The sequence below is a fragment of the Paractinoplanes rishiriensis genome, assembly GCF_016862375.1.
Lineage (GTDB): Bacteria > Actinomycetota > Actinomycetes > Mycobacteriales > Micromonosporaceae > Actinoplanes > Actinoplanes rishiriensis.
In genome coordinates, this window is the sequence record NZ_BOMV01000076.1 from 1 (window position 1) to 115,343 (window position 115,343).

Below are 115,343 nucleotides of genomic sequence, written 5' to 3' on the forward strand. Positions count from 1 at the left end.
GCCCCCCGGCCCCGCCGCCGCGTCGCCGCCCGGCCCCGCCGCCGCGTCGCCGCCCGGCCCCGCCGCCGCGACGCCGCCCGGCCCCGCCGCTGCGACGCCGCCCGGCCCCGCCGCCGCGTCGCCCCCCGGCCCCGCCGGGGCGCCGGGCGCCATTCCGCCGGGCCCCACCGATGACCCCTCCCCAAGCGGCGGCCATTCCTCGCCTGGCGCACTCTCTCGCCGGGACCAAACCGAAATATCGGATTTGTCCGGGCTAAGCGAACTCGGCTCTTTCGCGCCTGGGGAACCTCTTCCTCGCGAACAAACCGAAATATCGGATTTGTCCGGAGCGGGTGAGCGGCGGCTGGGTTCCGCGTCGTCGCGCTCGGCCCGGCCGGTGGGCGGGTCGCTGGGCGGGCCGGTGGGCGGGCTGGGGCAAGGCCCGCTGCTTCGTCCGGCCGGGCTGCTTCCGATCGATCCCACGCGGCGCTCCGCGCCTGGAGTGCCTCCCGCGGGCCGTGATCTCGGAGCCGACGCTGCCGGAAACACCGATGTCGCGGCCGGCGCTGGTGGGGACGCGGAGCGGGCGCTGCGGGCTGTCGAGGACCGTTACGCGGAGGAAGGGATCGGGCGGCCGAGCCGCAACCGGTTCGGTGGGCTCGGGGTCGGGCGTCGGCCGGCGGTCGCGCGTCCACACGTACCGGAAATGGGTGTTGATCCCGGTCTTGACGACGGTGAGCCGGTGCCCGGGCGGCCTCGGTGGGCGTCGGGAGCGACCGGCGAAAGTGGGGCGCGGGCGCCGATGCATGTGTCGCCGCCGATGGTTGCGGCGCCGGGGCGGGCCAGGGCGGCGGGGGACGGGATGGACCCGGCCGATGACGCGCTGTTGCGGGAGACGCAGCGGCTGCTCAGCACGAGCCTGACGTTCGCCGGTGGGCCCGCCGAGGTGGCCGAGCGGTTCCGCGATGCGCTGGTGCAGGCGCAACCGGGGCTGGTGCGCAAGCTTCCGGGGGACGCCGGCAATCAGATCTTCCTGCTGGCGCGGGCGCTCACCTGGCTCGTGCACCACCTGGACCAGCCGCCGCTCGTGGTCAGCGGGTGCGGGCGGCTCGGGTCGGCGCTCGCGGCGTGCGGGGTCGCGCCCGGTGAGCTGCACATGGTGGGCGCGGCGCTGGCCGAGTCGATGCGGGCCGGCATGCCGGCGGGGGCCTGGCGGCAGGACTTCGACGTGGCGTGGCGGTCCACCTGGCAGCACGCGTACGAGTGGATCCAGCACGGCGAGGCGGCCGCCGCCCAGCACATCTGGACCGCCACCGTGGCGACGCACGAGTTGCGGCGGCCCGATCTGGCGGTGGTGCGGCTGCGGCCGACGCTGCCGATGCCGTTCCGGCCGGGGCAGTTCGCGCGGATCGAGGTTCCGGAGCTGCCGGGGATCTGGCGGCCGTACTCGCTGGCCGGTGCGCCGCGCCGCGACGACCTGCTGGAACTGCATGTGCGGGCCAAGACCCGGAACGGCGTCAGCGGCACCCTGGTCTACCGCACCGCGGTCGGCGACGTGGTGCGGCTGGCCCCGGCCGAGGGCGACATGGCCCTGCCGCAACGGCCGGACCGGAACCTGCTGATGATCGCCGGCGACACCGGGGTGGCGCCGCTGAAGGCACTGCTCACGGAACTGGCGGACACGGGTGACCCGCGGGCTGCCGTGCTGTTCTGGGGAGTCCGGAATCTCGCCGAGCTCTACGACATCGAGGATATTTCGGAGATCGCCCGTACGGCGAAACGCGCCACCGTCGTGCCGGTGATCGCGGAGGGCGACCCCGGACCGTATGCCTCGGGCGTGGTGACCGACGCCGTCGCGGCGTACGGCGAATGGTCGAACCACGAGGTCTACCTGGCCGGCCCGCCGCTGATGCTGGAGGCCACCAGCGCGGCCCTCTACCAGCTCGGCGTCGCCCCCGACCACATCCACCACGACGTGCCGGAGTGAGTCACGCCCGCGCGTAGGTGAGCAGCAGCGACCCGGTCGACGTCCGTTCGCAGTCGACCAGGCCGAGCAAGCGCTCCCGATCAGGTGGATCTCGCCGGTCAGCGCCGGGATCGCGTCGGCGGTCAGCACCCGGCCTCTAGGTTGAATTTAGCCGAACGCCTTCACCGCGGCGGCCAACTCGTCGCGAGCGCCGGGCACGTCGATACCGAGGCCGTCGAGGACGGCGAGCGCTACGCAGAGTGCTGGGCCGTCCGTGCGCACAAGGTCACTGGGGAACAGCGGTTCGTCACTGCAGAAGACCTGGCCGTCCTCGATGCGGAAGCGCGAATCGTCGGCGGCGGCCGGGATAGGCGGGAAGCCGTTCAGGTCGGTGAGGCCGCGGATCGCGTCCCGCAGGGCCAGGTCGGTGCCGTCCACCACGATCATCTCGCAGCCGCGGCGCAGCAGGTCGAGCACCGCGGGCTCGGGTTCGCCGGCGGTCACCACGGTCACGTGCGGCGGCCGGGTCTCGGCGGTGCATTCGGCGGCCGGCAGTTCGATCACGTACTCGTCGGCCGGGGAGAGCGCGAGCGCCGGTTCACCAGAGGCGACCACACGATCAAAAGCTTTGAGGAGGTACGCCGTCAGCCCGGTCGCCAGTGCTCGGCTCGCGCCGCCGGTCACCGCTACGGTTCGCGCTGCGTTATCGGCGAGCCAAAGGGTGCTACCGGTGGTGACGGCGACGCCCCGCGCACGGAGATCGGCCAGCCACTCGTGGTCGCCCGGCACGTCCGGCGTACGGATCACCACCTCGGCGGTGACCAGCGCGGAGTGGGCGTGGTCGCCGCCGGCCAGCGGGGCCGGTTCGTCATCCCACGGGACCGCTAGGAAGCCGGCCGTGTGATCGACCGCGATGAGGCGCGTGGGCTCGTACGTTTTGACGGCCCGGACCGCGGCCCGGGCGTGTGGCCCGGTGCCCCAGACCGCCACCGACCGGCCGTTCAGGTCTGCCAGGCGCACGTCGAACCCTCCTCGTCGAGTCGAACTAGTATTGCCGGTCGGCGGATTTGCCCGTTGGCGGGTTTGCCGGCGACCAGACAGGAGTTTCCCGGGTGCGGTTCGACGTCATGCGTTTCCCCTCGTACGCCTTCGACCCGGAGACCGGCGTCGCGACGTTCGACTACCTGCTCGACGGCCCGGAACCGGTCAGCTTCACCGAGACGATCACGTTCCCGGTGCCCACGGGCGGGCAGGTGCCGGCGACGTTCTACCGGGTTCTCGACCTGCTGCATGTGGTGGCCGGGGTGAGCTACTACAAGGCTGGCGCGCCGCCGCGGGTGGTCGCTCCCACGGCCGTACCGCGGGCCGCTGCCGATCTGTTCACCGCCGTCTACACCAAGGGCCTGGCCGAATTCGCCTACCGCAATCAACTCCCGTACGTGCTCGATGTGGTTGTCGAGACCCCCGGGGTGGCCGATCTCGCCGAGCCGGTCGACAACGCGCAGGCGCGGCCGCTCTCCCCGGTCGGCGGCGGGAAGGACTCGATCGTCACCCTGGAGATCCTGCGCGCGGCCGGCCTTGAGCCCGTGCCGTTTTCGGTCAACCCGAACCCGCTGCTCACGTCGGTCCTGACCGCCACCGGGCTGCCCGCCCTGACCGCCGGCCGCAAGCTCGACCCGCGCCTGTTCGAACTCAACAAGGCCGGGGCGCTGAACGGCCACATCCCGGTCACCGCGATCAACTCGCTGATCGCGATCGCCACCGCGGCCTGGCACGGGCTCGGCCCCGTGGTGATGTCCAACGAGCGCTCGGCGTCCGACCCCAACCTGATCTGGAACGGTCACGAGGTCAACCACCAGTGGTCGAAGGGCGTCGATGCCGAGGGCCTGCTCCGCGCCGCGGTCAGCGCACACGCGGGCCTGACCGAGCCGTACTTCTCGCTGCTGCGCTCCCTGTCCGAACTCCACATCGCGCAGTTGTTCGCCCGCCACACCCGGTATGACGACTACGTGACCAGCTGCAACAAAGCCTTCAAACTTCATGACCGTACGGCGCGCTGGTGCGGTGACTGTCCGAAGTGCCGCTTCGTCTTCCTGGCGATGGCCCCCGCGATGGAACGCGACCGCCTGACCCGGATCTTCGGCCACGACCTGTTCGCGGACGAGGCCCAGGTGCCCGGTTTCCTGGAGTTGCTGGGGATCGACGCGCACAAGCCGTTCGAGTGCGTGGGTGAGGTGGAGGAGTCGCTGGTCGCGCTGTCGATGCTGGACGACGACGCGCCGGTGCTGGTCGCGCTGCGGGCCGCGGTCCCCACCCAGGCGTGGGCGGCTGCCTCCCGCGAGGCGGTGCTCACCCCCGGCGGCCCCACCCATGTGCCGCCCGGCTACGCCAAGATTCTCGACGCGGCCCTGACGTGATCCACGTAGGAAACGCCGACGTCGACGCCCCGAAGGAGCGGGGCTGGCTGCTGGGCTACTTCCTACCCACCGAAGATCCCCGGCACAGCCCCGACGTCGAGATCAAATGGGGCCGCCACCCGGCCGGCGACCGCCGAGCCCGCTGGGTACACGGCGAACACCGAACCGCTTTGCTGATCCTCATCAGCGGCAACTTCCACATGGAATTCCCCGAACGCACGGTAGTTTTGGCCACCCCCGGCGACTACGTCCTGTGGGGAGCGGGCGACGACCATTCGTGGTTCGCCGAAGAGGAGTCGTTGGTCATGACAGTGCGGTGGCCCAGCGTCCCAGGATTCGCCGTCCCGCTGGAGCCGTAGCCGGGCCGCGCGGGATCCAGGGCGGTCGCGGCCCCAGGACTGCGGTCCAGCCTGCTCTACCCGGGGAAAGTTCCTGTGCGCCCCGAACGCGAACTCTTCAACCTCGCGATCTGCGCGGCGATCGCCGGGGCGGTCATGCTCGCATGCTTTCGTTTCTCGGCCCAGCCCCGCAGAAACGAACAACGGCGGTGGCCGAGGTGCTCGTCGATCACTTGACCTCCCTCGAACGTAGCCCTAGTCGGCATCCAGGCGCTCAAGGCCGCCGCTCAAGGCCGCCGCTCAAGGCCGCCGCTCAAGGCCGCCGCTCAAGGCCGCCGGCTGAATGCCGCCAGCTCATTGCCGCCCGCTCAACGCCGCCCGCTCAACGCCGCCCGCTCAACGCGACCCGCCGATGGCATGGGGTCGCGGGGGCGGGTGGTGGGTGCGGGAAGGGCGGGGTGGGTGATGGGGCAGGGGCCGGGGGTCGGTGAGCGGCGTGAGGCCGACGGTGCCGGCCGCTGGGGTGGGTTCGGTCTTGAACTGGTGGGGGACGGCTGTGCCCGTACCTTATGGGGTTTTTGGGGTGGGTCTTTTGGAGGAAGGGTGACTCGGTCGAAAGGTGGATGACGAAGCGGTCTAAAAGGGGCATCGGCGGGTGGAGTTGTCGTAAAGAACATTTACGGATTGATGGGGGTTGAGGGGGCGGGAGCGGATTGGGGCAGGTCAGGTAACGGTTTGAAAACTTCACCCGCGGGCTTGACATGAAGGGGTCCTTAGTAAGAACTTTTACCGCGACAGTAAACACTCCTTCCTGAAAGGGTGGCCCATGAGCGAGCCAGAGATGGACGGCGCGGCGCCGACCGCGGTCGTCGAATCCCTGGTCTCGGATCGGGGGGCGCCGGAGGACGGGGTGCTGGTGCGGGTTCGGTCGCTGTCGCCGGAGTTCACGGGGGCTCTGCGGCGGGTGGCTGAGCAGGTCCTCACCGATCCGGCGGCGGCGTCGCGGGCCACCATCGTCGAGCTCGCCGAGCGCAGCGGCACGTCGCCGGCAACCGTCACCCGGTTCTGCCGCGCGCTCGGCTTCGAGGGGTACGCGGACCTGCGGATCGGCATCGCGGCCGAGACGGGGCGGGCGCGCAGTGCCGGGTGGACCGTGGACATCGGACGGGAGATCCAGCCGGGGGATCCGCTGGAGCGGGTGCTCGGGCAGATCATGGCGGCCGACACCCGGGCCATGCACGACACCGCCGCCCTGCTCGACCTCGTCGAGGTGGAGCGGGCCGCGGTGGCGCTCGCGGGCGCGCCGCGGGTCAACATCTTCGGGGCCAGCGGCAGCGCGCTGGTCGGCGAGGAGATGCAGTTCAGCCTGCACCGCATCGGTGTGCCGGTGTGGGCCTGGACCGACGTGCACAACGGCCTGGCCAGCGCTGCGCTGTCCCGGCCCGGCGACGTGGCGCTCGGCATCTCGCACTCCGGCGAGACCGGCGAGACCATCGAGCTGCTGGCGGAGGCCAGCAGCCGGGGTGCCACCACGATCGCGCTCACCAGCTTCCCGCGCTCCCCGCTGGCCGAGCTCTCCGACATCGTCCTGCTCACCGCCACCCAGGCGACGACCTTCCGGCCGGATGCGCTCAGCGCCCGGCATCCGCAACTGGTCGTCCTCGATCTGCTGTACGTCGCGGTTGCGCAGCGGACTCATGAACGTTCGCACGCGGCGTTTCAGCGAACCGCCCAGGCGGTTCACGGTCACAAATCCCTCAAAGATGCGAAACGAAACATAACTCCCCAGGAGGAAGCGTGAAGCGCAAGATCGCGGTTGCCGCGGCGCTCGCCGCGACATTGCTCGGTTCCGCCGCGTGCGGGTCCAACGACGACGACACCCCCACCACCTCCGCCTCCGGTCCGGTCGACGGCAAGGGCAAGACCCTCAAGGTCTGGCTGATGGTCGACGCGCAGTCCGCCTGGAAGGGTGTCGTGGACGACGCCACCAAGCGGTTCACCGACGCGACCGGCGCGCAGGTCAACGTCGAGTACCAGCAGTGGGCCAACCACCTGACCAAGCTGGACGCGACACTGGCCGGCTCGGACGTGCCCGACGTGGTCGAGCTCGGCAACACCGAGTTCCCGAAGTACGTGTTCAGCGGAGCGTTCGCCGCGATCAACCCGGCCGACTACGAGAACTCGGGCAGCTGGCTGGCCGGTCTCAAGGGCGCCTGCGACTTCGAGGGGCAGACCTACTGCGTGCCCTACTACGCCGGGGCCCGGGTGCTGATCTACCGCAAGGATCTGTTCGACAAGGCCGGCATCACCGAGGCGCCGAAGACGTACGCCGACTTCGCCGCGGCCGCCGACAAGCTGCAGACCACCCAGAAGGACGCCAAGTTCGGCGCCGTCTACATGCCGGGCCAGTACTGGTATGCGGCGATGTCCTGGGTGAAGGCCTCCGGTGGCGACATCGCCAAGCAGGAGGGCGACAAGTGGGTCGGCCAGCTCTCGCAGCCGGCCTCGGTCGAGGGCCTGCAGAAGTGGGTCGACCTGGTCAAGAAGTACTCGAAGGCCGACCCCACCAAGAACGAGAACGAGCAGGCCGGCATCTTCGCCCAGGGCCAGGCCGGCATGTTCTACGGCAACGCCTGGGAGCAGGGCGCGGCCGAGCAGGTCAAGAAGGACCCGAACGACCCGAACTCGGCGATGGTCGACACCAAGGTCAAGGGCAAGCTGGCCGCCGCGCCGATGCCGGAGATCCCGTCGTTCCTCGGTGGCTCGAACCTCGGCGTGACCGAGAAGAGCCAGAACAAGGAACTGGCCGCGCAGTGGATCAAGCACTTCACCGACAGCACCTCGATGGCCGGTCTGGTGAAGGCGAACGCGCTGCCGAACTCGACCGCGCTGCTGGACAAGGCGGCCACCGACAACCCGACCATCGCGCCGGCCGCGCTGGCCGCCAAGAGCAGCTGGTTCACGCCGAACGCGGAGAAGTGGGCGGACGTCGAGAAGGGCAACGTCCTGCAGACGATGCTCACCGACATCCTGACCGGCAAGAAGTCGGTGGCCGACGGCGCCAAGTGGGCCGACGACCAGATCAACACCACCCTCAACGAGAGCTGATCCCCGGTGTGCTGCCCGTCCGGTGACGGGCGGGCAGCACCGCCTTCCCCGAGAGGCCTCCCTGATGTCCGTCGTTGAGACGCCGCGTCACGCCCGCGGAAAAGCTTGGCCCAAGGGTGCTACTCCCTGGCTGCTCGCGCTCCCGACTCTCCTGCTGTTGGCCGGCCTGCTGGGCTATCCCCTGGTCAACATGGTCCTGCTGTCGTTCCAGAACATGCGGCTGCGCGAGCTGCTCAGTGGCCGTACGCCCCCGTGGGTGGGCGTCGACAACTACACCCGCATCCTCTCCGACGGCGCCTTCTGGACCGTGGTCTGGCACACCGCCGCGTTCACCGTGGTGGCCGTGACCGTCTCGGTGCTGGCCGGGCTCGGCATCGCGCTGCTGATGCGCCGGGTCAACCGCAGTGTGCGGATGATGATGGTGGTCGCCATGATGTTCGTCTGGGCGCTGCCGCAACTGGTCGCCGCGCAGATCTTCCGGTGGATCACCGACTCCGACTTCGGCGTCCTGAACTACGTGATCGACCTGCTGCCCGGCGTCGACTACCACAACCACAGCTGGTTCGTGAGCCCCGCGCAGGGCTGGCTGCTGATCACCTCGCTGGTGGTCTGGGCCGGCATCCCGTTCCTGGCGATCACCCTGAACGCCGGCCTCACCCAGGTGCCCAAGGAACTGATCGAGGCGGCCACGGTGGACGGCGCCGGCGCCTGGCAGACGCTGCGCAGCATCATCCTGCCGATCCTCAAGCCGCTGATCATCATCGTGACCACGCTGTCGGTGATCTGGGACTTCGGGCTGTTCACCCAGAACTGGGTGCTGCGCGACGGGCACCCCGAGCCGGCCTTCCAGACCCTGGCGTCCTACTCGTACACGCAGGCCTTCGGGCAGTCCCGGTACAGCCTCGGCGCGGCCATCGCGGTGATCACCGTGATCCTGATGCTCGGCGTCATGGCGTTCTACATCCGGCAGATGTTCAAGATCGGAGAGGTGGACTGATGGTCGCCACCACCACCAGCGCGCCGGCCACAAGCGCATCAGTTAGTCGCCAGCGCCGCAAGGCCAAGGCGGACGAGGGCGTGATCACGGTCGGCCGCAGCCGGGCCGGCACGATCGCCGCCAACCTCGGCGGCATCCTGTTCTCCCTGGTGATGCTGTTCCCGGTGTACTGGGTGCTGAACACCGCGTTCAAGCCGGCCGACGAGGTGCTGGCGCTGACACCGACGTTCTGGCCGCACGAGCCGACGTTCGCCAACTTCGTGTCGGCGGTCAAGGCGCCGCTGTTCCTGCGCAACATGCTGAACGGCCTGATCGTCACGCTGATGGCGGTGGCCGGGGCGCTGGTGGTCGGTTTCCTGGCGGCGCTCGCGATCGCGCGGTTCAAGTTCTACGGCCGCCGGGCGATCATCCTGGTCGTGCTCGGCGTGCAGCTGGTGCCGTTCCTGTCGTTGCTCATTCCGCTGTTTTTGATGCTGCAGAAGGCATCCTTGACCAACAGTCTGATAGGTGTGAGTATCACCTACTTGGTCCTGATCTTGCCCTATACCGTGTGGACACTGCGTGGCTTCATCTCCGGCATCCCGCGCGAACTCGACGAGGCGGCCCTCATCGACGGTTGCACCCGTGCCCAGGTGTTCTGGCGCATCATCCTGCCGCTCACCGGTCCCGGCCTCGTGGCCACCAGCGTGTACGGGTTTATTCAGGCATGGAATGAATTCCTCATCATCAACACGCTCAACAGCCCGGAAAAGCAGAACCTGATGGCGTGGCTGCTGCAGAACCAGACAACCCGCGGTACCGCATGGGGGCCCCTCATGGCCGGTGCGATCATCACCTCGATCCCGGTGGTGATCTTCTTCCTGATCATTCAGCGCAACATCGCCACCGGCCTGACGGCTGGTGCGGTCAAAGGGTAAGTACTGAGGAGTTGCTGTGACGGAGAAGTCTGAACTAAGCCGCCGTTCGTTGCTGCGGCGCGCGGCCGCCGTGGGATTCATGGCGACGCCAGCCGTGGGCATGCTGAGTGCCTGCGTCGGGGGTGGCTCCGAGGAGCCGCAGACCCAGGCCTCCGGGGAGAAGTCGGCGGAGAACCCGCTGGGCATCGACCCCAAGGCCGGCGTCGAGATCGTCATCTTCAACGGCGGCCTGGGCACGGCGTACGCGACCGACATCGACACCCCGCTGTTCAACAAGAAGTGGCCGGATGCCAAGGTCACCTACTCGGCCACCGAGCAGATCTCCACGGTCGTCCAGCCCCGGATGAACGCCGGCACCCCGCCCGACATGATCAACAACTCGGGCTCGAATCTGATGGACTTCGGCGCCATCGTGAAGGCCCAGCAGGCCGCCGACCTGAGTGACCTGTTCGCGGCTCCGTCGCTGGACATCGCCGGCAAGACCGTCGCGGAGACGCTGGTGCCGGGCGCGGTCGAGCAGGGCACGTACGACGGCAAGCCGTTCGCGGTGAACTACTCGTTCACGGTTTTCGGGCTCTGGTTCAACAAGAAGCTCTTCGAGAAGAACAGCTGGGCCATCCCGGCCACCTGGGCCGAGTTCACCGCGCTTCTCGACAAGATCGAGGCGGCCGGCATCACACCGTTCGGCTACGCCGGCGCGAACGCGTCGTACTACATGGTCCGTGCCCTGCTCACCAGCGCCGGCAAGCTCGGCACCGAGCAGGTCCTCAAGGACATCGACAACCTCAAGCCGGGCGCCTGGCAGAACGACGCGATCAAGCAGGCCGCGCAGGCCTGGGGCGAGGTGGGCAAGAAGTACCTCAACCCCACCTTCCTCGGCCTCCGGCACACCGAGGTTCAGCTCCAGCAGAACCAGGACAAGCTCGCGATCTACCCGTGCGGCTCCTGGCTCGAGAACGAGCAGGCCAAGGACACCCCGCCGACGTTCGAGTACGCGGTGGCGGCGTACCCGAGCCTGACCGCGGCCGACAAGCTCCCGGCCACCGCGATCAACGCGGCGGCCGGCGAGATCTACTTCGCGGCGGCCAAGGGCAAGAACCCGCAGGGCGGCAAGGAGTACCTGCGGACCATGCTCTCCAAGGAGGCGGCGCTGGGCTTCACCAAGCTCACCAAGTCGCTTACCGTGGTTGCGGGTGCCGCCGACGGCCAGACCATCTCGCCCGGCCTGACCAGCGCGAACGACATGCTCGGCAAGGCCGGCAAGGACGTGTTCATGGGCTACCTGTTCGACACCTGGTACAAGAAGCTGGACGACGAGTCGCGCGGCGCCGTCAACGACCTGATGTTCAAGGGCGGCGACGCGCAGAAGTTCTGCGACCGGATGGAGGCGGCGTCCCAGGCGGTGGCCAAGGACTCCTCGATCACCAAGTTCACCCGCAGCTGAGTTTCACGGCTTTCCACGGCAGGAGCGTCATGCGGCACGGCAAGTATCCCTTCATCATCGGTTTTCTTGTCGTGCCGGTGGCGCTCTACGCCGTCTTCGTGGTGGCGGCCTACGTTCAGACCTTCCAGCTCGCGATGACCAACTGGTCCGGGTTCGGGCCGATCACCTACAACGGGTTCGAGAACTTCCGCAAGCTCTGGGACGACGAGCTGTTCTGGAAGTCGCTGCGGCACAACGGCTATCTGCTGCTCCTGCTGCCGCTGATCACGATCGCGATCGCGCTGATCTTCGCGTTCCTGCTGAACGTCGGCGGGGGGTACAAGGGCGGCGCGACCCGGGGCGTCTGGGGTTCCCGGATCTACCGGGTGATCTTCTTCTTCCCGCAGTTGCTCGCTCTCGCCATCGTCGCGGTGATCTTCGGCCGGGTGTTCGGCCCGGACAAGAGCGGCATGATCAACGGCCTGTTCCCGGAGTCGTGGCAGCCCTGGCTGTTCCTGGCCGACGAGCGCTGGGCGATGACCTGCATCCTCGTGGTGCTGATCTGGCAGGCGATCGGCTTCTATGTGGTGCTGTTCTCGGCCGGCATGGGTTCGATACCGCAGGAGATCTACGAGGCGGCGGCGCTCGACGGCGCCTCCCGGATCACCCTGTTCTTCCGGATCACGGTGCCGCTGCTGTGGAGCACGATCCAGGTCGCCTGGGTCTACCTCGGCATCGCGGCGTTCGACGCGTTCGCCCTCGTCAACATCATGACCGTGGACCGGGGTGGTCCGAACGGGGCCACCTCCGTGCTCAGCCTCATGATCTATCGCAACGCGTTCGAGTTCTCGCAGGCCGGTTACGCGTCCGCGATCGGCGTGGTGCTGTTCTTCCTGACCCTGTTCTTCGCGTATGTGACCCTGCGGTTCACCCGGCGCGAGTCCGTCGAAGTCTGAGGCGTGGCGATGTCCAATCTGACCACCAGCCGTGAAGCACCGGCCGGCGCGACCCCGGCGGGCCGTAAACCGGACACCAAACGGGAGATCAACGCGTTCAGCGGCATGGCGCACATCGCGCTGTTCGCGTGGGCGGTCATCACGGCCGGGCCGCTGATCTGGGTGCTGCTCGCCTCGTTCAAGAGCAACACCGAGATCTTCCTGGGCAAGCCGTTCGCGCTGCCCGAGACCTTCGCGCTCGACACGTACTTCTCGGCGTGGACCGAGGCGCACATCGGCCGGTACTTCCTGAACAGCGTGATCGTGGTGCTGATCAGCACGGCCGGGACGATGCTGTTCGGTTCGATGGCCGCGTACGTGCTGGCCCGGTACTCGTTCCCGGGCAACCGGGTCATCTACTACCTGTTCGTGTCCGGCCTGGCGTTTCCCACGTTCATGGCGCTCGCACCGCTGTTCTACATCCTCAAGAACATGGGACTGCTCGGCACGTACACCGGCCTGGTTTTGGTCTATATCGCCTATTCGCTTCCGTTTACCATCTTTTTCCTGGCGGCTTTCTTCAAATCATTGCCGTACGAGATCGAGGAAGCGGCCACGGTCGACGGGGCCTCGCACACCCGTAAGTTCTTCCAGATCATGTTGCCGATGGCGCGCTCCGGCCTGGTCAGCATCACGATCTTCAACATCGTCGGCCAGTGGAACCAGTACCTGCTGCCCGTGGTGATCATGACAGGCCCGGGTTCCGAGTCGAAATACCTGCTCACCCAGGGCATCGCCAACATCAGCGTCTCGGCCGGATACCAGAGCGAGTGGTCGACGCTGTTCGCCGCGCTCACCCTTTCGATCCTCCCCATGATCATCGTGTACGCCATTTTCCAGCGCCAGATCCAAGCCGGACTCACGGCAGGTGCGGTCAAGTAGCGTTCGGTTTAACATTGACGCTCATCGCTCTTATGGGGGTTGGCGCGCATGTTGAACGCCGCACTGCTGGCCGTGGGTCTGCTACTCGGGCCGGTTCCCGCTCCGGCTCCTGTGGACAATCCGTACAAAGGTGCCGTGGCCTATGTGAATCCGGAGTGGAGCGCCCGGGCGGCGGCCGAACCGGGCGGTGACCGGGTGTCCGGGCAGGCGACCGCGGTGTGGCTGGAAAATATCGCCAGCATCGAGGGCCTCAACGGGGCGATGGGGCTGCGGGCGCACCTCGACGCGGCGCTCGCCCAGCGGGCCGGGCTGGTGCAGTTCGTGCTCAACAACCTGCCCGGGCGTGACTGCGAGCAACTCGTGCCGGAGGCCGAACTGGGGCCGGCCGAGCTGGCCCGCTACCGTGCCGAATACGTCGACCCGATCGCGGCGATCCTGGCCGACCCGAAATATGCGGGCCTGCGCATCGTGACGATGCTCGAGGTGAAGGCGCTGCCGAACCTGCTCGTGAACACCACCCCGCAGCCGACGGCGACGTTCGGCTGCGACGTCGTGCGGGCCAACGGCAGCTACGTGCTGGGCATCCGTTACCTGCTGTCGAAGCTGGGCCCGATCCCGAACGTCTACACCTACCTGGACGTCGCCAGCCACGCCTGGTCCGGGCGCGACGACACGATGAACCCGCTGGTGCAGTTGGTTTCCGGGCTGGACGTGGACGGTTTCGTGACAAATGTCGGCAACTACTCGCCGCTCCGCGAGCCGTTCCTGACCGCCGAGGCGCGCGACAGCCGATGGGGCGAGGGCAATCCGTACCAGGCGGAACTGCCGTTCGCGCAGGCGTTGCGTACCCGGCTGATCGAGGCCGGTTTCTCCCCGCGGATCGGCATGCTGATCGACACGTCCCGCAACGGCTGGGGCGGCCCGAACCGCCCGGCCGCGCCGAGCGCCGCCCCCGACCTGAACACGCGCGTCGACGAGTCCCGGGTGGACCGCCGCGCGCACAAGAACAACTGGTGCAACCAGGCGGGGGCCGGCCTGGGCGAGAGGCCGAGGGCTAATCCGGCCAGAGGCATTGACGCGTACGTGTGGGCACGGCCGCCCGGCCTCTCCGACGCCAACGGAACCCCGTCCCCGATCCGCGGCTTCAACCGAATGTGCGACCCGACCTACGGCGGCGGCACGGCAAACGGCTTCAACCCGACGGGAGCGCTTCCGGGCAGCCCGGACCGCGGGGAGTGGTTCTCGGCCCACTTCCAGCAGTTGCTGGCCAATGCCTATCCGCCGCTGACCTGACGCCTGTCCGCCGCCTGTTGGCCACCGGCCTGTTGGCCGCCTGTTCGCCGCCGGTTCGCCGCCGGTTCGCCGCCGGCCTGTTCGCCGCCGCCCGTTCGCCAGCCCGTCCGCCGCCTGTTCGCCGCCGTCTGTTGATCGCGGCCGCGGTCGCCGTCTGGTTGTCAGAAGCCGGCGTTTACTCCGGTCGGCTTGCAGGCGGCGGTGATCGCCGTGCCGGTCTTTTCGAACTCCTTCTCGTTCGCCGACGGGTCCTTGGCCGCGAGGGACTTGGCGGCCTCCTCGCTGAACGCCGTCAGCGCGGCACCCACCTCGCTGTCACCCGCCGACGCGGCCAGCGGGACAAGCTTCTCGTGCAGCCCCGAAATGATCTTCTTCATGGCCTCCGGCGACTCGAAGTCCTCACCGGCCTGAACCGCCTTGACCAGCTCCGCCTTCATCTCCTCGCCGGCCTTCTTGACCGATTCGCAGATCTTCTTGTCATCGGCGCCGGCGGCCGCGGGTGCGGCTTCCGAGGTGGGCGTGGCGGCCGGTGCGGAGGCAGCGGTGGTGGCGGTTGCGGTGGGCGCGCCGGCTTCGTCCGCGCCGCCGCACGCGGTGAGAGTCAGCACGGAAGCGCAGATGAGCAGGGCAGAAGCACTACGGATTCGAGTCACGGGCGGGCACGCTAGCCGATCCTCACCTCCTTGATCAACTCGAAACCTACGGGGTCGAAGCGCGGCCGCCCGGGCCGTACACTGCCTGCCCTGTGAGAATCGGAAAGATCGTCGCTGGAGTCCTGACCTCGACAGTTGCCCTCGCCCTGACGGCCTGCGGCGGCAGCGGTGCGGCGACCGCCCCGCCGGCACCGGCCCCGGGCGGGCCGCGCGTGGGTGCGGCCGGCAGCGGCTGCGAGCTGCCGGTCACGTTCACGCTCGAGGAGTCGTACCAACCCAAGACGGTCTCGATCGCGCCCGACGACCCGCTGGCCGAACTGGCCAAGAAGGGCCCGGTCACGATGGTCTGCGAGATCGACGCCAAGCCCGCGGGCAACATCGGCTTCCTGCGGGTGTACGCCGGCGACAAAGCCGAGCTGCGGACCAGCCTCGAAGCGTTCATCGGCAAGGGTGCCCTCGAACCGGCCTTCACCGACCTGCGGATCGGCGACCGCGCCGCGGTGGAGGTCGTGTACCAGCAGAAGAGCCCGCTGGACGACGGCGAGGTGGACAAGGAGCGGGCGTTCGTGGTCGAGACCGCGCAGGGGATCGTGGTGGTCGCGCTCGACAGCTTCGACAGCGACGAGCACGAGAGCATCCTGCCCGCGTACGAACTGGCGAAGAGCACCCTGGCGTAATTCGGTCGCGGGTGGCGCTGCGCCCCCCTACCGTGTCACCACCCATCGCACCTTGGGAGGCAACCATGCGCACCAACGACCTTTCCTTTTGAGCCGACTAGCAAGCGCCGCCGGGGGTTCCCTCTAGCGAAACCCAGGTCAAGCGCGGCGACCGCGTCGTCGGAACGGACACCGAACTCATCGAGAAGCTCGGCGGCAAAGACCCGTGCCCGTGCGGGTCGGGGCGCCGGTTTCCGCCGGTGCTGCCGCGCGAGTGGCCGGTTCGACGACAGCAACGGCCATTACTACGTACGTGACTGACATCGCACGCCGCGCGGGTGCGGGCCATCCGCGCGGCGCCGGTGCCTATTCGCTGGACTTGGCCCACAGGTTGATGCCCGACTCGGTGGCGTACTTGTCGATCTCGGCCAGTTCTTCCGCCGTGAACGCCGTGGTGGACAACGCCGCCACGTTGCCCTCCAGCTGGGCTACGCTGCTAGCTCCCAGTACCAGGGACGTCATCCGCGGGTCACGCAGCGCCCAGGCGATAGCCATCTGCGCCAGCGACTGCCCGCGGCGCTCCGCGATCCCGTTCAGCGCACGGATCTTGTCGAGGTTTTCCTCGGACAGCCAGTCCTCCGACATCGAATTGCGCAGGTGATCCGGCACGCCGTTCAGGTATTTGCCGGTCAGCATGCCCTGCGCCAGCGGCGAGAAGGCGATGCAGCCGGCACCTACCTCCTCGAGCGTGTCAAGCAGCCCGTCCTCGATCCAGCGGTTCAGCATCGAGTACGACGGCTGATGGATCAGCAGCGGCGTGCCCAGGTCTTTCAGGATCGCGGCCGCCTCGGCCGTCCGCTCGGGTGAATAGGACGAAATGCCAACATAAAGAGCCTTTCCAGCCCGTACGGCCGAGTCCAGCGCGCCCATCGTCTCCTCGAGCGGCGTGTCCGGGTCGGTCCGATGCGAGTAGAAGATGTCGACGTAGTCCTGGCCCAGCCGGCGCAGCGACTGATCCAGCGACGCGGTCAGGTACTTCCGGGAACCCCCATTGCCGTATGGACCGGGCCACATGTCGTACCCGGCCTTAGTGGAGATGACCAGTTCGTCGCGGTGCGCCCGGAAGTCGGTCGCCAGCACCCGGCCGAAGTTCTCCTCGGCAGACCCGTACGGCGGCCCGTAGTTGTTGGCCAGGTCGAAGTGCGTGATGCCCAGGTCGAAGGCGCGACGCAGAATGTCCCGCTGCGTCTCCAGCGGACGGTCACCGCCGAAGTTGTGCCACAGACCGAGCGAGATGGCGGGCAGATGAAGTCCGCTGCGCCCGGTGCGGCGGTATTCCATGGTGTCGTAACGGTTGTCGGCAAACATGTGATCGTCCTCGGATTGCGCCGGCGCGGTCTGGCCAACAGGGTGGGCAACAGGGTCAGGGCAACAGGGCCAGGTCGTCGGCGGTGAGCTGGAGTGAGTCGGCCTGAGCCGAGTCGCGGATGGTCTCGGGACGGCTGGCGCCGGGGATCGGGATCACCACCGGCGACTTGGCCAGGTGCCAGGCCAGGCAGACGCGCTGCGGGCTGACCCCGTACCGTTCCGCGACCGTGCCGAACGCGCCGGACAGTTCGCCCGCACGCGCGATGCCGCCCAGCGGCGACCAGGGCAGGAAGGCGATGCCCAGTTCGTCGCACAGTTCGAGTTCGGGAGCCGAGGAGAGGAACGCGGGCGAGAACTGGTTCTGCACCGAGACCAGGCGGCCGCCGAGGATTTCCTGCGCCTGGCGGATCTGGCTCGGGTCGGCGTTGGAGATGCCGGCCATCCGGATCTTCCCGGCGTCGAGCAGGTCGCGGATCGCGCCCACGCTGTCGGCGTACGGGACATGGGGGTCGGGCCGGTGGAACTGGTAGAGCCCGATGGCGTCGACGCCGAGCCGCTTGAGCGACGCCTCGCAGGCCTCGCGGAGGTGGGCCGGCGAGCCGTTCTTGGTCCAGCTGCCGTCGCCGGGCCGCAGGTGGCCGCCCTTCGTGGCGACCAGCACGCCGGAGGTGTCCCCGCCGTAGGAGGCGAGCGCCTTGGCGATCAGCGACTCGTTGTGGCCGACCTCGTCGGCGTGAAGGTGGTACGCGTCGGCCGTGTCGATCAGGGTGATACCGGCGTCGAGGGCAGCGTGGATCGTGCGGATCGACCGCTCCTCGTCCGGCCGGCCCTCGATCGACATCGGCATGCCGCCGAGACCGATAGCGCTGACCTGGACCTCGCCGATGCGACGGCTCTGCATGGAAAGAAACCTCCAGAAAAAGTGGGTACGTCTCCAACCCTCGTACCCCAACGGTCAGGAGTCCAACAGAAGAAAGCGCTCGGATTCAGCACGTAGACTGCTCAATCGTGGAGCTGCGACACCTGGAGTACTTCGTGGCGGTCGCCGAGGAACGCCATTTCACCAGGGCCGCGGAGCGGATGCGGGTGGCCCAGTCGGGGCTCTCGGCGTCGATCCGCGCGCTCGAGAAGGACCTGAACGCGGAACTGTTCGTCCGCAATACCCGCCGGGTCGAGCTGACGGACGCCGGCCGGGCCCTGCTGTCCGAGGCACACCGCACGCTGGCCAGCGCGGCGGCGGCCCGGGACGCGGTGGCCGCGGTGCGTGGTCTGTTGCGCGGCACCCTAGCCGTGGGCTGCGAGCAGTGCCTCGGAGTGATCGATCTGCCACCCATGCTGGCGTCCTTCCGTCGAGCTCATCCCGGTGTCGAGATCCGTTTGCGGTACGCCGGTTCCGGTCACGTGGCCGAGCAGATTCGCCTGGGCCGGCTGAACGTCGGATTCGTGGCACTGCCGGGCCCAGCCCCGGAGGGCGTACGGCTGTTGCCGCTGGCCGCCGAGGAGATGACCCTGCTCACCCACCCCGGCCATCGCCTGGCCGAGTATTCGTCCGTCGACCTGGGCCGACCTCGCTGAAGAGGACTTCGTCGACTTCAGCGCCGACTGGGGTGCTCGCCGGGTCAACGACCTGGCGTTCGGTCGTGCCGCCCTGGAACGCCGCATGTCCGTCGAGGTCAACGACGTACACACGCTCCTTGATTTTGTGCATCAGGGACTCGGGGTGGCGCTCGTGCCGGCACCGGTGACCCGCAAACCGCAGGCGAAGGGTCTTGCCGCGATCGCCCTGCGCCCCGGCGGTGGCGGCCAGTCTTGGCAGGTGTCGGTGGCGTTGCCCACAGCGGCGCCGCCCGGTCCGGCGACCGAGGCGCTGCTGCGGATGCTGCCGGGCAAGATGGCGGTATGAGTGACTCACTGACCGTCGCAGTACTCGGGACCGGGATCATGGGCGCCGCCATGGCCCGCAACCTGGCCAAGGCCGGCCACCATGTTCGCGCCTGGAACCGCAGCCGCCCGAAGGCCGAACCGCTGGCCGCCGACGGCATCACCGTGGCTGACTCCCCCGCCGACGCGGTGCGCGACGCCGACGCCGTGCTGACCATGCTGTACGACGGCGCAACCGTGCTCTCGGTGATGGCCGAGGCCGCCCCCGGCCTGCGGCGTGACCAGCTTTGGGTGCAGTCGACGACGGTGGGCCTGGACGACTTCCCGGCGCTGGCGTCGCAGGCCGCCGAGCAGGGCCTGGTGTGGTTCGACGCGCCCGTGTCCGGGACCAGGCAGCCCGCCGAGGCCGGCCAGTTGGTCGTGCTGGCCGCGGGCCCGTCGGCCGGCCGGGAAGCCGTCGCGCCGGTCTTCGAGGCCGTGGGCGCCCGGACGGTCTGGACCGGAACCGACCCCGCCGCCGCGTCGGCGACCCGCCTCAAGCTGGTGCTGAACAGCTGGGTGCTGGCCGCCACCCACGGCGTGGCCGAGGCGTTGGCGCTGGCCAATGGCCTGGGGGTGGCGCCGGACGACTTCCTGGGACTGATCGCGGGCGGACCGTTGGACATGGGTTACCTCCAGTTGAAGGCCAAAATGATCGTGGAAGACCGGCTGTCACCGGCCAGTTTCGCCGTCGCCACGGCCGAGAAGGACGCCAAACTGATCGCCGACGCAGGCCGCTCCCATGGCGTGCGCCTGGACGTAGTAGAGGCCGGTGCCGAGCGTTTCCGTAGGGCCGCCGAGCAGGGCCACGGCGATGACGACATGGCCGCGTCGTATTTCGCCAGCTTCGCCGAGTAGTGCGGTTTGGTGCGCCCATTATTCGCGGCGGCGCACTCCGCACGCCAATGAAATGTACGCTAGGTCACACGGGCAATTTTGCCCGAAGGTTGGCATGATCAAATACTGACGTGAGCCATGGGGCTTGCGCAAGAATCGGTCCATGCGACAGCTGCAATTCCGCACCACGATCAGGGCTTCTGGCATTCGCGACCGCGCTGCGGCATGCAATTATTCTTCCCGCAGCCGGACAGTTCCGCCGCGACCGCGAACACCACCGCGCATGGGGCTTGAAACGCCGGGACGCCGAACGATCACGCCCCGACCGCGAGCGTCAGGCTTCACGTGACCGGGTGAAGGCAGGCCGACCCGGGGCCGCTTCAACCCGTGCGCCTCCACTGAGGCGGCGCCCTTGTCAGGTGGCCGTTTCCCGGGGGCTGGATGCGAGGCGCCCGCCCGGTTGCGTATGCCTCGTGTCGGCGGCGGATTCGTCGCAGGCGCGGTGGGCGGGTTCGGCGGCGAAAGCCGGGTGACTGTCCGCGTCGGCCTGCTGCGTATTGGCGTGCTTTTGCGGCGTCTTTTCGGTTACTACTGGGCGAAGGTTTCGAATTCTGCCACTCGGGGGGTGCCATTCGAGGTCAGGATTTCGAAGCTTATTTTTCTTAGGGTGGTGGGGGTGAAGGTTATTTCGCCTGCGCCGGTGCCGGTGGCCAGGATGGTGTTGGCGTCGTGGTCTTTTACTCGCCAAGCGCGGATTCGGGGGGTGCCAGCCGGTTCTTTGATGATTATCCGGGACAGGCGGATGGTGCCTGGCCACTTCACCGAGACCGTGCCGGTTGACGCGGTGGGGGACCAGAAGGTGGACAGGCTGCCGTCTCTGACGTCGTTGAAGCTGGTTCCGTCGGCCTTGGTCGAGCCGTCCGCGTCCGTGTTGGCGCCCAGGCTCAGGTTGGGGGCGGGCGGTCTCGTGGTGGGGCGCGTGGTCGGCGGCCTGGTGGGGGAGGTGGTTCGGGGCGGGGCTTCCTCGTCGTCCGCTGTCTCGGTGGGCTCGGGGCGGGGGGAAGCGGCGCCGGCGGAGCCTGGGGCGGGCGGGACGTCCAGGACCGGGGCCGAGGCGTCGGGGCCGGCGGTCGGGGGTTCCCAAGGGCCGGGCAGGGCTACGGTGGGCGGGTTCGAGGACGGGTCCTCGTGGCGCCAGAAAAGGACCGTGGCGCCGATCAGCAGGACGCTTCCCATGACGGCCAGGGCCAGGGTCCACTGGGAGCGGACGGAGCTGCCCTCGTTGACGTCGGTGGTGGTGGCGTTCGGTTGGCCGGGGTATGGGCGATGGATACCGCCCGTGTACAACGGCGGAACACTCCTTGGTGATCCACCGGGGTCGCCCGGGGGTGTGCCTGCGATCCAGCCGCTGGTGGACGACGGCTCGTCGGCTTGGTCGTCGTGCTCGCTGCCTGTCACCACGGAGTCCTCGGTCGTCGGGTCGTCGCTCGCTGTCAGGGAGTCAACATACTGCTACCCACGGTCGATTGGACATGGGCAGACGAAATGTAAAGAGAACTGCCGGAGGGGCGAATGTTACGGGGATGCCGGGAATGCCTGGTCAGATACTCGAGTCAGCCGGGGACCGGGCGATGTCTCGGGCATATTGATGGATTGCGATTGTTCGAGGCTCGGTGCGGGCTGGACGGCACCGGGTTCACACGGCCCGCCGTCGAGCGGCAGCACCGGCTCGTGCTGCCGCGTTCGGGGGCCTACCTGTTGCGGGTCAACGGGCGTCAGTCCTTCGTCGACACCGGGGCGGCGGTGATCACCCGGCCCGGCGATGAGCTCAGCGTCGCGCATCCGCTGGGCTGCGGCGACACGTTCACGGCCGTGGAGTTGGAGCCGGAGCTCGACCGGTGGCCGGCTTCCGTGCACCGGCTTCCGCTGGACGACGTGGCCGATCTGCAGCATCGGCTCCTGATCGCCAGTTGCCGGCGTGGTGCCGATCGGCTTGCGGTTGCCGAGCAGGTGTTCGCGATCGTCGCCCGGCTTGAGGCGTCGAGCTTGCCGTCAGGTGTGCCGTCGAGCGGGGCGGTCCGGCCGGGGACCGCGGCGGTCCATCGACGTCTTGTCGCGGAGACGCAGGAGGTGCTGGCCGGCGGCCTTTTCACGTACGGCCTCAAAGAAATCGCGGCGGAGGTGAACGCCTCGCCGCACCACCTCAGCCGGATTTTCCGCCGGGTTACCGGCGAGACGCTGACCGGGTATCGAAATCGGATGCGGGTACGCGCGGTGCTCGCCGACGTTCAGGACGGCGCGGACTGCCTTCGGACGTTGGCGGCGCGGTATGGGTTCGCCGATCAGGCCCATCTGACCCGGCTGATGCGCCGGCAGGTCGGGCTGCCGCCGAGCGCGGTCAAACGGTTGCTGGCCGTCGAAACGCGCATGAATATCCAACGCCGCTGCGACTGAGATCGGGTCGGATGGCTTCCATGACAGCTCCGACGAGGCGCATCGGTGCCGCGTTGATGGCGGCCGCGCTGGTGGTGTCGCTCAGCGGTGGTCCGGCGGCGGCGCGCGGGACGACCGGCGGCGGCGCTCACGGTGGAGCGTCGCTCAGCGGTGGCCCGGCGGCAGCGCGCGGGACGACCGGCGTCGGCGCTCACGGTGGAGCGTCGCTCGGCGGTGGCCCGGCGGCAGCGCGCGGGATGACCGAGGGCGACGCCCGCGGTGGAGCGGTTGCCGCTGATGCTCTGCTCAGGGCCGGGCCGACGGGGGTCGATGAGCGCACCGGGCTCACCGATGCTCAGCCCTGTGTGGAGATCGCGGATTTCACCTGTTCGTATCTGACCGTGCCCCTGGACCGCAGCGGGCGCAGTGGGCGCACCGGGGGCAGGCTGCGGCTTCGGGTTGCGGTGGCCGACAACGCGGACGCGCCTCGTGGGGTGCTGCTCGTGCTGTCGGGTGGGCCTGGGCAACCCGGGCCGGCGCTGGTGCCGCGGATCTCGCAGCGGCTGTCCTACCTGCTTGAGGACTATCGGCTGGTCATGATCGACCAGCGGGGGACCGGCGCGGGGGCGATCGACTGTCCTCGGTTGCAGGCTGAGGTGGGGGCGTCGGATGTTACGCCGCCGTCGGCCGGTGCGGTGCGGGAGTGCGCGGGGCTGCTGGGGCGCGACCGCAACTTCTACACCACTTCGGACACCGTTGCGGACCTTGAGGATCTGCGGCGGGCGCTGGGGGTTTCGCGGTGGACGCTGGACGGGGTTTCGTACGGCAGCTTTGTGGCTACCCGTTACGGCCTTGCTCACCCGCGGCGCGTACACCGGCTTGTTCTTGATTCTGTGGTTCCGCAGGATCAGCTTGATGTGCTTTACCTGGACAGTCTGCGGCGGGCGGGCCCGGTGCTCCGGCAAGCCTGTGCCGAGCAGGAGTGCGGCCGGGATCCGGCGGCCGAACTGGCCGAGGTGGTGCGGCGGTATGACAACGGGGTGGGTGTGTTCGACCTGCTCGTGATCGCCAGCATCGTGGATCCGAAGCTGACCGGGAACGGGTTCTTTCCGGTGCTTGACCTGCTGCATCTGGCGGCCGAGGGCGATCCGGGGCCGCTTAACGCCGCCATCGCGGATCTCCAGGGTGGAGAGAACACGCCGCCGGGCGAGTACAGCGCGGGGCTGCACGTGGCGACGCTGTGCGCCGACCAGGTGGAAGCGCCCTGGGGTGATTCGGCGGCGCCGCTGCGTGGGCGGGATGCGGCTGTCGAACGGGCGTTGGACAAGGTCAGGGCGGGCGACGTGTGGCCGTTCGAGAGGGAGACCTCGGTGGCGCACGGCTTCGTGCAGGGTTGCCGGCACTGGCCGCCGGCCCGTCCCAATCCGCAGCCGCCTTCTGATCGGTTGACCATGCCGGTGCTGCTGATCAACGGGGACCGCGACCTGTCCACGCCGGTGGAGTGGGCGATCGAGCAGGCGGCCCGCACGCCTCGCGGCAAGCTGGTGGTCATCGCGGGGATGGGGCACTCGATCCAGGGGCGCAACGCGGAGGGGGACCGGGCGGTGGCGGAGTTCCTCATCAATCCTTGACGACGACGTAGGCTGTCTGCCGTCGATACGTCGAGGAGAGATCGTGAACCCTTCACCGCTGGAGCACTTCGGGGCGCTCTGCTTCGGACTCGTGGTCGGCTACATCACCTACCGGGTGCTGGTGCGCACCACCGAGAAGGCCGCGATCACCGACCTCACCGCGGTGCTCGGTGCGATCGGCGGCGCGGCGGTGACCGGGCTGTTCGACCCGGGCACCGCGCTGTTCGCGATGTACTCGATCGGGCTGGCGGTGGGCATGGTGGTGTACGCGATCGTGTTCGCCGCGCTGAACGGCCGCATCCCGTTCGCGAACGTGCTGGGCAGCGGCAATCGGGACAAGGCGTCGGACGGCCGCCCGCTGTAAGGTGTCCTGCGGTAAAACCGCGGCACCTGAGGAGCGTTCGTGCACCTGCATGATCTACGAGGCCGGCGCGTCGCCGTCTGGGGCACCGGACGGGAGGGGATCGCGGCGGTCGAGGCCATCGCTCCGCACCGGCCGGACCGGCTGATCGCCATCCAGGACAAAGTGACGCATCTCGCCACCTCCTGGACGGGTCACCTCGCCGAGGCGGCTCCGCTGCACGAGGGCGACGACGCGCACCGGCAACTCGCCGAGATCGACGTGATCGTGCGGTCGCCGTCGATCCCGCAGGTGCACCCGTGGATCATCGAGCACCGGGTCCGCGGCGGCGTGGTCACCGGCGGCACGGCGCTGTGGATGGCCGACCACGCGAGCAAGACGGTCGGCGTGACCGGCAGCAAGGGCAAAAGCACCACGAGCACGCTCGTTCATCACCTCCTCCAGGCGGCCGGGCGGCCCAACACCTTGGGCGGCAACATCGGCATCGCGGCACTTTCGCTTCCCGAGGTGCAGCAGTACGTGGTGGAGCTCAGCGTCTACCAGTGCGCGGACTTGACCGATTCGCCGAAGGTGGTGGCGTTGACGTCGCTGTTCCCGGAGCACCTGGACTGGGCCGGCAGCGAGGCCGCCTACTACCGGGACAAGCTCAACCTGGCCCGGCACGGCGCCGAGGTCGTGATCTACAACGCCGCGGACGAGCGCCTGACCGCCGAGCTCGGCGCCGGCCTGCCGCTGGTGGCCGCCAATGTGGCCGAGGGCTACCACGAGGCCGAGGGCTGGTTCTGGCGTGGCGCCGAGCGGCTGTTCCCGCGGGAGACGCTGGGCCTGCTCGGGCGGCACAACGCGGGCAACCTCTGCGTGGCCCTGGCCGCGGTCGAGGGGGCCGGCGTCGACGTCCCGGCTCTGCGCGCCGAGCTGGCCACGGCCGTCGCCGCTTACCGGCCGCTCGATCAGCGGCTCACCCAGATCGCGGACCCGTCCGGCCTCACGTTCGTCGATGACACGCTGTCCACTATCCCGCAGTCGGCGATCTACGCGATCGAGGCGTTCGCGGGGCGGCCGCTGACGGTGCTGCTGGGTGGGGAGGACCGGGGAGTCGACTACGGTCCGTTGCGGGATTTCTTCGTGGCGAGCGGGATCAGGTGCACGCTGATCGGCATCCCGGACAGCGGTGAGCGGATCCTGAGCACGTTGCAGGATCTGCCCGGGGTGACGACGGTGGTGGCGGAGGACCTGCCGGAGGCGGTGCGCCTGAGCCGCAAGGTCACCCCGCCGGGTGGCGTGGTGCTGTTGTCGCCGGCGGCGCCGTCCTACGGCCGGTACGACAACTGGCAGCACAAGTCACGTGTCTTCCGCGAGGCGATCGAGGCCAGCGCCTGATCGATCGGGATCGATTTGGTTCGAGTCGGTTCGGGGCGTAGTGCGGCGGTTCGCGGTGACGTATCAAGAGGCAACCGCTTGGTACCGAATCGCCCGTTCCTGACCCCGCAGGCGGGCGGCCGACGAAGGAAGATGCCATGACCATGTCCCCCCTGAAACGCACGGCCCTCGCTCTGCTCGCCGCCGCGAGCGTGGCCGTGCCCGGCGCGATCGGTGCCACCGCCTCTGCCGCCTCTGCCGCGCCGGCCGCACAGGCGCAGGTCGCGGCGGCGGAGATAACCTGGACCCTGGTACGGGCCTCGAACCCGACCGCCGATCAGCAGGATGCCTACAACCGGATCACGACGGCCATGAACGCGGCGGTCGCGCGGTACAACCGGCTCAGCGACCTGACCAAGGCGATCACGGTCAGCTACGTCCCGGGCGTGCCGACGGCCGACGGCAACACCAACGGCAGCATCCGGTTCGGCAGCAACCGCAGCTACATGACCGAGCGCACCGCGCTGCACGAGACCGCGCACACCCTCGGCGTGGGCCTGAGCTCCGGGTGGAGCCGGCTCGGCGGGAGTGGCACCTGGACCGGAGCGCAGACCACGGCGCTCGTGCGGCAGTACGACGGCGGCAGCGCCGTCATCCGCACCGGCGGCGGGCACTTCTGGCCGTATGGGCTGAACTACGAGAACGAGTTCAGCCAGACGAACGCCGACCGGCACGTCCACATCGTCGTCGCCATGAAGCGGGACGGCCTCTGACCGCAGGTGGTAACGGCGGGCCGCTCGACCCGGCCCGCCGTGCGGTTACTCGATCAAGGAGTCGGCGAGCGCCCGCGCCAGCCATTGTTCGTACTCCTCGGACGTCCAGCCGCGGTCGGTGATCAACAGTTCGTACAGCTCGGGCGAAATCATGGCCCAGACGATGTCGCGGGCCCGCTCGGGCGACAGGCCGGTGCGGAGGGGCGTCAGGTGGGCACGTTCGTCACCTACGACGAGCGCGGCCGCGTCGCGCAGGCATTCCCGCCGGCCGGGCGCCGGATGGTGGTGACGGACACCACTGGACCCGGATGCGCGACGGCCAAATAGCCGAACACTGGGCGAACCGGGACGACCTGGCGCAGGGCACCCAGTTGCGATGGGTGCCGCCGACGCCGCTCTATCTGTGGCGGATGGCCCGCCAACCGCCAGGCCGTCCGCCGGCAGATCAGGTGATGTCGTACGCCAGGTTGGGGCGCAGCCAGCGCTCGACCTCGTCGACCGGCATGCCCCGCCGGGCCGCGTAGTCGGTGACCTGGTCCTTGCCCAGGCGGCCCACGGTGAAGTACCGCGAGTCGGGGTGGGCGAAGATCAGGCCGCTCACCGCGGCGGCGGGGGTCATCGCGAAGGACTCGGTCAGGCCCACGCCGATGTTCGCCGTGCCCAGCAGGTCGAACAGCTCCTTCTTCTCGCTGTGGTCGGGGCTGGCCGGGTAGCCCAGCGCCGGGCGGATGCCGCGGAAGCGTTCGGCGTGCAGATCCGCCAGGTTGGGCTGGGCGTCCGGCTCGAACCACTCGCGGCGGGCCCGGAGGTGCAGGTATTCGGCGAACGCCTCGGCCAGGCGGTCGGCCAGGGCCTTGACCATGATGGCGCGGTAGTCGTCGTTCTCCGCCTCGTACTTGGCGGCCAGCTCGTCGGCGCCGTGGATCGTCACCGCGAAGCCACCCAGGTGGTCATCGGCCGGTGCTATGTAGTCGGCCAGGCAGCGGTTGGCGCGGCCCTGCGGTTTCTCGGTCTGCTGGCGCAGCATCGGGAACGTCACGCCGTTGTCCAGCACGATGTCGTCGCCGTCGCTGTGTGCGGGCCAGAAGGCGTACAACCCCCGGGCCTCGAAGTCGCCATCGGCGATGATCTTGTCAAGCAGGGTGTTGGCGTCGTCCCACAGTTCACGGGCCACCGGCTGGTCGAGGATCGCCGGGTATTTGCCCTTGAGCTCCCAGGCCAGGAACAGGAACTGCCAGTCGACCATCTGCCGCAGCTCGGCGATGGACGGCCGGATCTCGCGCACACCGGTGAAGGCCGGCGTCGGCAGGTCGCCGAAGTCGACCTTCTCCCGGTTGGCCCGGGCCTGCGCCAGGGTCAGCAGCGGCTGCGCGTGCCGGTTGGCGTGCTGCACGCGCAGGCGTTCCTGCTCGACGCGGTTTTCGGAGTCCAGGACCTGGAAGCGGCCCGGGTCGAGCAGGTTGCTGACCACGCCGACCACCCGGGACGCGTCGAGCACGTGCACGGTCGCGCCCTCGTATGCCGGCGCGATGCGCACCGCGGTGTGCTGGCGCGACGTGGTCGCCCCGCCGATCAGCAGGGGCAGGCTCATGCCGCGGCGCTGCATCTCGGCGCCCACCGCGACCATCTCGTCGAGCGACGGGGTGATCAGGCCGGACAGGCCGATCACGTCGGCGCCCTCGGCCACCGCGGTATCCAGGATCTTGGCCGCCGGCACCATCACGCCGAGGTCGATGACCTCGTAGTTGTTGCAGCCCAGCACGACGCCGACGATGTTCTTGCCGATGTCGTGGACGTCGCCCTTGACCGTGGCCAGGACGACCTTGCCCTGCCCGCGGCCGGCCGCCTTCTCCTTTTCCATGTACGGCTCGAGGTAGGCCACCGAGCGCTTCATGACCCGGGCACTCTTGACGACCTGCGGCAGGAACATCTTGCCGGAGCCGAAGAGGTCACCCACCACCTTCATGCCGTCCATCAGCGGGCCCTCGATCACGTCGAGCGGCCGGGGCAGTTCCTGCCGGGCCTCCTCGGTGTCCGCCTCGATGAAGTCGACGATGCCGTGCACCAGCGCGTACGACAGACGCTCCTGGACCGGCGTCTCCCGCCACGACAGGTCGACGGTGCGCTGCTTGCCCTCGCCCTCGACCGTCGAGGCGAACGTGACCAGGCGATCGGTGGCGTCCGGCCGGCGGTCGAACAGCACGTCCTCGACCAGTTCGAGCAGGTCGGCCGGGATGTCCTCGTAGACGGCCAGCTGCCCGGCGTTGACGATGCCCATGTCCAGGCCGGCCTTGACCGCGTGGAACAGGAACGCCGAGTGCATGGCCTCACGGACGACGTCGTTGCCGCGGAACGAGAAGGACAGGTTGGAGATGCCGCCGCTGGTGCGCGCACCCGGGCACCGCTTCTTGATCAGCGGGAGCGCCTCGAGGAACGCCTTCGCATACCCGTTGTGCTCGGCGATGCCGGTGGCCACGGCCAGCACGTTCGGGTCGAAGATGATGTCGTCCGGGGCGAAGCCGGCCTTCTGCACCAGCAGGTCGTACGCCCGGCCGCAGATCTCGACCTTGCGGTCGCGAGTGTCGGCCTGGCCCTGCTCGTCGAAGGCCATCACGACCACGCCGGCGCCGAACGCGCGGATCATGCGGGCCTGCTCGAGGAACGGCTCCTCGCCCTCCTTGAGGCTGATCGAGTTGACCACGCCCTTGCCCTGCACGCACTTGAGCCCGGCCTTGAGCACGCTCCACTTCGAGCTGTCGACCATCACCGGGATGCGGGCCACCTCGGGCTCGGTGGCAATGAGATTGAGGAACGTGGTCATCGCCTGCTCGCTGTCGAGCAGGTCGGCGTCCATGTTGACGTCGAGCAGGTTGGCGCCGCCGCGGACCTGGTCGAGCGCCACGTCGACGGCGCCCTGGTAGTCGTCGGCCTCGATGAGCCGGCGGAACTTGGCCGAACCGGTCACGTTGGTGCGCTCGCCGATCATGACGAAGCCGGTGTCCGGGCCGATCTCGAACGGCTCGAGGCCGCTGAACCGGGTGGTGGCGGCCGGCTCGACGACCGTGCGCGGCCGCTTGCCCCGCACCGCGGAGGCGATCGAGGCGATGTGCGGTGGCGTGGTGCCGCAGCAGCCGCCCACGAGGTTGACCAGGCCGGCGTCGGTGAACTCGGCCAGCAGGCCACCGGTCTGCTCGGGGGTCTCGTCGTAGCCGCCGAACGCGTTGGGCAGGCCGGCGTTCGGGTGGCTGGCCACGAATGTGCCGGCGAAGCGGGCCAGGTCGGCCACGTGCGGGCGCATCTCGGTGGCGCCCAGCGAGCAGTTGACGCCGACGATCAGGGGCTCGGCACGTTCGATCGAGCGCCAGAACGCCTCGACCGTCTGGCCGGAGAGCGTGCGCCCGGAGATGTCGAGGAACAGGGAGATCCACAGCGGTAGGTCTGGCGCGACCTCCTGAGCTGCCGCGATGGCCGCCTTGGCGTTCAGCGTGTCGAAGATCGTCTCGATCAGCAGCAGGTCGACGCCGCCCTCGGCCAGCGCCTTGATCTGCTCCTCGTAGGCCGCTTTGACCTGGTCAAAGGTGACCGCGCGGTAGGCCGGGTCGTCGACCTTGGGGGACAGCGAAAGGGTTACGTTCAGCGGGCCGACTGATCCGGCCACGAACTTGCTCACCCCGCTGGATTCGGCGGCCTCGTCGGCCGCCTGGCGGGCAAGTTGCGCGCCGCGGAGGTTCATGTCTTGCACGTACGCCTCGAGGCCGTAATCGGCCTGGGCGATGCTCGTCGCGGTGAACGTGTTGGTAGTGGTGATGTCGGCGCCCGCGGCCAGGTATTGCCGGTGGACGTCGAGGATCACGTCGGGCCGGGTCAGGTTGAGCAGGTCGGGGTCGCCGGTCACGTCCTGCGGGTGATCCGGCTTGATCAGCTCACCGCGATAGTCGTCCGGGCTCAGCTTGGCGCCCTGGAGCATGGTGCCCCAGGCGCCGTCGAGCACCAGCACACGCTCGCCGAGGAGTCGCCTCAACTCGGCCGTTCTCACACTTCTCTCCATACCGACCACCTCCGGACTAACGGAGGCGCCCTTGGTCGGTATCTCACCGAGCGAGCGTGGCGGGTGTCACCCCGTTGCAGCGCCTCTCGCTTCGGATGGCCAAGGTTACTCCACTTCTCATTTCGCCTCCGCGTACGCACCAACTGCTGAGACGTCCAGGGGGAACCGCACCGCGGTGTCACCGAAGAGCAGCCGGCCGGCCTGCTCCGCGCTCGCGTGCACCGCCGCCACCACCTGTTCGGCCTGCTCAGCGGGGCAGTGCACGACCACCTCGTCGTGCACGAACAGGACGAGTTCCGCCTTGGTGCCCTCCAACGCCGTGCGCAGGGTGGCCAGCAGCACGAGCGCCCACTCGGCGGCCGTGGCCTGAATCACGAAGTTACGGGTGAATCGGCCGCGGGCCCGGCCGGACGCGCCACCCTGCGGCATCTCGGCCGAGCCGGCCTCCTCGGGCGGGTCGAGTCCGGCGTCGCGCCAGGCGCTCGCGGCCGGCGGGCAGGTGCGGCCGAGCCACGACCGCACCAGGCCGCCGGCCTCGCCGGTGCGGGCCGCGGCCTCGACGAACTCGAAAGCGGTCGGGTAGCGCTGGCGGAGCACGGCCAGGGCCGGGACGGCGGCGCCGCCGGTCTGCCCGTACATGGCGCCGAGCAGGGCGACCTTGGCCCTGGCGCGGTCGCCGTCGAACGAGTCGGCGGCCAGCGCCGCGTAGAGATCACCGGCCGCGGCGGCCGCGGCCAGCCGGGCGTCGCCGGACACCGCGGCCAGCACCCGGGGCTCCAGCTGACCGGCGTCGGCCACCACGAACCGCCAGCCCGGATCGGCGATGACCGCGCGGCGCACCACCTTGGGCACCTGGAGCGCGCCGCCGCCGCGGGTGGCCCAGCGGCCGGACACCACGCCGCCCGGTACGTACTCCGGGCGGAACCGGCCGTCGCGCACCCAGGCGTCGCACCAGCTCCAGCCGTGTGCCGTCCAGATGCGGTAGAGCTCCTTGTATGCGAGCAGTGGCGGCACCGCCGGATGGTCGACCTTGCGCAGCACCCAGGCCCGGGTGTTGGGCACGTCGACGCCGGCCCGGGCGAACGCGCGGACCACCTCAGCGGGGGAGTCCGGGTGCAGCCCGTGCACGCCGAACGCCGCGTTGACCTCGGCGGCCAGCTCGGCCAGCCGGCGTGGCGGCCCCACCGGTTGCGGCGGCCCGAGCAGCTCACGCAGCACCTGGTCGTGCACGTCGGCCCGCCACGGCAGCCCCGCGTGTCCCATCTCGGCACCGATCAGCGCGCCCGCCGATTCGGCCGCGACCAGCAGGCGGAACCGCCCCGGGTGCTCCACACCGCTGATCCGTCGGAGCTGCCACGCGTACACCTCCTGGGTGGCCTGGAGCACGTCGAAGCCGGCGGCGGGCCGCGGAGCCCCGAATGTCTCGAAGAGTGCGCCCTGGGCGAAGCCCGGCGGCTCGGGCATCCGCGACGGCGGATCGGGAGGAACCGGCAGCCCGTGCAATCGCGCCCGCGCCGCCGGCAGCGCACGCGGCGAGCCCCACCAGCCCGCGTGCCCCATGAGCAGCGCCTCGGTCAGCTCGAGATCATGGCAGCGCGCCACCCGCACCCCGGCCCGGAGCAGGCCCGGATAGAGATCGGCGGTGGACGGCCAGACCCAGCGCGGGTGTTCAGCGGCCTCCCGCTCGGCGATCGCCCCCGCCAGATCATCCGCCACCCGCGGCGGACCGAGCGGCGAGCCGTCCGCCGCCAGTTCCTGCATCCGCCCGCCCTGCCTGCCATCGGGGGCCACCGCTACCAGCACATTCTCATTCTCGTACGTGGGTACGACAGTTTTCCGGTTAGGCTCGGCGGGTGACCGATCCGGAACTCACCGAGCTGCGCGAACTGGCCGCACAGGGCGACCGGGACGCGGTCGATCAGCTGGTCGAACTGGCCGGCGAGCGTGGCGACTTCGACGAGCTGCGCAGCCTCGCGGCGGCCGGCAGCAGCGACGCGGTCGACGTGCTGGTCGAGCTGGCCGGCGAACGCGGCGACGTGGCCGAGCTGCGGCGCCTGGCCGACGCGGGCAACCAGGACGCCGCCGAACTGCTGGCCGAACTCACCGACGAGGACTGACGTCACGCGGCTCGACATCGAACGCCTCACAGTAACCGGTCAGGTTGGTCACAGGTTGTGCTCGACTCGTGGCCGTACCGTTGACGGCATGGGTTCCCTCAAGCGGTTGCTGTTCACGCTGATCGAGCGCAAGTTGTACGGTCGCGGCCACGGGCGCGGGTACGGCCACGGTCCGCGCCGTTTTCACGGCCATTACCGGCGGCACCACGGGCACTACCGGCATCACGGCCACTACCGGCATCACGGGCACTACAAGAAGCGCCGCTACTGGTGATCACGGGCCGCGGTCGGCCCAGGTGTCCAGTTCCAGGTGGGTGAGCAGGCCCGGTGCGAACATCGCGGCGATCGCCAGCAGCGCCACGATCGTGAAGGCGCCACGCAGCACGATCGTCTCGATCTTGCCGCCCACCCGGACGGCCAGGTTGTCGGGCACGCTCACCATGCGCCACATCCGGCGCCCGGTGGGCAGCGGCCACAGGATCGGTACGCCGTTCCTGGTGATCATGTCGCCCAGGAGATGGACTAAGCAGCCCACGCCGACCGCGAAACCGAGCATCGGATAACCGCGGTCACCGGGCAGGTTGGCCGCGGTGAGAAAGGCGATCACGGCCGAGCAGAGCGTCACGATCAGCCAGCCGGCGCGCTCGGCCCACTCGTCGAACAGGCCGCGCAGCGCCAGCCCGGCCATGAAGAAGACGATGCCCACCACGGCCCACTTGCCGTAGGTGGCGGCGAGTGTGGTGGTGCCCCAGCCGACCAGGGCCGCGAACGGCAGCGTGTGGGTGAACGTGCGGTGCCCGTTGGTGCGGCGCGGGTCACGGCTGAGCTTGGTCGCGGTGTAGATGCCGAGCGACACCTTTTCGATCACCTCGGCCACGAACAGCGAGAACACCCCGAACGTGCGGGCCACCGTGGCGCCGCCCTTGTTGCGGGTGACCTTGCCGGACAGGTCGAGGTCGGGCAGCAGGGCCGCGCCGGCGCAGACCGTGGTGCCCACCGCGACCGCCAGCGGCGACTGTTCATACCCCGCGAAGTGGTCCAGTGCCCAGCTGCCGGCGAGCCAGGAAGCCGCGCCGGAAAGCGCGTGCGACGGACCCATCATCTGTAGTTGCCCCTCCCCGTACCCCGCCACTGTGGCAGAGCGGGGAGGGGCGTTCAACGACCGCCGCGTCCACTATGGAGTGTGCTGGATCACCGATGCCCGGGGGCGTTCCAGGGCGCGACCCGGTGCGCGTAGCTGTACCGCGGTTCCCAGTGCCGCCAGCGGGCGTGCCGGATCAAACCCATGACCAGGAAGATCAGGGGGATGGCCGGCCAGAAGAACTCGGCACCGGACAGGATCCACAGACCGGTGAGGATCAGGCCGACCGAGGCCACCACGGTGGCGTGCCGGATCAGGCCCCGGCGTGTCGCGAGCCGCGCCTGTGGCGTCTCGGCGAGGGCCCGCCGGCCACCGTCGGGGAGATCTGCCGTCAGCGGCCTCAGCTCATCGCGATATTTGCTGCCGTACGCGGTGGCGAGCCGCTCCTCGCCCTCCTCCAGGGTCAGGCGCCCCTCGGTCATGGCCGCGCGCAGGATCTCGGCGACCTGCTCGCGTTCCTGGTCGGAGGTGCGCATCCGGTTGGCGTCGGTGGTCATCACTGGTTCCTCCTCGGTGGGGCGTTGTGGCGTCCAGAGTCCCGGTTTCCGCGGTGGAAGTCGTCGGCCCTGGGGCGCATCTTGTTCCGGGCCTCGGGGCCGTTTCGTACAACCTGGGTCGACTGCCACCGGCGCCGCCTACGACCCAGGTTGTAGGCCCATCTCTGACCACGCGCCGATGCGCCCCTCGACGGCCGTACCGTAGGTTCGGCCACATGGAAGCGACCAGCGGGAACGGGCAGCAGTGGGCCCCGCCGTGGCGGCCGGATCGCCGCACCGGCCGGTTCACCATGCCGCCCGACCCGGGCGCGTTCCGGCAGCACAAGCGGGGGCTGCTCCCCACGGTCGCGTCCGGGATCTTCCACGTGGCCGGTGCTACCGGGCTGGCCCGCGACGGCGGCGTGTCCCGGCCGATGTCCGTGGGGCTCTACGCGCTGCTGCTGATCGGCCCGTTCGCGCTGATGTGGCGCCGGCGGTTCCCGGTCGCGGTGTTCGCGGTCGCGACGGCCGCCTCGATCGGCTTCGCCACCGTCGCCCAGCCGCGCTGGGTCTATGCGGTGGCCCCCGGGATGGCCCTGTTCAACCTCGCAAAAATGGGCCGTCGCTGGGCCGCCTGGATCGGTGCGGCCGCGGCGTTCACGGCATACCTGCTGGTCTGCTGGGTGCTGGCCGACCGGCTCGGTCTGCCCGCGATGGCCCGGCCCGACACCCGCACCACGCTGCTGCTGGCCGCCGCGCTGGCCGTGCTGATCTTCCTGGGCGGCGCGGCCAAGGTGCGCGGCGAGCACATGGCCGAGATGATCAAAGTACGCGCCGAGCGCGCCCGGGCCCGCGAGGAGCAGGAGCGGCGGCAGGCGTCCGAGGAACGGCTGCGCATCGCCCGCGAGCTGCACGACGTGCTCGGCCACCACCTGTCGCTGATCAGCGTCCAGGCCGGGGTGGGGCTGCACCTGATGGACAGCCGCCCCGAGCAGGCCCGCGAGGCGCTCACCGCGATCAAGACGGCGAGTGCCGAGGCGTTGCGCGAGGTGCGCGCGGTGCTCGACGTGCTGCGCACCGAGGACGAGGCGGCGCCCCGGCAGCCGGCGCTCGGCCTGAGCCGCCTCGACGACCTGACCGCCGACGCCGGCCTGCCGGTCACCACCCGGGTCACCGGCGACGCGCGGGTGCTGCCCGCCGAGGTCGACCGGGCGGCCTACCGGATCGTGCAGGAGGCGCTGACCAACGTGCGCAAGCACGCCGGCGACGGTGCCACCGCGTCGATCGCGGTCGACTACCTGCCGACCGCCCTGCACCTGGCGATCCGTAACGACGGCCCGGCGACCGCCGAGCCGGACGGTCCGGCCGAGGGCACCGGCATTGCCGGCATGCGGGCCCGGGCGCAGAGCCTGGGCGGCAGCGTGGAGGCCGGCCCGGTCGACGACGGTTTCCTGGTCTCGGTCCTGCTGCCCACCCCCGAAACTCTGGAGAACTGATGATCTCGGTGCTGCTGGCGGACGATCAGGCACTGGTGCGGGCCGGCTTCCGGGCGCTGCTCAGCGCCGAGCCCGACATCGAGGTGGTGGGCGAGGCGGCCGACGGGCTCGAGGCGGTCGCGCAGGCCCGGCAGACCCGGCCCGACGTGGTGCTCATGGACATCCGGATGCCGGGGGTCGACGGGCTCGAGGCCACCAAGCGGATCGCCGCCGACCCGGCGCTGGCCGCCACCCGGGTGGTCATCCTGACGACGTTCGAGCTGGACGAGTACGTGTTCGAGGCGCTGCGCACGGGTGCGTCCGGCTTCCTGGTGAAGGACACCGAGCCGGTCGAGTTGCTGCGCGGGGTGCGGGCGGTGGCGGCCGGCGACGCGCTGCTGTCGCCCAGCGTGACCCGGCGGGTGATCGGCGAGTTCGCGGGCCGGTCGGTGCAGAGCGGGCCGATCATGCCGCCGGTGCCGCTCGACCAGCTGACCGACCGGGAGCGTGAGGTGCTCGTGCTGGTCGCCGAGGGCCTGTCCAACGACGAGATCGCGGCCCGGCTGGTGATCAGTCCCGCCACCGCGAAGACGCACGTCAGCCGCACGATGAACAAGCTCGGCGCGCGCGATCGGGCCCAGTTGGTGGTCTGGGCGTACGAGGCCGGATTGATCAAACCGGGGTGGCTGAATTGATTTCCCCGGCCCTGTCGAAATCCGTGGTGCGATGGCGTCATCACTTCGCCGGCGCCGCAACGGGCGGTGCCCGGGAGGGAGAGCGACACCATGAAATACGCGCTGCTGATCTACGGCGACGAGAAGGCATGGGAGGCCCGCGACGAGCGGGAACTGCAGGAGAACCACGAGCGGCACGCCCGGTTCATGGCGATGCTGCGGGCCCGCGGGGCGATGCTCGGCGGCGAGGAGCTGACCCGGTCGGCGGCCGCGACCACGATCCGGCACGACGGCGACCGGGTCGGGGTGACCGACGGCCCGTACGCCGAGACCGCCGAGCAACTGGGCGGCTTCTACCTGATCGAGGCGGCCGACCTGGACGAGGCGCTCGAACTCGCCCGCCAGTTGCCGGAGGCGATCGTCGAGGTCCGGCCCGTGGTGCTCCACCCGCAGGAATGACCGTCGACCAGGCCGTCGAGCAGGCGTACCGCGACGAGTGGTCCCGCCTGCTCGCACTGCTCGTCACCCGGCTGCGGCGATTCGACGTGGCCGAGGACAGCCTCCAGGACGCGTTTCTGGCGGCCGCCCGGGTCTGGCCGTCGCAGGGTGTGCCCGACCGGCCAGCGGCCTGGCTGTGGACCACAGCCCGTCGGCGGGCACTTGATCGCATCCGGCAGGAAACCGCGGACGCCCGGCGGCTGCCGCTGCTGCTCACCGGCGACCCGCCGCCGGATGGCACCGCGGGTGACGACGAAATACCCGACGAGCGGTTGCGGCTGCTGTTCGCCTGCTGCCACCCGGCGCTGCGGCCCGACGCGCGGGCCGCGCTGATGCTGCGCTTCGTGGCCGGGCTGACCACCGCCGAGATCGCCCGGCTGTTCCTGGTGTCCGAGCCGACCATGTCGGCCCGGCTCACCCGGGCCAAGGCCAAGATGGCGGTGGCCGGCATCCCGCTGCGCGCGCCGGCCGCCGCCGATCTGCCCGGCCGCCTCGACGTGGTGCTCACGGTGATCTACCTGATCTTCACCGAGGGCTACCGCGCCACCGCCGGACCCGACCTGCTGCGGCCCCGGCTCGCGGCCGAGGCGATCCGGCTGGGCTACCTGGTCGGCGAGTTGCTGCCGGGTGAACCGCGCACGCTCGCGCTGCTCGCGCTCATGCTGCTCCAGCATGCCCGCCGCGACGCCCGGGTCGGCGCCGGCGGCGACCTGATCCTGCTGCCCGACCAGGACCGCGGGCGCTGGCGGCAGGACGAGATCGGCCGGGGCCTGTCCCTGCTCGCTTTGATCGAGGCGGCGCCGATGGCGGGGGAATACCACCTCCAGGCCCTGATCGCGGCCGAGCACGCGAAGCCGCCACCGACCGACTGGCCGCGGATCGCTCAGCTGTACGCCGAGCTGGAACGGCGGACGTCCTCGCCGGCGGTACGCCTCAACCGGGCGGTGGCGGTGGCCGAGGCGGGCGCACCCGAGGCGGCGCTGGCGCTGCTGGACGACCTCGACCGGCAGCTGCCGGGCAACCATCTGCTGCCCGCGGCCAGGGCCGAGCTCTACGCGCGCCTCGGCCGGGACGCGGAGGCCAAAGTCGCGTTCGAGCGGGCGCTGTCGTTGGTGCCCACCGCGCCCGAGCGCGCGCATCTGGAACACCGGCTGTCCACCCTGACCGCCGGGCCGGGCTGATGTCCGGCACCCGCGGTCCACGGTGGCCGGCCACCCCCGAACGGGCGGATCTTCGACTCCGGCGGGTGTCGGCTTTCCAGCTCAGCGTTCCCCCGGCTCGACAGGGGCTCCTAGCATCCGGGGGATGGTGGAGTACGGCCTCGGGGTCGACCTTGGCACCACGCACACCGCTGCTGCGATCAATGTGGGCGGTGCGGTGGAGACTGTCCGGCTGGGCGCCCGGCGCGACGAGATCCCCTCGCTGGTCTTCCTGCGCACCGACGGCGAGGTGCTGGTCGGCGAGGCGGCCCAGCGGCGTGGCGAGGCCGAACCGACCCGGCTGGCCCGCGAGTTCAAGCGCCGGCTCGGCGACCCGGTGCCGGTGCTGCTGGGCGGCACGCCGATGTCGGCGCACGCGCTCGCCGCCCGGCTGCTGCGGCACGTCACCGACACCGTCACGCACACCCAGGAGGCGCCGCCGGTCCGGATCGTGCTGACCCATCCGGCGAACTGGGGCCCGTACAAGCGCGAGCTGCTCCAGCAGGCGGCCGGGCTGGCCGATCTGCCGCAGGTCACGCTGCGCACCGAACCCGAGGCGGCCGCGGTCCGGTTCGCCGGCACCGCGCGGGTGGCGGCCGGCGAGACCATCGCGGTGTACGACCTGGGCGGCGGCACGTTCGACGCGGCGGTGCTGCGCAAGACGGCCGAGGGCTTCACCGTGCTGGGCGAGCCGCAGGGCGTCGAGCAGTTGGGCGGCATCGACTTCGACGAGGCCATCCTGGAACACGTGCGTACCACGGTCGGTGCGTCCCTCGAACTGACCGACGCCGACCTGACTGATCCGGCGGTCACCGAGGCCCTGGCCCGGCTGCGGCGCGAGTGCGTGGAGGCCAAGGAGAGCCTGTCGTTCGACACCGAGGTCGAGATCCCGGTGGCGCTGCCCCGGCTGCACACGCGGGTGCGGCTGAGCCGGGCCGAGTTCGAGGCGATGATCGCCCCGGCCCTCGGCGACACGGTGTCGGCGCTGCGCCGGGCACTGCGCTCGGCCGGCGTCGAGGCGGGCGAGCTGCGCTGCATCGTGCTGGCCGGCGGCTCGGCCCGGATCCCGCTGGTGGGGTCGCTGGTTTCGGAGGCGTTCGGGCGGCCGGTCGCGGTGGACGAACAGCCGGAGATGGGGATCGCGCTGGGCGCGGCCCGCCTCGCGGGGCCGGCCGGCCCGCCGCCGGCGGGACCACCGCCGGCGGGGCCACCGGTGCGGACGCAGTCACCGGCCGTGCCGCGGCCGGGCTACGTGCCGTTCTCGGGCGCGTCGGGCGCGCCGGGGCAGGCCGTCGGGCCCCGGCCGGCGGCTGGGGCACGCTTCACCCCACCGTCTACCGTCCCGGGCGCCGGCTTCGCGGCGGGCACTGCGCGGGTGCCGGGCGGGGCGCCTTCCGGGTCACCTGGGGTGCCGGGCGGGGCGCCTTCCGGGTCGTCTGGGGTGCCGGGCGGGGCGCCTTCCGGGTCGCCTGGGACGCCGGGCGGGGCGCCTTCCGGGGTGCCGGGTGGCGGATCGGCATTCGGGACCGCGGGTGGTGGGGCGCCTGGCGGGGTCAGCGCCCGCGATCGGCTTCGGGCCTATCGGTGGCCGGTGATCGGTGGGGTTGCGGCGGTGCTGCTGGCGGCCACCGCTGTCACCGCGGCCGCTGCCTGGCCCGACGGGGACGACGACAAGGTCGTCACCACCGCGGGGCCGGGCGCCGATGCCAGCGGGGCGCCGGCTGTCGCGGCGGCCGGCCTGTTGTGGCGTACCGCTACCGGGGTGCCGGCCACCGGGGCGCCCGCGGTGGCGGGCGACCGGGTTCTGGTCGGTGGGCAGGACGGGACGCTGCGGGCCTACCGGCGCGCGGACGGGCAGCTGGACTGGGAGCTGGCCGTGGGGGCCGGGCTCCGGGTGGCTGACCGGGTGGCGGCGGGGGTGGCCTATGCGACCACGGCGGACGGCGCTGTGCTCGCGGTGGACGCCGAGCGGGGTGAGGTGCTGTGGCGGCGGGACACCGGGGGTGCGGTCGACGCGCGGCCGGTGGCCGGTGACGACCGGGTCTTCGTGGGTGGCGGCGGGACCGTGATGCACGCGTACCAGGTCGGCGGCAGTCATCGGCGCTGGCGCGCGTGGCCGGGTGTGGAGATCCAGGGTGCGCCTGCGGTGAGCGGCGAGATCGCGGTCGTGGCTGGGGACGACGGGCGGCTGCACGGGATGAACGGGTTCGGCGAGGTGCTCTGGAAGCGCCGCGTCGGCGACGTCACGGCGGGGCCGGTCGCGGCGGGTGACGCCGTGTGTGCGGCGGTGGATGCGCGGTCGGTGCACTGCCTGCGGGCCTCGGACGGGGAGCAGCTGTCCAAGATTGACTTCACCGGGGCGGGGCCGGCGGCGCTGGCGGGAGTGGACGCTGCGGTGTTCGTGACCGCGGCCGACCGGTCGGTGTCCGCGTGGGACACGCACGGCGGCGGGCTGCGGTGGCGGCACCGGCCGGGCGGCGGAGCGGCCGAGGCAGGCTTCCCGGCGGTGTACGGCACCGGCGTTGCGGTGACCTATCCGGACGGCCGCGTTGCGGGACTCGATGCCGGGCTGGGCACCGAGCTGTGGCAGTACGCGGCCGGTGACCGGTTCGCGGTGGCGCCGGCCGGCGACGAGGCGGGGGTGTTCGCGGTGGCCGGCAACGGCACGCTCTACGCGCTGCGCCCGCCGGGGGACGCGATCGCGGTGCCGCGGCCGGCGGCCACGACAGCGTCGCCCACCCGCGAGGCGACCAGCCCAACGCCGTCCCGCCGGCCGCGCACCACCCGGCCCACCCGGTCCACCTCGCCGACCACCGCACCACCGCCGACAAACCCCACCACCGAACCGACGACGACCACCCCACCAACCCTGCCGACCGACTCCACCGTCGAGCCCAAAAGCGCGCCCAGCACGAAGCTCAAGGCCGAGCCCAGCACCTGACCGACGGCGCTGATCCCCGTTGCGCCAGCTTCGGGCCGGTTCCCCAGAAGGTGTCGACGCCAGGGTCGCTGACGACCGGGGTGCGCGTGGCGGCGGGTGCTGTCCGATGTGGAGGGACATCGGCGGTCGGGTAATGCGCTAGGCTCCCGGCCAGCAACGTGCCGAACACGGGGGAGGACGGCATGGGCTTACTTGGTGATTTGCTGCCTGCTGCCCGCAGGTTAAGCGTGATGTGCTGCCCTTTCTCTCCCCGTGCGCGGTTGACACCCAGGCACACGACGAGAGGACCTCGATGGTGAACGCGGCACTCCGTAACACCACGCTCCTGCGGCTGACGGCGGTGGGCGCGGCGAGCGCACTGTTGCTCGGTCTGACACCAGCGGCGGCGCAGGCGGCCGTCACCGAGACGACGGTTGAGCTTCCGCTGGCCGCCGCGGCGGATGTGGTGGCCGGCGCCGCCGGTGTCTATGTCAGCGGCGGGCGGACCAGCACCCAGATCGTGGTGACCAACCCGGCCGGCGGCAATCACCGCATCGTGGACGACCTGCCGGGGCCGACGGATCTCGAGCTCAGCCCGGACGGGAGCGTTCTCTACGCGGCCCTGCCCGCCGCCAACGAGATCGCGGCGATCGACACGACCACCCTGCAGGAGACCGCTCGCTATTTCACCGGGGTCGGCGCGTGCCCGTCCTCGCTGGCCGTCATCGAGCAGACGCTGTGGTTCGGCTACGGCTGTGACCAGTGGGGCGGCAACATCGGCCGGATCGACGTCAGCGACCCGGCCCCCACCGCGGCGGTCCGGCAGTCCCCGGTGGACTTCTGGAGCCACCCCAAGCTCAGCGTGGGGCGCAACGACCCGGGCCGGCTCTTCGCGGCCCAGCCGTCGCTGAGTCCGTCGGCGGTTCAGATCTTCACGGTCGCCGCCGACGGCACGCTCACCGCGGCCGGACGCACCGAGCACACCGTGGTCGGCGGCAACCTGCGGGACATGGCCGCCGCTCCGGACGGGGCCACCTTCTACACCGCGTCCGGTGCCCCGTACGAGATCCTGCAGTTCGAGTCGCACGAGCTCACCGTGGCCCGCCGCCGGTTCGCGACCGGGCCGTACCCGAACGCCGTCGAGGTTTCGCACGACGGCACCCAGATCGCGGCGGCCGCCGACGGCAGCGGCCTGTTCGTCTTCCGGCCGACCAGCGCCCAGCCCACCAAGCTGACGCTCACCGGATCCAGCGGCGTCATCGACCGGGGCATCGCCTGGGCACCCAGCGGCGCCCAGTTGTACGCCGTCACCCGGAACACGCCGAATGCGGTCCTGCACGTGTACACCGCGTCGATCGCAGCCAAGCGCCTGGCATGACCAACAAGTAACGCACGAGTGACGCCCGGCCGTGCTCAGCGGCCGGCGGTCGCCAGGTAGCCGTCCTCCAGTCCGGGTTCGACCGGTTGCGCCTGCGGGCTGGGGGCGGTGGGCGACACGATCCGGTAGCGCATGCCGTTCTCGTGCGGGAGTGCGGAAACGACCGTGCCCTCGGCCGGCGGCGGGCCGTCGGTGACGACCGACCAGACTCGGCCCTCGGCGCGGCGGGTCAACTCGTCGACCGTGCCCCGGAAGATCAGCTTGCCCTTGGCGAGCACCGCCACCTCGCGGCAGGTCTGCGCGATGTCGTCGACGATGTGCGTGCTCAGCAGCACCGTGCGCCGGTCCGCGAACTGGGACAGCAGTGTGCGGAAGCGGATCCGCTCCTCGGGGTCGAGACCGGCGGTCGGCTCGTCCACGATCAGCAGCTGCGGGTCGGCGAGCAGGGCCTGGGCGATCCCGACCCGCTGCCGCATACCGCCCGAAAAGCCGCGCAGCCGCCGGTCGGCGTGTGCGGTTAGCGCCACCACCTCGAGTAGTTCCCCGACGCGCCGCCGCCGCACCGACCGGTCGTCCATGCCCTTGAGCAGCGCCACGTAGTCGAGGAACTGGCGCGCCGTCAGATCCGGGTAGACGCCGAGATCCTGCGGCAGGTAGCCGAGCGTGCGCTGGACGGCCGTCCGCCCCGTACCCGTGCCCATGTCGTGCCCACCCACCGTGACCTGACCGGACGATGGCCGCAGGATGCCGGCCAGGATGCGCATCAGCGTGGTCTTTCCGGCACCGTTGGCGCCGAGCAGGCCGAACATTCCGGTGGGGACGACCAGGTCCAGGCCGTCCAGGGCAAAAACCTTTTGGCCGTACGCCTTCGTCAGGCCGGAGATTTCGATCCTCATCGGTATGCCTCTCAACGGGTTCGGTAGGTGCGCAGCGCGTGGCCGCCGGCGAGCGCGAGGGCGGCGAGAACCAGCAGCACACCGATGGACAGCCACGCCGTCGTCGCGGTCGGCTCCGGCCGCAGGAAGTTCAGCGCGGCGCCGGGCAGCGGGCCGGCCCAGGTCTCCTCGCCATCGATGCCGTGGAACCCGAAGAGCCCGGTGAGCGGGTAGCCGCCGAGCGGGTGGATCAGGCTCCGCGCGAGGGTCGGCATCATGTCCGGTATCACGATGTTGCCCCACAGCCAGTAACCGACGAACAGCACCCGGAACAACGGCGCCGGCATGGTCAGCGGAACGACCAGCGCGAACGCGGCCACGAACAGCAGGCCCGGCACGATCACCACGGCGGTTGCCGCCAGCGCCCAGCCGAGCGCGCCGGGCCGGCTCGTGTGCACCGCGTACGCGGTGGCGAAGCCGAAGTACACCAGCAGCACCGGGATGGCCGTCGCGGCGCTCGCCCCCAGGTATTTGCCGAGCAGGCGGGCACCCGGCCGGGCCGGCGTGGCGTCCAGGATCGGCGCCACCCGCAACCGGTCGTCGCGGATCATCCGGTCGGCGAGCAGGCAGCCGAACCCGATCGCCAGCAGCGCGTGGATCTGCAGCGCGAGGCCGAGCACCGCGGTCTTCGCCTCGGGCGGCGCCTCCCGCGGATCGAACAGGTCGCGCAGCAGGCTGCCGCCGATCAGCACGAACAGCACCAGGGTCAGCGCCGGCACGATCCACACCGAGCGTTTGCGGATCTGCATGCCGAACTCGTACCGCAGGCTCGCACCGAACTCGGTCATCATTCGTCCCCCTCGCCGGTCAGGCGCTCCGAGCGACCCAGCACCACCAGCGCGAGCGCGATGAGCGCCGCAGCCGTGCCGAGCAGGGTGAGCCGGTTGGCGGTCCAGTCGCCCGGCACCGTGCCCCGGGTCGTGGCGAACAGGTAGAGCAGCCGGCCAGGCTGGTGCTGCTGCACCAGGTCGGCGAAGAACTGCTGGATCGTCCACAGCGTGGTGACGATCGCGCCGGCCGCTGCCGGGCTGCGGGAGATGGCGCCGGCCGCGAAGCCCGCCGCGGCCAGGGCCAGCGTCGGCGCCACCCAGGTGAGCTGCCCGGCGACCGGTCCGTGGTTCTCCGGCCAGCGGTCCCACCAGCCGGTCCCGATCAGCACGGCCGCCGTCAGCAGGGCGACCGTCGCCGCCCACGCGAGCGTCACGGTCATCCGGCGCAAGAGCGTGATCCGGTACGACGTGGCGGTCGTCAGTTGGATCTCGACGGCCTCGTCCCGGCCGACCAGCGAGGCGCAGGCCACCCCGGCGGCCAGCGGAACCGCCATCTCGAGGGCGCCGAGCAGGATGCGGGCGGTGGTTGCGTCGCTCGGTTGCGGGTTGGCCAATGCGGCCGCGACGCCCAGAGCCACAGCGATCGGTGGGCCCAGCGCAGCCGCCCAGCCGGCCCGGCGCACCTCGTACCGCCAGAGGGTCAGTGGTCTCACATCGGATGGGTAGCGCGCCACCCGTGCAGTGGTTCACCGCGGCCCGCGACGGCCACCGCGGCGACCGCGACCGCGGCGCTGATCGCGAGCACGAGCGCGTTCGTCGACCAGGCCGCCAACACGAACCGGGCCGGCCAGTCGTCCCGTGCCAGGATGCCGCCGGCCAGCACGCGTACCGCCCACACGCCGACGGCCGCGCCCAGCGCGACATCCGGACCGAAGCGGACGGCAACCAGCAGACTCAGCGAGGACAGCAGCGCCATCGGTCCCAGCCACGCGCCGACCAGCGTGTTCAGGCTCGCGGTGCCGGCCGCGCTGGAGACGGTCAGCACGGCCGAGGCGGCCAGCGCGAGCACCACGTCGTAGCCGAACACCAGCGCGAGGCGGATCAGCAGCAGCAACCGGCCCGAGGTGGGCGCTGCGGCGACCAGTTCGGCGGCCGGGTCGCGGCGGGCGCGGTAGGTGCCGGCCACGCCCGCGGCGGCCACGATCGGCGCGACCAGCGAGAGCACCAGGCCGGCGATCCCGGGCGCGCCCTGGATCAGCACGATCGCCACCCCGAGCGCCATGACCAGGGCCGAGGCGATGGGCACGGCCGGTCGGATCAGCCGGGCCTCGGCGACCACCAGAGCAGCAAGAGGGCGTGCGCGCCCCGGCCGGTGACCGGTCGGCCCGTCCATGGCGCTCCGGGTCAGCACCGCGCGCACCAGCCGGGCCGGATCGGGCGCGGCGGTCTCGGGCAGGGCGGCCGCCGCGATCGACTGCCAGGCGGCCAGGTCCGCGCGGCAGGACGAACAGTCCGCGACGTGAGCGCGTACCCGCTCATGCTCCGCACCATGCAGCACGCCGGCGGCATACGACGGCAGCAGATCCTTCATTCGGCCACCTCCTGGGCGATGAGCGCCGCGGCGACGGCGGCCCGGGCGTGATGGAGCCGGCTCTTGACCGTGCCGACCGGGATCGCGAGGACCTCCGCAACGTCGGCGAGCGGCAGGCCGGCCACGAACACCAGCGCGATCACGTCCCGGTGATGCTCGGGCAGCCGGTCGACGGCCGCCGCAACAGGCGTGCCACCGGCCGCGGCGATCGCCAGTTCCTCCGGCCCGGCCCCCTGATCGGCCCGGTCCGGCAGGCCAGCGCCGGCGGGTTCCGGCCGGGCCCGCCCGCGTAGCCGGTTGTGCGCCTGCCGGCGGGCCACCCCGAACAGCCAGGTGGTCACCTTGGCCCGCCCTTCGAAGGCGCCGGCCGACCGCCAGACCGCGAGCATGGTGTCCTGCAGAATCTCCTCGGCGGTCATCCGGTCCCCGGCGAGCCGGTGCAGATAGCCGAACAGAGCGCCGGAGTACCGCTCGTAAAGCCGGGCCAGGGCAGCGGCGTCCCCGGCCGCAACCGCCCGCAGCAACTCGTCGTCGCCGGCCATCCGCTCACCCCCTCCGCCTGAAGGGTAAGTAGCAGCCCCGGCCACGAATGGTTCACCGGGTAGCCTCGCCTGGTGTTCTCGCCTCATGGACCGACGCTGCGCGAGTTGACCGTGCAGGCGCTGTCGTCGGTCGAGCGTGGTTACGACCTGCTGGCGCCCAAGTTCGATCACACGCCGTTCCGTACGCCGGAGAGCATTCTCGTCGGGACGGCCGAGGCGCTCGCCGGATTCGGGCCGTTCGGCTCGGGGCTCGACGTGTGCTGCGGGACCGGCGCCGGCATGCAGGTGCTGCGGGCGCTGTGCACGGAACGGATCACCGGGGTCGACTTCAGCGCGGGCATGCTCGAGCAGGCGCGCGCCGCGCACCCGGGAGCCAGTTGGGCGCGCGCCGACGTGCGGGCGCTGCCGTTCGCCGCGGAGTTCGACCTGGCGGTCACGTTCGGCGCGCTCGGCCACTTCCTGCCTGAGGAGCGGCCGGCGGTGTTCGAAGGGGTGTATCGCGCGCTGCGGCCCGGCGGACTGTTCGCCTTTCCCATCGGTGAGCCGCCCGCGTTCCCCTCGGTCGGTTACTGGGCAACACTCGGCTTCGACGCGGCCATGTGGGTGCGCAACGCGGTGTGGCGCCCACCCTTCGTCATGTACTACCGCATCACGACTTCCCGGGCGCTGCACGACGACCTGACCACAGCCGGCTTCACTGTCGAAGTGGCCAACTTGTCAGCGCTGCCCCGGGCTCGCCTGCTGCTGGCCCGCAAACCGCTCGCATGAACAAAGCCACCTGGCGGCTCTCCGGGTCGCGTTGTTGTCGATTTGCTGATCGTGGATCGTGGATCGTGGACGACTGGGGGCTGGGATGGGGCCACCTCACCAGACACCAGGAGCTGGCGCGAGGAGCCAGCTATCGGAAGGAGTTCTCGGAGAGGGGAATCACCCAGGCCCGGCGTTCGGCGATCAGACCGTCGCGCATCACGAAGACCTCGGCCATCGACATGCGCAGCGTGCTGCCGTCGGGGCGGGGGGCCTCGCCGTAGAGTTCGGCCATCACCACGTTGTCCTGTTCGACCATCCGGATGACGTCGAGACGGGGTGGGCCGACGAAATCCGGGCCGTCGATGGCTTCGTCGTACGCCTGCTTGCCTTTGAGGTTGAAGGCGCCGTAGACCGTCCACTCGATGTCGTCCGTGAGGCAGGACAGGATCTGGGCGTGGTCGTTGGTGCGGAAACCGTCGAGGTAGCGGTTGACCGTGTCGGTGTTCAGTGACATCGGGACAGCCTAGAGGCGGCGGGCCCGCAAGGTCTCGGCTACCGACCAGGCCTGGAACGGGCAGCCGGTGGCCTCGTGCGGGGCGTCGCCGTCGGCCGTTTCGGAGACCGAGCCCAGGCCGTACTCGCCCAGGTGGTCGTCGGCGTCGGACAGGGTCTGGTCGGCGGCCACGCCAAGTTTGCCCCAGGCGGCCACGAACGGGCCGGTCAGCCAGGGCCAGACCGAGCCGGTGTGGTAGGCGGAATCGCGTTCGGCGGGGGAGCCCTGGTGCCGGCCCCGGTAGCCGGCGTCGGTGGGTGCCAGCGTGCGCAGGCCCAGCGGGGTCATCAGGGCCGAGCCGATCCGCTGCAGGGTGGCCGGTTCGGGGCGCAGCGGGGCGTACGGCAGTGACCAGGCCAGCAACTGGTTGGGGCGCAGCGCGGCGTCGTCGCCGTCGGGGCCGTCCACCACGTCGTACAGCCAGCCGGTCGGGGCCGGGAAGCGGCGGGTGAAGCCGGCCAGCGCGTCGGGGTGGGCCCGGACCGCGGCTCCGGCCCCCGTACGGGCCTGGAAAGCCAGCTTGATGACGGTGGCCAGGCCGTTCACCCAGAGCGCGTTGATCTCGACGGGCTTGCCCCGGCGCGGGGTGACCGGAACGCCGTCGACGCGGGCGTCCATCCAGGTCAGTGCCTTGCCGTCGGCGCCCTGGCGGAGCAGGCCGTCGGCCGGGTCGGCGGCGATGCCGTAGCGGGTGCCCTTGAGGTGGTGGTCGACCACGTCGAGCAGGGCCGGCAGCAGTTCCGCGGCCAGGTCGAAGTCGCCGGTCGCCGCCACGTGCCGGCCGACCGCGTGCAGGAACCAGAGGGTGCCGTCCGCGGTGTTGTATTCGACGCTGCCGGTGTCGGCGGTGTTCGCCAGCATGCCCTCGGACAGCGTGGCCGCGTACCCCCGGAGCAGGTCGCGGCCCTCCTCGGCGCGGCCGGTGGACAGGAACAGGCCCTCGTAGCTCAGCATGGTGTCGCGCGACCAGGCGCCGAACCACGGGTAGCCGGCCACCACGTCGGTGCCGGTGCTGGTGCGGATTACGAACGCGTCGGCGGCCAGCGCCAGGGTGGCCTGGGCGTCGTCGGCCGGCTTGGCGGCGGCCACGATGGCCCGGTTGCGGGCCCGGGCCGCGGACACCGTCGTGCTGGCGGCCGCCGGCGGGTCGGTCAGATCGCCGGCCCAGGCCGACACCTGGGCGGTGGCGCCGGGCTGCCGCAACTCGGCGTGGAAGCTCCCGGCGTACCAGAGATCCTCGACGGGTTGCAGGCCGCGCGCTTCCTCGGCGCGGTAGCGCACCCCGCGGTACCAGTCGCCGCCGCGGCGGAAATCGGGGCCGCGCAGCCGGTACGCGCCGTCCACCACGCAGCCGCCGTCGACCGGGGTGACCTCGGGCGGCGGGCCGCCGGCGGTGCGCTCGCCGTGCGCGTCGCGCCAGGTGGTCAGCGCCTCCAGGGCCAGCCGCACCGGGCCGCCGGTGAGCAGCCGGTGCACCACGGCCACCGCGGGCCGGCCGGACACCATGGCGATCTCGCGTTCCAGCACCACGTCGCCGATCCGCCAGCGCCAGCGGGGCAGGCCGTCGACGAGTTCGAAACCCGCGAGCAGTTCGTGTCCGGCCGGGGCGATCGTCCCGTCTGCCCACTCGTGGGTGGCGAGTCGCACCGTGGTGCCGGACTGGAGGGTGAGCACCGGGTCGAGCGCGGCCAGGCCCAGTTGCCGGGTGGCGGGCGTGTCGCCGGCGACGATCAGCAGGCCGTGGTAGCGGCGGGTGCGCAGGCCGTTCACCGTGCCCATGGCGTAGCCGCCGCGGCCGTCCGGGACCAGCCACTCGCGGGCGGCGCCCTCGTCCAGGCGCCCGCAGACCTGGGAGCCGAACGCGAGGCGGCGCACCGTAGCCACGAGATGACCCTTCGTTGTCAGGCAGAATTCTGCGTGTCAGGACATGTAACACGGGCAAGTGACAATCTCAGTGTCGTCGAGTCGGTGACGATGATCGAGTTATGGAGGTGAGACTCGGCGTGGCGGAGCGCGTACGCCTGGCGCAGGCCGACTCCGGCGAGCAGCCGTGGCGCGCGTGGGGCCCTTACCTCGCCGAGCGCGCGTGGGGAACCGTACGGGAGGACTACAGCGAGCACGGCACCGCGTGGGACTACTTCCCGCACGACCATGCGCGGTCCCGAGCGTACCGGTGGAACGACGACGGGATGGCAGGCATCTGCGACGACCGTCAGACGTTCTGTTTCGCTCTGGCCCTCTGGAACGGCCGGGACCCCATCCTCAAGGAGCGGATGTTCGGCCTCGGCGGCGACGGCGGCAACCACGGCGAGGACGCCAAGGAGTACTGGTGGTATCAGGACTCCACGCCCACCCACTCGTGGATGCGCTGGCGCTATCACTACCCGCAGGGCGCTTTCCCGTACGACCAGCTGGTGCGCGTCAACGGCCACCGCTCCCGGGAGGAGTCCGAGTACGAGCTGATCGACACCGGGATCTTCGACGACGACCGGTTCTGGGCCGTCACGGTCGACTACGCCAAGTCCTCACCGACCGACATGTGCATCGCCATCACCGTGTCGAACCGCGGCCCGGACCGGGCCACCCTGCACGTGCTGCCCACGCTCTGGTTCCGCAACACCTGGTCGTGGGGGCTGCCGAGCCGCCCCAAACCGGCGCTCGCCGGCGCACCGGGCCGGCTGGCCGGCGTACACCGGACTCTTGGGCATTTGATCCTCGAGGGTGAATGCTCGGCACCCACCCTGGTCTGCGACAACGAGACGAACTCGCAACGGCTGTGGGGACTGCCCGGCACCAGCATGTACCCGAAGGACGGCATCAACGACCACCTGATCGCCGGCAGCCCCACGGTCAACCCGGCGCACACCGGCACCAAGGGCGCCCTGCACTACCGGATCACGCTGCGTGCCGGCGAGTCCCGCACGCTGCGGCTGCGGCTGGTGCAGGCCGACGAGGAGCCGGGCGCGCTCGACCTCGGGGCCGGCTGGGAGTCGGTGATGGGCCACCGGCGCGGCGAGGCCGACCAGTTCTTCGCCGAGCTGATGCCGGCCGGCGTGACGCCCGCGGAGGCCGACGTGGCCCGGCAGGGGATCGCCGGCCTGATGTGGGGCAAGCAGTTCTACCACTTCGACGTGAAGCAGTGGCTGACCGGCGACCCCGGCTCGGCCCCGCCGCCACCGGGCCGGCGCTACGGCCGCAACAACAACTGGTGGCACATGAACAGCTTCGACGTCATCTCGATGCCGGACCCGTGGGAGTACCCGTGGTACGCGGCGTGGGACCTGGCGTTCCACTGCGTCTCGATCTCCCGGGTCGATCCGGGCTTCGCCAAGTCCCAGCTGTTGCTGCTGCTCCGCGAGTGGTACATGCACCCCAACGGCCAGATTCCGGCGTACGAGTGGTCGTTCGGCGACGTGAACCCGCCGGTGCACGCCTGGGCCGCGCTGCGGGTCTTCGAGATCGACGGCGGCCGGGACTTCGACTTCCTGGCCCGGGTGATGCACAAGCTGCTGCTCAACTTCACCTGGTGGGTCAACCGCAAGGACGTCGGCGGCAACAACGTGTTCGAGGGCGGCTTCCTGGGCCTGGACAACGTGGGCCCGTTCGACCGGTCGGCCGCGCTGCCGGTGGCCGGCGTGCTGGAGCAGTCCGACGGCACCGGCTGGATGGCCATGTACGCGCTGAACCTGCTGGACATGGCGATCCAGCTGGCGCTGCACGACCGCACCTACGAGGACATGGCGACGAAGTTCTTCGAGCACTTCGCGTACATCGCCGAGGCGGCCTACCGGCAGGGTCTGTGGGACGAGGAGGACTGCTTCTTCTACGACCAGTTGCGCCTGCCGGACGGCCACAAGCTGCCGCTGAAGGCGCGCTCGATCGTCGGCCTGCTGCCGCTGGCGGCCACCACCCGGCTCACCGCGGGCACGCTCAACCGGCTGCCCGAGCTGAACGCGCGGCTGCGCTGGCTCCTGGCGGCCAACGGCGAATACGCCGACGTGATCAGCGCCCGCCGGCTGTCGGCCGAGGGCCGCCAGCACCGGCTGCTGTCCATGGTGGGCCAGGACCAGCTGCTGCGGATCATCGCGCGGATGCTCGACCCGGAGGAGTTTCTTTCGCCGTACGGGATCCGGACGCTGTCCCGGGCGCACCTGGAGAAACCCTTCACGGTGTCGCTCGGGGGCTCCGACTTCACCGTGGGCTACGAGCCGGCGGAGAGCACGAGCGGACTGTTCGGCGGCAACTCCAACTGGCGTGGCCCGGTCTGGATGCCGGTCAACTATCTGCTGGTCGAGGCATTGCGGGAGTACGCGGCGTTCTTCGGCGACGACCTGCTGGTGGAGTACCCGACCGGGGCGCAGCAGAAGGCACCGTTGGCCGCCGTGGCGGACGACCTGTCCCGCCGGCTCATCTCACTGTTCCTGCCGGATGCCGACGGCCGGCGCCCGATCTACGGCTACAACGAGATCCTGCAGACCCATCCGGAGTGGAAGGACCTGATCGTCTTCCCGGAGTACTTCCACGGCGACAACGGCGCCGGGCTGGGCGCGTGGCACCAGACGGGCTGGTCGGCCCTGGTGGTCGACCTGATCCTCACGTTGCGCCGCTGAGCCGGACAGGGGACCGGCGGCGCGCCGGTCACGCAGCGTTCGGCTGACGCATCCACGGCGCTGTCGCCGATCCGGCGGGCAGGCCGCGGCGGTATGGCGGTGTTCAGTCCTTTTCAGTCGTTTCCAGCTAAGCCACCCCGACGTCATGAAATCGATGAAAATCAGCGCCGCCACGCGTTGCGTCGTCAGACGAAGGGGAAGTCCATGAATCGAGCAGTGCACCGCAGATGGTGGATCGGGGCCGCCGTGACCGCCTTGGCTGTCCTCACCGCCGCCGCCCCCGCCGCTGCGACCGGAAGCGGTTCTGGCGAGGCGGTCCTCGTCAACAGCGCCGGTCAGACGATCACGGCGGCTCAGGTGAAATCGGCCCAGTCCAGGGCGGCGAAGCTGCGGGCCGCCGACGCCCGGCGCAACCCCGCCAACGTCGCCGGCCAGGACATCATCATCGGCAACGACGACCGGACGCTGATCTCGCCCACCACGTCCAGCCCCTACCGGATGATCGTGCACGTCGAGTCGTCCATCGGGGGCTGTACGGGATTCATGGTCAGCCACGACACTGTTCTCACTGCCGCCCACTGCCTCTACAACTTCCACCAAGGCTGGGGCTGGGGTCAGAACCTGATCGTGCGACCCGGCCGCGACGGCGGAAACGCGCCGTACGGCTCATGCACCGGCCAGTCCTGGGTGCCCGTCGGCTGGGTCAACAACGGAGACCTGCCGAACGACCTGGGCGGCGTCAAGCTGACCTGCGACATCGGCGAGCAGACCGGCTGGTTCAACATCTTCGCCAACGACAACCTCTCCCAAGTGAACACCGCGATCATCACAGCCGGATACCCGGGAGACAAGCCGGCCGGCACGCTCTGGCGGGCAGCCGGGACAGTCGTGTCGCACACCTTCGACATGATCAACTATTCGAACGACATCATGGGCGGGCAGAGCGGCTCGCCGCTCTACCGGTGGGCCGCACCCTCGGGATGCGTCGGGTACTGCGTCGCCGGCATCGTGACCAACCACGGCAACGAAACAGTCGGCAACGCCGGACTTCGCTTCAATTCCCTGAACATCGGCCACATCAACTACTGGATCAGCCTGCCCTGACCAACCTCAGCAGGACCGGAGGGTCCGTGGCACGCGCCACGGGCCGTTCCGGAACTGTCTGGCCGACGGCGACCGTCGCGACTGGGGTTAACTTAACGGCATGCGAGAGATCGTCAGCACGACCGACGCGCCCAGCTCACCGTTGTTCAGCCAGGCGGTGAAAGCTGGCGGCCTGGTCTACGTCTCGGGCCTGGTCGGCATCGATGTGACCACGGGGAGCTTCGCCGGACCGACGATCCAGGAACAGACACGGCAGGCGCTGGCCAACTGCCGCGCCGTCCTCCGGGCAGCGGGCGCAGCATGGGAGGACATTGTCGAGGTCGGTGTCCTCCTCGCCAACCCGGCCGACTTCGCGGGCATGAACGAGGAGTACGCGACCTGGTTCCCCAGCACACCGCCATCACGCTACGTCGCCAAGCTCGGCGTCGAACTACCCGGCGTTCTCGTGTCGATCCGGATGACCGCGTTCACCGGCTGACGGGACCGTTGCCGGCAACTCTCCCGGCGGGTGATCGCGGTCAGCTGCCTGCGTAAATGTGCGCGGCCCAAACCGACGGCGCATCAGCGTATGCCGCTCGATGCTCCACCGTGATGTCGTGGACGATCTGGGCGACGTCGCCGGTCTCGCCTGCCGCGGTCAGCCGCTGGTAGAAGGCATCGGCGAAGGCGGCCGCGATGTCGTCGACGACCGGCCACAGGGTGGCCACCACGGCGGGGTATCCGGCCAGTTGGAAGGCGCCGGCTATGTGGATCGCCTCGTCGGGGACGGTCTCGTCGGTGCGCGCTGTGCCGCATGCGGAAAGGAATGCCAGCCGCGCGTCGGTGAGGCGGAGCTGGGCGACGTCCCGGACGGTGAGCTGGGACGCGTCGTCCGGGTGGATGGCCAGCCTCGACTCGGATGGATCGGTCGCGTCGCTCACGCCGTGGCAGGCGAAGTGTGCCCAGGCGTGTTGGGGCAGCATGGCCAGAATCGCGTCGGCTGTCACCGTGGGCCCGGAGAACACCGTCGCGTCCGGCACGAGTTTCTGCAGTGCGGCGATCTCGTCGGTCACGCCCGGCAGGGCCGGGCCGTCGCCGTGGGTTCCGACGACGAGCATGGTGCGCTGCTGCCGGGTCGGCCGGCGCGCTGCACGTCGCAGGTGACGCAGCACCCGTACGGTCGGGGTGTAGCAGGACACGGCGCGGTCCACGATGGCCGCGTGCAGGGGCAGGAACGCGAGCGCCCCGGTCGCGGACCACCAGACGCGCTCCACCTGCGCCGGTGCGGCCGCGCGCGTCAGGGTGTCCAGGACCGGCGCCGCGATGCTTCGCCGTGCCCAGTCGAGCACCTCGGCAATCCGGGTCTCGGCCGCCTGCGCCTGCTCCGCGGTCGCCGCGTCGTCGTACGCGTCGCTGATCGCGGCGAGGAAGGCCGTCACCTGCGATTCGGCGATGTCGGCGTCGAGTGCCGGCAGTGGCCGGTGAAGCACGGTCTCGCCAGTCAGCAGCAGGGCGTCACCCCGGTGCCGGCTCGCGTTGATCATGGCGATGGGCCCGCGTTTCGCCTCCGCGAGCAGCTCGGTGAGTGAGGGCGGCCGGAGGAAGTCGGTGAAGCCGGGCTGTTGCTGGATCGAGGTCACGATCTGCTGCCAGCGATCGGCCAGTTCCTGACGGCGCCGGACCAGCACGGCGGATGGCGGCGCTGCGCCCGAGCCGGAGTCAGCGTGCCGGCCGGGCTCGGCGTCCAGAGCGAGACAAACATCCTCGTACGCGTCGGCGAGCTCAGGGTGCTGTGTGCGAAGGTCGTCGAGCTCGGTGCGGTGCTCCAGTTGCTGGGCGAGCAGGATGCCGCGGCCGCGTTCGAGCCACTGCACGGCCAGGGCCGGGTCGTCGTTGACGAGCGCGCAGGCTGCGGCGTCCGCGGCCAGGCCGCCGAGCTGGCCGAGCTGGTGCTGCCGGTCGTGCCGGGCGAGCTTGCGCGGGACGACCGGCAGCACCAGCAGCGCGAACGCTTGTTCGTAGGCTGCCTTGGCCTCCTCCGGCCGGTCCGCGCGCAGGGCGCATCCGCCCCAGAAGCGGGCCGCAAGCACGCGTACGACCGGCCGCGCGGCGATCATCTCGGCGGCTTCCCGGTAGGCATCGACCGCTTGCCGGAGCGCGCCGCGGTCGCCGTACGCGTCATGGCGGTCGGCCAGAGCACCCCCGAGGCTGCCGAGGTAGACCGCGCGGTGCGGATGGTCGTCCGTGACCTGATCGACGGCCTGCCGCGCCGCCGCAACCGCATCGTCCAGATCGGAGGGATCGTGACCCAGGTCGTGCCGGGCTCGGAGGGACATGCTGAGGTTGGAGAGCACCCGTGGCTGGTCGGGGTGGCTGTCGCCGAGCAGTGCCGCGGCCCGCCGGTCCAGATCGATGGCCTGGTTCAGCACCGCGACACCGGCGTCGCCGGCGGGACGGTCCCGCTCGAAGCGGCTGTTCAGCAGAGTCGCGAGGTTGGAGAGATAGGTCGCCCGTTCGGGGCTGTGCTCGTCGGTCGCCTCCACGGCTTCGCGCAGCAGACGGTTCGCTTCGTCTTCGGCGTCCCGGTCGCCGTAGCGTTCGTACCGTTCGCGGAGGGCGTTGCTGAGGTTGGACCAGAAAGCCGCCCGGTCGGGGTGCTGCGGAGGCAGGGTCTGCGCGGCCTCGCGCAGCACGCCGATGGCCTCGTCGAGGAAAGCGGTGTCACCGTCGAGCTCATAGATGGTGAGCAGCACGTTTCCGAGCGTGCTCAGGTGCAGCCGGCGATAGGGTGGCACCCCGGACTGAGCGGCGACCGCCTCACGCGCCAGGTCTGCGGCCCGGTGCAGCGCGGCCGTCTGACCGGTCTGCTCGAAGAGCGTCATCAGGATCGCGGCCAGATTGCTGAGCAGGGCGGGCGGGTCCAGGCCGGGTCGGGCCCCGCTGTCGCCGGCCGCCGCCTCGAGCAGTTCCACCGCGCGTTCCAGTTGCGCGCGGTCGCCACTGCGCTGAGCGCTCGTCCACAGAACCGAACCGAGGTTCGACTGTCGGGAGGCATATCGCGGGTCGCTGATGTCGGTGCCGGACAGCGCCCGATCCATGAGGTCGACGGCCTCCTGGAGGTCAACTGCCTGTCCGGTCCGGTCGTAGAGGCAGCTCAGATCCGACGCGAGATTGGTCAGCAGGGTCGCTTCCTGCGGGTGCCCGGCGCCGAGCCGGACCGCGGCCCGATGGAGCTGCAAGGCTTCACTGAGCACCGGCTCGTCGCCGCTGAACAGGTATTCGTCGCGGAGCGAGTTGCCGAGGTTGGCCATGGCAATCGGGCGCGTCGGGTGCGCTTCCGGCAACGTCTGCACGGCCGCTCGCTGCGCGGCGACGGCGGCGTCCAGATCGTCGGGGTCGGCCGCGGCCTCGAATCGGAGTCGTAACGAGCTGGCCAGGCTGAGCCACAATGCGGCCAGTTCCGGATGCGGCCGCTCGCCGTCGTCGGGGAGATCCGAGAGCGCCTGCTGGCCAAGGCGGATTGCCGCGTCCAGATCCGGCCGGGCGGCGGTCTGTTGGTACCGCAGCCGCAGGGCGCTGGCGACATTCGTTCGATATGTCCGCAGGTCACCGGCGCCGAGCCGGTCGGCGACCGCGATCGCCTGAAAGCCCGCCTCGACGCAGCGGTCCAGGTCGGACCTTTCGCCGGTCTGCTGCGCCCGGGCGAGCAGCGCGGCGGCCAGGTTTCCGCATGCGGCCGATTGATGAGGCGACCCGTCGGCGGCCAGCCGGACCGCTTCGTCGCCGGCCTCGACGGCGAAGTCCAGCGCTTCGAGGTCACCGGTTCGCTCGAACCGGGTCACCTGCGCCGCGGTGACGTTGCCCAGCACCGCAACAAGATCGTCATTGGTGGCGCCCACATCACGCCGGGCGACGTCGAAGAAGTGCAACGCTGCATCCAACAGCGCCGGATCAGGGTGTTCCCGCGCCCGCCGCAACAAACTGAGCGCGATCGTCGATGCTGTCGCTAGATCGGGTGCATCTTCCGTGTCGAGCATCCGGGTGACCGCTTCGGGGAGACTTTCCGGAAACGGCCCAACCACGCTCACGAAGAAGGCCAGTGCATCCGCGAGCTCATCCTCATCCTGCCCTTGCGGCAGTGCCTGATAACGCAGCCAATGCAGCCAGCCCAGACGCAGCCGCACCTGCGGATGCGCGCGAAAACCGGCCGTCTCGCGCAGCAAGGCTCCAGCCGCCGCCGTCTCGGCAGCCAGCAGAAAATCCGGTTCGGCTGCCTCGATCACCGAAGTCACATGGAACAAGGCGTCCAAGGCCTCGGCAACTTCCGGCGGATCTTCGCTCAACGTTTCCCCGTTCGGGCCGACTGGCCACAACGGTAGGCTGGTCGCGGGCCAGTATCCAAGCCCCCGAGGAGGTGGCCTTGACGGGTCCGCGTGACCTCACGGTTCTGCACAACGTTCTCCAATGGAACCTGACTGACCAGCGCTGGGAACGCGTTCGCGAGGCGCTCCGCAGCACCGAGACCGCCGCCGCCAGGCAGGATCCGGCCGGCGTGCAAGCTGGCCTGAACAGCCTCCGCCGCCTGGGACCCGCTCGGGTGGCCAACCGCCTGACAGCCGCGGTGGCCGGCCCCCCGACCGGACCTGCACCCGATGACGTGATCGAACTCCGCAACCGCCTGGTGCACTCGCTCGAGGTTCCGCCGTCCACAGCCGAGCCGGGATCGCCGCCGGTGGCCGAGGAGCCGGATGCCAAGGAGTGACCGCACGAGAGCGGTCATTCAGAAGCCGGCACTGCTGATCCACGCGTTCCTCGACGCGAAGCAGGCCACCGAGATCGGATCCGCGGCACATGCTTGTCTGACAAGCCTGTGGGCGTCAGTTAGTGGGCTTGGCCTGGACGAACCGGTGCCGGGCCTGCCGGCTTCCCTCGACGATCTCAACCCGGCGACCGGTGCCGGCCTCACGGTCATCGCCGCCGCCCGCGACCCCGACCCCCAGGCCATCCGCGAATGCCTCGTCTACCGCCACCTCGATGTCGTCGGCGTCATGGTCATGCTCGCCCCCAACGACGGCCGCACCGGTTGGCCCCAGCAGCAGGACCAGTGGGACAACGCAACCTCTACGGTTCCGCTCGACGCGGCCCTGGGCACGGCAGCCGTTCACCTCGGACTCACCGCACCCACGCGACGGCGCTTCAGCCGAGGTGGGATCGACCGGGCCGCCCTCGCCGAGCGCATCCGCCCGCTGCTTCCGGCACCGCGCGACGGCCGGTGGCCGGCATGCTGGTCGGCGTCCGACGACCTGGACATCACCCTGTGGGAACTGCCGTGGCGCAGCGCCGGACCGGCAACGAAACATCGCCGCCTGCTCGCCGTGGCCCCGAACGCACGAGAGCAAACGCTCGACGAATGGTCCTGGACCACGGGCGACTCTCCCGGCCTCGCCCCGCTGACCCGCTATCTGCTGCACACCACCAAGATCAGATACGAGTACGGCGTCATCACCACCGACCTGCCCCGCCTGCGCCGCTTCGCCGACGAACTATCCGCCGGCGCCGAGGATCTCCTCCGCGAGAGCGAAGCGTTCAGCGATCGCGGGTGGCTGCCCCGCGCGCGACGCGCACGCGTACACCCCACCGATCTGCGCGACGCGGGCCGCCGAGTCAACGCGATCGCGACGGCGACAGACGGTTTCGCGAACTCGCACAACCAGCTGACCACCGCCGTCGAAGCCGTACGCTTCGCGCGGCGAAACGCCGCCGCCACGGTCGCGAGCTTCCGCTCCCCGCCTGGCGGTCCGCTCCCGGCCGACGTCAACCTCGCCGACGCCGTGGAGATGCAGGCTTCGACCGAAGCGGCGACGCTCGCCGCCGTCATGCGCCGGGCCGAAGAAGCCCGCCGCCTCGCCGACACCGCGATCACCGATCACGTCCGCGACCGTCAGGCTGAGCTGACCGTCGTGCAGACGTCATTGCTGAGCGGTTTGATCATGGCGCTGGCCGCCATCCAGTCTCTGCAGATCAAGGTCGGGCTTCCGGGACCGCTGAACTGGCCGCTCATCGCACTTCTCGCGAGCATCGCCATCACGGTGCCGCTCATCCTGCCCAGCTGGCGGTTGGCCGATCTCGGCCGCACCTCCGAAAACCGGCGGCTGCCCACCGCGGCGCTCGCCTTCCTCAGCGGGTCGGCGGGGTGGTTCGCCACCTCGCTGGTGTCCGTCATCGTCCGGGACGGCGCGGCCGCACCGATGTGGTGGAGCGTTCTTGCCTTCGCCGGCAGCGCACTGACCGCCATCGGTGTCAACGTCAGGGCGCTTTCGCCGCGCCGGGCAGGTCGGAGAACTTGAGCCGAGCGGTTGGACCTTGGCCCCTGGTGGGACCGTCCACCTTCCGGAAGCCAGCGTGTCGGCGCTGCCCAGTGATTGATCGGGTCAAATGAGTTCACTTCGGGTTGGCCCGCTCGGCGGCAGATCCGGACGCATTAGATCGGTTGTTACCTGGCGGGACCGGCGGAATGCCTAGCCGAATCTGGGCGCAGATCTCTTCCGTCCCGGATTCCGTATCCAGATCGTCGATCGTCACGATCCTCGTCTTGCGACGGTCCATGCAGCGCGTAGTTCATCTGCCGGTCGTCCTTGCCGGCGGCGAGCGGGCCGGTGCGTAGGACGAGTTGCGGCACAGGCGGACCTTTCGTAGTCGTCATGATGATCTACCGGTAGGCGTCGGCCTGGGTGGCGTAGAGGCGGGCGTAGTGGCCGCCGAGGTCCATGAGTTGCTGGTGGGTTCCGCGTTCGGTGATGGTGCCGTCGTCGAGCACGACGATGTGGTCGGCCAGGTTGACGGTGGAAAACCGGTGCGACACGAGGACGATGACGGCGCCGGTTTCGGTAGCGGCCCGGCGGGCTTGGGCGGTGAAGGTTTGAAATAGTTCGTGTTCGGCTTGCGGGTCGAGTGCGGCTGTGGGCTCGTCGAGCACCATGAGCAGTGGGCGTTGCCGCATGCGGCCGCGGGCAAGTGCGAGTTTCTGCCACTGGCCGTGGGAGAGCTCCGCGCCGTTGAACACTGGGCCGAGTTGGGTGTCGCGCCCGTTCGGCAGGGCCGCCACGACGGAATGTGCGCCGGCGGCATCGATCGCCGACTGGACAGCGGCCGGGTCGTCGAGACGGTTGAGGTCTCCGATGCCGACTGTTTCCCGGACCAGGAGCTGCAGTTTCGCGAAGTCCTGCAGCGTGCCGGAGCAGCGGCTTGCCCAGGCGGCGGGGTCGATGTCGCGCAGGTCGGTGCCGTTGACCGTGATCTGGCCCTCGTCTGGGTGGTAGAAGCCGCACAGCAGCTTGACCAGCGTGCTCTTGCCCGCTCCGTTGACACCGACCAAGCCCACCGTCGACCCGGCGGGCAGGTCCAGGTCGATGTTCTGCAGTACGGGTGTGGCGCTGCCCGGATAGCGGAACGTGATGCCGTGCAACCGGATTCCGGTCGTCAACCGTTCGGGTGCGGGCTGTATGCCGCCGGCCCGGGCGGTGGCGTAGTCCTGGAGCCAGAGGTAGTGCTCGGTGATCCGGCCGGCTTCGGCGAAGTTGTCCAGACCGCCGACCGCGCCGGCGATCTGAGTGCCGAGCATGCTGGCCAGGGTGATGATCAGCATGACGTCGCCGGGGGTAGCGCGGCCGTGCCGGGCCAGCGTGGCGCCGATCCACAATGCGGCGGCCAGTCCTGCGACGTAGCAGGCCCAGCCGGCCGTCTGCCAGACCAGCCCGCGCAGCTGCGCGGACGCCTCGACACTGCGGGCCCGCCGCCACTCCGCGCGGGCCAGCCGGTCCAGCTGTGCTCCGTTGCCGCTGATCCACACCTCTTTGGCGGGCTCCGGCTGCAGGAACATGTCGTGCAGGGCGGTTTCCCGGCGGACCGCCTCACCCACCCGGTCGCGGGCGGCGACGGCGAGCTGCCGAGCTCGGGAGGCGGCCAGCAGGGTCGGCACGGTGGCTACCACCAGCAGCGTGAGCGCCGGATGCACGGCCGCGAGCAGCCACAGGCTAAGCAGCAGACTAAAGGTGTTGGCCACGGTCGCCAACGCCGAGGTCCACGAGCCGGCGATCGCCCAGGCGCCGCCGCGCAGCAGGGCCAGCCGATTGAGGTAGTCGGGACGCTCCATGTGCTCGACAGTGCCGATCCCCGCGGTGATGCCGATGACCTCCTGCATCAGCGCCTGGTCGGTGGTGAGCACCAGCTCGTTGCGTAACGCGTCCGCGACCCGCTCCAGGGTGCTGCTCAGCGTGTGCGCCGCCACGCCAAGCGCCACGGCGGCCACAATCCCGGTCGTCCGGTGCAGCCCGACGGCGTCGACCAGCCACCGCTGGCTCAGCGCGGAACCAGCGGCGACCGTCGACAGCAGAACGGTCAGTACGGTCGACAGCACCGCCACGCGGGGATCAGCGCGGAATGCCAGTACGAAAGAGCGGTGAACCACCGCCGCGCGCCGCCTCATTTCATCTCCGCGAACCGGGATGCCTGCAACCGGAACAACCGGGCGTACTCGCCGTCCGCGGCCATCAGTTCGTCGTGGGTGCCGGACTCCGCCACGGTGCCGCCGCTGAGCACGATGATCCGGTCGGCGGCCCGGATCGTCGACAACCGGTGCGAGATGAGGATGATGGTGGCCGCCGAGGCAGCGGTGACTACCCGGTCGTAGAAGGCGGCCTCGGCCGTGACGTCCAGGTGCGCGGTCGGCTCGTCCAGTACCAGCACCCGGCGGCCGTGCGCCACCGCGTACATCGCCCGGCTGATCGCGACCCTCTGCCACTGGCCGCCGGACAGGTCGGTGCCGCCGGCGTCGGAACGCCACAGCGGGGTGTCCAGCCCATCCGGCAAACCTGCCAGCAGACTCTGCGCGCCAGCCCGCTCGATGGCAGCCAAGATCTGCTCGTCGCCGGCCGGCGCTTCGGGCGCGGCAAGCCGGATGTTGTCGCGCAGCGTGGCCGGATAGTGCACGAAATCCTGGAAGACCACGGCCACGTGCCGCCGCCACGCCTCCACGTCCACACCGTCCAGGTCGGCCCCGTCCACCGTGATCCGTCCCGCTACCGGCCGGTAGAGCCCGGCCAGCAGCTTGGTGAACGTCGTCTTGCCGGCCCCGTTCACGCCGACGACTGCCAAGACCTCCCCGGACCGGATGTCCAGATCGAGTCCGTCGAGCACCGGTTCCGGCCGGCCGGGGTAGGCGAAGGTGACTCGCTCGAATCGGATGTGCCCCGGCCCGGCGGACACCGCTCCCGCCCTGGCCTGTGCCTGGAACCGGTGGGTCAATCGGTCGGTGGCCCGGATCGCGCTTATCCCGAACTCGATGTCGAACGCCTCCTGGCCGACCACACCGACCGCGAAGATGCTCCACGCGGCGACCAGGCACGTCGCGACATCCTGCGCAGTAATCAGCCCTTGCGTCGCCGCAAGCCCGGGCACAGCCAGGGCAACCGCGGCCGAGCCAGCGGCCAGGCCGATCCCCGGCCACTGCCGCCGCAACACCGACCAGGACCGTTTCCGCAGCGGCAGACCCCAGCTGAGATACGACGACCGGCGCCGCTCGGCCACCCACGACCCGAGACCGAAAAGCCGGATCTCCTTCGCGGCGTCCGGCCCAGTGATCAGTTGCGTCCAGTACCGGGTCTGCCGCTGCACCGGCACGAACTCGTCGCCGCACCGGGCGAGGTCCACCCACTGCCGACGCAGGATCACCCGCATCACCAACGTCGCAGCGAGCAGCAGCACCGCCACCGCAGGGAAGTACGAGGCGAGCACCACCGCCGAACCCGCCGCGCCGACCAGCCGCACCAGGAACGTGAACTGGCCTACCGCCGCCAAGCCGGCCGACCGGACCCGCCACACCTCTCCCCGGTCCGACGCGCGGGTTGCGTCGTCAACCACATCTGGATCCGTCAAGTGCTCGATGCCGCGCGGCGCCAGCATGACCTGGCGGACCGCGCTGCGCACTCCACCGTCGATGTCCTTGGCGACCCAGGACCGTGCCACTTCGCCTGCGGGAATCCCCACCTGCCGGACGAACACCACCGCAGCCAGAACGACCAGCGGCGGCAGGACAGCGCCTCCGTCGACCACCCTGGAGACGAACCAGCCTGTCGCGACCGCCGCCGCCGGTGCGGCGCCAGCCACCACCGCCCCGGTCACCAGCAGGCCCGCCAGAGCGACCGGACCCGCGGAAACCAGCAGCCGCACCAGTCGCAGCCGCTGCGCCGACAGCACTCGAACACGGACCCACCACGCCCTGCGGAAGATGAAACCGCCAGCTGCGCGATCGCGCCGCGGCATACGCCCTCCCGTCTGTCGGCTGGCGCGACCGTAGGCAAACGTAATGACGCAGGTCAATGCAAATACCAACTAACCGGCACCAGCAACTACACCTCGACATCCGCGTCGACGACGTGGCCTCGTAACAGCACTTATATAAGTGCTGTTACGATACGGGGATGGTCATCGATCCGACTGAGTCCAGCGCCTGGCGTCCGCTGCGTCTTTTGCAGGCGGCGATGGACGCCGACATCGCCCGGGTGTACGCCGACGCACAGATCGACGGGTTGAAACCGAGTTTCGTTCTGCCGCTGCTGCGGCTGAACGCCCAGGGTCCGCTGACGATCACGGAGCTGGCTCAGTCGGTGCAGCAGACCCACTCGGCGATGAGTCAGAAGGTGGCCGCCATGCGGGCCGCCGGTTGGGTGCGTACCGGCGCGGGCCCGGACGCCCGCAGCAAGAAGGTGGACCTCACCACCAAGGCCCGCCGGGTTGCCGGCCGGCTGGCCGCCGAATGGCAGGCGACGGAGGCCGCAATCACCGACCTCGAGGCGGAGATCCCGTACCCGTTGAGCCGGGTGGTCGCCGACATCGAGCAGGCGCTACGGCGCAAGAGCTTCGCCGACCGGATCGCCGAGAAACTCGCGGACGACCCGGCGTGGCACTGACGAACGCTCTGCTGGACATCACGCCGCTGCGGTCTTCGCCGCCGTTCCGCAAGCTGTGGATCGGCGGACTGTGCTCGGCGCTGGGCAGCCAGATGACCGTGGTGGCGGTGCTGTTCCAGGTCTGGGAAACGACCGGCAGCGTGTACTGGACCAGGGCCGTCGGCCTGGCCCACGCTCTGCCGGTCATCCTGTTCGGCCTGTTCGCGGGTGCGCTGGTGGACCGTCACGATCGGCGTCGGCTTTATCTGATGGCTACCGGCGGCCTGATCGTCTGCGCGGTCCTGCTGGCGGCGCAGGGCTTCACCGGCGGTCTTCCGATCGCCGGCCTGCTGCGCGACAGGCTCCCGGCCCAGCAGCAATCATCGAGGGACTGCGGTTCATGGCGCGTTGCCGGCCGGTGCGCGCGGCGCTTCTCACCGACCTGGCCGCCATGGTGCTGTCCATGCCACTGAGCCTCTTCCCGCTGATCAACGCCGAGCGGTTCGGCAACGATCCGCGCACCCTCGGGCTGTTCCTCACCGCGATCGCCGCCGGCGGAGTCGCCGCGTCCGCCCTATCCGGAACAAATCGTCGGCAACGCCGCACCCCACCTCGGCAACCTCCGCGCCGGCATCGTCGCCGGCCTGACCTCCGGCACCACCGCCCTGGTCAGCGGCGGCCTACTCGCCGTCCTCGCCATCGCCATCATCAGCCGGTACGCCCCGGAACTACGCCAACGCCCTGACCGCCATCCCAAGCGCTGATCACGATGCTCGGCCACCATCCTCGACCTCGTCGAAATGCTCGACTGGCTCCGCCCTGTACCCGACGGCCTTCGATCTACCAGACAGAACCTACTGCCCGGTCCCGGGGGTGTAGAGGTCGTCCTCGGTGACGACCGGGGCGAGGTCGTCCTCCGGGCGGCCGACCCGCGCGGCCGAGCCGAACATCGCGCCGCGGGCCGGGTGCACCGGGGCGAAGGATGCGAAGCCGCGGCGCTGCGGGATGTCGTCGTAGACCGCCTCCATGCCGCCGCGCAGCAGGTAGGTCTCGTGCCAGAAGCCGGTGCCGCCGCTGTCGCGCAGGAAGTCGCGCCACCACAGGCGGTGCGGCTCGGAGCGGGCCCAGGCCAGCAGCGTGGGCAGATCCCGCCAGTACTGGCGGATGCCGAGGTGCATGGGGAACAACGACCAGAGGAGCGGCTCGTGCGCGAGCAGCCCCTCCGGCTTGTCGTCCGACCGGATCCGCGGGCCGCGGGCCATCAGGGTGCGCAGGCCGTAGAGCCGGTTGACGCGCATACCCAGATAGACCACCACCAGGTCGGGATAGGGCGACAGGTCGACGGTCTCTCGATTGACGCGGCTCAGCATTGCCGGACCTCCTTCAGGTCAGGATCCTCCGATGGTAAGGCCGCGCACCGACCGTCTACTTGATGTGCACCGGCGAATGCGTGGAGGATCGCGCGGCGTGCCCATACGGACGCGTTCCGCATGCAACGGCACAGGGGCCGCCGTTGGCCGCCGCCTCCGGGCCGCTCAGTGGCCTGTCAGGAGATCGTCACGCCTGATCAGGGTGTGTGCGCCCGGTGAGCTGGGTATCGCATGCGCATGGTGGGTGAGCCGATCTTTCCGGTCGAGCCGTGGTGTGTCCGGGAGCCGTCGCTGGACCTGGACCGGCTGGGCGCGGCCGAGTCCGTGTTCGCGGTGTCCAACGGGCACCTCGGGCTGCGCGGCAACCTGGACGAGGGTGAGCCGCACGCGATACCGGGCACCTACCTGAACGGGTTCTTCGAGGAGCGGCCGCTGCCCTACCCGGAGGGCGGCTACGGGTATCCCGAGCAGGGGCAGACCGTGGTCGACGTGACCAACGGGAAGCTGATCCGGCTGCTGGTCGACGACGAGCCGTTCGACGTGCGCTACGGGCAGTTGCTCGATCACGAGCGGGTTCTCGACCTGCGGCAGGGCGTGCTGCGGCGTACGGCCGACTGGGTCTCGCCCGCAGGGCGCAGAGTGCGGGTCCGCAGCACCCGGCTGGTCAGCTTCACGCAGCGAGCCGTCGCCGCGATCGAGTACGAGGTGGAGGCCGTCGACGCGGACCTGCGGATCACCCTCCAGTCGGCGCTGGTGGCCAACGAGGACCAGCCGCAGGTGGCCGACGACCCGCGGGTCTCGGCGGCGCTGACCCGGCCGCTGGTGGCGGTGGACCAGGACACCGAGCAGCACGGCGCGGTCCTGCTGCACCGCGCCCGGGCCAGCGGGGTGCTGCTCGCGGCCGGCATGGACCACGAGGTGGACGCGCCCGGCGACTACGACGAGGAGACCGACGTCCGCGAGGACTGGGCGCGGACCACGGTGGTGTGCGTGCTGGCGGCTGGCGAGAAGCTGCGGCTGGTCAAATATCTGGGGTACGGCTGGAGCTCGACCCGGACCCCGCAGGCGTTGCGCGACCAGGCCGCCGCGGCGCTGAACGGGGCCCGGTACACCGGCTGGGACGGTCTGCTGCAGCACCAGCGCGAGTTCCTCGACGAGTTCTGGGACGCCGCGGACGTGGAGATCGACGGAGACCCGGTGCTGCAGCAGGCCGTCCGGTTCAGCCTGTTCCACGTGATCCAGGCCGGCGCCCGGGCCGAGCGGCGCGCCATCCCCGCCAAGGGCCTGACCGGTCCCGGGTACGACGGGCACGCGTTCTGGGACAGTGAAGGTTTCGTGCTGCCGCTGCTCGCCTACACGATGCCGCACGCGGTGGCGGACGCGCTGCACTGGCGGCGCTCGATCCTCGACAAGGCCCGGCACCGGGCCGCGACGCTCGGGATGAAGGGGGCGGCGTTCCCGTGGCGGACGATCCGCGGCGAGGAGTGCTCGGCGTACTGGCCGGCCGGCACCGCGGCGCTGCACCTGAACGCGGTCATCGCGCGGGCCGTCGAGCAGTACCGGCTGATCACCGGCGACCTGACCCTGGAACGCGACTGCGGCCTCGAGATCCTGGTGGAGACGGCGCGGCTGTGGGCGTCGTACGGGCATCACGACCACGACGGCTCCTGGCACATCGACGGCGTGACCGGGCCGGACGAGTACAGCGCGGTGGCCGACGACAACGTGTTCACCAACCTCATGGCGGCCCGGAATCTGCGGGCCGCGGCCGACGCGTGTGAGCGGCACGGCGCCGCCGGCGTCAGCCGCGAGGAGATCGAGGCGTGGCGGGCCGCGGCCGACGCGGTCCACATCCCGTACGACGAGCGGCTCGGCGTGCATCCGCAGTCCGAGGGTTTCACCGGCTACGCGCCCTGGGACTTCCACGCCTCCCGCGATCAGCAGCCGTTGATGCTGCACGCGCCGTACTTCCAGCTGTACCGCCACCAGGTGGTCAAGCAGGCCGACCTGGTACTGGCCATGCACTGGTGTCCGGAGGCGTTCACGCCCGAGCAGATGGCCCGCAACGTCGACTACTACGAGCGGATCACGGTGCGGGACTCGTCGCTGTCGGCGTGCACCCAGGCGGTGATGTGTGCCGAGGTGGGGCACGTCGATCTGGCGCACGCGTACGCGAACGAGGCCGCGCTCGTCGACCTGCACGACACGCACGGCAACACCGGCCACGGGCTGCACCTGGCGTCGCTGGCCGGGGCGTGGTCGGCGATCGTGGAGGGGTTCGGCGGGCTGCGCCTGAAGGACGGCCGGCTCTGCCTGGCGCCGCGCCTGCCCCGGGCCCTCGACCGGGTCGGCTTCCGGGTCCGCTATCAGGGGGTCCGGCTGTGCGTGGAGGTCGATCACGCGGAGATCCGGATCAGCGTACGCGACGGCGCCGACGCCAAACTCACGCTGCTGGTGGACGGCGAGCAGGTCGAGGTGACGCCCGAGCAGCCGGTGACCCGACCGGTGACCCGGCGCGAACCGCTCCTGCCTGCGCCTTCGCAGCCACCCGGGCACGCGCCTGGACAGGGATCGTAGGATGTCCCGCCATGAGCAAGACCAAATCGGTCGGATGCTATGGCGGGCCGGTGCCGGAGCGGCCCGACCCGTGGCGTGAGATCTGGGCGTACGACGAAGCCCTGTCCCTGGTCCTGGCCCAGGTGGTCCGGATCGTCGAGGAGTTGCCGGCGGACGAACGGCCACGGTGGTGGGCCGCGGTGGAGCACGACCTGCGGATGCACGCCGTGGTCACCGACCTCTACCTCGACCTGGGCCTGGAACTCGAGACGGCCGGGCGCGAGGAGTTCGCCCGCCTGCTCGAGGACGCGGCCACCCGCCTGCGCGACCGCAAGGAGTTCACCGCCGAGCAGGCCGCCGCCTGGGAGGTCCACGAGGGCGCCACGGTCATCTTCCGCAGCGCCGAGCCACGCGCCACCGAGCCGGCGGCCGAACTGGCCGGCGCCCTGGCCGTCCTGCTGCGCGGCAAACTGGAGGCCCCGTCACCGGGCGCGCTGTGGCGATACGGCGCACCAGGCGGCCGCGAGGAGGTCGCCATGGCGGGCCTCAGCGCCGAGTAACCTCTCCGCATGGCTGACGCCGAGGATGTGCGCCGGTTGGCGCTGTCGCTGCCGCAGGTGGTGGAGATCGACAGCGACGGCTTCGACTTCCGGGTGGGTAACAAGGGGTTCGTGTGGTCGTATCCCGAACGCCTGCCCGGGAAGCCGCGCGTCATCCGCACCGACATCGCGGTCCTCTACGTGGGCGACGAAGCCGAAAAGCAGGCGCTCACGCTGGGCGAGCCCGACCTGTTCTTCAGCCCGCCCAGCTACGAGGGCCTGCCGCTGGTGATGGTGCACCTGCCCAAGGTGACCGTCGACCGCCTGACCGAACTGGTCACCGACGCGTGGCGGATGCGAGCCCCGGCCGACCTGGAGTCCTGACGCGGCAGCTGATCACTCGCCGACGTTCGCCAGGATGTGCGCCACCCGGTCCGGCAGGCCGGCCGCGGGCACCTCGATCAGGGTGTAGCCCAGCTCGAGATAGGTGTCCTCATGGATCTGCTCGAACCGGAGGGCATCCGGCAGGGTGATCCGGCGGGCCTCGGTGGGTTGCACAAAACCAAGATTCCGTACGAAGAAGACGCTGCGTTCATAAAAGCCGGCGGCGTGCTCCACCTGTTCCCGGAGCAGGTCCGACGCGGGCACACCGGCGTAGCGGCTCAGCGCCAGCGTGCACACCGGCGAGCGGTCGAAGAAGGTGAGCCCGGGCTCGGCCGCGAGCTGCCGCCGCTGCTGGAGCCCGGCGACCCGGTCGATGAATGCGGGGTGGCGCCACGGCTCGGGGTCGCCCAGGGCCTGGTGCAGCGCGATGACGTCGGTGGCGGCCTCCTCAACGACGCGGTGGCCGTCCACCTCCAACTGCCGCAGGAGGGCGGTCTTGCCACAACCGGGCGTGCCGGTGAGTACGTACGCGGGCATGGTTTTGATTCTTCAACAGCCGAGACGGGCTCCTGGGGATGACTCTCCGGGAACCCGTCTCCCCCCGATCTGGTGCTGTCGACGAGGTTTTCAACGGGCGCTCTCGGATCGCTCTCGTCAGGTGGTGGCCAGGTCCGCCAGCAGCTGCCGGGTGAGGTCCTCGCCGATACGGAAGCCGCATCGGCCGTGGGCGCTGAGTGCGCGCCGGGACAGCTCGGTTGCCTCGGTGCGCCGGCCCTCGGCACCCAGGATCCTTGCCTCGACGGTGAGACACATCGCGGCCAGGGCGGGCAGGTCGGAGCCGGCGACCGCGCCCTGCTCCAGGTGGGCGCGTGCCGCGTCGAGGCGACGCACCGCCACATAGGTGTCGGCCAGCCCGATCCGGGCGGCGGCCTCGTGTCGCCGGCTCACCCCGCCGGCGGCCAGGTGCAGCGCCCGCGTGTAGTGCTCGACCGCGTCACCGTGCCGGCCCGCGCGGAGTGCGCCCGAGCCGAACTCGACGTGGGCGCCGGCCAGCAGGTCCGTCGCGCCGATCTTGGTGGCCAGGTCGAACGCGGTGTCCGCGTGCGTCTGCGCGGTGTCGTCCCGGCCCGCGGTCGCATAGACCCGGGCCAGCATGAGGTGCGCCGCGGTCTGCGGTCGCCGGTAGACCACCCGTTTCGAGAGGGCCAGGCAGCGTTCCAGGGCTTCGGCCGCCTCGACGAGCCGTCCCGCGTGCCAGTGGGCGCCGCCGAGGTCGAGCAGCCCGAAGAGCACGCCCTCGGTGAGGTCGAGCTCCTCGGCCGCCGCGATCGTCCGCAGATAGCAGTGGATCGCCTCGTCGGTGCGTCCCATGACCTCGTACGCGTTTCCGAGATTGCTGATGGCGTTGGCGTTGACCGCCAGGACGCCGGTTCGCCGGGACAGTTCGGCCGCCCGGGTGAGCACGTCCACCGCCTCCTGGGTCCGCCCCAGCTCGACGTAGTCCTCGCCGAGGCCGATCAGGACGCGCGCCTCCTCGGCCTCGTCACCGAGTGAACGTGCCAGCGATGCCGCCTGCTCGGCGTACTCCGCCGCCGGTTCGCGTTCGCCGCAGACGGCATGCCCGTCGGCGAGGAAGCGCAGCATCCGCACCTCCTGTCCGCGGTCCTGCTTCGCCCGGGCGGCGCGCAGGCCGGCCGCGGCGACCGTCTTGAGCTCCTGCCCGTGCGACCCGTAATACAGGTATCCGACCAGGACGGTGGCCAGCCGGATGGCTCCCGCGCCGACCGCCGCGATGAGGTTCTCCCGTTCCTGGTCGAGCCAGGCCCAGGCGGCTTCCCGGTCGGAGAACGTGGCCGCGTGCGGTACGACCGGCAGGTCCTCCCCGGCCCCGCCCGACAACGCCGGATTGATCTGGCTGGCCGCGCTGGTGGAACTGACGACGTAGAAGTCGAACAACCGGCCCAGCCGCGCGGCCTCGGGTTCGGCAAGTTCCGCCGCGTACAGCCTGATCAGGTCGTGCTGCAGGTACCGGCCGGGGCGATACTGGCGGACCAGGTGCGCCGTGTCGAGGCGGTGCAGGAGCCGTTCGGCTTCCGCGGGCGAGCACCCGGCCAGGGCCGCGGCGGCCGGCACGTCCACATCCGGTCCCGGCACCAGGCCCAGCAGCCGGAACAGCTGCCGCTCGGCCTCGGCGAGGGTGACATAGGACAGGTCGAAGGCGGCCCGCACGCTCACCCGCCGGTCGCCCGGCACCGCCAGTTGGGCGAGCCGGCGACCGGCGTCGCGGAGACTGTCCAGGTAGGCCTCGATGCCGGCGGCCCGCGCGGCGATGTCGGCACCGGCGATGCGCAGCGCGAGGGGCAGCCGCCCGCACAGGTCGGCCAGCTCCGCGACGGCCGCCGGCTCCTGATCGCCGATGAGCTCCGTCACCAGCAACGACGCCTCGTCGACCGGGAGCACGTCGAGGGTCAGGCACAGCGCGCCGACCCGCACGGCCAGCCCGATCAGGTCCTCCCGGCTCGTGACCAGCACGGCGCAGCCGGGACTGCCGGGCAGCAACGGCAGCACGTGCTCCACGTCGGCCGCGTCGTCCAGGATCAGCAACACCCGCCGCCCGGCCAGCCGGCTGCGCAGCGCGGCCGATCGGGCCGCCACCCCGACCGGCACCTGCGCATCGCCGAGTCCGGAGGCCAGCAGCAGCTCACCGAGCACGGCACCGGGGTCCCGCGGGGCGGTGCCGCCGCCGAGCTGTGCGTACCACTGACCGTCCGGGAACCGGTCCGCCACCGCGTGCGCGACCCGCACCACCAGCGCGGTCTTGCCGACGCCGGCCAGCCCGGTGAGCGCCACGAGCGGCATGGCTCCCGCCGCCGCCAGCTTCGTGGTCACCAGCTTCGCCAGGTCCACCCGGCCCACGAAGCCGGGCAGGTCGAGGGGTAGCTGCCGCTGAACCGACCATGCGGAGTCGGCGGTCGCCGGCGCCGAGGAGGGGGTGCCGAGCGAGGGATCGGACACCAGGATCGCCTCGTGCAGGCGGCGCGCGGCCGGGCCGGGATCGATGCCGAGTTCGTCGGCCAGCATGCGGCTCAGGCGCCGGTACGTGGCAAGGGCTTCGCTCTGCTGCCCGTCGCGGTACAGGGCCAGCATCAGCTGCGTCCAGAACCCTTCCCGCAGCGGGTGCTCGGCGGCGAGCGCGCGGAGCTCGGGCACCAGCTGGGCGTGCCGGCCCGCGTCGAGATCGGCGTCGACACGAAGCGACAACGCCGCCAGGACCTCGTCCGTCAGGGCCGGTACGAGGTCGCGGTGCAGCACGTCGTGGCGTACGTCGTTGAGGATCGGACCCCGCCAGAGCTCCAGCGCCGCCCGCAGCCGTCGCGCCGCCTCGCCCGCGTCCGCCGCCCGTTTCGCCTCGGCGACGAGTGATCGGAAGCCGTCCAGGTCACGCCGTTCGGTGGCGAGCAGGTATCCCTGTGGCCGGGTGACGAGGCCGCCCACCTTCTTGCGCAGCCGCCACACGTAGTTCTGCAACGTGGCCCGCGGGTTGTGCGGCGAACCGTCCGGCCACAGCCAGGTGATCAGCTCGTCGACGCTGACCACCTGATTGGCGTGCACCAGCAGCACCGCGAGCAGGACCCGTTCCTGATCGGCCCCGATGGTGATCTCCCTGCCGTCCCGCACGACCACAAGCGGGCCCAGAAGCCCGAACCGCGTCTGCTCGGTCAACTCGAGCAGCCGTCCGGTGTGCCGCGAGACATAGACATATGCCGGATCTTACGTCCTTCGTGGTAGCCGCCCGGCCGTCCCTTTCGCGTCCGTGGCGTAACCTCGGCTTCACCGGCTCGGCCGCAGTCGGATACCCGGCTGACCGCCCGAGGGCGTTCGGGTAAGGCTGGCCGGGAGCAAACTCAGTGCTGGCGTCGAGCGGCCGGGGGTAGGCATGACGTCCCACGAGCATGACCCGTCCGCACCGCAGCGAGAACCCGAGACCCCGCAGCGGCGACCGAGCAGCCCGCCCGCATCCGCCGCGGCGCTGGGACAGGCGGGCAACGCGGCGGTGGCCCGGCTGTTGGCCGGGGCCGGCCGGGTCGACCGGGACACGCCGGCTGCCGCGGGCGGCGGGCCGCTGGACTCCGGCGTCGCCCAGCGGATCGAGGCGGGCCGTGTCGGCGGCGCCCCGCTGCCGGCGGCCGTCCGGGAGCCGCTGCAGCAGCAGCTCGGCGCCGAGCTGGACTCGGCCCGGGTGCACACGGACGCCGCCGCCGATGGCCTCGCCCGCTCGGTGCAGGCGACCGCGTTCACCACCGGATCCGACATTTTCTTCAGCAGCGGCAGCTACCAGCCGGGCACGTCCGCCGGCCGCGAGCTGATCGCGCACGAGGCCGTCCACGTGGTACAGCAGGGCGGCGGCGTGGCCCGCGCCGCGGCGACCACGGTCAGCGACCCGGCGGACCCGGCCGAGGCGGAGGCGTACCGGCTCGCTCCGCAGCTCGCCCGCGGCATCGACGATCCCGGCCCGGCCGTCAGTCCTGCCCCGGTTGAAGACCCGGCCGGACTGATGCGCGCGGAGCCGGGCGCGTCCGACCGTGGCGGGGAGCGGCTCACCGGCAGGGTGTTCCTGGCGCTGCAGCGCTCAGCCGGCAACCGCGCGGCCACCTCGCTGGCGACCGCCCGGGTGGCCGGCAGCCCGGCCGCCACGGCGCCGACCATGACGGCCGCGCCGGCCGTGCAGCGGCAGGCCGGGTTGCCCGGCCACCGTTGGCTGCGGCTGGGTGACACCGGGCCCGACGTCGACGAACTGCACCGGCTGCTGAACGCCGCCGGTGCGGCGCCACCGCTCGCCGGCAGCACGTTCGACGCGGCCACCCGGCAGGCGCTGGTGGCGTTCCAGGGCGCGCGCGGGTTGGGCGCAGACGGCATCGCAGGCCCGCTCACCTGGGGCGCCCTCGACCAGCTCGCCGGTACGGCCACGACGCCCGCGCCCGGCCCCGACCAGCACGCCGGCGCCGCCCGGCCGGACGCGGCCGAGCGGACCGCGATCCGGGCGGAGCTGAACCCGTCCTCGGCCGGCCCGGGCGGCACGGTGCGCCCGTGGGACGGCCGCGGCACGACGGCCGCCGCTCTCGCCAACCGCACCGCCCTGCGCACCGAGGTCACGGCGGCGCTGGAGGCCATGCTGCTCGCCGAGATGCCCGCCATCAACGCGGCCGCGGCCGCTCCGCGCAAGCTCGCGATGACCGACCTGGAAGGCGCCGGCAAGCAGGCCAAGCGGGTGGCCGACGACATGTTCGGCTCGCTCGCCAGCGGCGCCGTGCTGACCACGGGTCAACGGGGCGCGCGTGCCGCGTTCGCGTTCACCGGCGGCGTCAACCTGCTGGACGCGAGCGACCTGGGGGTCCGCACGCCTGATGCGGCGGACCTTGCCAGCTGGATGGCGGAGACCGACTCGACGGCCGCGCAGAAACAGCAGGATCACGGCTTCGACAAGGCCCGCAGCGTGGAGGAGCGGCAGTTCCTGAACACCCAGATCCTCGCCCCGTTCGTCGCCGCGCACCGCGCCGACCTGGAGAAGTTCGATCGATTCGGGTTCGCGTTCGCCGAGGAGGGGCCGCGGGTCCTGATCCAACCGTCGGTGATCGGCAGCGCCACTCATTCCGACACCGCGCCCGCGGCCGGCGTGCCCTCGCGCGCCGAGCGGCTGGCCCGGTGGTCGAACTGGGAGACGCTCGTCCACGAGTATTTCCACACGCTCGCGCACCCGGCGTTCGTCCAGGCCGAGCAGGGCCGGCGGGTGATGTCGGAGGGGTTCTGCGAAATGTTCACCAAGGAGGTGCTCAGCGTCAAGGTGCCGGTGGCCCAGGCCGACGGCGACACCACGCTGCGCGGTGGGGTCGAGGGCACCGACGCCGGGGGCGGCCTCTTCCCGGGGTTCACCGCCGACCTGGTGCCCGACTACAGCCCCGGGTCGTACGCCGAATACCTGGCCCACGCCGAGGGGGTGCGGGCGGCGCTCGGCGGCCGTGGCGCCGACGCGGTGCGGGCCGCGTATTTCCAGGGCCATGTCGAGCTCATCGGCCTGACACCGGCCGGCGGGCAGGCCCCCGCTGCCGATCGCAGCCGCGATGACCTGGTCACCGTGCCGGCGTGGGTGCAGTCGGTGTTCGCGCTGAGCGTGATGACGGCGGCGCCGGAGGCCGACATCCTCGCGGCGAACCCCGGCCTGGCGGCGGCGGGGCCGTTGCCGCGCCAGGTCCACGTGCCGGGCTGCCGGCAGCACACCGTGGTGGCGGCCACCGAGCGCAGCGCCACCGGCGGGGTGGCGGACCGCCAGGTGGAGAGCCGGGCGGAGATCGCCGCCCAGAACGGCGTCACCGAGCCCGACCTCAACCGGGCCAACCCCAACCGTGACTGGTCGGCGTTGCGGGCGGGCGACCAGATCCTGATCCCCCGCCACTGACCGGCACCCCGCCCGCACCGAGCATGGACTGGAGTCACTGTGCACGAGGAGCTACGCGCGCTGGCCGACGGCGATCTGGCCGCCTGGCCCGGGCTGCCCGGCGGCCTGGCCCGCGCCGACGTGGAGGCCGCGCTCGGCGCACCACCCGAGGCCGAGGGGCCGCTCGGTCTGTTCGGCACGGCCGCGACGTTGTGCCGCTATCCCGCGACGGCGGCGGCGCCGCTCGGGATCCAGATCTGGTACGTCGCGGGCGCCGTCGAACTGGTGCAGATCGACGAGCCGGTGCCGACCCAGGCGGTGACCGAGGCGCTCGGGCCGCCCGAGGCCGACGTCGACTCCCTTCTCGGTTCGAGCCGTCGCCAACTCGTCTACGCCGGCCGCGGGCTCACCGTCCACGTCAGTGGCATCACCGGCGAGCCGTACCGGCTCTACGGCTACCCGCCGTGCCCGGCCGAGCAGTTCCTCGCCGCCCCGCTGCGGTACGTGTCGTCGACCCGCAGCCGGCGCTGACCGCCACGAGGGCAGCTCAGGAGACCTTGACGACGCGCCAGGCGTAGAACATGGTGCTCCTGCTGTCGTTGTAGATGCTCCACAGGGGGCGATCCAGGGTGTTGGTGGTGTGGTAGCTCAGCAGCGGGCCCTGCGAGTCGAACCCGGTGACGATCATCGAGTGGAACTTGGTGCGCTCCACCGTGTCGCCCATCTGCACGATGTCGCCGAGGCCGACGTCGCTGAGGTACTTCACCTTCTCCACGCGGCCGGCCTTCTTGGCGAAGGACGCCCACATGTTCGCGTTCACCCAGGCCCACGCCGACGTGCTCGGGTCGTCGCTCCGGTAGTACCAGTAATCGGAGCTCCGGCGGGACACGGGAGTCTCGAGCACCGGTTCCGCGTACGTCCAGCCGCCGACGTGCATCACCTGACTGAGGAAGTTCGTGCAGTCGCCGCCCAGTTCCCGGTGTGACCAGTCGTAGTACGCCGTGTTCCGGTTCTCGGCGTATTGGCGCGCATAGCCGACGGCGGCTTCCCTGTCGTAGTCCGCCGCGTAGGGGATGTTCGCCACGGCGCCCGGCGAGCCCTGGAACAGCGTCTGGGCCAGGGCGGAGATGATCGCGGCGTACTTCTGCGGGTCGCTCCGGACGGCGTGTACCGACTCCAGGTGGTAGAAGAAGCCGCCCTTGTTCCTGGTATGTCTGGCCTGCGGGTTCAGGGTGGCGCCGAAGGCCGGGTACTGCTGGCCGTCGTAGACGCCGACCGTGAACCCGGCACGCTCCATCTGCGCGGCGAACGACCGCAGCCGGGCGTGCGGTTGTGCGCCCCCGTCGCTGAGCACCACCTCCGGGTAGCCCGGTCGCGCCTCGAAACCGTGCACCTGCAGGACGTGGGTCGCGTTGGGCGCCCTGGTCGTGAAGTTGGTGTGCACCTTGTGGAAGAGGCTCTCGTAGCTGCGCGCCATGTCGGAGACCCGGCTGTTCGGGTATCCGGGTCGCGTGGCGGTGTTCGAATTGCGGTGGGCGCCCGCCATCGCGAACATCTTCGCGTCCAGTTCGAGGAAGGCCTTGATGCCGATCTCCTCGGAGGACTCGTCGCTGAAGGGGTGCGGGACCTCGACGGCCACGTTGACCGCCGCGGAGGAGGTGTCGTAGCGAAGGATGTACAGGCCCCAGCACCGCTGGCACGGGGTCTGCTCCGAGATGACCAGATAGTTCCGGAGGGTGTCCGAGTCCTGTACCAGGTCGAGGTTGTAGCCGTACCCCCGCAGGGCCTGCTCGGCCTCTTCCCGGGTTTCCACCTCGCCCTTGTTCGCGGTACGCATCGCCTTGATGATCTCCGCGACCTCGCCCGGACTGTCCGCGTTCCACCGGAACGCGTTCGTGTTCTCCTCGCGTGGCATCCCGTTCCGGTAGGTCAGGACCAAGGCCGCGAGGTCCACGACGGGTGGCTCCACCGCGGCGGCGAGGCCCACCTCCTCCACCCCGTGGTCCACGATGCGAGGTGGTTGCTCCGTCGCGGGATCCGGCGTGCCGGGCGTCCGAGCCGCGTGAACCGTTGCCGGATATCCGGCCTCAGCGGGTACGCCGCCGCCCCACAAGACCAGGCTTGCGGCGAGCGCGACCGCGCCCGCGCGCAGGAATGTACGCATGGCGATTCCTTCCACGATCCCCCGTGCGCCGCGACGGACCCGTCACGGCATCGACGCCGGTCACGTTATCGGGGTGCGGGCGGGTTCGCGGCCCCATCTGACGCCATGCCGACGCTCGGCCTGTCCGATGCGAGCGTGAACCTGTCCGGCCGGCGGCGGCGAGGCGGTGTGCGGCTGCGTGAGGATCGACCGGTGACCACGCGGCCGTCGCCGCTCACCGGGTCGCCGCTCAATGGAGGAGACCTTCGATGTTCATCGCGATCCTGGACTTCAGCACCGCAGCCGCCGACCGCCCGGCCGCTCTCGCCCAGCTCGACAGAGAGCGCGGGACGGTGCAGGACATGCGGGGCAACATCGCCTTCCGGGTCTACGCCGGCCGGCAGGACGACACCCAGGTCACCGTGGTGCACGAATGGCAGGATGAGGCGTCGTTCGCCGAGTATCTGGGATCGGCGTCGTTCGCGCGCTCCGGTGAGGTGCTCCGCCCGATCATGGTGGGGGCGCCGGTGAGCCGACGCTTCCGCGCCGAAATGGTGGAGACCGTACGCTGACGCCGGCCGCTTACCATCAGCGGGTGACCCGGCCGGCGTACAGCTTCGTGCGTACCTTCCCGGCCGAGCCCGAGCGTGAGCTGTGCGTCGACCGCCACTACCTGCTCTGCGCCTCGGCCGGCGTGCTGCGGCTGGAGGCGCAGGGGCAGGCGTGGCTGCTGCCGCCGGCCCGGGCCGCCCTCATCGAGGCGGGCCGGCCCATCCGGGTCAGCATCCCGCAACCGGTCACCACCGCGTCGGTCCTTTTCGACGCCGGGTTCGTCCCGTCGCCTCCGGCGCCGCTGGCGGTGTTCGATCTCAACCGGCTGGCCGGCGCCCTGCTCGCCGAGTGCGGCTCCTGGGGTCCGAGCGAAGAACAATTGCCGAGGTACGCCGAGACGCTGTTCGCCGCCCTCGCCGCGGTCTGCTGGCGGCTCGCGGAACAGCCGAGCCCCGTGGTGGTGCCCGCCGGGCGCTCACCGGAGCTGCGCCGGGCGTTGCGGCTGACCGAGCAGCGGCTCGGCGACCAGGCCCGGTTCGAGGAGATCGCCGAGGAGGTGGGCCTGGCGCCGCGCTCGCTGGCCCGGCGCTTCGATGACGAGACCGGCATGACCTGGCGGGCGGTCCTGCGCCGGATGCGGATTCTCGCGGCCGTCGAAAAGCTTGCCGACGACGATCTTCCGATCACCGCGATCGCGTTCAGCGTCGGCTACAGCTCCCTGTCGGCGTTCAACGCCGCGTTCCGCGACCTGACCGGGCGCACGCCCACGCAGTACCGGCTCAGCTTCCGCCCTTGACCCGGTTCGCCCCCGCACCCGGCTCTGGGCTAAGGGCGGGGGCCGGAATTCAGGCCGACGTGTGTCATCTGCTCGTGGATCGTGTCGGTGAGGGCCTCGTGGACCACGGCCGGCTCGTATTGCAGGAGGCGGCTGCGGACGTGGGCCTCCTCGGCGATGTCCCGCGCCCAGGCAGCGGTGGAGCCGGCCGTGTTCCTGGCGAGCTCGGCATAGTTGGCCGCGGCCTCGTGGTAGCGGCCGAGGATGACCTCGGTGGCCGCCAGACAGCGCAGGTCATGCGGGTTGACGCGGCCGCCGGGCCGGGCGTCGACGCGCTCCTGGCACAGCCGGTGCAGGCCGTCCGGATGCCCGTAGCGGTCGAAGAACGGCAGCGCGGTGGCGGTCAGGTCGTGTATCAGCGGCTCGATCGGATCGGGTGCCTGGTCGCCGACCGCGGACCGCAGTTCGACACAGAACTGCAGGGTGCCGTACGACCCGGGGACGTACATCGGATGGATCACGGCGTTTCCGCTGTGCCGGCCGGGCAGCACCACGCACATCACCGGCGACGCCGGGAGCCGGACGAGGTCGTAGTCGCGGGCCAGCCACTGCCCGGGCAGCCGGGGCGCCACCTGCCGGGCGACCGCGTCCCGCCACACCGGCCCCGGTCGCAGGTTGACCGGTGCGCCGTCACCGCGGCGGTCCCAACCCATCCCGAACGCCTCGAGCCACTCCTCCGACGGATTGTTGTCCGTCGCCGGATCTTTCTCCGCCCGCGCCGCCCGATCGGCAGCCTCCTGTACCGCCGTCGCGGGCATGCCGAACAGGTCCGCGAGCGCCGACCGGGCAGCGGGATTGTCGATCAAACCGCCCGGTGTCCGGCCGGGCCCGGTGCCCGCTGCCGCCGGTATCCCGGTCAGCGACGGAGACCCCTCGTCGTCCAGGTCGGCGTAGACGTGATGGACGCGGCGGACCGTGCCGGCCTCGTCGCGGGTCAGGACGACGTGCTCGGTTCCGAACTCGTCGTGGTCGAGGTAGATCACCGCCCGCCGGACCACGCCGGTCCGCCGCAGCACCCCGGCCACGAGGTCGCCGAGCATGCCGTACCCGCCGTCGCTGTACAACTCGATGCGCGAGCCGCCGTCCTGGGCGGTCAGCCAGGCCCGCAGGTCGCTCGGCTCCGTGGTCGGCTCACCCGTACGCAGGTCGGCGAGCACCGCTTCGACGTCGCCGGCCCGCGCCACGTCCAGCCAGGCCGCCCCCATGAACGAACTCACTCGTCGAGCGTACGAGGGGAGGCGGTTTACTGTGGCGATGCTTGCGAAGCGCCCGGCACCGACCGATCCGGTCCGCACGCGGCGGCTCGTGCTCACCGCGGTCGGGCCGGACGACCTCGAGGACCTGCTCCTGCTGTACAGCGATCCGCTGGTTGGGTACTGGACCGGGCCGTGGACCCCGGCGGCGGTGGAGGACTGGGCCGTGCACATGGCGGGGCGGTGGCAGGCCGACGGGGTGGGCAAGTGGATGGCTCGGGAGCGTGCGGACGGGTCGCTCGTGGGTCGTGGCGGCTTCACCCGCTTCGACCTCGAGGGTGAGGCGGTGCTGGAGCTGGGCTGGGCGGTGCGCGATGCCCGGACCGGCCGCGGCTATGCGACCGAGCTGGGCCGGGCGGCGATCGCCTGGGCCGGCGTGCACCAGCCGGGGTTTCCGGTTGTCGCGTTCACCGAGGTGCACAACCGCGCCTCGCGGGCGGTCATGGAGCGGCTCGGGATGCGCTCGGCGGGCATCATCCGGCGTGCGGGCCTGGTCGAGGGGCGCACCGGCGTGCATCCCGACGCCCCCTTCGCTCTTTATCGACTCGGCGGTGTCGGATCCGAAGCTCGCCATTCGTAGCGGGGGTGAAAGGCCACCATGACCGCGAAGCACGAAGGGGAACTGCCATGACCGCGCTCTACACCTGGGACGTCTTTTCCACCCTTGACGGCTACGGCTCCTACGCCGAGGGCGCCGACTGGGGTGGCTACTGGAGCAAGCAGGGACCCGAACTGCTCGCGCACCGGGCCGCGCTTTTCGACACCCCGCAGCGGATGGTCTTCGGGGCCACCACCTTCCGGGAGACGGCCGAGATCCTGTCGTCGGGTATCGACCCGAACGCGCTCGACGAGTGGAACGTCCGGACCTGGCGCACGCCGGCCACGGTCATCTCGTCGACGTTGCGGGACACTCTCGGCTGGCCGGACGCGACCATCGTGAGCGGTGACGCCGTGGAGATCGTCGCCCGGCTCAAGGAGGAGTCGGACGTGCCGTTGCGCTCGCAGGCCAGCCTGTCGCTGAACTGGGCATTGATGGCCGCCGGCCTGGTCGACCGCCTCCAGGTGACGGTCTTTCCCGTCATCTCCGGGCGGACCGGGACCAGCCCGATCCTCCGGGGCGCGGGCGACTTCGACCTCGAGCTGCTGGGGAGCCGGACGCTCGACGGCCGCACCCAGGAACTCGTCTATCGCCCCACGCCCCGCTGACCGGTCAGCCGGACCACGCGCCGCGGGCCGCGGCCTCCTCGGCGTACGTCGCGAAGCCCTTGGGCGGGTGGCCGGTCACCCGGCGCACGTCGTCGGTGGGTTTCTGGTCGCCCAGGTCGCGCAGGGCGGCGAACGCCTCGATCTCGGCCCGCGTCTGCTCCTCGGGCAGGCCGATCATGGTCTGCTGGGCCAGGTAGGTCTCGGGGTCGCCGGCGAACCGCAGCGGGCGGCCGGCCGCCCCGGCGATGACGGCCGCGGCCTCGCCGAACGACAGCGCCTCGGGGCCGGTCAGGTCGTAGGTGTGGCCGGCGTGACCGGTGGGATCGGCGAGGACCGTGGCGGCCACCGCGGCGATGTCGTCGGCGTCGACGAAGACCTGCCGGGCGTCGCCGACCGGCATCGCCAGCTGGCCGGCCACGACGGCGGGCTGGAAGAAGCCCTCGTCGAAGTTCTGGTTGAACCAGTCGGGGCGCAGGATGGTCCAGGCGGCGCCGGACTCGCGAACCGCACGCTCGGCGGCCAGCAGGCGGTCGTCGCCCATGGTCTCGATGCCGCGACTGGACAGCAGCACCAGATGAGCGCCGGCGGCGGCGCGGACGAAGCCGGGCTCGATCGGGCGCTCGTGCGGCAGCATCAGGTAGACCGCGGTGGCGCCGGACAGGGCCGGTGGCCAGGTGGCGGGGTCGTCCCAGTCGAAGTGAACCGGGCCGTGCCGGGAAGCGGCGCGTATCGAAACGCCCGCGGTGCGCAGGCGCTCGGTGACCCGCCGGCCGGTCGTGCCGGTGCTGCCCAGGACCAGAATCGGGTGGTTGCTCATGTGGGGGAGTCAACCAAGGGGGTACGACACTTTTCGGCGACCACGAGCAGATGGCTGGTCGCGCCCAGCAGCGACGGGTCCTCCTCGACCCGGCGCATCATGGTCAGCCAGAGCTCGCGCCGGTGCGCGTCGGCCATGACCTCCACCCGGCGGTGGCCCATGAGCCACAGCGGGCCCTCGACGGCCACCCGGCGACGCAGGGTCAGGCCCGCGTCGGCCACCTCGGCCTGGAGTTCGTCCGGGTGATGGAAGTACGCGCTGGTGAACCACTGCCGGCCGGGCTCGGTGTTGCGGTGCCGGCCGTCGGCCAGCGCGCCCTCGACCACCGGGCGATAGCCGGGGTCGCGGTAGAAGTCCTGGATGAAGCCGTCGAACAGGGTGGCGAACCGGCTGATGATGGCGCCCACCACCACGCCGGCGGGGCGCACCGCCCGGGCCGCCTCGTGCCATGCGGTCACCCGGTCGGCGCGGTCCAGCAGGTGATAGAGCGGACCCAGCAGCAATACGGCGTCCGCCCGGCCGGCGATCACCGGCAGGGCCCGCGCGTCGGCGACCGCGGCCGTGACGCCGGGCCGTTGCGCGGCCACCGCCACCTGCGAGGCAACCGGGTCGAGGACGTGCACCCGATAGCCGGCCCGGGTCAGCGGTTCGGCGTAGACCCCGGTGGCCCCGCCCACGTCGAGAACCGTGGCCGGTGCGAGCGGCAGCACCCGCTCGAGAATGTCCCACGTACGGAGAAACTCGAGTGGGCCGAAACCCACCGCGAGCCGATCCCGCTCGCCGCCGCGCTGGTAGTACTCGAGAACCTCGGATGCCAACCTCATGACCCATAGGATCGGGCCTATGGAGTTGGGTGTCGGATATTTTCCCACGCACGGCGACCCGACCGGCCGGTGACGCCGGCCGAGCGGTTCGCCACCGCGCGGGTGGCCCGGCTCGCGACGGTCGACCGGGCCGGCCGGCCGCACCTGGTCCCGATCGTCTTCGCGGTGGCCGGCGACGTGATCCACACCGCGGTCGACGCCAAGCCCAAGAGCACCCGCCGCCTGCGCCGCCTCGCCAACATCGAGGCCAACCCGCGGGTCAGCGTGCTCGCCGACCACTACGACGAGGACTGGTCGGCGCTGTGGTGGGTGCGCGCCGACGGCGTCGCCCGCATCCTCGGCGAGTCGCCGGCCGGGCGGGAAGCCCTGGTTGCGCGCTACCCGCAGTATGAGGAGACGCCGCCGCCGGGCCCGTTCCTGGAGATCACGGTCGACCGCTGGTCGGCCTGGCGATCCTGAGTACCCTCTTCGCGCCCGCTGAGTACGCGTGCTCAGTCTCGCGCGCACCGCCGCGACGAGGATCGAGCCCGTGACCTATCCCTGCGCGTACTGTGGTGCTCCCGCCTCCGCCGAGACGGGCTGCCCGGCCTGTGGGCACGGGCCCGACCCCGACGCCATTGACGTGGTGCGGACCGACGCCGAGATCAGCGAACTCATCGCCCACCTTGCCGCCGCGCGGCATCAGGTGCGCGATCTGGAGGATCGGATCGGCCAGGCGTGGCAGCGCCGGCATGCGGCAGCTTCGCGGGTACGCGCTGCCGTGAGCGCGACGCGTCCCGCGCCGGTGGCCGTTGCCGCCCCACGCACCGAGACGTCCACCCGCGTGGTGCAGAACGTCCTGTTCCTCCTCGGCGGCCTGCTGCTCGGCGTCGCCGCGATCGTGTTCACCGCGGTGGCCTGGGCCCAGTTCGGCCTGGCCGGCCGGGCGGCGCTGCTTGCCGGCTTCACCCTGGCGGCCCTCGCCGTGCCGGTGCTGGCGCTGCGCCGCGGCCTGCGGGCCACGGCCGAGACGATGGCCGCGGTGGGCTTGCTGCTCTTTCTCCTGGACGGGTACGCGGCCTGGCACGTCAACCTGTTCGGCGTGGCCGGCGGCGAGCCGGCCCGGTACGCCGGCCTGGTCTGCGCGGCGACCGCGGTGGTGGCCGCCGGATACGCGCGGCTGACCGGCCTGGTAGCGCCGCGCTGGGCCGCCCTGCTGACCGCGCAGCCGGCGCTCCCGCTGATCGTCGCGCCCGCGGAGCCGGGCCCGGCCGGCTGGACGCTGACCTTCGGCGCGCTGGCCGCCTCCAACCTGGCCGTCCTCAGCCTGCGCAACGCGATCACGCCCACCCGCGCCGCCGCCACTTCTGCGGCCGCGACCGCCGCTGCCCGGAACCCCGGGATTACGGCTGGAGCGGCCACGTTCGGTGCGATCGCGTCGCTGATCGCGTTTGCTCCCGCTTTCGGCGCGGCGATCGCGACGCTCGAGACCGCCACGCCCGCCTTCCACGCGGCCTGGCAGGCGGTCGTCCCCGGTCCCGGCTGGCAGCTTCCGGCCGCGCTCGCGCTGATCACCGCCGCCATCGCCGCGGTGCTGCCGGCCCGCTGGCGCGCCGGTGCCGCGCTCGGCGGTGCCGCCGCGGTCGCGCTCGCCCTGCCGGCCGGGCTCGGCCTGGCCTGGTGGAACGCCTCCGTCTTCGACCTCGCGGTGGTCGCCGCCGCCCTGGCGATGGCCACCCGGCACGCCACCCCGGTGGTCCGCAAGGCTGCACCCGCCCTGGCCGCCCCGGCGCACCGGGTCGCCGCCATGCCGGGCGCCGCGTCCCCGTCGGCCGCGTCGTCGCTGGCCTCGCTCGGCGGCCAGGCGGCCTCGCTCGGCGGCCAGGCCATCTCGCTCGTCGCTCAGGTGACGACCGCCGCCCTCCTCGGGCTCCACGCGCTGGCCGCCGGATTCGGCCGGCCCGGTGTGGCGGCCGCCGTGCTCGCGGTGCTGGCCCTGTTCGGCGTCGCCGTCGCGGTCGCCGCCAAGCTCCCGATCCTGCGGGCGGCCGGCCAGGTGATCGCCGTCCTGGTCACCCCCGGCATCGCCTGGACCGCGACCGCCGCCCTCGGCCTGCCCGGCACCGCCCAGGCCCGCACCGTCGCCGCGGCGGCCGTCTTGTTGGCGGTTGTGCTCCGTTTCATCCCGGGCCTTCCCGCCCGGATGGCCACCGTGCTGGTGGTGCTGCCGCTGCCGTTGTGGGCGGCCACCGCCGGCGACCCGGTCGCGCTCTATGCCGCGCTCACCCTGCTGCTCCTCTCGGTTGCCGGCCTCAAGGGCTGGGAGACTCCGATCTACGCCCTGCCGGCCGCGATCCTCCTCGTCACCCTCGGCCCGGATCTGGCCCGCCTCCTGTTCCCGCTCGACCCGGTCTGGGCCGGCCGTCCCCTCACCACGCCCACCGCCGCCGTCGCCGACGCGGTGGCCGCCCTGCTGACCGCGGTGGCCGTCACGCGTGGCCGCTGGACCGCGCTGTCCGCCTTCGCGCTGGCCACGCCGCTGGTTCTGGCCGCCGCGTCCGTTCCGTGGCCGGTTCTCCCGTTCGTCACCCTCGCCCTGGGCCTGGCCATCCTCCTGGCCGCCGCCCTGCGCCCGGTGCCGGTGGCCACCACCCTGCCGGCCGGTGTGCTGCTGGTGGCCGCCGGGCTGGTGGGGGCACTGCCGACGCACGCCTCGACGCTGGCCGCCCTCGGCGCCGTGCTGATCGCCGCGGCCGTCGCCGCCGTCGCCGGCCGGACCGCGGCCGCTCGCCTCGCCGCCTGGCCGGTGGCCGTCGCCGCCGGGATCGGCATCGCGGTCACCGCCGGAAACGCCCTGGAACTGCCCCTGCGTACCGTCGCCTTCCTGGTGCTCGGCGTTGCCGGTACCGCGTTCGGCCTGGCCCGCGGCGATCACCGTAGGGAGGCCGCCGCGCACGCCGCCGCGGTCGTCGCGCTGCTGCTGACCGTCGGCTCGGCCGGATACGCCGCGGCCGTCTGCACGATCTGGGGGCTGGTTCTCGGCACCCACGCGAAGCGGCGCGGCTACCTGCTCGCCGCGGCCACTGCCGAACTGGGCGGGTGGGTGCTGCTCATGGTCGCCGCCGAGGTGACGACGCTGGAGGCGTACACCATCCCGGCCTCGGCGGTCGCCCTGCTGGCCGGACTCCGGGCCCGCCGCGGGCGGGTCAGCAGCTGGGTCGCCTACGGCCCGGCGCTGGCCGCCGCCCTGCTGCCCAGCCTCGCCTCGATCCTGGTGGCCGACGGTCAGTACCTGCGCCGCCTGCTGCTCGGCCTGGCCGCGCTTGCCGTGCTGCTGGCCGGCGCCCGGTCCAAGCTGCGCGCCCCGGTCGAGGTCGGCGGGGTGGTGCTGGCCGCGGTGGCACTGCGCGAGCTGGCCGCGGTCTGGGACCTGATCCCGCGGTGGATCCCGCTGGCCGCCGGCGGTGTGCTGCTGGTCGTGCTGGCCACCACGCTGGAGCGGCGGCGGCGCGACCTGGCCCGGTTCAAGCAGGCGCTGGGCCGGATGAGCTGAACCCGCCGTCCGGTTGGGTTTCGGGTGGTCGGACCCTTCACATGCCGGTTCCTGGTGCCGATGAAAGGGGTCCGATCACCCTGCCAGAGACCCGGAGTTCGGATGTCGCCCGCCGCACGCACGCAGTCCTTCCTGGCTGCCTGGATTCTCGCGTTGCTGGCCGTGTTCTATGCCTTCCCGGCCTGCGGCATGTACTCCTGGCTGGCCATCGGGCTGTCCGCGGCGGGTGCGGTGCTGGTCGGTATCCGGCTGCACCAGCCGGCCAACCGGCTGCCGTGGTACCTGCTGTCGGCCGTGGTGGCCAGCTTCACGCTCGGCGACACCACGTACAACATCCTCACCGACTACCTCGGCTACGTGCGGCCGTTCCCGTCCCCGGCCGAGGTGTTCTACCTGGCCGTGTACCCGATGCTGGCGATCGCGCTGCTGGTCTTCATCCGGGCCCGCTCCGGCGCCGACAACCGGGCCGCGCTGCTCGACGCCCTGGTGCCCACGGCCGGTCTGGGCCTGCTGTCCTGGGTCCTGCTGATCGCGCCGTACGTGCACGACACCGACCTGGGGATGGGCGAGAAGCTGGCCTCGGTCGCCTACCCGCTGGGCGACGTGCTGGCGCTGGCCATGCTCTCCCGGCTGCTGATCGGCGGTGGTCGCAAGCCGGTCGCGCTGCACGTGCTGGCCGGCGGCGTGATCAGCCTGCTGGTCACCGACGTCGTGTACGGCCTGCGGCAGCTGGAGGGAACCTGGCAGGTGGGCGGCCCGGTCGACGCCGGCTGGGTGCTGTTCTACGCCGCCATCGCGATGTGCGCGCTGCACCCGTCGATGCGCGAGCTGACCACGGTGGCCCGTACCGCGGGCAGCCGCACCGGCGCCGGCGGCCGCCGGATCGTCGCGATGGCGCTCGCCGCCCTCATCGCCCCGGCCGTGCTGCTGGTCGAGGACCTGCGCGGCGGCGTCGAGGACGCGCTGATGATCGCCGCCGCGTCCAGCAGCATGTTCCTGCTGGTGATCGCGCGGGTGGCCGGCCTCATCCAGGCGCAGCGGGAGACCGCGGCCCGGGAGCGGGCGCTGCGCATCACCGGCGCCGACCTGGTGGGCGCCCGCGGCGAGGACGAGGTCGGCAAGGCGGTCGTCAAGGCACTCGGCGCGATCGTGCCGGCCGGTGAGCCGTACCGCTTCCACTTCCACCGGGCCGACGCCGCGCCGGACACCCCGACCGGCCTGGTCGGCACCGGCTGGGTCACGGTCGCCGACCTGCCCGGCGAGGCCGCGGCCGAACTGGCCGGGTTCGAGGCGGCGCTGTACGCGGAGTCGGTCTCGGGCGCCTGGTCCGAGGGCGGCCTGCCCCGCCGCAACTACGCCTACCTGGCCGGCCGTCCGGAGATGCTGAGCCCGGTGCAGCCGGCGTTCGAGGCGCTGATGGCGCAGGGCACGCTGGCGATCGACCGGATCACGCTGACCAACGAGATCAACCGGCGCAGCAGCCAGGACTACTTCAAGGCGCTGATCCAGAGCGCGTCCGACGTGATCCTGATCGTCGACGAGGACGAGCAGATCCGGTACGCGAGCCCGTCCGCGCTTCCGGTGTTCGGGCGTACCGACCTGGTCGGCACCTCGCTGTACCGGCTGATCGCCGGGACCGACCACACCGAGCTGCGCCAGCTGCTGGAGCAGGTGCGCACCGGGCGGGGCCGCCGGGACGGTATCGACCTGACCGCGATCTCCGGCGACGACCTGCTGCTCCAGGTTGAGTGCACGTGCCGGGATCTGCGCGCCGAGCCGGCCGTGGCCGGTCTGGTGGTCACCATCCGCGACGTCACCGAGCGGCGCCGGCTGGAGAACGACCTGGCCCACCAGGCGTACCACGACACGCTGACCGGCCTGGCCAACCGGGCGCTGTTCCAGAGCCGTCTGGAGCTGGCCGCCCGGCAGGCCACCGAGACGTACCGCAGCGTGGCCGTGCTCTTCGTCGACCTGGACGACTTCAAGGAGGTCAACGACTCGCTCGGGCACGCGGCCGGCGACCAGCTGCTGGTCGAGGCCGGCCGGCGGGTCGCGGCCGCGGCCGGGCCGTTCACCACGGTCGCGCGCACCGGCGGCGACGAGTTCGCGGTGCTTGTCGAGAACGCCGGCTCGCACAGCGAGATCGAGTGGCTCGCCGTCCGGATCATCGACGCGCTCAGCCAGCCGATCGAGGTGGCCGACGGCACCGGCGGCCGGCACCTGGTCAGCACCACGGCCAGCGTGGGCGTCGCGGCCGGCGCGCAGGCCACCGAGATCACCGAGCTGCTGCGGCGGGCCGACACGGCCATGTACCTGGCCAAGACCGACGGCAAGAGCACCTGGCGCCGCTACCAGGACGAGCTGCACGACGCGATGATGCGCCGGCTGGAGATGCGCACGGCGCTGAACGAGGCGGTGTCCGGCGACCAGATGCGGCTGCGGTTCCAGCCGATCGTGGACCTGCCCACCAGCGAGGTCGTCGCGATGGAGGCGCTGGTCCGCTGGGAGCACCCGGTGCGTGGCCTGCTCGGCCCGAACGAGTTCATCGAGCTGTCCGAGGAGACCGGCAGCATCGTGGCGATCGGCAGCTGGGTGCTTCGCGAGGCGCTGCGCACCTTCGCCGGCTGGCGGCAGACCGTGTCGGGCAGCCTGCTCCGGTACGTCAGCGTGAACGTGTCGGCCCGCCAGTTCCGCGCCCCCGGCTTCGTCGACCAGGTGCGCCGGGTGCTGGCCGAGACCGGCGCGCAGCCGGAGTGGCTGCTGCTGGAGATCACCGAGAGCCTCGTGCTGCACGACGCCGACCAGGTGTGGCAGGACCTGCGGGCACTGCGCGCCATGGGCGTCCGGATCGCGATCGACGACTTCGGCACCGGTTACTCGTCGCTGAGCTACCTGAGCCAGATGCCGGTCGACGTCCTCAAGATCGACAAGTCCTTCATCGACGACATCCTCGACAACACCCAGCAGCTGGCGCTGGTCGACACCATCGTCAGCCTGGCCCGCACGCTCGACCTGGCCGTGGTGGCCGAGGGCATCGAGCTGGACGAGCACCGCCAGGTGCTGGCCGGGATGGGTTGCCCGTACGGCCAGGGCTACCTGTTCTCCAAGCCGGTCACCGCCGACCAGATCGGCCAGTGGCTGTACGCGCACTCGTACTGAGCAGTCCCATCCCTTGTCACCACCGCGAAAGGAACCATATGTCCCACGCTCCCACCGGCGACGGTCTCGAGTTCGTCCAGCGCAACGGTCGCTGGGCGGACCTGGAGCGGCTGCGCAGCGGCAACCCCATGTACGACGCCACCATCGAGGAGGTACGCGGGCGCCGGATCCGGGTCGGCGATCACTGGCTCGCCGACTTCGCCTCCTGCAACTATCTCGGCTTCGACCTGGAGCCGGAGATCATGGCGGCCATCGAGCCCGAGGTCCGCCGCTGGGGCACCCACCCCAGCTGGTCGCGCCTGCTCGGCAACCCGGCGCTGTACCCGCAGATCGAGGAGCGGCTGACCGCCCTGCTGGACGCGCCGGACACGCTGGTCCTGCCCACCATCACGCACATTCACATGTCGGTGCTGCCGATCCTGGCCGGCAAGGGCTACGTCTTCCTGGACTCGCAGGCGCACAAGACCATTTACGACGGGAGCATGTACGCCAAGGGCCTGGGCGCCACCGTGCAGCGGTTCCGCGCCAACGACCACGAGCACCTCGCCGAGCTGCTCAGGGCCGCGCCGGCCGGGGTGTCCAAGATCGTCGCGATGGACGGCATCAACAGCATGACCGGCAACGCGCCGGACGTCGCCGCCTTCGCCAAGGTCGCACGCGAGCACGGCGCGCTGCTGTACATCGACGACGCGCACGGCTTCGGCATGATCGGCGAGCGGGCCGCCAACGAGACGTCCCCGTACGGCATCAAGGGCAACGCGATCGTCAAGTACTGCGGCGAGACCTACGACAACATCGTGCTGGTCGGCGGCTTCTCCAAGTCGTACTCGTCGCTGCTCGCCTTCCTGGCCCTGCCCACCTGGCTCAAGAACCACCTGAAGGTCTCGGCCCCGCCGTACCTGTACTCGGGTCCCGCGCCGACCGCGTCGCTGGCCACCGTGCTGGCCGGCTTCGACGTCAACGACAAGCGCGGCGACGCGATCCGCGCCGACCTCTACCGCAAGAGCATGAAGGTCCTCAACCACGTACGCGGCCTGGGTGTCTACACCCCGAACACCGGTGACACGCCGGTCATCGAGCTGCCGCTGGCCGAGGGCGAGGACATCGACGCCGTGGGCAAGCTGCTCTGGGACCGCGGCATCTACGTGACCCTGGCCGCCTACCCGCTGGTGCCGCGCGACCAGGTCGGCTTCCGGGCCCAGGTCACCGCCGCCAACACCGACGACGAGCTGGACGAGCTGAACGCCGTCATCACCGAGCTCGCCGAGGCAGGGAAGCTCCGGCGTTGCTGAACCGAGCTCACCCGCCGCGGAAAACCCCAGAGGAAAAGCGATGAGCAAAGCCGGTCCACTCAGACCGCTACGCCACCGGCAGTTCCGGCTGCTGTGGACCGGCATGACCGCCTCGCTGATCGGCGACGGGATGCTGCTCGTCGCCCTCGCCTGGCACGTGTACGACCTGTTCGGGGTGCCGGCCGCGATGTCCGCCGTGGGCGTCGCGCTGAGCCTCCCACAGGTCGTCACGCTGCTGCTCGGGGGCGTGATCAGCGACCGCTTCGATCCGCGGCGGGTGATGCTGGTCTCCGATCTGGTGCGCGGCACGGTGATGGTGATCATCGCCGTGCTGACCCTGACCGGGGCGCTCACCTCGCTGTGGATGCTGCTCGTGCTGGCGGTCATCTACGGAGCGGCGGCCGGGTTCTTCGGCCCGTCTTTCGACGCGCTCGTGCCCCAGATCGTGCCGGAGGAGGACCTGGTCGCGGCGAACTCGCTGGACCAGTTCGTCCGCCCGGCCGGTCTGGGGATCTTCGGGCCGATGCTGGCCGGCGCCGTCATCGGGGTCGCCGGCGCCGGCTGGGCGTTCGCGGTCGACGCCGCGACGTTCGCGGTGTCGGTGGCCTGCCTGCTGGCGATGCGGCGGTCGTCGGCCACGCTGGCGCCCGCGGCGGAGGACGACGAGCCGCCGCTGTCCATGTGGCAGGAGCTGCGCGAGGGCATCAGGTACGTGCGCAGCCACGTCTGGCTGTGGGGCACGTTCCTGTCCGCCACGTTCACCTACCTGCTGTTCGTCGGCCCCACCGAGGTGCTGCTCCCGTACCTGGTGAAGACCGAACTGGGCGGCAGCGCCACGGCCCTCGGGCTGATCCTCACCTCGGGCGGCCTCGGCGCCATCGCGGCCGCTCTCGCGGTGGGCTGGATCGGCATCCCGCGCCGCTTCATGTCCTACATGTACGGCACCTGGGCGATCGCCACCCTGGCCGTGGCGGGGTACGGCATGGCCACCGCGACCTGGCAGCTGGCGCTGGCCTGCGTGCTGGTCAACGGCCTGGAGGCGGCCGGGACGGTGGCCTGGGCCACCACCAAGCAGCGGCTGGTGCCGACCCGCCTGCTCGGCCGGGTCTCCAGCGTGGACTGGTTCGTCTCGACCGCACTGCTGCCGCTGTCGTACGCGCTCGCGGCTCCGCTGGCGTCCTGGATCGGGGTGCGAAACACGCTCCTCGGCGCCGGCCTGCTCGGTGCGGCGGTCACCCTCGGGTTCCTGTTCCTGCCCGGCATGCGCGGGCCGGAGCGGGAGGCCATGTACAAGCCGAGGCACGCCCGCTGGCTGGTTTATGTGGAGAAGCCGGCGCGCGAAGAGGCGCCGCAGGAGACGAGAGAGGCGGTGCCGGTCTGATGGCCGAACCGATCCAGGCCGTCCGGGACCTCAGCGCCGCGTTCGCCGCCCGGGATCTCGGTGCCGCGCTGGCCTGCTTCGCCCCCGGCGACGACGTGGGTTACGCCGGCTCGGAGCGAGTCGAGACCGCATCCGGCCGGGCGGCCTTGGTTGCGCTGCTCGGCGAGGTCTTTCAAAGGCCGGAGGCGTACGCGTGGCAGGCCGGCGCCGGCACCGTGCACCGGTACGGCGATCGCGCGTACGTCTTCGCCGAGGCCGACGGCCAGGTGCGCACCGACGCGGGGGAGACGGAGTCGTTCCCGTACCGCGTCTCGGGTCTGGTGGAGCTGGTCGGCGACCGTTGGTTGTGGCGGCACTGCCAGGGTGGCGAGCCCACCGATTAGTTCTGGTCTCCGCCGCGGTCTACCGAGGCATGAACATCATCAAGCAGACGCTGACCGCCGCCGGACCGATCTTCCTGCCCGGCGACGCCGGATACGACACCGACCGCCGCGCTCTCAACCCGGCGCTCGACCCGCACCCGGCGGCCGTGCTGCGGGCGGCCGGCACCGACGACGTCCGTGCCGCGCTGCTGGCCGGTCGCCGGCTCGGCCTGCCGTTCGCGGTGCAGGCCACCGGGCACGGCACCCACGTGGCGCACGACGGCGCGCTGCTGGTGCGCACCGGCGCGATGAGTTCGGTGCTGGTCGACCCGGACCGGCGGACCGCGCGGGTCGGGCCCGGTGCCCGGTGGGGTGACGTGCTGCGGGCCGCCGCGCCGTTCGGCCTGGCCCCGCTGTCCGGCTCGTCACCCGACGTCGGCGTCACCGGGTACACGCTCGGCGGCGGCCTGGGCTGGCTGGCCCGCGCGTACGGCCTGGCCGCCGACAGCGTGCTGCGGGCGCGGGTGGTCACCGCCGACGGCAGCGTGCGGACCGCCGACGCCGAGCACCACCCGGACCTGTTCTGGGCGCTGCGCGGCGGCGGTGGCGGGTTCGGCGTGGTCACCGCGCTGGAGTTCCGGCTGTACCCGGTCTCGCAGGTGTACGCCGGCACGGTCACCTTCGGCCGCGAGCGGGCCGCCGAGACGCTGTCCTACTACCGGCAGTGGATCGAGCAGGCACCCGACGAGTTGAGCACCGCGCTGCTGCTCACCCGGGACGGCTCGCTGGTGATCAAGGCGATGTACGTGGGCGACGGCCACCACGGGCGCCGCCTGCTCGAACCGCTGTGGCGGGTGGCCGGCCCGGTCCGGCAGGACGACATGCGGATGGTCGGCTACTCCCGGGCGGCCATGGGCGGCACCTTCGCCCGCACCTTCGACCAGGTGCGCACGCTCGGCGACGACCTGATCGCGGCGCTGGTGGCCGAGCCGGACGCCACGGTCGAGATCCGCCACTGGGGCGGCCGCATCGCCCGCGACACCGGTGCCGCCGCGCACCGCGACGCGCCGCTGTCGGTGATCCTGGACGCGGTGCCGACGCCACGGGTGTCCGAGGCGCTGGCCCGGACCGGCCTGGGCAGCAGCTTCCTGAACTTCCTGGGCGACCGGTCCCGGATCGCGACGGCGTTCACGGCCCGCAACGGGGCGGCGCTGCGCGCGGTCAAGGCCACGTACGATCCGGAGAACGTGTTCGGTGGAATCTCGCCTGCGCCGCTCGCCGTACCGGCTTAGCATGTCTGATGCTCACCGGAACGATCCTCGCCGAGAGCCTGCGCGTCGGCTCTGATCTCAGCGTCCCGTCCCTGCGCGTCGTGCGGATCCGGCGGGACGACGTGTCCGCCTCGTCGACGCCGACGCAGCCGGACGTGTTCACCGTCCTGCAGTTCGAGGCCGATGACGCGGTCGCCGATCAGCTCGCCGACGCTCTTGCCGAGATGCTCATCGACGGTCCGAACTGGTACGCCGACTTCCGCGCCGGGGCCGAGCACGTGGTGGTCTTCCCGGGCCGGATTTTCCGGTACGCGGTGGGCGACGAGGACGGTCGAGCGGCTGCCGTCGCCTATGGCCGCCAGTTGGGTATCCCCGAGCCGCAATTGGACTGGCGATGACACTGGCGCACGACATCACCGGCGACGGCCCTGCCGTACTGCTGCTGCACTCGACCGTGTGCGACCGGCGGATGTGGGATCCACAGGTGCCGGCGCTGGTCGCGGCCGGCTACCGGGTGATCCGGGCCGACCTGCGCGGGTACGGCGAGACCCCGGTGCCGGACCGGCCGTACAACGACGCCGACGACGTGGCCGGGTTACTCGACGGCATCGACGAGGTCGCGGTGGTGGGCGCGTCCGGCGGCGGCGCGGTCGCGGTGGAGTTCGCCGCCCGGCACCCCCGCCGGGTCACCGCGCTGGTGCTGCTGGCCTCCGCACTGGCCGGCCACGAGCCCGGGCCGGAGCTGCGCGAGTTCGGCCGGCGCGAGGACGAACTGCTGGAGGCCGGCGACATCGAGGCCGCGACCGCATTGAACGTCGATCTCTGGGTCGGCCCGGCCGCGTCGAAAAGCGACCTGTCACGCGTACGGGAAATGCAGTTGAATGCTTTTGCCGTGCAGCTGGCGGCGACCGAGGAGCATCCGCAGATCGAGTACGACTATGACGTCGCCGCGATCACCGCGCCCACCCTGCTGGTGTCCGGCGCGCACGACCTGCCAGACTTCCGCGAAATCGCCGAACGGCTGGCCGCCACCCTGCCCGACGCCCGCCACCTGCACCTGGACTGGGCCGGCCACCTGCCCAGCGTGGAACGCCCCACCGAGATCAACGCGTTGCTGGCAGACTTCCTGCGTGCTGCTTGGCCGCCGCCACCAGCGTGACAAAACCGGCATGCGGCCGGCGGAACTCGAGCGTCTGGCCGGACGAGTCGACGTAGCCGTTCGCGATCCGGCCGGTGGTCGACCGGGACAGCGCCCAGAGCCCCGCAACCAGCACCAGAACGGCGACCGCGACGGTGCTGCCCCAGCTTTCCAACGCCGCGAACGCGACCACCACGAGCCCGCCGGCCAGACCGAGCAGCGTCGCGGTGACGGCCCGGCGCAACGCGCGCAGCCGCAGGCACCGGGCGCAGAGCGGCCAAGCCGGCGAAACCACCCGCTTCTCCGTGGCCAGCACCACAATCATCATGATCAGCGGCGCGATGACCATCAGCACGGTGCCCCCGGGCACGAGCGTCCGAAACGTGACCGGCGGCTGAGCGGCAGCCGGCTCACCGTGCCGCACACACACGGTGGGAATACCCCACCCGGTCGCCACGAACGGGGCGGGCACGATCACAACGCGCAACTGAGCCTCCAGGATCGATCTCCGGAGGCCCATCTTCTACGGTCGATCCGGATCCGGCGACCCCGGCCAGGCACGATCGAGTCGTGGCGCGCCCGTGTATCTCATAGGTGGCATGCGTATTTGTCAAGAATGAGTTACAGGGTGTGAAATGTGCGCCCATGGGTGCGGCTGAGGAGTTATTTTACCGGCCCAACTATGCTTGACAAATAAGCCCAAGAATCGATGATGAGCTACCTATGAAGCAGCCTGGCATGGTCCACTCCGGCGGAGGCGCTCCGTGAGCGACACCGACACCGACGCGAAGGTCGCTGCATACTTCGAGCGTCCAGGTCATCGCCACGCCGTCGAACAGGGGATCGTTGACGGCAAGCTGCCGTTGAAGTTCGCCTACGCGGGCAGTGCGGCGCACACCCATGACCGGCTCGCGCGACACGAGGGCTATCAGGCGGTGACCGGTGCGGCAGCCAACGTCCGGGAGACCTTTCGCAGCGCTGGGCTCGATGAAGTGCCCGCAATCGTCGAGATCGGCCCAGGTAACGGTCTCAACTCGATGACCATTCTGCGCCGGCTCGGTGATGCCAAGAGGCCGCCGCGGATGCTTCTCGGGCTCGACTTCAGCGAGACATTGCTGGGCATGGCCGAGGCCAATTTCCGCCGCGAGCTGGGTGAAGTCTCGTTCACCGGTCACGTCTGGGACGTCGAGGCCGAACCCACCGCCGCTGTTGACTCCTGGCGTCCGCCGGAGACTCCCGTGCCGGTGCTGCTGCTGGGCAACACGATCGGCAACTTCGAGCAGCCGTCAGCGGCACTCGGGCATGTCCGGCGCAGCATGCGCATGGGTGACACCCTAGTCATCGGCGCAACGCTACGGCGCGATGGCATCAACGCTCGCAGCATGACAGAGCCCTACCGAAATGCCACGTTCACGGAGGCAGCGCTCGAGCCACTCCACGCTTGCGGGGTCAGCCCGGCCGACGTCTGCTTCACCGTCGATTACATCGACGACGAGGTTGTCGGCTTCGCCGTCCTGAGGCGGGGACTCAACATCCTCGGACATGAGCTGCCGCCCGGTCATCGGGTGCGTTGTTTCGTGTCGCACCGATTCACCCCTGACCACATCCACTCGATTGTCCGGGCCGCGGGCCTCGTGGTCGGAGTCTCCAGGATCGATGAGGCAGCAAATCACATCGTCGTGACCGCGGCCAAAGAGAACAGCGCCGAAGGCTGCACGTCGTGACAAGTCTGGATCACGCGCCTGGTCTCCTGCGTGCGGCCAAGGCCGCACTGGTTGCCCATCAGCTTGCGGTCTCCGGCACCGACCCGGAGGTTGTCCGCCTACCAGAGAGCGCACTGGCCGAACTGATCCGGTCGCTGGCCGAGACCGCCGCAGTGGTGCATCAGATCGTCCCGGTACCAGGCCGTCACTCGGACTTCGAACTTTTCTCGCTCCTTGCCTGGCGGCAGCATGCCGCCCGAGGCCGTGAGGTGCGCAGGCTCTATCTAGTGCCATTCGGCAACCCGGACGGCGAGCGGATCATGCTGCAGGTCGAGGACGACAACGCCAGTCAGATCAGTGCCCATCGCCTCTACGTCGGCGGCAACGCCGAAACAGCTACTCCGATGACGAACGTGTGGATCGTGGACGACCAGGTTGTGGTGTACGAAGAGCACGGCGACAGCGGCCGGCCAACATGGGTTGTCAGTGCCCGCGAGGAGGAACTTCGAACGGCCCGGGAGCGCTGGGCGACACTTTGGGAACGGCGCAGCGAGGCCGTGCACGAACCCCCACGCGTGCCGGAGCCGCTTCTAGATTCAGCTGACATGCTGCACTCGATCGCTCAGTTCGCCTGCACCGGTGATCATGTGGATCCCGCAGGCTGCGCCTGGTACCACGGGGTCTGGCAGTACCTCCGATTGTTCAACATGGTCAGTAGCCCGAACTGGCATGCCCGTTTCTACGAGGAGAACCTTCGCCGTGAGTTGCACGCGCGGGAAGGGGCGCGGGTCTTGATCACCGGAGCCGCCGATTACGGCATGCTGGCTTATGTCCTTGCCGGTCACAGTCAACCGGAGAGCCTTGACATCCACGTCGTGGACCTGTGTCACACCCCCCTGCTGGCCAATCGCTGGCTCGGCCGGCGGCACGGTGTCGAGGTGAATATTCACGCCGTTGACTTCCTCGAACAGGGGGAGCTGCTCGCCAAGAGCCTTGGCCCGTTCGACGTGGTCGTATCTGACGCATTTCTGACTCGATTCAAGCTGACTGATCCCCCCGAGGTGGCGACGGTGGTTGCCAATTGGCGCCGTATGCTGCGGCCGGGTGGGACAGTGGTCACCACTGTGCGGATGAGCGGAAGTGGATCACTCGTGGCTGACGACTCTCGCGCTGAGACGCAGTATTTGCTACGTCTGTATGAGCGGGCCAAGAACTCCCATTGGTTGTTGAAGATCGATTTCGACGATCTTCGCCATGCTGCCCGCGAGTATGTGCAGAAGATGGACAGTGAGGATCTCGGCGGTGAGGACGACATTGTTTCGATCTTTACCGACCAGGGGTTCCGAGTGGCGAAGAACGAGGTCGGACATGTGGACGGCGAGCTCATTCCCACCGACTACCTTCGCCTGGTCTGCCACACATAGGTCGACCCATTTGGTTCTGTGATGTGGAGTAGCCTTCCCAGCGCAGCATCATCCAGTGCGGAGAAGCTGCGGGCGGCGTGGTTGGAGATTGCTGCTGAGCAGCACGCGGCGCTCCGCGGCCAAGAGCCGACCCTGCTGCTCGATCACTACGTCGATGCGGACCTGGGACACCTGCGGATAACGGTCGGCACCTCCTCGCGACCGGCCGCCCGGGTCGCCCACATTGACCTGGAGGCCATCGACCGAGCGGAGCGGGAACGCTTCAGCCCGTTACGTCTGATGGCGGCGGCCCTGGTCGATGACATCACGCCGCAGCGAGCCGGAATTCCCGAGGTGGAACGCTCGAAGCGTCCATCGCGAGATGCGGTGGCCGTGTTGGATCCGACCACGGAGCGGCTGAGGCTGACATTGACTCAGCGACGCAATGTCGTACTGGTGGGCGGGTCCGGCACCCACAAATCACAGAGTGCCGCAGGCGTTGCGGATCTGTTCGAGAGCGACGGGCACGCATGTGCATGGCTCGACATGCGTGACGGTCGGGCCGGAGCCGAAACCATCGCCTGGGAGATTCTCCGACTGCCCCGACACGAGAAGCTTCTCGTCGTCATCAACCAGGTGCAGGACGGGATGTCCGAGGTACGGCCGGTCCTGCACCTCACGAGACTTCTCCGTACCGAATTCCGCGTGAGGACGTTCGTGCTGGCGACCAGCCGTCCGGCGGCGGTCGACACGTCGCGCGGCCTGTTCCGATCCTTCACCCGGGTTCCCATACAGACAACGACCGTCAGGTTTCCCGCCGAGCCTGAGCTTCGTGAGGCTCTGCATTGGTTCGCCTGCCTCAAACTTTTCGAGATCCGGCCCTTGCTGTCGACAGTCAGCCGGCGTTTTCCGCAGTCCGTTGTCGATCGTCTGACCAGCGGCAATCAACCGCTTCTGAGCCGGACGAGCGCGCACTACTCACTTGCATCCGGACAGGATGCCGCCACCCTGATCCGAAATCTGCGCAGCCCGACGACGCCTGGCGACGTTGTCTGGGCGTACCTCAAACTGATTGGCCACAATGCCGGTCGCGACCTGATGCGGCGCCTTGACCAGGGTGATGTCGTTAGCGAGAGCACCGCCAGCCAGTCTTACCTGGCGCCCGCGTGGGATTTGCTGCACCGACTGGGCGACACACTCGACGCACACTGTGAGTTGGACCCGAGTTGGGGTGGGAACGTCGGCGCCGCCGTCTTCGCCGCCGAGGCGCTGGCTGAGCTCGACCATCGCGCACAGTGGGAGACGGTGGCCCGATACGTCCGAACTAGTTGGCGGTACGACCGGCCGGGTGTGCTGCCCGAACCGGCCAGGGGACGGACCAGCGAGTACGCGGATTTCCTCGAGATCGCGCGTTACATGGACATCGAGGATGAACAGCTGGTACAGGCGCACCTCGGCCTCCCGCCCGGCCACGAACTGAGCGACGACATAGACCTGGATCGGTTTCACCGCACCTGGATGCTCGGCGTGCTCCTCGGCTTCGAAGGATCGGCCTTGTCGCCGACACCTGGGCGCGATGCCCTGATTCGGACGGCCGACGAGGAGTGCCACCCGAGTCTGGGCTACTTTTACCCACGACGCGTGCCCTGGGTGACTGCCCGCGTCCTCCTCGGCCTCAGCCGCGTCGGTCGCACCTACCAGAACAGTGACACCGTTCAGCGCGCCTGCGAATGGCTTAAACGGCCGCTTCGCTCCGGTGGGCCGTACGGCCTTTGGTGGAAAGGCGGAACGGGCTCATGGAACCGCGACGAGGCCACCACCGCCATGTGCGTCGCCGCGCTGATCCGTGCTGGCGACGGCGAAACGCCCGAGGTTCGGACGGCTCTGGCATGGCTGAGCGCCCGGGCGGGCGAGTGGACCAAAACCGACCGCGAGATCGATCTGGCGATCGTTCTCGAGGCCGCGATGCTGGGCGCGGCCGATTGGCGTGCGTCCTACGCTCGTATTCTCAATCTGCTGCACTGGTCCGCGGGCGAGATTCAGCGGATGAGCAGCCAGCAGCCGGATCCGCGATTCGTTCCGGAGAGCGCGCTGCGCGCCCCGTTCGCGGCGGCCCAGCTCGCAACCCTGGTACGTGTAGCGGTCGGCCGCGAGTCAGAGGCGCTTCTGGATGCCGCCGCGCACCGGCGGATACCAAGGCAGCGGGGCACCGGACTCGATCCGGCCGACAGCCTGGCGTCCACCGCGGCCGGGGTCACCGACGTACGGCCGATGCCGTCGCTCGAGCGGTGGCGACGTGCGGGTGCACTGATTGCCGAGACGCTGGAGACGAGTCTCCGGGCGCGTTCGGCGGTTCAGCGCGCGGATCCTGGCCGGCAGGCCAGCGAAATATGGGAGCAGGCAGAACGCGACCGGACACGCCTCAACCTTTACCGAGAACTGGCAGACCAGTTGGACGAACTTACGCCACGCGAGGTGTTGCAAGAGCTCAACCGGCTCGGCCGCGAGGTCTGTGAAACACGTTGGGATGACGGGCTGACCTTCGAAAATCAGGGCCATCCATGAGGCGCTGGGCTAGTGCGGTCGGCAGATTCCCGGCGCCGGGCACGCTCAATTTCCTTGCGGGTTTGCTGGCTGGTGCAGGAATCAACCTGCTGACGTCCGCGGCAGTCGGGGACGGCGGCGGTCTGGGAATACACATCGTCCTCGACTCGGTGGCGTGGGTGTCCGGTGCGGCCCTACTGACAAGCGCGGCGACGATGCTGGGAAATGCTGACCGTCAAGCGGCTTTGTTGATCACACCAGAGTTCAACGATATGGAGCGGCGGCAAATTCGTACGCTGGAGATCAACCGAGTGGCTCGCCCGGTGAGGTGGCTACTTCTCGGCGCTTTCGCGTGCGTCGCCGTCGCGGTCGCCCTTCTACCGCAGTTGGCGAGGCACTGATCGGCCGGTGGCCTGCCCCACCTAGCTCGGGCAAGCACACCCTCCCCCCTTGGCCAGCACCTCGCCGGCCACGCCGCGGCCCACTGCCAACCCACCCTGGTTGCTGAACTCGAAGTGCTGCCCGCCGTACACCCGGGACCGCCCGGCCTCGTTCGCCGCCGCCGTGAAGCCGGGGTAGCTGCGCGCCAGCCCGCCCGGCGCCGAGTCGGTGACGTGCGTGAACGGGACCGCGTCGGTGCAGAAGTAGGCGGCCAGCACGGCCGCGCCCGCGCCGCTGTAGGAGCTGTGGCCGGACACGTACTCCGGGGTGCTGCCGACGCTGCCGGCTCGTGCGGTCCACGCCGTGTCGGTGGTGGTCTCGCGGATGGCGGTGGTCGGGCGCCAATGGCGGTACGTGAACTTGGTCGCGACCGTGACCACCGTGGTGTCGGCCAGTGCCGTGGTCAGCAACGCGGTGAGCCTGGTCTGCTCGGTCAGCGGCAGCCGGCGTTCGTGTGCCACCTCCAGGGCGATCCGCAGCCACTCGCCGGGCGGCTGGCTGGAACCGGCCGGCAGCGACCAGTACTGGTAGGTGGCCAGCAGGTCGGGGTCGGGGCGTGCGGCGTCGCCGAGGATCGCCACCTCGGTGAAGGCGGCCGCGTACAGGATGCTGTCCAGGGCGGGCGGCGGTCCGGGCACATACCGGGCGGGGTCGGCGATCGCGAACGGGCGGACGTTGCGGTACTGCACGCCCGACCAGGCAGCCCGGAACACGCCCGGTCCGGCGCCGGCCGGCTGGGTCTCGACCGGGGTGCTGCCGTCGTCGGCGCGGGCCGCCACCATCGACGCGCCGACCTCGGCACCCCGGCGTGCGCCGCTGGTCACGCCGGGGACATGGGCCTCGCGCAGGAGGGTGAGTTCGGCCTTGAGGCGTACGTCGTAATCGGCCGCACCCGGCGCAGCGAGCCGGACCAACACCGCATGTGCGGCTGCGGCCGCCGCGGCCTGCGGGTCACCGCCGCGCAGCCCGTGCACCGCGTCGTTCATGGCCACATTGACCATCGCGTAGAGCCGCGCGGCGTCGGCATCGGTGGCCCGCGCGGTGCGCACCGCAGAAAGGGCAAGTTCATTCCAGCCACGTACGACGTCCAGGTCGACCCGGGAGGCGGCGGCCGCCGGCGATGCGCCGGCCAAACTCAGCACGAGAACGATCGCAAGCTTCCGCATACGCGTACCTTGCTCCGGAAAACAAAGGCGAGCGCCGATGTGTAGCGAATGCGACTCACGCTCCGGCCTGGAAAACTGCGGATCATGAGCGCCGAACTACCCGACGTCGGCCCGTCCACCGACGTCCGCGAGCTGCTGTTGACGTACCTCGATTTCTACCGCGCCGCGGTGACGGACAAACTGTCCGGCCTGTCCGACGCCGACCTGCGCACCAGCCGCCTGCCGTCCGGCTGGACCCCGATCGAACTGCTCAAACACCTGGTCTTCATGGAACGCCGGTGGCTGGTCTGGGGCGTCCGCGGCGACCAGGTGGACGAGCCGTGGGGCGACGACCGCAACGGCCGCTGGTCGGTCCCGCCCGAGGAAACCGTCGAGGAGTGGCTGGCGGCGCTGCACCAGGGCGGCCGCCGCACCCGCGAAATAGTCGCCGGCCTCCCGCTCACCGCGATCGCCGCGCGCACCGGCCGCTTCGCGGACCGGTCCACCCCGCCGTCGGTCACGGCGGTGCTTTTCCACGTCCTGCAGGAGTACGCCCGCCACGCCGGCCACCTGGACATCGCCCGCGAACTGATCGACGGCTCAACCGGCGAGTGATTCCCGGCCACGATCGGGTGCATTTACCACAGTCGAAATCTTGCTTTCCGTAAAGTTAACTCCATCGCGTGATGTGCGAAAGAGGCAAAGTGACTTAGCTTCTGTCGGCGGGCCGGTTCTCCCGGCCGCACCGCCCACAGAGGAGATCTCACTCGTGACGGCTCCACCCCAGCGCCGGATCGCGATCATCGGACAGGGCTACGTCGGTCTTCCCGTCGCCCACGCCGCCGTTCGCGCCGGTCACACCGTCGTCGGCTTCGACACCGACCCGGACAAGATTGCCCGGCTGGGCGCCGGCAGTTCCCCGATCGACGACGTCGCCGACCCGGACCTGGACCACATGCTCGCCACCGGCCGCTACCGGCCCACCGGCGACCACGCCCGGCTCAACGACTGCGACGCGTACGTGGTGACTGTCCCCACCCCGCTGCGCGACAACCGCCCCGACCTGACCGCGGTGCTGAGCGCGGCCCGGCTGATCGCCCCGCACGTCCGCGACGACACCCTGGTGGTGCTCGAGTCCACGGTCGCCCCCGGCACCACCGCCGGCGCCTTCCGCACCGAGATCGACCGGTACGCGACCTGGACGCCGCGCTACCTGCTCGCCTTCTCACCCGAGCGCATCGACCCCGGCAACCCACAGTGGGGCTTCCGCAACACCCCCAAGCTGGTGGCGGGTGCCGACCTGGCCGCCCGGGACGCCGCGGTCAGCCTGTACCGGACGATCTGCGACACGGTGGTGCCCTGCCCCACGCTGGAGACCGCCGAACTGGCCAAACTCCTGGAGAACACGTACCGGTACGTGAACATCGCCCTGGTCAACGAGTTCGGGCGGCACGCACACGCCCTGGGCGCGAGCATCTGGGACGTGGTCACCGCCGCGGCCACCAAGCCGTACGGCTTCCAGCCGTTCTGGCCCGGCCCCGGCGTGGGCGGCCACTGCCTGCCGGTAGACCCGTTCTACCTGGAGGATGGCGTGGAACAGCGCCTGGGCCGGGGCTTCGACTTCATCCACGCGGCCGGCCAGATCAACAACGGCCAGCCCGACTACGTGGTTCAGCGAGCGGTCCGCCTACTGAACGACCGCCGCCGCCCGGTCAACGGCTCAACGGTGCTGGTGCTGGGCTACTCGTACAAGGTTGGCACCGCCGACATCCGCGAGACCCCGGCCGCCAAGATTGTCCGGCTGTTGCTCGATCTTGGAGCACAGGTCACGGTGAGCGACCCGCACCTGGCGGGCGCCGTCCCCGGCATTCCGGCGGCAAAGGTGATCGACCACCGCGACGCTGCCCGGGCCGCTACCGACGCGGACCTCGTGCTGCTGACCACCGCCCATCCCGAATTCGACTATGACGCTCTCGCCGAGGCTGCCTCGACAGTGCTCGACACACGCAATCGATTCCGTCCCCGGCACACCGTCCACCAGCTCTGAACAGAGGAGACGACATGAGCCTCGTCAACGGCGGCAACAAGACCCTTCCCCTCACCGGCACGGCGCTCGTCATCGGCAGCACCGCGGTCCCGGCGCCGAAGCTCGCTGCCATTGCGGCGCTGATCATCATCGGCGGATTCCTCCTGCTGCGCCTGACCCGGCCCAAACGCCTGGAAGGCGTGGTCCCGGGCCGACCCGGTCGAGCAAGGGTCCGGGTCTGGCGCCGGGGGGCTATCTAGTGACGCTCTATCGGCGCGGGGCCAATGCGGTCGCGGTAGTGGCATTCGGAACCGCCGCTGCCCTAGCCGTCCACCACGCCGTTTCGATTCGAGATTACGGCTGGACCGACCTGCGGCTGATCTGCACGGCGGCCTTCGCCTGGCTCACCTTCACGTCGATCATGCCTTACCTGCACCGGGACGTGCCGCTGCCGACCGCCGGATCGCATGCCGCGGCCCTGCTCGACCGGTTGTTCGTCTCGGTGATCGTGCCGGCGCACAACGAGGATCCGGTGATGTTCCGGGCGTTTCTCGATTCCCTGGTGGCGCAGACGCGAATGCCGAATCGTGTCCACGTGGTCGAGAACGGCAATCCCGGCTACACGCCGACGCTCCTGCCGGTCATTCGGCAGTGGCAGGCGCAGGGTGGCCGAGCCGCTCGGATCGAGGTGCGTTACGACTTCAATCCGGTCGGCGACAAGCGGCACGCGCAGGCTGTCGCATTCCGCCAGGACGACGAGGCGGACATCGTGATCACGATCGACTCGGATGTGAAGCTGGCGCCGACGGCGATCGCCTCTGGTCTGGCGCCGTTCCGCAATGCTCGGACGGCCTGCGTGACGGGCATGCTGGTCGGCCTCAACACCAACGCGAACCTGCTTACCCGGCTGATCGAGCCGTCGTTTGTGTGCGCCTACCTGAACGGTCGCGCTGCGCATTCGATGCTGCGCAGCGTCACCGTGAACTCCGGCGCGCTGTCGTTCTACCGCGCCGCTATCTGGCACAAGTACCTTGATCACTACCTGAACTTCACGATCGCCGGGCGGCGGATGAAATCCGGCGACGACGCAATGATGACCCGCTACTCGCTGCTCGAGGGGGAGGCCGTCTTCCAGAGCGGGTGCTGGGGATACACGCTGCACCCCGAGAGCCTCGGACAGCTCACCAGCCAGCGGGTCCGCTGGTGGCGCTCGCTGTTCTGGGGCGGTGTGTTCGTGCTGCGCACCTTCCGGCCGACGCGTTTCGTCTGGTGGTCGACCGCGTGGACGCTGCTGTCGATGACCTGGATGACGGTGGCGATGCCGTTCGTCCTGATCGTCCGGCCGACAGTGACCGGGTCGGTCCCATGGATGGTGCTCGCGTGGCTGGTTGGCATCACCTACGTAGCGAGGGCGCGCTACCTGACGATCACCCGGCCCGGTGAGCCGTTCGGAAAGCACCTGGGACTTTGGCTGCTTGCGCCGCTGAGTGCGGTGCTCAACCTTTACACCGGGTTTGTCCTGGGATATGTAGGCATGGTTACCTGCCTCAGGGACGGTTGGTCGTCGCGGAGCACCGTGCTGACCTACCGCCCGGAGTCCGCGACCGAACTGCCCGTTCCGCCGCAGCCGCTATACGACGGCGATGCGCCTACTGCGGTACTCGATCTCCGCGACCTTCGCTCGCGCCTGATCCCGGCGCAGCGACCGACCGGGGTGCCTGTGGAGGAGATGGAGACCCGCGAGCTGTATCCGGTCATTGCGCCACCCGCAGCGGTTGGCGAGCGGCGGGTGCGGCTGCCGCGGAACGCCGGCCCGCGGGATGTACGGGGGCCGGGCCGCGTTGCCGCGCGGCCCGGCGTGGGTCAGCCCGGTGGGTAGCCGGCGGCGGCCATGCGTTCGGCCAGGTGGTGCAGGGCGCTGCGGAGGCGGGACTTGGCGGTGCCCTCGGGGACGCCCAACTCGATGGCCACCTCTCGGTAGGACAAACCGTAGTAATACGCCAGGGCTATCGGATCTCGGTAGAGCCTTGGCAGGTCTCGGACGCATTCCCGGACGGCCTTGGCGGTGGCGGCGCTGATCACGTCGTCCTCCACCGGGGCCTCGATGGGGGTCTGGCCGGCCAGTCTGGTCAGGTAGGTGCGCTGGGCGGACTGGCGGCGCAGCCAGTCGATGGCTCGGCGTCTGGCTATGGTGCAGAGCCAGGTGCGCAGGGAGCCGGCATCGGGGTTGAAGCGGCCGGGGTTGCGCCACAGGTCCAGGAACGCCTCCTGGACGGCGTCCTCGGCGCCCTGGCGGTCGCCGGTTATCCGGAACGCCAGCGCGAAGGCGGACGGGGCGTGCAGGTCGTATGCCTCGCTCAAGGCGTCCTCGTCGGCGGCCAGCAGCATGGTGCGCAGGCGGGCGTCCTCGACATGTGACCGCACGTCAGTCACACCCCAGGGTGGCGGCGACGGTGAGCATGTCCATGGCGAGTCTGCGGTCGCCGGTGATCTCGGCGACCGTGGCGGTCACCGGGATGCGGCCGGCCAGCAGGCGGCCGAAGCGTTCGGCGGGCAGGCGGATCTCGGCGGCCGGGGCCGGGGGATCGGTGGTCTGCGCCGACAGCGGGACCGTGTGCTCGGCGCTGCCGGGGCCGGTCAGGCGCAGGCGTACGGCCGCATCGGGGTGACCGCGACCCGCCGCATCCATGGCGCCGGGCAGCAAGGCCAGGGCGAAGCCGACGATGCGGGCCAGATGCTCGCCGGAAGGCGGGCGGGTCGGCAGGTTGACCGCGGCGCGGATGTCGTCGTTGTGGATCCAGGTCTCGAACGCGCGCTGGATCAGGGCCTCGCGCAGCGGGCGACGCACCGGTGCCTTGCCCGCCAGGCGCACCGGCGTGGTCAGCGGCAGGTCACCGCGGCCGATGGTGCGCAGCAGGCGGTCCGAGCCGTCGCGCCAGGCGGCGGCCGCGTCGTCCGGTGGCGGTTGCAGACGGTCACCGAGATCCGTGCTCACCTGGCGGTCATTTCCGGTCAAATGCATAACCAGCTCGCGTACGGTGTTACCGGCCGCGGTCGGGGCCTGCCACTGTTCCCGGGACAGGCCGCCGAGCAGCGCGCCCATCTCGGCCACCTGGTGTGCCCACGGTTCGGCGGCGGCGATGTTGCCGGCCGCCACCGGTTGCCGGATCTCGCGCGCGGCGGCGAGCACCCGGCCGCGCAGCGACGGCGGTGGCGCGACGGCGTGCGTCACCGCGATCCAGCCGGCGGACCTTGCGGCCTGGCCGACCAGCGTGGCGCAGCGGGCGCACTCGGTGAGGTGCGCGGTCACCCCCGGAGCCTGTGACTCCGGGCAGTCGCCGAAGGCGTACGCCTCCAGCAGATCGTCGGGGTGGTCCCCGGTCATTGCGCCGACCTCCTCGAAGCGGCATGCGTCGATGACCATACGGTGCCGGGCCGTCTGACGCAGTCCCTTGTACGAACACCCGACAGATGGACCTCGGCATAAGGTAGGACCCCTATGCTCGTGATCTTTCTCGTGGTGGCCGGCGCGGTGCTCGGCAGTTTCGCCGGAGCCCTGGCCTGGCGGATGCGTGCCGGGCGCGGTGTCGCGTCCGGTCGCTCCGAATGCGACAAGTGCGGCCACCAGCTCGCCGTCCTCGATCTCGTCCCGGTGTTCAGCTGGTTGCTGCTGCGCGGCGAATGCCGGTACTGCCGTGCCCCGATCCACCCCAGCAGCCTCTTCGCGGAGGCCGGGCTGGCCTTCGGATTCTGGCTCTCGTACGTGTGGTGGCCGCTCGGCTTCGGCTCGGCGCGGACGGTCACCGCCTTCGTGCTGTGGCTGCTGGCGCTGACCGTGCTGACCACGCTGGCGATTTTCGACGCCCGCTGGCGGCTGTTGCCGGACCGGTTGGTGGTGCCGCTCGCGGTGCTGGCCCTGGTGCAGGCCGGGCTGCGGGTCGACCCGCTGGCCGTGGGGCCGTACTCCGCCCACGTGGTGCTGGGCGCCCTGGTGCTGGGCGGGTCCTACACCGTGCTGTTCCTGGTGTCGGCCGGTCGGTGGGTGGGCTTCGGCGACGCGAAGCTGGGGCTGGCGGCGGGCAGCGCGCTCGGCGGTCCGGCGGCTCTGGTGGCGCTGTTCGCGGCCAACGTGGCGGGGCTGATCGTGGTCGGGATCGGTCGGCTGTTCAAGCGGCCGGAGGCGTACCGGGTGGTGCCGCTCGGTCCGTTCCTGGCGATCGGGTTTCTGCTGGCCGGCTTGCTACCTACTGGTTTCCCGGGCTGATTTGACAGCGCCGATATTCTGATCCTCCGTACCTTTCGGGTGTCGAGGGGGGCTCTGCCTCACGACACTCGGGAGTTTCGATGCGCCGGGCACCCGCCCTCTCGTTCCTGCTCGTCACCGTCTTCATCGACATGCTCGGCCTCGGCATCATCGTGCCGATCGCGCCGGCCCTGATGACGGAACTGACCGGCAGCCCCGCCGACGCCGCCACCTGGGCCGGCCTGATCGGGTCGAGCTACGGCCTGCTGCAGTTCCTCACCGCGCCGCTGCTCGGCCGCCTGGCCGACCGGTACGGCCGGCGACCGGTCCTGCTCGCGACGCTGACCTGCCTCGGCGTCGACTACCTCGGCCACGCGGTCAGCGACACGGTCTGGTTGCTGTTGGCCTGCCACGCGCTGGCCGGTGCGTTCGCCGGCACGCCGACGGTGATCAACGCGTACCTGGCCGACGTGACCGAACCCGAGGACCGGGCCCGCGGCTACGGCCAGATCGGTGCGGTGTTCTCGCTCGGGTTCGTGGCCGGCCCCACCATCGGCGGCCTGCTCGGCGCCGTCGACGTGCGGCTTCCGTTCTATGTGGCGGCCGCCCTCGCGCTCGCTAATGTCGCGTACGGCTGCCTGGTTCTGCCGGAATCCCGCCCGGGTGACCGGACCACCAAGCTCAGCCTCCGCCTGGCCAATCCGGTCGGCGCGCTCGCCGCGGTGCTGCGGCGCCCGGTGCTGGGGCGGCTGACGCTGGCCCGGTTCGTCGCCGACCTGGCCCGGATGACCGGCCAGGCGACCTGGACCTTCTTCGTGGCCGCGCAGTTCGCCTGGGGCACCGCCCAGATCGGCATCACGATGGCGGCCTCGGCGCTGGCCGCGGCGATCTTCCAGGCGCGGGCGACCGGGCCGGTGGTGCGAGCGCTGGGCCACCGGCGCGCGGCCGTGGTGGGTGGCTCGGTGGCGGCTGCGGGGTCGGTCGGGCTGGCATTCGCGTACGAGCCCTGGCATGTCTTTGCCTTGCAGGGGCTCGGGGTGCTCGGCTCGGTGGCCGGCGCCGCGACGATGGCCTGGATCTCGCGGACGGCCGGCGCGGCGGAACAGGGGACGGTGCAGGGCGCACAGACCGCGACCATAGCGATCGCCGAGATGGCGGTGCCGGTGACCGCGGGGGCGCTGTTCGCGTGGTCGCTGTCCATCGGCCGGCCGGGTCTGGTGTTCCTGGCCGCGGCGTGCTGCATGACCGCCGCGACGATCATGCTGGCCCGCACCCGCGACTAGGGCTTAACTGACGGATCATGGGGATCGGTCGGGGGTGGCGCGGAGCCAGTCGAGGGTTTCGGCGAGGTCGAGTGTGGCCTGGTAGGAGTCGATTCGCTTGTCGTACCTGGTCGCCAGGCCACGCCAGTGCTTACGCCGGTTGAAGCCGCGTTCGACCTGGTTGCGTTTCCTGTACGCGGCCGGGTCGAAGGACGGCGGGCGTCCGCCGGATGATCCTTTCCTTGCCCGGTTGGCTTTCTGGTCGGATCGTTCCGGGATCAGCGCCTTAACCTTGCGGGCGCGCAGAGCGGCCCGGTTCGCCTTGCTGGAGTACGCCTTGTCGGCGGTCAGCGAGTCCGGGCGTTTGCGGGGCCGGCCCCCGGACGGCCCCAGCACGGCGACCCGGTCCAGCAGGCCGACCAGCTGCCGGGTGTCGGATGCCTGACCTGGGGTGACCCGCGTGGCAAGCGACCGGCCCCGGCCGTCGCAGATAACGTGCACCTTCGTGGTCAGTCCCCCGCGGGAGCGACCCAGACCTTGACGTGCCTGCGAATCCTTACTGCTGAGCCCCCTTTACGCGCCCCAGCAGCGTGCTGGTGAGCACGCACGATCGTCGAGTCAGCCTGTGCGTCCCAGTCGATGTCGTCCTCGGCCTGGGCCAACGCGATGACCTGAGCCCTGATCCGAGCCCAGGTACCGTCCTGCGCCCATTTCCGGAACCGGTCGTACGCGGTCTGGTACGGCCCATACCGTGCGGGCATGTCCGCCCACGGGGCACCGGTCCGTTTCACCCAGCAGATCCCGTTGATGACCTGCCGGTGATCACGCCACCGACCACCCCGTTTGCCGTACCCGGGCAGCAACGGCTCCAAGATCGCCCACTCGCGATCCGTCAGATCGAAACGCGCCATACCCGTTTCAACGACCGACATCCATGATCCGCCAGTCACGGCCTAGAGTTCCCGGTCGTGGATATCACCGTCGCGACTCCCGCCGACCGTTCGCCAGTGGTCGACACGCTCGTGGCCGCGTTCGTCGACGATCCCGTCCTCCGCTACCTGTTCCCGGCGGACTATCCGCGGCATGCGGCCGAGTTCTTCGGTCACCTCTTCGACAAGCGGGTGCGGCGGGACTCGATCTGGACGATCGAGCGGGGCGGTTCCACGGCGATCTGGGAGCCGCCGTTCGCGCCGGCTGCCTCGACGGTTCCGGATCTGCCGGGGCCGGAGCTTTCCCGGGTACGCCGGTACGACGACGCGCTGCACGCGGTGCTGCCGGCCGGGCCGTACTGGTATCTCGGTGTGCTCGGCACCCACCCTCGCCACGCCGGGCGGGGGTGGGGCCGCGCGGTGATGGCCGAAGGGCTGCGGCGGGCCGCCGTGGACGGGTTGCCGGCCGTGCTCGAGACCAGCAAGCCGGCGAACGTCGAGTTCTACCGGCGGGCCGGCTGGCAGGTGGTGGCAACGGCGACGGACCCGCTGCCGATCTGGGTCCTGACGGTTCCGGCCGGTACGGCTCAGGCGACGTAGGCGTCCCGCAGCGCCAGCGCGAGGCCGTCCGGTACGGGCACGACGTCGAAGAAGGCGACCAGTTCGCTCCACTCGCCGTTGACCGGAAGCGCGAAGTCGACCGACGACACGCTGCCGTCGTCGCGGCGGAAAACCTCCTGGAGCGGGTCGAACGGGCCGCCGGCGGTCTCGGCCGGAGTGATCCGGGCCGGCTCCTGGCGCAGCGGCTCGCCCGGCTCGTACCGCGCGATGCGGGCGCGCAGGCTTTCCGCCGTGACGTCCGCGCGCGGAAGGAGGAACTGCACGGCGGCGTCGACGTCGTCCGCGGCCAGCAGGGCGACCCAGCGGCGCACGGCGGCCAGGATGAGCTCGTCGCCGGCATCGGGCGGCAGGACTTCCATGCGCACACCCTAGGTGCAGCAGCCGGCCACCTTGGACGGTGCGCGGGATGTCGGAGCCGTGTGTTTCAATGGCGGACCGCTGCATCGATCTTCATAAGCGGCGGTGGACCAGCACGGATCTCACGGGGAGATGTTTGTGAAGCGCAGAGAAGTTTTCCTGGCCGCGGCCGCGGTTGTAGGCGGCGCTCTGGTGGCGCCGTCGCCGGCTCGCGCGGCGGCGTCGCGGGCTCGGCTGGCCGCGGATCTGGCGGCGGCGCCCAACCTGGTGGCCGATCAGGCGGCGGCGGCCCGCGATCTCGTTCGCTGGCTGTCGGTCCGCGACCCGCGGGCGTCGGTCCGGTCGGCGGCGGAGACGGCGCTGAACGGTGACGCCGCGGAGTTCATCAGGTCGGGGCACCCGATGGCGGTGAACGAGGCGGACCGGGACCGCCTCCGGCAGCTCGACTATGCGAATGCGACGGCGGCCGCGCATCCGGCGCCGACCCACCCGTGGGTCAACTCGGTGGCCCGGCGCGCGGCAAACGGCTCCGATGCGGAGCTGGCGGCGTTCGCCAAGGCCGGATTCGCGGCGGAGTTGGCAAAAGACCAGGCCAATATCCCGTACGACGACGGAGCGGCGTACGTGACGCCGGACGACCATGACTACGTGTGGGGCCTGAGCCGGTACGGCACGGGCACCGTGCTGGAGCGGGCCGCCGAGGTGCAGACGGACGCCGACGTGGCCGAGTTCCTGCGCCACGGCTGGATCAGCGCCGCCACGATCGATGTGGAGGCGCACCGCGCGCAGTACGTCGTCGACGAGTGGATCCGGTGGCAGGACGCGCGGCAGGTGGTCCGGACGGCGGTCAGCATCGACGAGGCGGCCCGGGAGGGCCTCACCAGCCCGCTCGTCGCGGTGCAGGCGTGGAACGAGGTGAGCACGCGCTTCGCCCGGCAGCCGTCGGGTTGGACGCAGCGGGAGCGGTACGCGCACGCCCAGCTCGACGAGTGGTTGCGGAACCTGGCGACGGCCGGTTCGATGGCCGGCCCGCACTGGGCCGCGTTCGCCGCCAAGGGCACCGTCGTCCGGTCGCTGTGGGTGACCGAGATCAACGCCGCCATCGAGCAGACCGCCTGGTGGACCACCCTGATCCGGTACGCCCAGGACACCGCGGCCGGTTGGCTCCGGCCCACCGGCTGAGCAACGTCCGTCCGGCTCCTCTTCGCGCAGAAGGCCAGCGCGGGCTGAGGGAACGTCAGGGCTGGAAGTAGCGGCTGAACTTGTTCTTCATCAGCGTCCAGCGGTCCGGCACGTGCAGGCTGTTGTCCACACAGGCGAACTCCTCGGCGAAGATCTCCTCGAGGAGGCGGGTGACGGAGCCGCGGCGGGCGTAATTGCTCTCCACGATCCACGGGGCCACCCGGTGGATGGCGTCGCGGGCGATCGACAGGGGCAGCGGGTTGCGGGTGCGCGCCTCGCGGATCAGCTGCTTGCGGATCGCCTCGACGTCCTCCACGGGGATGACCGGCGGGGGCGGGGGCGGCTGTTTCGGAGTGGCCTGCTTCGGCGGAGACTTCGGTGGCTGGGGCGCTGCGGGCTTGGTGGGAGGCGCCAGCAGTGCGCGGCCGTTCGGCGTGTCCATCTGCGGGAAGTCCCTGAGATGGAGCTCGAGGAAACCGGTCAGGCGGGCGGCGCCGCCCCAGTCAGCGTCCTTGATCCAGGGCACCGTACGCAGCGCGATGTCGCCCGCCTTGGAGAAGGTCAGCGGGCCGTTCTTCAGCTCCTTCAGGAACTCTCGGCGGATCTTCGCCACGTCCGCCGCGGTCAGCGTGGGCTTGCCCGGCGGGGCCGCGGCAGGCTTGCCGGTGCTCGTGTCGGGGGCGCGCAGCGTGCCGCCGGCCGCCGGGTCGAAGCGGAAGTTACCCAGGTAGCGGGTCACGAAGGCGGCAAACCCGCCGCCCTCCGACCAGCCGCTGCCGGTGAGCCGGGGCAAGGCCTGGTGCACGGTGAGGACCAGCGCCTTCTTGGTGAGCCGGTCCCGCTGGAGGGTGGCCTGCAGCACGGCCAGGCGCAGCTTCTGCACCTCCGCGGCGGTCAGCACCGGCATGCCGCCGGCCTCGGCGGCCGGTGCGGCCTGCACAGGCACCTTGACGGCCTGCTTGACCGGCGCCGCCTTGACGGGCGCGGCCTTGGCCGGGGCCGTTTTGGCCGACGCCGCTTTGGCCGGTGCGTCCTTGACGGGTGCGGCATTGACGGGTGCGGCCTTGGCTGGTGCGGCATTGACGGGTGCGGCCTTGGCTGGTGCGGCATTGACGGGTGCGGCCTTGGCTGGTGCGTCCTTGACGGGTGCGGCCTTGACGGGTGCGGCATTGACGGATGCGGCCTTGGCTGGTGCCGTTTTGGCCGGGGCCGTTTTGGCCGGGGCCGGCTGCTTGGTAGGCGCGGGCATCGGCGCCGGCTGCGGCGCGGGTGCCGGGGCCGGCTGCTTGGCGGGCGCGTGCTGCTTCGGTACCGGGGGCAGGAAGGCGTCGCGCCACGCTCGCGCCATCGCCGCCACGCCAGGGTGCCGCCGGTCCGCGCGACGGGCCAGCGCCACCCGGAAGAACTCGGTCATCCGGTCGCGCACCGCCGCGTCGAGGAGGGCCGACTCCACGGTGACCTCGGCCGCCGTCACCCGCGGGTCGCTGCCGTCGCCCCAGCGCGGTTTCACCCCGGTGGCGATCTCGTACAGCGTGACCGCCGCCGCGAACCGCTCGGCGTGGTCGTCGAAGACCGGCCGGTCCGGCGGGCCCAGGAACGGGTCGAGATACGGCGTGGTGCCCGAGACGGTGTCCCGGTCGGCCACCCGGGCCAGCGAGAAGTCGTACAGGACCAGGTGTGGCTTGCCGTCGGCGTCGTGTTTGCGTACGCCTAAATTCTCGGGCTTGATGTCGCGGTGCCGGACCCCGGTCTGCTCCAGGTGCGCGACGATGCCGAGCAGGTCGTCGCCGAACCGGCGCACCTGGTCGACGTGCAGGCGGTCCTGGCGGAGGCGCTCGAGCAGGGTCTCCTCGCCGCAGTACTCCAGGATCAGGGTGCGGCGGCCACCGACGTACGGCGGACCTGGTCTGGTCTTGACGATGCGTTCGTCGTCGATCCGGACCAGCGCCCGCTCCTCGGCCTCCAGCAGCGACGCCTTCTCGTGGTCGAGCGCCACCTTGAGCACCACCGGCTCGGCACTCGGCTCGTCGATACGGCTGACCAGCAGCGCCTGCGCGGTGGTGCCCTTGCCGAGCCGCCGCTCGACCCGGAAGAGGCCGTCGAGTTCGGCGCCGCGGTCGCAGTCCAGCGGGTCGACGTGGGCCGGGCCGCTCGGGTCGAGCAACCGCTCCGCCTCGGCGAGACGGTCGAGGAACTGGGCGACGTCGCGCAGCCGGCTGCCGACCTCGCCCCGGGTGGCCTCCAGTACGAGGCTGCGCAACGCGGCGCCGCCGGGGCCGGGCAGATCGCCGATGTCGAGGCCGCCGGCCGCGGCCAGTTCGGCACGCAACTCCTCGTGCGAGGCCGCGGGCGGGCGACCCGTGATGATCCGGAAGGCGAGCGCGCCGAGCGAGAACACGTCGGCGGCCGGCCCGCTGGACATCGGGTT

Annotated in this window: 98 protein-coding genes and 2 pseudogenes (1 of these 100 running past the window's edge); 67 read left to right on the top strand and 33 right to left on the bottom strand. The window is 70.8% G+C overall.

Going from position 1 to position 115,343, the window contains the following annotated elements; translation table 11 throughout:
- Window positions 1-841 precede the first annotated feature (841 nt).
- Window positions 842-1,966 (top strand): globin, encoded by a 1,125-nt coding sequence (locus Ari01nite_RS35175; RefSeq protein ID WP_239163292.1) that lies wholly within the window; start codon window positions 842-844, stop codon window positions 1,964-1,966.
- 147 nt (window positions 1,967-2,113) lie between these two features.
- Here Ari01nite_RS35175 and Ari01nite_RS35180 read toward each other — a convergent pair whose 3' ends face one another.
- Window positions 2,114-2,965: a Mur ligase family protein gene (locus Ari01nite_RS35180; protein WP_203786583.1), complete on the bottom strand. Its 852-nt coding sequence runs from the start codon at window positions 2,963-2,965 to the stop codon at window positions 2,114-2,116.
- Window positions 2,966-3,072: 107 nt separating this feature from the next.
- Between Ari01nite_RS35180 and Ari01nite_RS35185 the strand changes: the two genes are divergently transcribed.
- From Ari01nite_RS35185 to Ari01nite_RS35230, 10 genes are all read left to right on the top strand, one after another.
- Window positions 3,073-4,362, top strand: coding sequence for a MurL-like N-terminal domain-containing (locus Ari01nite_RS35185; protein WP_203786734.1), 1,290 nt, complete (start codon window positions 3,073-3,075; stop codon window positions 4,360-4,362).
- A complete protein-coding gene (locus tag Ari01nite_RS35190) occupies window positions 4,359-4,721 on the top strand; it encodes a cupin domain-containing protein (protein ID WP_203786584.1) in 363 nt (120 codons plus the stop codon). Before Ari01nite_RS35185 ends, Ari01nite_RS35190 begins: the two co-directional genes overlap by 4 nt.
- Window positions 4,722-5,526: 805 nt before the next feature.
- Window positions 5,527-6,501, top strand: coding sequence for a MurR/RpiR family transcriptional regulator (locus Ari01nite_RS35195; RefSeq protein WP_203786585.1), 975 nt, complete (start codon window positions 5,527-5,529; stop codon window positions 6,499-6,501).
- Entirely contained in the window at window positions 6,498-7,808 is a 1,311-nt protein-coding gene (locus Ari01nite_RS35200; protein WP_203786586.1) for an extracellular solute-binding protein, read from the top strand. Before Ari01nite_RS35195 ends, Ari01nite_RS35200 begins: the two co-directional genes overlap by 4 nt.
- A 64-nt stretch (window positions 7,809-7,872) precedes the next feature.
- Window positions 7,873-8,805 carry a carbohydrate ABC transporter permease gene (locus tag Ari01nite_RS35205; RefSeq protein ID WP_203786587.1) on the top strand — a complete coding sequence of 311 codons (933 nt, stop codon included), beginning with the start codon at window positions 7,873-7,875 and terminating at the stop codon, window positions 8,803-8,805.
- Window positions 8,805-9,722: a carbohydrate ABC transporter permease gene (locus Ari01nite_RS35210; RefSeq protein ID WP_203786588.1), complete on the top strand. Its 918-nt coding sequence runs from the start codon at window positions 8,805-8,807 to the stop codon at window positions 9,720-9,722. The genes Ari01nite_RS35205 and Ari01nite_RS35210 overlap by 1 nt, the downstream gene beginning before the upstream one ends.
- Before the next feature lie 79 nt (window positions 9,723-9,801).
- Entirely contained in the window at window positions 9,802-11,166 is a 1,365-nt protein-coding gene (ngcE, locus tag Ari01nite_RS35215) for an N-acetylglucosamine/diacetylchitobiose ABC transporter substrate-binding protein (RefSeq protein ID WP_239163293.1), read from the top strand.
- A 29-nt stretch (window positions 11,167-11,195) separates the two neighbouring features.
- Window positions 11,196-12,101, top strand: coding sequence for a carbohydrate ABC transporter permease (locus tag Ari01nite_RS35220; protein ID WP_203786590.1), 906 nt, complete (start codon window positions 11,196-11,198; stop codon window positions 12,099-12,101).
- A gap of 9 nt (window positions 12,102-12,110) precedes the next feature.
- A complete protein-coding gene (locus Ari01nite_RS35225; protein ID WP_203786591.1) occupies window positions 12,111-13,022 on the top strand; it encodes a carbohydrate ABC transporter permease in 912 nt (303 codons plus the stop codon).
- A 135-nt stretch (window positions 13,023-13,157) separates the two neighbouring features.
- Window positions 13,158-14,315: a glycoside hydrolase family 6 protein gene (locus Ari01nite_RS35230; RefSeq protein WP_203786592.1), complete on the top strand. Its 1,158-nt coding sequence runs from the start codon at window positions 13,158-13,160 to the stop codon at window positions 14,313-14,315.
- Window positions 14,316-14,476: 161 nt separating this feature from the next.
- Here the strand turns inward: Ari01nite_RS35230 and Ari01nite_RS35235 are convergent, their stop codons facing one another.
- Window positions 14,477-14,968, bottom strand: coding sequence for a hypothetical protein (locus Ari01nite_RS35235; protein WP_203786593.1), 492 nt, complete (start codon window positions 14,966-14,968; stop codon window positions 14,477-14,479).
- 92 nt (window positions 14,969-15,060) lie between these two features.
- Between Ari01nite_RS35235 and Ari01nite_RS35240 the strand changes: the two genes are divergently transcribed.
- Window positions 15,061-15,645, top strand: a complete 585-nt coding sequence (locus Ari01nite_RS35240) for a lipoprotein (RefSeq protein WP_203786594.1) — start codon at window positions 15,061-15,063, stop codon at window positions 15,643-15,645.
- Between the two features lie 179 nt (window positions 15,646-15,824).
- Window positions 15,825-15,941, top strand: a complete 117-nt coding sequence (locus Ari01nite_RS51460) for an SEC-C metal-binding domain-containing protein (RefSeq protein ID WP_203786735.1) — start codon at window positions 15,825-15,827, stop codon at window positions 15,939-15,941.
- A 49-nt stretch (window positions 15,942-15,990) separates the two neighbouring features.
- Here Ari01nite_RS51460 and mgrA read toward each other — a convergent pair whose 3' ends face one another.
- Window positions 15,991-16,992: an L-glyceraldehyde 3-phosphate reductase gene (gene mgrA, locus Ari01nite_RS35250; RefSeq protein ID WP_203786595.1), complete on the bottom strand. Its 1,002-nt coding sequence runs from the start codon at window positions 16,990-16,992 to the stop codon at window positions 15,991-15,993.
- Window positions 16,993-17,047: 55 nt separating this feature from the next.
- A complete protein-coding gene (locus Ari01nite_RS35255) occupies window positions 17,048-17,893 on the bottom strand; it encodes an aldo/keto reductase (protein ID WP_203786596.1) in 846 nt (281 codons plus the stop codon).
- A 107-nt stretch (window positions 17,894-18,000) separates the two neighbouring features.
- Here Ari01nite_RS35255 and Ari01nite_RS51080 point away from each other — a divergent pair, with 107 nt between their 5' ends.
- From Ari01nite_RS51080 to Ari01nite_RS35265, 3 genes are read left to right on the top strand one after another with little or no spacing between them, the layout of a single operon-like run.
- Window positions 18,001-18,567, top strand: a complete 567-nt coding sequence (locus tag Ari01nite_RS51080) for a LysR family transcriptional regulator (RefSeq protein ID WP_275410907.1) — start codon at window positions 18,001-18,003, stop codon at window positions 18,565-18,567.
- Window positions 18,536-18,895: a LysR substrate-binding domain-containing protein gene (locus Ari01nite_RS51085; protein WP_275410909.1), complete on the top strand. Its 360-nt coding sequence runs from the start codon at window positions 18,536-18,538 to the stop codon at window positions 18,893-18,895. The genes Ari01nite_RS51080 and Ari01nite_RS51085 overlap by 32 nt, the downstream gene beginning before the upstream one ends.
- On the top strand, window positions 18,892-19,770 hold the full coding sequence (locus tag Ari01nite_RS35265) for an NAD(P)-dependent oxidoreductase (RefSeq protein ID WP_203786597.1): 879 nt from the start codon (window positions 18,892-18,894) through the stop codon (window positions 19,768-19,770). Before Ari01nite_RS51085 ends, Ari01nite_RS35265 begins: the two co-directional genes overlap by 4 nt.
- Window positions 19,771-20,337: 567 nt before the next feature.
- Here Ari01nite_RS35265 and Ari01nite_RS35270 read toward each other — a convergent pair.
- Window positions 20,338-21,096: a hypothetical protein gene (locus tag Ari01nite_RS35270; RefSeq protein WP_203786598.1), complete on the bottom strand. Its 759-nt coding sequence runs from the start codon at window positions 21,094-21,096 to the stop codon at window positions 20,338-20,340.
- Window positions 21,097-21,480: 384 nt separating this feature from the next.
- On the opposite strand from Ari01nite_RS35270, the gene Ari01nite_RS35275 reads away from it, so the two are divergent.
- The 5 genes from Ari01nite_RS35275 (at window position 21,481) to Ari01nite_RS35295 (ending at window position 26,306) form a co-directional block, all read left to right on the top strand.
- The gene (locus Ari01nite_RS35275) at window positions 21,481-22,203 is read left to right on the top strand and encodes a helix-turn-helix domain-containing protein (protein WP_203786599.1); all 723 of its coding nucleotides are present in this window, start codon (window positions 21,481-21,483) and stop codon (window positions 22,201-22,203) included.
- Window positions 22,204-22,223: 20 nt separating this feature from the next.
- A complete protein-coding gene (locus Ari01nite_RS35280) occupies window positions 22,224-23,813 on the top strand; it encodes an alpha/beta fold hydrolase (RefSeq protein ID WP_203786600.1) in 1,590 nt (529 codons plus the stop codon).
- A gap of 43 nt (window positions 23,814-23,856) precedes the next feature.
- Window positions 23,857-24,177: a hypothetical protein gene (locus tag Ari01nite_RS35285; protein WP_203786601.1), complete on the top strand. Its 321-nt coding sequence runs from the start codon at window positions 23,857-23,859 to the stop codon at window positions 24,175-24,177.
- A 39-nt stretch (window positions 24,178-24,216) separates the two neighbouring features.
- Window positions 24,217-25,554, top strand: a complete 1,338-nt coding sequence (murD, locus tag Ari01nite_RS35290) for a UDP-N-acetylmuramoyl-L-alanine--D-glutamate ligase (RefSeq protein ID WP_203786602.1) — start codon at window positions 24,217-24,219, stop codon at window positions 25,552-25,554.
- Between the two features lie 137 nt (window positions 25,555-25,691).
- Window positions 25,692-26,306: a hypothetical protein gene (locus Ari01nite_RS35295; protein WP_203786603.1), complete on the top strand. Its 615-nt coding sequence runs from the start codon at window positions 25,692-25,694 to the stop codon at window positions 26,304-26,306.
- A 445-nt stretch (window positions 26,307-26,751) separates the two neighbouring features.
- Here Ari01nite_RS35295 and metH read toward each other — a convergent pair whose 3' ends face one another.
- Both metH and Ari01nite_RS35305 read right to left on the bottom strand, forming a co-directional pair.
- On the bottom strand, window positions 26,752-30,354 hold the full coding sequence (gene metH, locus Ari01nite_RS35300; protein ID WP_203786604.1) for a methionine synthase: 3,603 nt from the start codon (window positions 30,352-30,354) through the stop codon (window positions 26,752-26,754).
- A 117-nt stretch (window positions 30,355-30,471) separates the two neighbouring features.
- On the bottom strand, window positions 30,472-32,157 hold the full coding sequence (locus Ari01nite_RS35305; RefSeq protein ID WP_203786605.1) for a bifunctional 3'-5' exonuclease/DNA polymerase: 1,686 nt from the start codon (window positions 32,155-32,157) through the stop codon (window positions 30,472-30,474).
- A gap of 50 nt (window positions 32,158-32,207) precedes the next feature.
- On the opposite strand from Ari01nite_RS35305, the gene Ari01nite_RS35310 reads away from it, so the two are divergent.
- Window positions 32,208-32,471, top strand: a complete 264-nt coding sequence (locus tag Ari01nite_RS35310; protein ID WP_203786606.1) for a hypothetical protein — start codon at window positions 32,208-32,210, stop codon at window positions 32,469-32,471.
- An 88-nt stretch (window positions 32,472-32,559) separates the two neighbouring features.
- Window positions 32,560-32,745 carry a hypothetical protein gene (locus tag Ari01nite_RS35315; protein WP_203786607.1) on the top strand — a complete coding sequence of 62 codons (186 nt, stop codon included), beginning with the start codon at window positions 32,560-32,562 and terminating at the stop codon, window positions 32,743-32,745.
- Here Ari01nite_RS35315 and Ari01nite_RS35320 read toward each other — a convergent pair whose 3' ends face one another.
- Both Ari01nite_RS35320 and Ari01nite_RS35325 read right to left on the bottom strand, forming a co-directional pair.
- Window positions 32,746-33,573, bottom strand: a complete 828-nt coding sequence (locus Ari01nite_RS35320) for a metal-dependent hydrolase (protein ID WP_203786608.1) — start codon at window positions 33,571-33,573, stop codon at window positions 32,746-32,748.
- Between the two features lie 89 nt (window positions 33,574-33,662).
- A complete protein-coding gene (locus Ari01nite_RS35325) occupies window positions 33,663-34,109 on the bottom strand; it encodes a DUF1707 SHOCT-like domain-containing protein (RefSeq protein WP_239163294.1) in 447 nt (148 codons plus the stop codon).
- A gap of 215 nt (window positions 34,110-34,324) precedes the next feature.
- On the opposite strand from Ari01nite_RS35325, the gene Ari01nite_RS35330 reads away from it, so the two are divergent.
- From Ari01nite_RS35330 to Ari01nite_RS35355, 6 genes are all read left to right on the top strand, one after another.
- A complete protein-coding gene (locus Ari01nite_RS35330) occupies window positions 34,325-35,584 on the top strand; it encodes a sensor histidine kinase (RefSeq protein WP_203786609.1) in 1,260 nt (419 codons plus the stop codon).
- Window positions 35,584-36,258, top strand: coding sequence for a response regulator (locus Ari01nite_RS35335; protein ID WP_203786610.1), 675 nt, complete (start codon window positions 35,584-35,586; stop codon window positions 36,256-36,258). Before Ari01nite_RS35330 ends, Ari01nite_RS35335 begins: the two co-directional genes overlap by 1 nt.
- 90 nt (window positions 36,259-36,348) lie before the next feature.
- Complete coding sequence (locus Ari01nite_RS35340) at window positions 36,349-36,696, top strand: YciI family protein (protein WP_203786611.1); 348 nt, start codon at window positions 36,349-36,351, stop codon at window positions 36,694-36,696.
- Window positions 36,693-37,916 (top strand): RNA polymerase sigma factor, encoded by a 1,224-nt coding sequence (locus tag Ari01nite_RS35345; RefSeq protein ID WP_203786612.1) that lies wholly within the window; start codon window positions 36,693-36,695, stop codon window positions 37,914-37,916. The genes Ari01nite_RS35340 and Ari01nite_RS35345 overlap by 4 nt, the downstream gene beginning before the upstream one ends.
- A gap of 124 nt (window positions 37,917-38,040) precedes the next feature.
- Complete coding sequence (locus tag Ari01nite_RS35350; protein ID WP_203786613.1) at window positions 38,041-40,875, top strand: hsp70 family protein; 2,835 nt, start codon at window positions 38,041-38,043, stop codon at window positions 40,873-40,875.
- 295 nt (window positions 40,876-41,170) lie between these two features.
- Window positions 41,171-42,232, top strand: a complete 1,062-nt coding sequence (locus tag Ari01nite_RS35355) for a hypothetical protein (protein ID WP_203786614.1) — start codon at window positions 41,171-41,173, stop codon at window positions 42,230-42,232.
- A gap of 35 nt (window positions 42,233-42,267) precedes the next feature.
- Here the strand turns inward: Ari01nite_RS35355 and Ari01nite_RS35360 are convergent, their stop codons facing one another.
- The 5 genes from Ari01nite_RS35360 to Ari01nite_RS35380 are packed head-to-tail and all read right to left on the bottom strand — an operon-like array spanning window position 42,268 to window position 46,070.
- Entirely contained in the window at window positions 42,268-43,128 is an 861-nt protein-coding gene (locus tag Ari01nite_RS35360) for an ABC transporter ATP-binding protein (protein ID WP_203786615.1), read from the bottom strand.
- 11 nt (window positions 43,129-43,139) lie between these two features.
- Window positions 43,140-43,955: an ABC transporter permease gene (locus Ari01nite_RS35365; protein WP_203786616.1), complete on the bottom strand. Its 816-nt coding sequence runs from the start codon at window positions 43,953-43,955 to the stop codon at window positions 43,140-43,142.
- The gene (locus tag Ari01nite_RS35370; RefSeq protein WP_203786617.1) at window positions 43,955-44,650 is read right to left on the bottom strand and encodes a hypothetical protein; all 696 of its coding nucleotides are present in this window, start codon (window positions 44,648-44,650) and stop codon (window positions 43,955-43,957) included. Before Ari01nite_RS35370 ends, Ari01nite_RS35365 begins: the two co-directional genes overlap by 1 nt.
- Entirely contained in the window at window positions 44,647-45,528 is an 882-nt protein-coding gene (locus tag Ari01nite_RS35375) for a zf-HC2 domain-containing protein (protein WP_203786618.1), read from the bottom strand. Before Ari01nite_RS35375 ends, Ari01nite_RS35370 begins: the two co-directional genes overlap by 4 nt.
- Window positions 45,525-46,070, bottom strand: coding sequence for an RNA polymerase sigma factor (locus Ari01nite_RS35380; RefSeq protein WP_203786619.1), 546 nt, complete (start codon window positions 46,068-46,070; stop codon window positions 45,525-45,527). The genes Ari01nite_RS35375 and Ari01nite_RS35380 overlap by 4 nt, the downstream gene beginning before the upstream one ends.
- Window positions 46,071-46,181: 111 nt before the next feature.
- On the opposite strand from Ari01nite_RS35380, the gene Ari01nite_RS35385 reads away from it, so the two are divergent.
- Window positions 46,182-46,838, top strand: a complete 657-nt coding sequence (locus Ari01nite_RS35385; RefSeq protein ID WP_239163302.1) for a class I SAM-dependent DNA methyltransferase — start codon at window positions 46,182-46,184, stop codon at window positions 46,836-46,838.
- 130 nt (window positions 46,839-46,968) lie between these two features.
- On the opposite strand, the gene Ari01nite_RS35390 is transcribed toward Ari01nite_RS35385, so the two are convergent.
- A complete protein-coding gene (locus tag Ari01nite_RS35390; protein ID WP_203786621.1) occupies window positions 46,969-47,334 on the bottom strand; it encodes a nuclear transport factor 2 family protein in 366 nt (121 codons plus the stop codon).
- A gap of 9 nt (window positions 47,335-47,343) precedes the next feature.
- Window positions 47,344-49,248: an amylo-alpha-1,6-glucosidase gene (locus Ari01nite_RS35395; RefSeq protein WP_203786737.1), complete on the bottom strand. Its 1,905-nt coding sequence runs from the start codon at window positions 49,246-49,248 to the stop codon at window positions 47,344-47,346.
- A gap of 110 nt (window positions 49,249-49,358) precedes the next feature.
- Between Ari01nite_RS35395 and Ari01nite_RS35400 the strand changes: the two genes are divergently transcribed.
- The 3 genes from Ari01nite_RS35400 (at window position 49,359) to Ari01nite_RS35410 (ending at window position 53,565) form a co-directional block, all read left to right on the top strand.
- Window positions 49,359-51,983: an MGH1-like glycoside hydrolase domain-containing protein gene (locus Ari01nite_RS35400; RefSeq protein WP_203786622.1), complete on the top strand. Its 2,625-nt coding sequence runs from the start codon at window positions 49,359-49,361 to the stop codon at window positions 51,981-51,983.
- A 93-nt stretch (window positions 51,984-52,076) separates the two neighbouring features.
- Complete coding sequence (locus tag Ari01nite_RS35405) at window positions 52,077-53,087, top strand: trypsin-like serine peptidase (RefSeq protein WP_203786623.1); 1,011 nt, start codon at window positions 52,077-52,079, stop codon at window positions 53,085-53,087.
- Between the two features lie 100 nt (window positions 53,088-53,187).
- Window positions 53,188-53,565: a RidA family protein gene (locus Ari01nite_RS35410; RefSeq protein ID WP_203786624.1), complete on the top strand. Its 378-nt coding sequence runs from the start codon at window positions 53,188-53,190 to the stop codon at window positions 53,563-53,565.
- Window positions 53,566-53,605: 40 nt separating this feature from the next.
- Here Ari01nite_RS35410 and Ari01nite_RS35415 read toward each other — a convergent pair whose 3' ends face one another.
- Complete coding sequence (locus Ari01nite_RS35415; RefSeq protein WP_203786625.1) at window positions 53,606-57,349, bottom strand: CHAT domain-containing tetratricopeptide repeat protein; 3,744 nt, start codon at window positions 57,347-57,349, stop codon at window positions 53,606-53,608.
- Window positions 57,350-57,486: 137 nt separating this feature from the next.
- On the opposite strand from Ari01nite_RS35415, the gene Ari01nite_RS35420 reads away from it, so the two are divergent.
- Both Ari01nite_RS35420 and Ari01nite_RS35425 read left to right on the top strand, forming a co-directional pair.
- Window positions 57,487-57,828, top strand: a complete 342-nt coding sequence (locus tag Ari01nite_RS35420; RefSeq protein ID WP_203786626.1) for a CATRA system-associated protein — start codon at window positions 57,487-57,489, stop codon at window positions 57,826-57,828.
- Window positions 57,815-59,413, top strand: a complete 1,599-nt coding sequence (locus tag Ari01nite_RS35425) for a CATRA conflict system CASPASE/TPR repeat-associated protein (RefSeq protein ID WP_203786627.1) — start codon at window positions 57,815-57,817, stop codon at window positions 59,411-59,413. Before Ari01nite_RS35420 ends, Ari01nite_RS35425 begins: the two co-directional genes overlap by 14 nt.
- Before the next feature lie 362 nt (window positions 59,414-59,775).
- Here the strand turns inward: Ari01nite_RS35425 and Ari01nite_RS35430 are convergent, their stop codons facing one another.
- Together Ari01nite_RS35430 and Ari01nite_RS35435 are read right to left on the bottom strand one after the other, a co-directional pair.
- Window positions 59,776-61,488: an ABC transporter ATP-binding protein gene (locus Ari01nite_RS35430; protein ID WP_203786628.1), complete on the bottom strand. Its 1,713-nt coding sequence runs from the start codon at window positions 61,486-61,488 to the stop codon at window positions 59,776-59,778.
- A 59-nt stretch (window positions 61,489-61,547) separates the two neighbouring features.
- Window positions 61,548-63,320 (bottom strand): ABC transporter ATP-binding protein, encoded by a 1,773-nt coding sequence (locus Ari01nite_RS35435; RefSeq protein ID WP_203786629.1) that lies wholly within the window; start codon window positions 63,318-63,320, stop codon window positions 61,548-61,550.
- Window positions 63,321-63,544: 224 nt separating this feature from the next.
- Between Ari01nite_RS35435 and Ari01nite_RS35440 the strand changes: the two genes are divergently transcribed.
- Together Ari01nite_RS35440 and Ari01nite_RS35445 are read left to right on the top strand one after the other, a co-directional pair.
- Window positions 63,545-64,033 (top strand): MarR family winged helix-turn-helix transcriptional regulator, encoded by a 489-nt coding sequence (locus Ari01nite_RS35440; RefSeq protein ID WP_203786630.1) that lies wholly within the window; start codon window positions 63,545-63,547, stop codon window positions 64,031-64,033.
- Window positions 64,024-64,485: an MFS transporter gene (locus tag Ari01nite_RS35445; RefSeq protein ID WP_203786631.1), complete on the top strand. Its 462-nt coding sequence runs from the start codon at window positions 64,024-64,026 to the stop codon at window positions 64,483-64,485. Before Ari01nite_RS35440 ends, Ari01nite_RS35445 begins: the two co-directional genes overlap by 10 nt.
- Window positions 64,486-64,866: 381 nt before the next feature.
- Here the strand turns inward: Ari01nite_RS35445 and Ari01nite_RS35455 are convergent, their stop codons facing one another.
- On the bottom strand, window positions 64,867-65,382 hold the full coding sequence (locus Ari01nite_RS35455) for a monooxygenase family protein (protein WP_203786633.1): 516 nt from the start codon (window positions 65,380-65,382) through the stop codon (window positions 64,867-64,869).
- Window positions 65,383-65,619: 237 nt separating this feature from the next.
- On the opposite strand from Ari01nite_RS35455, the gene Ari01nite_RS35460 reads away from it, so the two are divergent.
- Genes Ari01nite_RS35460 through Ari01nite_RS35470 form a run of 3 tightly spaced genes read left to right on the top strand, consistent with a single transcriptional unit; the run spans window position 65,620 to window position 68,861 of the window.
- Complete coding sequence (locus Ari01nite_RS35460) at window positions 65,620-67,959, top strand: glycoside hydrolase family 65 protein (RefSeq protein ID WP_203786738.1); 2,340 nt, start codon at window positions 65,620-65,622, stop codon at window positions 67,957-67,959.
- An 11-nt stretch (window positions 67,960-67,970) separates the two neighbouring features.
- Window positions 67,971-68,498, top strand: coding sequence for a hypothetical protein (locus Ari01nite_RS35465; RefSeq protein WP_203786634.1), 528 nt, complete (start codon window positions 67,971-67,973; stop codon window positions 68,496-68,498).
- 9 nt (window positions 68,499-68,507) lie between these two features.
- A complete protein-coding gene (locus Ari01nite_RS35470) occupies window positions 68,508-68,861 on the top strand; it encodes an MmcQ/YjbR family DNA-binding protein (RefSeq protein ID WP_203786635.1) in 354 nt (117 codons plus the stop codon).
- A 12-nt stretch (window positions 68,862-68,873) separates the two neighbouring features.
- Here the strand turns inward: Ari01nite_RS35470 and Ari01nite_RS35475 are convergent, their stop codons facing one another.
- On the bottom strand, window positions 68,874-69,398 hold the full coding sequence (locus Ari01nite_RS35475) for an AAA family ATPase (RefSeq protein WP_203786636.1): 525 nt from the start codon (window positions 69,396-69,398) through the stop codon (window positions 68,874-68,876).
- Between the two features lie 117 nt (window positions 69,399-69,515).
- Window positions 69,516-72,584, bottom strand: coding sequence for an AfsR/SARP family transcriptional regulator (locus Ari01nite_RS35480; RefSeq protein ID WP_203786637.1), 3,069 nt, complete (start codon window positions 72,582-72,584; stop codon window positions 69,516-69,518).
- A 214-nt stretch (window positions 72,585-72,798) separates the two neighbouring features.
- On the opposite strand from Ari01nite_RS35480, the gene Ari01nite_RS35485 reads away from it, so the two are divergent.
- Together Ari01nite_RS35485 and Ari01nite_RS35490 are read left to right on the top strand one after the other, a co-directional pair.
- Window positions 72,799-75,315 carry an eCIS core domain-containing protein gene (locus tag Ari01nite_RS35485; protein ID WP_203786638.1) on the top strand — a complete coding sequence of 839 codons (2,517 nt, stop codon included), beginning with the start codon at window positions 72,799-72,801 and terminating at the stop codon, window positions 75,313-75,315.
- Window positions 75,316-75,354: 39 nt separating this feature from the next.
- Complete coding sequence (locus Ari01nite_RS35490; protein ID WP_203786639.1) at window positions 75,355-75,825, top strand: hypothetical protein; 471 nt, start codon at window positions 75,355-75,357, stop codon at window positions 75,823-75,825.
- A gap of 16 nt (window positions 75,826-75,841) precedes the next feature.
- Here the strand turns inward: Ari01nite_RS35490 and Ari01nite_RS35495 are convergent, their stop codons facing one another.
- Complete coding sequence (locus Ari01nite_RS35495) at window positions 75,842-77,458, bottom strand: amidase domain-containing protein (RefSeq protein WP_203786640.1); 1,617 nt, start codon at window positions 77,456-77,458, stop codon at window positions 75,842-75,844.
- Window positions 77,459-77,706: 248 nt separating this feature from the next.
- Here Ari01nite_RS35495 and Ari01nite_RS35500 point away from each other — a divergent pair, with 248 nt between their 5' ends.
- On the top strand, window positions 77,707-78,009 hold the full coding sequence (locus Ari01nite_RS35500; protein WP_203786641.1) for a putative quinol monooxygenase: 303 nt from the start codon (window positions 77,707-77,709) through the stop codon (window positions 78,007-78,009).
- Between the two features lie 23 nt (window positions 78,010-78,032).
- A complete protein-coding gene (locus tag Ari01nite_RS35505) occupies window positions 78,033-78,785 on the top strand; it encodes a helix-turn-helix domain-containing protein (protein WP_203786642.1) in 753 nt (250 codons plus the stop codon).
- 29 nt (window positions 78,786-78,814) lie between these two features.
- Here the strand turns inward: Ari01nite_RS35505 and Ari01nite_RS35510 are convergent, their stop codons facing one another.
- Entirely contained in the window at window positions 78,815-80,041 is a 1,227-nt protein-coding gene (locus Ari01nite_RS35510) for a hypothetical protein (protein WP_203786643.1), read from the bottom strand.
- 37 nt (window positions 80,042-80,078) lie between these two features.
- Between Ari01nite_RS35510 and Ari01nite_RS35515 the strand changes: the two genes are divergently transcribed.
- Both Ari01nite_RS35515 and Ari01nite_RS35520 read left to right on the top strand, forming a co-directional pair.
- Window positions 80,079-80,657, top strand: a complete 579-nt coding sequence (locus Ari01nite_RS35515; RefSeq protein ID WP_203786644.1) for a GNAT family N-acetyltransferase — start codon at window positions 80,079-80,081, stop codon at window positions 80,655-80,657.
- Window positions 80,658-80,704: 47 nt separating this feature from the next.
- Complete coding sequence (locus Ari01nite_RS35520; RefSeq protein ID WP_203786645.1) at window positions 80,705-81,283, top strand: dihydrofolate reductase family protein; 579 nt, start codon at window positions 80,705-80,707, stop codon at window positions 81,281-81,283.
- 4 nt (window positions 81,284-81,287) lie between these two features.
- Here the strand turns inward: Ari01nite_RS35520 and Ari01nite_RS35525 are convergent, their stop codons facing one another.
- Together Ari01nite_RS35525 and Ari01nite_RS35530 are read right to left on the bottom strand one after the other, a co-directional pair.
- The gene (locus Ari01nite_RS35525; protein WP_203786646.1) at window positions 81,288-82,100 is read right to left on the bottom strand and encodes an SDR family oxidoreductase; all 813 of its coding nucleotides are present in this window, start codon (window positions 82,098-82,100) and stop codon (window positions 81,288-81,290) included.
- Window positions 82,097-82,924 (bottom strand): class I SAM-dependent methyltransferase, encoded by an 828-nt coding sequence (locus Ari01nite_RS35530; RefSeq protein WP_203786647.1) that lies wholly within the window; start codon window positions 82,922-82,924, stop codon window positions 82,097-82,099. Before Ari01nite_RS35530 ends, Ari01nite_RS35525 begins: the two co-directional genes overlap by 4 nt.
- A gap of 69 nt (window positions 82,925-82,993) precedes the next feature.
- Between Ari01nite_RS35530 and Ari01nite_RS35535 the strand changes: the two genes are divergently transcribed.
- The 9 genes from Ari01nite_RS35535 to Ari01nite_RS35575 all read left to right on the top strand — a co-directional run bounded on the left by Ari01nite_RS35535 (window position 82,994) and on the right by Ari01nite_RS35575 (window position 95,080).
- On the top strand, window positions 82,994-83,383 hold the full coding sequence (locus Ari01nite_RS35535) for a TIGR03668 family PPOX class F420-dependent oxidoreductase (protein WP_203786648.1): 390 nt from the start codon (window positions 82,994-82,996) through the stop codon (window positions 83,381-83,383).
- 70 nt (window positions 83,384-83,453) lie between these two features.
- Window positions 83,454-86,456, top strand: coding sequence for an SCO7613 C-terminal domain-containing membrane protein (locus Ari01nite_RS35540; RefSeq protein WP_203786649.1), 3,003 nt, complete (start codon window positions 83,454-83,456; stop codon window positions 86,454-86,456).
- A gap of 102 nt (window positions 86,457-86,558) precedes the next feature.
- Window positions 86,559-89,615, top strand: coding sequence for a putative bifunctional diguanylate cyclase/phosphodiesterase (locus tag Ari01nite_RS35545; RefSeq protein ID WP_203786650.1), 3,057 nt, complete (start codon window positions 86,559-86,561; stop codon window positions 89,613-89,615).
- Between the two features lie 38 nt (window positions 89,616-89,653).
- The gene (locus Ari01nite_RS35550; protein ID WP_203786651.1) at window positions 89,654-90,907 is read left to right on the top strand and encodes an aminotransferase class I/II-fold pyridoxal phosphate-dependent enzyme; all 1,254 of its coding nucleotides are present in this window, start codon (window positions 89,654-89,656) and stop codon (window positions 90,905-90,907) included.
- Between the two features lie 40 nt (window positions 90,908-90,947).
- The gene (locus Ari01nite_RS35555; RefSeq protein ID WP_203786652.1) at window positions 90,948-92,288 is read left to right on the top strand and encodes an MFS transporter; all 1,341 of its coding nucleotides are present in this window, start codon (window positions 90,948-90,950) and stop codon (window positions 92,286-92,288) included.
- The gene (locus Ari01nite_RS35560) at window positions 92,288-92,671 is read left to right on the top strand and encodes a YybH family protein (RefSeq protein ID WP_203786653.1); all 384 of its coding nucleotides are present in this window, start codon (window positions 92,288-92,290) and stop codon (window positions 92,669-92,671) included. The genes Ari01nite_RS35555 and Ari01nite_RS35560 overlap by 1 nt, the downstream gene beginning before the upstream one ends.
- Before the next feature lie 29 nt (window positions 92,672-92,700).
- Complete coding sequence (locus Ari01nite_RS35565) at window positions 92,701-93,942, top strand: FAD-binding oxidoreductase (protein ID WP_203786654.1); 1,242 nt, start codon at window positions 92,701-92,703, stop codon at window positions 93,940-93,942.
- A gap of 8 nt (window positions 93,943-93,950) precedes the next feature.
- Window positions 93,951-94,319 carry a hypothetical protein gene (locus tag Ari01nite_RS35570; RefSeq protein WP_203786655.1) on the top strand — a complete coding sequence of 123 codons (369 nt, stop codon included), beginning with the start codon at window positions 93,951-93,953 and terminating at the stop codon, window positions 94,317-94,319.
- Window positions 94,316-95,080, top strand: a complete 765-nt coding sequence (locus Ari01nite_RS35575) for an alpha/beta fold hydrolase (protein ID WP_203786656.1) — start codon at window positions 94,316-94,318, stop codon at window positions 95,078-95,080. Before Ari01nite_RS35570 ends, Ari01nite_RS35575 begins: the two co-directional genes overlap by 4 nt.
- Here Ari01nite_RS35575 and Ari01nite_RS35580 read toward each other — a convergent pair.
- A complete protein-coding gene (locus tag Ari01nite_RS35580; RefSeq protein ID WP_203786657.1) occupies window positions 95,025-95,546 on the bottom strand; it encodes a hypothetical protein in 522 nt (173 codons plus the stop codon). The two genes, Ari01nite_RS35575 and Ari01nite_RS35580, sit on opposite strands and share 56 nt — an antisense overlap.
- A 277-nt stretch (window positions 95,547-95,823) precedes the next feature.
- On the opposite strand from Ari01nite_RS35580, the gene Ari01nite_RS35585 reads away from it, so the two are divergent.
- The 3 genes from Ari01nite_RS35585 (at window position 95,824) to Ari01nite_RS35595 (ending at window position 100,730) form a co-directional block, all read left to right on the top strand.
- Window positions 95,824-96,783 (top strand): L-histidine N(alpha)-methyltransferase, encoded by a 960-nt coding sequence (locus Ari01nite_RS35585; protein ID WP_203786658.1) that lies wholly within the window; start codon window positions 95,824-95,826, stop codon window positions 96,781-96,783.
- Entirely contained in the window at window positions 96,780-98,186 is a 1,407-nt protein-coding gene (locus Ari01nite_RS35590; RefSeq protein WP_203786659.1) for a class I SAM-dependent methyltransferase, read from the top strand. Before Ari01nite_RS35585 ends, Ari01nite_RS35590 begins: the two co-directional genes overlap by 4 nt.
- Before the next feature lie 81 nt (window positions 98,187-98,267).
- A complete protein-coding gene (locus Ari01nite_RS35595; protein WP_203786660.1) occupies window positions 98,268-100,730 on the top strand; it encodes a hypothetical protein in 2,463 nt (820 codons plus the stop codon).
- Window positions 100,731-101,131: 401 nt separating this feature from the next.
- Here Ari01nite_RS35595 and Ari01nite_RS35600 read toward each other — a convergent pair whose 3' ends face one another.
- Entirely contained in the window at window positions 101,132-102,316 is a 1,185-nt protein-coding gene (locus Ari01nite_RS35600; protein WP_203786661.1) for a vanadium-dependent haloperoxidase, read from the bottom strand.
- 84 nt (window positions 102,317-102,400) lie between these two features.
- On the opposite strand from Ari01nite_RS35600, the gene Ari01nite_RS35605 reads away from it, so the two are divergent.
- The 4 genes from Ari01nite_RS35605 (at window position 102,401) to Ari01nite_RS35620 (ending at window position 106,200) form a co-directional block, all read left to right on the top strand.
- A complete protein-coding gene (locus Ari01nite_RS35605; protein ID WP_203786662.1) occupies window positions 102,401-102,910 on the top strand; it encodes a DinB family protein in 510 nt (169 codons plus the stop codon).
- Between the two features lie 154 nt (window positions 102,911-103,064).
- Window positions 103,065-104,342, top strand: a complete 1,278-nt coding sequence (locus Ari01nite_RS35610; protein WP_203786663.1) for a nucleotide sugar dehydrogenase — start codon at window positions 103,065-103,067, stop codon at window positions 104,340-104,342.
- A gap of 14 nt (window positions 104,343-104,356) precedes the next feature.
- Window positions 104,357-104,581: a hypothetical protein gene (locus Ari01nite_RS35615; protein WP_203786664.1), complete on the top strand. Its 225-nt coding sequence runs from the start codon at window positions 104,357-104,359 to the stop codon at window positions 104,579-104,581.
- Window positions 104,581-106,200, top strand: coding sequence for a glycosyltransferase (locus Ari01nite_RS35620; RefSeq protein ID WP_203786665.1), 1,620 nt, complete (start codon window positions 104,581-104,583; stop codon window positions 106,198-106,200). The genes Ari01nite_RS35615 and Ari01nite_RS35620 overlap by 1 nt, the downstream gene beginning before the upstream one ends.
- Here Ari01nite_RS35620 and Ari01nite_RS35625 read toward each other — a convergent pair.
- Window positions 106,185-106,754: an RNA polymerase sigma factor gene (locus tag Ari01nite_RS35625; protein ID WP_203786666.1), complete on the bottom strand. Its 570-nt coding sequence runs from the start codon at window positions 106,752-106,754 to the stop codon at window positions 106,185-106,187. The two genes, Ari01nite_RS35620 and Ari01nite_RS35625, sit on opposite strands and share 16 nt — an antisense overlap.
- Window positions 106,747-107,706, bottom strand: coding sequence for a maleylpyruvate isomerase family mycothiol-dependent enzyme (locus Ari01nite_RS35630; protein WP_203786667.1), 960 nt, complete (start codon window positions 107,704-107,706; stop codon window positions 106,747-106,749). Before Ari01nite_RS35630 ends, Ari01nite_RS35625 begins: the two co-directional genes overlap by 8 nt.
- A 114-nt stretch (window positions 107,707-107,820) precedes the next feature.
- Here Ari01nite_RS35630 and Ari01nite_RS35635 point away from each other — a divergent pair, with 114 nt between their 5' ends.
- Entirely contained in the window at window positions 107,821-108,585 is a 765-nt protein-coding gene (locus Ari01nite_RS35635; RefSeq protein ID WP_203786668.1) for a prepilin peptidase, read from the top strand.
- An 80-nt stretch (window positions 108,586-108,665) separates the two neighbouring features.
- A complete protein-coding gene (locus Ari01nite_RS35640; RefSeq protein WP_203786669.1) occupies window positions 108,666-109,847 on the top strand; it encodes an MFS transporter in 1,182 nt (393 codons plus the stop codon).
- Window positions 109,848-109,862: 15 nt separating this feature from the next.
- Here the strand turns inward: Ari01nite_RS35640 and Ari01nite_RS35645 are convergent.
- Window positions 109,863-110,737, bottom strand: a protein-coding gene (locus tag Ari01nite_RS35645; RefSeq protein ID WP_438872266.1) for an IS5 family transposase whose coding sequence is annotated in 2 segments (ribosomal slippage) — window positions 109,863-110,390 and window positions 110,393-110,737 — 873 coding nt in all. Because the reading frame shifts where the segments join, the coding sequence is not laid out codon by codon here.
- A gap of 57 nt (window positions 110,738-110,794) precedes the next feature.
- Here Ari01nite_RS35645 and Ari01nite_RS35650 point away from each other — a divergent pair.
- Window positions 110,795-111,355, top strand: coding sequence for a GNAT family N-acetyltransferase (locus Ari01nite_RS35650; protein ID WP_203786670.1), 561 nt, complete (start codon window positions 110,795-110,797; stop codon window positions 111,353-111,355).
- Here the strand turns inward: Ari01nite_RS35650 and Ari01nite_RS35655 are convergent.
- Window positions 111,343-111,735 carry a hypothetical protein gene (locus Ari01nite_RS35655; protein WP_203786671.1) on the bottom strand — a complete coding sequence of 131 codons (393 nt, stop codon included), beginning with the start codon at window positions 111,733-111,735 and terminating at the stop codon, window positions 111,343-111,345. The genes Ari01nite_RS35650 and Ari01nite_RS35655 overlap by 13 nt on opposite strands.
- 136 nt (window positions 111,736-111,871) lie before the next feature.
- On the opposite strand from Ari01nite_RS35655, the gene Ari01nite_RS35660 reads away from it, so the two are divergent.
- Window positions 111,872-112,915: a hypothetical protein gene (locus Ari01nite_RS35660; RefSeq protein WP_203786672.1), complete on the top strand. Its 1,044-nt coding sequence runs from the start codon at window positions 111,872-111,874 to the stop codon at window positions 112,913-112,915.
- 905 nt (window positions 112,916-113,820) lie between these two features.
- Window positions 113,821-114,039, top strand: a pseudogene (locus Ari01nite_RS51465) (pentapeptide repeat-containing protein); the annotation flags it as partial.
- Window positions 114,040-114,404: 365 nt separating this feature from the next.
- Here Ari01nite_RS51465 and Ari01nite_RS51470 read toward each other — a convergent pair.
- Window positions 114,405-115,343 (bottom strand): annotated as a pseudogene (locus tag Ari01nite_RS51470) (protein kinase domain-containing protein) (its annotated part continues 1,188 nt past the right edge of the window); the annotation flags it as partial.

Bases quoted from the DNA above. Each gene is read 5' to 3' on its own strand.
- Ari01nite_RS35175 (WP_239163292.1), top strand. From the start codon at position 842: ATGGACCCGGCCGATGACGCGCTGTTGCGGGAGACGCAGCGGCTGCTC.
- Ari01nite_RS35185 (WP_203786734.1), top strand. From the start codon at position 3,073: ATGCGTTTCCCCTCGTACGCCTTCGACCCGGAGACCGGCGTCGCGACG.
- Ari01nite_RS35195 (WP_203786585.1), top strand. From the start codon at position 5,527: ATGAGCGAGCCAGAGATGGACGGCGCGGCGCCGACCGCGGTCGTCGAA.
- Ari01nite_RS35205 (WP_203786587.1), top strand. From the start codon at position 7,873: ATGTCCGTCGTTGAGACGCCGCGTCACGCCCGCGGAAAAGCTTGGCCC.
- Ari01nite_RS35210 (WP_203786588.1), top strand. From the start codon at position 8,805: ATGGTCGCCACCACCACCAGCGCGCCGGCCACAAGCGCATCAGTTAGT.
- ngcE (WP_239163293.1), top strand. From the start codon at position 9,802: ATGGCGACGCCAGCCGTGGGCATGCTGAGTGCCTGCGTCGGGGGTGGC.
- Ari01nite_RS35220 (WP_203786590.1), top strand. From the start codon at position 11,196: ATGCGGCACGGCAAGTATCCCTTCATCATCGGTTTTCTTGTCGTGCCG.
- Ari01nite_RS35225 (WP_203786591.1), top strand. From the start codon at position 12,111: ATGTCCAATCTGACCACCAGCCGTGAAGCACCGGCCGGCGCGACCCCG.
- mgrA (WP_203786595.1), bottom strand. From the start codon at position 16,992: ATGTTTGCCGACAACCGTTACGACACCATGGAATACCGCCGCACCGGG.
- Ari01nite_RS35255 (WP_203786596.1), bottom strand. From the start codon at position 17,893: ATGCAGAGCCGTCGCATCGGCGAGGTCCAGGTCAGCGCTATCGGTCTC.
- Ari01nite_RS35265 (WP_203786597.1), top strand. From the start codon at position 18,892: ATGAGTGACTCACTGACCGTCGCAGTACTCGGGACCGGGATCATGGGC.
- Ari01nite_RS35280 (WP_203786600.1), top strand. From the start codon at position 22,224: ATGACAGCTCCGACGAGGCGCATCGGTGCCGCGTTGATGGCGGCCGCG.
- Ari01nite_RS35295 (WP_203786603.1), top strand. From the start codon at position 25,692: ATGACCATGTCCCCCCTGAAACGCACGGCCCTCGCTCTGCTCGCCGCC.
- metH (WP_203786604.1), bottom strand. From the start codon at position 30,354: ATGGAGAGAAGTGTGAGAACGGCCGAGTTGAGGCGACTCCTCGGCGAG.
- Ari01nite_RS35315 (WP_203786607.1), top strand. From the start codon at position 32,560: ATGGGTTCCCTCAAGCGGTTGCTGTTCACGCTGATCGAGCGCAAGTTG.
- Ari01nite_RS35320 (WP_203786608.1), bottom strand. From the start codon at position 33,573: ATGATGGGTCCGTCGCACGCGCTTTCCGGCGCGGCTTCCTGGCTCGCC.
- Ari01nite_RS35325 (WP_239163294.1), bottom strand. From the start codon at position 34,109: ATGACCACCGACGCCAACCGGATGCGCACCTCCGACCAGGAACGCGAG.
- Ari01nite_RS35330 (WP_203786609.1), top strand. From the start codon at position 34,325: ATGGAAGCGACCAGCGGGAACGGGCAGCAGTGGGCCCCGCCGTGGCGG.
- Ari01nite_RS35335 (WP_203786610.1), top strand. From the start codon at position 35,584: ATGATCTCGGTGCTGCTGGCGGACGATCAGGCACTGGTGCGGGCCGGC.
- Ari01nite_RS35340 (WP_203786611.1), top strand. From the start codon at position 36,349: ATGAAATACGCGCTGCTGATCTACGGCGACGAGAAGGCATGGGAGGCC.
- Ari01nite_RS35345 (WP_203786612.1), top strand. From the start codon at position 36,693: ATGACCGTCGACCAGGCCGTCGAGCAGGCGTACCGCGACGAGTGGTCC.
- Ari01nite_RS35350 (WP_203786613.1), top strand. From the start codon at position 38,041: ATGGTGGAGTACGGCCTCGGGGTCGACCTTGGCACCACGCACACCGCT.
- Ari01nite_RS35360 (WP_203786615.1), bottom strand. From the start codon at position 43,128: ATGAGGATCGAAATCTCCGGCCTGACGAAGGCGTACGGCCAAAAGGTT.
- Ari01nite_RS35365 (WP_203786616.1), bottom strand. From the start codon at position 43,955: ATGACCGAGTTCGGTGCGAGCCTGCGGTACGAGTTCGGCATGCAGATC.
- Ari01nite_RS35375 (WP_203786618.1), bottom strand. From the start codon at position 45,528: ATGAAGGATCTGCTGCCGTCGTATGCCGCCGGCGTGCTGCATGGTGCG.
- Ari01nite_RS35380 (WP_203786619.1), bottom strand. From the start codon at position 46,070: ATGGCCGGCGACGACGAGTTGCTGCGGGCGGTTGCGGCCGGGGACGCC.
- Ari01nite_RS35390 (WP_203786621.1), bottom strand. From the start codon at position 47,334: ATGTCACTGAACACCGACACGGTCAACCGCTACCTCGACGGTTTCCGC.
- Ari01nite_RS35400 (WP_203786622.1), top strand. From the start codon at position 49,359: ATGGAGGTGAGACTCGGCGTGGCGGAGCGCGTACGCCTGGCGCAGGCC.
- Ari01nite_RS35405 (WP_203786623.1), top strand. From the start codon at position 52,077: ATGGCGGTGTTCAGTCCTTTTCAGTCGTTTCCAGCTAAGCCACCCCGA.
- Ari01nite_RS35410 (WP_203786624.1), top strand. From the start codon at position 53,188: ATGCGAGAGATCGTCAGCACGACCGACGCGCCCAGCTCACCGTTGTTC.
- Ari01nite_RS35425 (WP_203786627.1), top strand. From the start codon at position 57,815: ATGCCAAGGAGTGACCGCACGAGAGCGGTCATTCAGAAGCCGGCACTG.
- Ari01nite_RS35440 (WP_203786630.1), top strand. From the start codon at position 63,545: ATGGTCATCGATCCGACTGAGTCCAGCGCCTGGCGTCCGCTGCGTCTT.
- Ari01nite_RS35455 (WP_203786633.1), bottom strand. From the start codon at position 65,382: ATGCTGAGCCGCGTCAATCGAGAGACCGTCGACCTGTCGCCCTATCCC.
- Ari01nite_RS35460 (WP_203786738.1), top strand. From the start codon at position 65,620: ATGGTGGGTGAGCCGATCTTTCCGGTCGAGCCGTGGTGTGTCCGGGAG.
- Ari01nite_RS35465 (WP_203786634.1), top strand. From the start codon at position 67,971: ATGAGCAAGACCAAATCGGTCGGATGCTATGGCGGGCCGGTGCCGGAG.
- Ari01nite_RS35470 (WP_203786635.1), top strand. From the start codon at position 68,508: ATGGCTGACGCCGAGGATGTGCGCCGGTTGGCGCTGTCGCTGCCGCAG.
- Ari01nite_RS35475 (WP_203786636.1), bottom strand. From the start codon at position 69,398: ATGCCCGCGTACGTACTCACCGGCACGCCCGGTTGTGGCAAGACCGCC.
- Ari01nite_RS35485 (WP_203786638.1), top strand. From the start codon at position 72,799: ATGACGTCCCACGAGCATGACCCGTCCGCACCGCAGCGAGAACCCGAG.
- Ari01nite_RS35495 (WP_203786640.1), bottom strand. From the start codon at position 77,458: ATGCGTACATTCCTGCGCGCGGGCGCGGTCGCGCTCGCCGCAAGCCTG.
- Ari01nite_RS35500 (WP_203786641.1), top strand. From the start codon at position 77,707: ATGTTCATCGCGATCCTGGACTTCAGCACCGCAGCCGCCGACCGCCCG.
- Ari01nite_RS35515 (WP_203786644.1), top strand. From the start codon at position 80,079: ATGCTTGCGAAGCGCCCGGCACCGACCGATCCGGTCCGCACGCGGCGG.
- Ari01nite_RS35520 (WP_203786645.1), top strand. From the start codon at position 80,705: ATGACCGCGCTCTACACCTGGGACGTCTTTTCCACCCTTGACGGCTAC.
- Ari01nite_RS35525 (WP_203786646.1), bottom strand. From the start codon at position 82,100: ATGAGCAACCACCCGATTCTGGTCCTGGGCAGCACCGGCACGACCGGC.
- Ari01nite_RS35530 (WP_203786647.1), bottom strand. From the start codon at position 82,924: ATGAGGTTGGCATCCGAGGTTCTCGAGTACTACCAGCGCGGCGGCGAG.
- Ari01nite_RS35545 (WP_203786650.1), top strand. From the start codon at position 86,559: ATGTCGCCCGCCGCACGCACGCAGTCCTTCCTGGCTGCCTGGATTCTC.
- Ari01nite_RS35550 (WP_203786651.1), top strand. From the start codon at position 89,654: ATGTCCCACGCTCCCACCGGCGACGGTCTCGAGTTCGTCCAGCGCAAC.
- Ari01nite_RS35555 (WP_203786652.1), top strand. From the start codon at position 90,948: ATGAGCAAAGCCGGTCCACTCAGACCGCTACGCCACCGGCAGTTCCGG.
- Ari01nite_RS35560 (WP_203786653.1), top strand. From the start codon at position 92,288: ATGGCCGAACCGATCCAGGCCGTCCGGGACCTCAGCGCCGCGTTCGCC.
- Ari01nite_RS35565 (WP_203786654.1), top strand. From the start codon at position 92,701: ATGAACATCATCAAGCAGACGCTGACCGCCGCCGGACCGATCTTCCTG.
- Ari01nite_RS35570 (WP_203786655.1), top strand. From the start codon at position 93,951: ATGCTCACCGGAACGATCCTCGCCGAGAGCCTGCGCGTCGGCTCTGAT.
- Ari01nite_RS35575 (WP_203786656.1), top strand. From the start codon at position 94,316: ATGACACTGGCGCACGACATCACCGGCGACGGCCCTGCCGTACTGCTG.
- Ari01nite_RS35600 (WP_203786661.1), bottom strand. From the start codon at position 102,316: ATGCGGAAGCTTGCGATCGTTCTCGTGCTGAGTTTGGCCGGCGCATCG.
- Ari01nite_RS35605 (WP_203786662.1), top strand. From the start codon at position 102,401: ATGAGCGCCGAACTACCCGACGTCGGCCCGTCCACCGACGTCCGCGAG.
- Ari01nite_RS35615 (WP_203786664.1), top strand. From the start codon at position 104,357: ATGAGCCTCGTCAACGGCGGCAACAAGACCCTTCCCCTCACCGGCACG.
- Ari01nite_RS35630 (WP_203786667.1), bottom strand. From the start codon at position 107,706: ATGACCGGGGACCACCCCGACGATCTGCTGGAGGCGTACGCCTTCGGC.
- Ari01nite_RS35635 (WP_203786668.1), top strand. From the start codon at position 107,821: ATGCTCGTGATCTTTCTCGTGGTGGCCGGCGCGGTGCTCGGCAGTTTC.
- Ari01nite_RS35640 (WP_203786669.1), top strand. From the start codon at position 108,666: ATGCGCCGGGCACCCGCCCTCTCGTTCCTGCTCGTCACCGTCTTCATC.
- Ari01nite_RS35655 (WP_203786671.1), bottom strand. From the start codon at position 111,735: ATGGAAGTCCTGCCGCCCGATGCCGGCGACGAGCTCATCCTGGCCGCC.